Source organism: Myroides sp. WP-1 (genome assembly GCF_014145635.1).
In the GTDB taxonomy this organism is placed as follows: domain Bacteria; phylum Bacteroidota; class Bacteroidia; order Flavobacteriales; family Flavobacteriaceae; genus Flavobacterium.
In genome coordinates, this window is the sequence record NZ_JACHTC010000001.1 from 1 (window position 1) to 115343 (window position 115343).

Sequence of the window (115343 nt, forward strand, 5' to 3'; positions counted from 1 at the left end):
TTTCAAATAAGGAAACTATTTCGCGTTTAAATTCTTCTGAATAAACACGACTTTTTTGAATAATTTTGACATTGGGTTTCATATAAAAATTGACTTTTTATGGTCAACCTATATCAGGGACGTACAGAGGTGTTGAGGACACTATACCATCAACCTACAACCTACAACCCTCGACTCACTGTAAAACGATGCATACCATCAAAATCATAGTTGATCTTTATTGAGCTTGTTACTTTGACGATAGTTTGTACTAAGGATAAACCCAAACCACTGGATTCTTCATTGGTGGTACTTCTAAAAAAGCGGTTGTAAATGGCTTTTTCGTCCAGGGGAATTTTAGTATCGCTTGTATTGGCAATTGAAAAAGAGTTGTGCTTGAGTTCAATGACAATTTTTCCTTGTGAAACATTGTGAATCAAGGCATTTTTTAAAAGATTTTGAACAAGGGTAATGGCTAATCCTTTATCCATGGTTACTAGAAAAGAATCGTCTGTTTCAATTAGGCTAACGTCTATTTTTTTGTAGGTGAATAAATCGTCAAAATCTTGAACTATCGCTTTGACAACTTGATTGAGATTTACTTCTTGGTATTGACTGAATTGATTATTTTCAATTTTAGTCAACATTAGAAGAGATTTATTGAGCTTAATTAAGCGAGTCAAACTTTGATGGATGGATTGAATTTGATCAATTTGTTTTTCACTTAATTCTTCCGCTTCTACCAGGAGCTCTAACTTGTTGTTGATTATCGCTAGTGGCGTTTGAGACTCATGGGCGGCGTTAGAAACAAATGTTTTTTGTTGTTCTACCATATCTTCTATGCGTTGAATCATTTTATTGATTTCGCTTTGTAGATCAGTAAATTCCTTAATAGGGGTTTGGGTTTTGGCCGTGATGATTTGTCGACCAAGGGTATAGGTTTTTAAATTGTTTACTAAGTGGTAAAAGGGATTCCAAACCACGCGTTTTAAGATGATGTGGTTAATGAGGTATATACTGGTCAATAGAGCAAGGTATAACGCGAGTACGGCAAGACCGAAATCGTTGAGTAGATCATCCGCTTCAATAGTAGAGGTTCGTATTTCAAGTAGATAGTTATCTCCTTTTTTGTCTACAAAAGTGGTTGTTAACATGCGGACAGGTTCTTCATTATCGTCAATATCCATGTAAACCATCGCTGTGGAAAAAATATTTTTTTGAGAATATTGACCTGGTGCTAACGGGGTAATGCGAAAACCACTTGAGGTAAAAGGTAAAAAACTCTCGACATTGGGATTGGTATAGGCTCTTTTGACGATTTCTGTTTTGCTATTTTTGAGTCCATCATCTATATTGTCATAGATCTCTTCTGTCATAAAAGCGTAGAAAATCAAGATCCAAGCAGTGAGCACAACAATAATTCCTACAGAAAGGTAACCTAGCATGTAATTGTGTAGTCTCATCTTATTCATTTACGAGTTTATACCCCATGCCGTATACCGATTGTATATTCACTTCAGCTTGGTGTGTTTTGAGTTTTTTACGCAAGTTTTTAACTTGTGAATAGACGAAGTCATAACTATCAGCTTCGTCCATGTTGTCTCCCCAAATATGTTCTACCAGGGATGATTTGGTTACTAAGCGATTGGCATTGACTACAAAATAATATAACAAGTCAAATTCTTTGTGATTTAAGGTTACGGGAGAACCATCAACTAAAACTGTGCGTTCATCAATAAAAACCTCAACATTGTTCCACTTTATACTTTGAAAACCTTGTTGATTTTTACGTCTGAGTACAGATTTGATTCTGGCGAGTAGTTCTGACAGGTGAAAGGGTTTGGTCAAATAGTCGTCCGCACCGAGTTCTAAACCTAATACCTTGTCGTCAATAGAATCTTTTGCAGAAATAATAATGACTGAATCTTCTTTGCCTATGCTTTTAATTTCTCTTAGTAGATCAATGCCATTTCCGTCTGGAAGCATGATATCAAGCAAGATGCAATCATAATCATACCCCACCAGTTTGTCTATTCCCTGCTTGTAGTTTTCCGCTACTTCTACTATATAATGCTCTTTGGTTAATGACTCTTGCATAATAGCACGCAGTTCTTTTTCATCTTCAATAACTAGGATTTTCATTTTTATTTCTTTACTTCTAAAGGTACTGTTTTTTTGTGAGTCGAGTATTGTAATTCGTCAGTTTTACTGGATGTTTGTTTGGGGTTTCGTTCGGGTTTCGTTTGGTACTTGTTCGGTAAAATGGCCTTAAACCCAACAAATATCGAACAAAACCCAAACAAGTACCGAACAAAACTTTAATGTGGACTATCAGTTGATTGCAATTCAGTGTATTGTATTTTGTTGGAGAAGAAAATAAGTAAAAATAAGGATATTTTAATGCTAAAAATGGAAGGAAAGGGAAGTAGGGGTGGCGGTTTTGTAGGATTGTTCTTACTTTTGAAAAAAAATCTATTTTATACTAGCTTCCATGTACAATCCAATCGATATCCAAAAGAAAATCCTTGATTTAGCCTCTAATGATAGTAGAATACGCGCTGTTTTGCTTCAAGGTTCTAGAGCTAATATTCATGTTGTAGAAGATGAATATCAAGATTTTGATCTTTTATTTGTTGTGGATCGATTTGAATCGTTTTTACAAGATCGTTCGTGGTTAGCTCAATTGGGAACTCCTCTTGTACAACAGTTGCCAGATGAAATGGAACTTGGGAGAGATTTAGCTGTAGAAAAAGTATCATTTACCCTATTGACTATTTTTCAAGAAGGGTATCGCTTGGATATTACGCTTTTTCCCAAAGAAAAAATGAGTACTCATTTCCAACCGGATAGTTTAACGGTAGTTTGGTTAGATAAAGAGGATATGTTTCTCCACTTGTCTCCCGCTTCTGATAGTGATTATCATGTTCAAAAACCTACGCAACGCTTATTTAATGAAACTAGTAATGAATTTTGGTGGTGTGTTACTAACGTAGCAAAGGGGTTAAAAAGAGGAGAGATCACCTATGCTAAAGAGATGTTAGAAACTGTAGTTCGACCCGTTTTTATGGATATGATTGCTTGGCATATAGGAGCACAAAACAACTTTGCTATTTCTATCGGAAAGTCGGGTAAATTCATGCAACGATACTTAACGGAAGGAGATTATCAGACGATTTTAAGCACGTATAGTGATGCTGCTCTTTCGAATAATTGGCAAGCGCTTTTTGTCTTGATGGACTTCTTTTTTAAGAAACAACGAGAAGTTGCTGCCATATTGAATTTTAATTATGACGAAGATGAGGCCAACCGCGTTCGTCAGTTAGTTGACACAATGTATGCTTTGGATTAGTTTTGTTTTTTTGTTTTTCGTTTTTTTGTAATCAGCTATTGGTGATGAATGAAGAGAAAGAGGAAAGTTTAAAGGTTATCACTGTATTTTACAAAAGTAAGAAAGCTTTTCCTTGAATTGAAAATCTAGATACTCAAACAAAGCAACAAATAAACAAACTATGCAAGCAATCATTCAGGAATTTGAAACTCTTATTGAGCAATTTCCTCTCGCAATTTTAGCACTTTCACCCACAGAGATGGAAAGTAAAACAACTCCAGATAAGTGGAGTAAAAAGGAAATTGTAGGGCATTTAATTGATAGTGCAGTAACAAATTATCTTCGATTTATTAAGGCGCAATTTCAAGAAAATCCACAGCTTTTCTATGAACAGGTAGAATATTGTCAAAGTGCTAATTATCAAGAAACTGAACTAATACAACTTGTCGAATTATGGAGTGCTTTAAATAAGCAACTGTTGTTTTTGTTTCAGATAATTCTACAGAAAAACGTGCAAAATAGAGTTTGTAACAATCAAACACTTGCGTATTTGATGGAAGATTATGTCAAGCATTTCAAACATCATCAAAAGCAAATTTTTGAATAACTTTTGAGGAATAGAAGAAATCGAAACGAAGTGAAAATCGAAACGCAGTGAAAATCGGAACGCAGTGTAGATTCATCGAACACCAAAACAAATATAAACTAAGTGAGATATATTCATTGAACTCCAAAACAAATATAAAATAGGTGAGATAAAGAAGAAAGAGGAAAAATTTTCTAAATATGGAGAATCTCTACAAAAAAATAAAAAACAAACAAAAGCAATTTGTCCGATTTTTGCTTCAATTTGTGTGGCTTTATCACTAGTAAAGAAGGCTACTTTTGTTGTAATTTAAAACAATATACAGATGAAAGTAGAAGATTTTTTAGGAAAAACAGACAAACCTATTTTACTACAGTTTTTTGCGGAGTGGTGTGGTCCTTGTAAAATGTTATCTCGAATGATTGATGAATCATTGGATATGGTAACCGAGAAAGTAGAATTACAGCGTATAGATGTAGATCGGGATTCGCAGTTGGCGGCTGAATTTTTTGTACGAGCCGTTCCAACAATGGTAGTGATTGATCAGGACGGGGTGATTTTATGGAGACATACTGGAGTACTGCCAGTACCTGAAATCATAAAACAACTAAACTTGTAAAAAGACAGGGAGATATCTTGTGCATGGGGGTACTGTTGTTTAGATAAAAATAAAATAATGGATGATCTAAAATAGAAAAACAATGGAATTTAGTGTATTAAAAGAACGTGCATTAACCTATGCTAAGTATCAAGAAGTGAATCGATTTGTAGCTTTTGGTTCAGTAGCCTCTGCTATTCTAACCACTCAAGGAAATGTTTATGTTGGTATTAGTATTGATACCGCTTGTTCGATGGGATTTTGTGCAGAGCATTCGGCTATTGCTGAGATGTTGAAACATCGAGAAGTGCAAATAGAAAAGCTTATTGCTGTGACAGAAAACGGTGAAGTAGTTCCGCCATGTGGACGTTGTCGTGAACTAGTAACACAAGTATCTCCTGAGAACTACAACACACAAGTGATGGTCAATGCAGATACTGTTGTAACAATGAAAGACCTTTTGCCTTTTGATTGGAAACCAACTGTAGATAAAAATTGGTAAACTAATAATAAAAAAATGAGAAATGTTATTTTGTATATCGCGGTGAGTTTGGATGGTTATATAGCTGATGGAGAAGGGAGTGTTTCTTTTCTGGATGACTTTCAGGATGAAAAGGTTGGCGATTATGGTTATCAAGATTTCTTAGCTGAAATTGACACCTGTTTGATGGGAAGTAAAACGTATAAAACGATTCTTGATTTTGGTTATCCATGGCCTTATCCAGAGCAAGAAACCTACGTTATCACGTCGAATCCGCAATTGAAGATTGATAGTCCAAATACCGTAAGGGTAACGGATAATATAGGAGAAGTAATTCAACAATTAAAAGAAAAAAAATCAGATAAAAACATCTGGTTAGTAGGCGGAGGGCAGTTGGTACACTATGTTTTGAATGCCAATCTCCTGGATCAGATGGTTTTGTCGATCACACCTAAAATACTGGGAGAGGGGATTCGCTTGTTTCCTGAAAAAAGTATAGGATCAACGTGGGAATTAACGCATCAGAAAGCCTTTGAAACGGGTATGATGGTGTTGACCTATACGAAAAGAAAAGACGGTAGATAGGCAAAAATAAAGAGGAGAATGCGTATCTTTATAAGACGTTGAATAAAAAAGTAAGAATATGCCTAATCATCCTAACAGTACCACAAGATTTTCAGATAGAGTAGCAGACTATATTCGTTATCGACCTCAATATCCCTTAGAAATGATAGAGCAATTAGAGCAAATAGTGGGGTTAACCCCTGTGTTTACTATTGCAGATATTGGCAGTGGTACTGGACTTTCAGCTCAGCGCTTTGTTGAAGCGGGGAATTTAGTTTACGGTGTTGAACCTAATTACGAGATGAGAGAAGCGAGTAGAACGTTTTTTCAAGGTAATCGCAATTTTAAAGCTATTGATGGAACAGCGGAACAAACAACTCTTGTAACGAAGTCTATCGATTTGATTTTCTGCGGACAAGCGTATCATTGGTTTGATTTTGAACAAACAAAATTGGAGTTTGATCGCATTCTTAAACCCAATGGGACGATTGTTTTGGCGTGGAATGAGCGCTGTACTACAGATCCGCTACAGCAGGAATATGAACAGATGATGCGCGATTTGATTCCCGAGTATCATAAAGTCACTCAAAAGAATATTGATACAGCCAATATCACTGCCTTTTTAGCACCTAGAGCAGTAGAAATTGTATCTCTTACGAATCAACAAATTTTCAATTTAGAAGAACTAAAAGGAAGGTTGTTATCTTCCTCTTATGCACCTAAAGAAGGAGATGAACGTTATGTAGAGGTTATGCAGGCATTGGAACAGATTTTTGAAAAATACCAAGAAGACGGAACGGTTGTCTTTCGTTATGATACCAAATTATACATCGGTTGACAGTTAACGGTTGACAGAAAACGATCAGATGTAAGAAAACTATTCTTTTGTAGATTGTTTTCTTGATCTCAACGTCTCAACGTCTCAACAAATTCATTTTTTACTCTTCTAAACGCATGCGCATGGATTGACTAAATGGACGTAAACCCTCTCGTTCATATAATTGAATCGCTTGTGTATTTTGAGTTAAAACAGTAAGTTCAAAGTAAGCAGCTTCTTTTTCTATTCCCCAGTTTTTTACACGTTGAATTAAAGCTTTGCCATATCCTTTTCCTCTGGTTGAAGGATGAACAACTAAATCTAATAAATACATACAACTTTGTTGCACAAAAGCGTTATACGGTGGACTTTGCTGCAGTTGTGTAAGGGCAAATCCTTGTATTCCTCCTTCATCCTCTATAACAAATACGGTAAAATTATCTTCACCACGAATTGCAAGCGTTACAAACGCCTCGTCCTGATTGGCTTTTTGCATGTAGTTGGGCTCTAGTTCGGCCATGCGCTCAAATAGTATTGTGTATAGGTTTTGAATGGAAGATAAATCACGGAGTGTTGCTTTTCTAATCATGTGTAAAGTTAATAGATTTACCTTCAAAGATATTGCTTTATAGTTAATGGTTAACGGTTGACAGAAAAAGGATCAGATTTAAGAAAGCTATTCTTTTGTAGATTGTTTTCTTGATCTCAACGTCTCATCACCTCACCATCTATCTCACTTATTTTATATTTGTTTTAGTGTTCGATGAATATACCTCATTTATTTTATATTTGTTTTGGTGTTCGATGAATATATCTCACTTAGTTTATATTTGTTTTGGTGTTCGATGAATATATCTCACCTAGTTTATATTTGTTTTGGTGTTCGATGAATCTACACTGCGTTCCGATTTTCACTGCGTTCCGATTTTCACTGCGTTTCGATTTCATCACCTCATCACCTCAACACCTCAACACCTCAACAAACAAACAACAAACAACGAGCAACGAACAATGAACAACAAACAATAATCTAATATAAAATAGTATGGAGATCTTAATAGAGACAGAGCGATTGCTTATAAGAGAATTATTACCAACCGATGTAGAGGGAATGTTTGATTTAGACTCTAACCCAGAAGTGCATCAATACTTAGGAAAACAGCCCGTAAAGAGTAAAGAAGAAACACTTGATGTAATTGATTTTATTCGTCAGCAATATAGCGATAATGGCATTGCGCGTTGGGTAATGGTAGATAAAGAGACCAATGATTTTATTGGTTGGACAGGTTTTAAGTATGTTACAGAGTCAACCAATAATCACGTTAATTACTATGATTTGGGGTATCGTTTGCGACAAAAATATTGGGGCAAAGGTATTGCTACAGAAGCGGCAATTGCTTGTTTGAATTACGGATTCAACCAATTGGGATTTCACGAGGTATTTGCTATGGCCGATTGCGACAATGAGGGCTCAAACAACATTTTAAAAAAATTGGGGTTTTCTCGTATTGAAACCTTTGATTTAGACGGTGTTCCTCATCATTGGTATCGATTAGATAAAAGTGATTTTAATAGAGAAAAATAAAAGAGTAGAAGAGAATCATAACGGTTCTCTTTTTTTATAATGTACGATTTCGTGAAGTTTTTTTTGCCTCTATTTCACTGTAGAGGATTTTTAGAAAGGAAGAAAAAAGCATAGAATAGAATAGTTTACAGCAAATTGAAGTTGCTCATAAATTACGGGCTAGTTCAACTAGTTTTTTACATGTTTTGTAATTGCGTGTAGTCGCTGTGATTTGTAGCTTTTTTTCGAGAAATGCATTGGTTATTTTGGTATTTCCATAACCATTTCCAGCGACCAAATACGCCACTGAATCGCAAAGTATCAAGCGTTCTTTGGGAGAGAGTTTTTCAAAAATATCGCTGCTGTCTTGTCTTTTGGGGAAAGAACCAAAAAAGGTAACGTAGAGTTGAGCCTGCTCTTCCTCTAGTGTAATAGGGCACTGATCTATTAGGTTTTGAAAGGTTGATACAGCAAGAGTAAGAACAGGTACAAGTAACCCTAGTTCAGTATGGATTGCTTGTTGGAGCTGAAGAGATAGTTTAGTTGTATCCGTTTCTTCCGAACGAAAGAGGAGATTTCCACTTTGGATATAGGTTTGTGCTTGTACAAAATTGAGTTTGGTAGCAAGTTGTTTCAAAACATCCATCTTAACGGTGTTTTTACCGCTAACATTAATGCCTCGAAGTAAAGAGATATAAGTTGTCATAAGCAAGGAAATGAAAAAAGAAACAACAGTTTAATAATTACTAAACACAAAGATAGAGTATCTCAAGAGGTTTGTTGACTGAATCTATTCTTTTGTTGAGAAAAAAGAGCTTGCGATAGCTGTCATTCATCAATAAAAATAGACCATTGGTCAAAGGAATACGAAAAGAAGTAAGGGTTTTCATTGATTTGCAGCAAAATATAAAATATGAAAACACGTGCATTTTTGCTTTTTTGTATCCTTATAGGAAGTATAATTTCATTGCAAGCGCAAGAGAGAATTAAAGGCCAATTTAAAATAGACTATGTTCCTTTTTCGAATTATGTTCGCCCCATAGATAGTGTAAAAACCCCTTCTAAAACAGATTTTAGACGGGTGGAGGCAAGTTTTGAAATCCCGTTGTCGGTAACAATGGATCACCGCAACAAACCACGTCTTTGGTCTATTGTAGCACAAGGAGCTTATGCCAAAATGCAACACAAGTTATATGAAGAGGAGTTATTCCCTACAACATTACTCAATGCGCAAGTAGGGGTGAAGCACTTTCGCTCGATTAGCGATTCATGGTCGTTGTTGTTTATGGGAACAGTGGGTATATATACGACAGATGTGGAAATGATCAATAAGGAAACTATTTTGGCGCAGGGAGGTGTGTTCTTTATCAAGCATTTTAATGAGAAAGTAGCCTTGGGTGTTGGTCCGGTGTTAACCAATAGTTTTGGTGTTCCAATGGTTCTGCCAGGAATTTATTTCAATTGGGAAACACATGGTGATTTTTATGTACGAGTAGCCTTTCCACAAGGTGTAGAGCTAGGCTATAAAATGAATGAAATCGTAGATTTGAAACTTGCGGCTGACTTGCAAGGAATGACTGCTGTTATTAAAAAAGACGACAAGAACATGTTGTTGGGGTTTCAGCAGATTGTTGCTGGGTTTAGACCTGAATTTAAGTTCAACGACAATCTTACGCTGTCTTTAACTGCAGGAAGCTCTTTGGTGCGCTCTTTTTCTTACAACGAACGAAAGATTAAAAATATATTCAAGGAAAAGAAAGAAGCTGATCCGCGCTTTACCAGTACTTTTTATGGTGCCGTTCAATTGCGTTGGGCGTTGTAAGTGGCATTCAGCTACCCAAAATAAGAGTGGTGTAAACAAAAATATCCTCTTTCAGCGAAAGAGGATAAAAAGGACGAATACTATTCGTCCTTTTTTATTTGCTCAATAAATTTTTATAAATAATATCGTTTAACAGCGTTTCTTTGCGTTGCCTAGCTATAGGCAATTGGATTTGATGGATAAAAACGCGATTACCAGAAAGAGAACTAATGTGTTTGACGTTAATCAGGTAAGATTTGTGAATTCTGAAAAAGTGTTCTTTTGGTAGGAGTTCCTCTATGGCGATCATCGTTTGGTGAATGATATACATTTTTTCAAGGGTGTGAATTTTGAGGTAATTTTGCATCGCTTCGATGTAGAGAATGTCAGTCCATTGAATCTTAACAAAACAATCTTCATGCTTGATATACATTGAACTTTCAACGAGGCTAACTTCTTCTCTTGCTTGATTTTTAAGTAGGTACAGCTCTTTTGCTTTAAGAGCAGCCTGATAAAAGCGTTTAAAAGTGATTGGTTTTAGTAAGTAATCAACAATTTGCAGGCGATAGCCTTCTAAGGCATGTTCGGAATAAGCAGTAGTAAAAATAACCATAGGAGGCTGGCTGATTGACTCCAAGAAATCTATACCAGATAAATAGGGCATATTGATATCCAAGAACAGGAGATCGTATTTTTCTTTGCTAATTAATTCTTGTGCTTCCAACGCGGACCCACAAGACGCCGTAGCGGATAGAAAATCCACTTGAGCGATAAAGTCAACAATGGCTCTTCTCGCTAAAGGCTCGTCATCTATGACTAGGCATTTAAGTGCTGTGTGTGGTTTATCTGTTGTCATGAGGATCGTTTAAATTGATTTGAAGTACTACTGTAAATTGATCTTTTTCTTGATTCAATTGAAATGAATGGTTCTCAGGATATTGAATTTTTAATCGTTCAGTTACATTAGCAAGACCAATTCCGCCTTGTTGTTTTTCTCTTTTATATGTATCGTTGTACGAGTTTTCAATCGCTAAAGATAACAGTCCGCCGTGTTCCGTGCAATGAATCTGTACATAACCTTGTTGGTGCGGAAGACGAGAAACGTGTTTAAAGGCATTTTCTACCAAAGGAACAAGTAAAAGAGGAGCTATTTCAAGCTGTCGAGATTCAATCTCCCATAAACAGGTTACGGTTAATTCTTCTTGCCATCGTATTTGTTCTATAGCAACTAAGTCTTGTAAGTATTGAATCTCTTGGTGTAAGAATACCTTTTTTTGGTTGCTTTCATACAGTTGATAGCGCAAAATATCAGAAAACTTCAGCAATACCGTAGAGGCAAGCTCTACATTATGTTGCATTAATATATGAATGTGATTGAGTACGTTAAACATCAAATGCGGATTAATTTGATCTTGGAGTAGCTTAATTTGCGCTTCCAAATGCTCTTGTTGTAGCTTGGTGTTTACCTTTTCAATTTTGTGGTGTTCTTCATAAAATCGGATACCACAAGTTGTAGTTACAATAGCCATGGCTGATGGAATAGAATTAAACAGTTTATAGACAAACAATTCTTTCCAGCTTTGTACATCAGATCTCGCTAAGGCTTGTTCGTCCTGAATAAAATAGGGAAACAGGGTAAAACAGAGCGATACTAAGATATTGAGTAGGATAATACCAAGGAAAAATTGAAGGAGAAAGTGTTTCATTCGGCCTTCTTTCAGTGCTTTAGGCAATACGATATCACTGAGGTAATGGGAAATACCAATAAAAGAAGCCATCACAAAAGCAGTGTACAAGATCCAATAGTAGAAAGGATGATTACTGAGGTACACATAGGGCCATAGCGAAAAGGTTAGGATAGACCAGAAAACAATAAAAAACAGACGCTTGTGTTTGTAAATATCGGTAGTCATAGAGATGGTTTTGCAATACAAAGGTAAATAAAGGAAAATCATTTGAGTCCTATCTCTTTTTTTGACCTGTGGTTTATTTACTTTGACGAATGACAGGTGTGCCAATGTGCAATCAGGTGAATAGACAAAAAAAGCATAGAGAACACCATTTCTCTATGCTTGTTTAAATTTTATAAGAAGTAGTAGCTCAACCCCACTTGTACATGGTTAGACTTCGATTTAAAATCTTTAGTTAAGTTGTTTAAGCTACGCGCATATACTAGATCAAAGCTAAACTTACCCCAGCTTACTCCAGCACCTAGTTGAGCTTTGATGTTGTTTTTGTTCCAACGATTATCTAGTGAACCCAAATTTTCTGCTAGCGTTAATTTGTCATCAATTACTTGTGAGTAAACTCCACCTGCCGTTATGTGAACTTTTATTTTGTTGAGATCCAGAATATTGTATCCAATAGCAAGTGGAATATCAATACTTTTCCACTTCGCTTGCTGAATGCCTGTATGATCCACATCAGATTTAGATTCACTGTACAATAGATCTGCTTGAAGAAAAAGTCGATCAAAGTGATATTGCGTTGTGATTCCTGCAGAAAACCCCAGTGCATTTGATCGGCTTAAATTGGTTAAGTTGCCCGCAATATTGGAGTGGTTAGAAGTTACTTTTACTCCTAATTGAAAAGGACTTTGCGCTAAAGCTTCTGCGCTACACATTGTTAATGCTGCAAGACTCAAACTTAAAATAGTTGCTTTCATATTTAAAAATTAAATTCGAGTGCAAATAACTTTGCATTTGGGCAAGCAGACAATCTTCTTTGACCAATGGTTTAAGTCTGTTGATTAGGGGTCTTTGTCCATAGGGCTGAGGTTTTTAGTTTTCGAAAATATTCATTTCTTCTTGGTATATCGGACTTTCTACGCTCAAAAAATGCAGCACACTGTGAAAGACGTGATGTTGAGACAATAGAGAATTGGATTTTAACTTTTTAGAATCGTCGGATACCCATACAATAAAGGGAATCTCATATTGTTCTTTTGGCGCAATGCGCATTGGTAATCCGTGCATATACAAATTTTTCTCTCCTAGCGATTCTCCGTGATCAGAAACAAATAGTAACGTGCTTTTGAATTGGGGCAAGCTCTTGAGATCTTCAATGACGCGATGTAGGAGATAATCGGTATATACAATGGTATTATCATAGGCGTTAATCAAGGCTTCTGAAGAACAATTGCTCAGCTCTACACTGGTACAAACGGGAGTAAATACCTCAAAAGCAGGAGGGTATTTGGTATTGTATGTAGGGCCATGACTCGTGCTGGTGTGTAATACAACTAGAATTTTGTTTTGGGTACTCGCCAAAATATCTTCTTTTAAGTTGGTTAACAGTATTTCGTCATAGCCACAGTTGTCGCCTTCGCATAGCGATCTTAAGTTTTCTTTACTTTGGTAACGGGAGATGTGAACTGGTGGTTCGCCCCAATTTGTTGTTTTCCAAATAACGTCTACTTGGTTTCGGTACAGGTAGTTGGGAAGTATCTCATATAAGTCTGAACTATCCTTGTATTCCAAAATACTTTTTACCCCTGCTGTAGTATAAGTAGCAGATGAATTGGCGTCAAAGTGATAGACATTTTTTGTTTGAGAAAGGAGAGGGTTTGTATTTTTTTCATAACCATATAGAGAAAAATTCTGTTTTCTGGCAGATTCTCCAATGACGAGTACAACGATTGATTTTTCTTCATTTGTAATCGTCGCGTTTGGCAAGAGGATTTCCTTTTGGTTTTTTTGCGCTTGATGAACGTAAAAGAGAGCCGTGTTTACGGAATAGGACCAAGGCATGGCCAAGCCACCTAGTTGTTTGGAGTGTTTGTCAATCCACAGTAATTGATTGGCATTGAGCAAAACAAGACTCAACATAACACCTAAGGCTAATCCTGAACGTATAAAAAAGGTTTTCCACGTTTCGCGTTGAATGGAAATACGCCAAAGAACAATACTCGGTAAAATACCAAACAACACCAGATAGAACACCAAGGTAAGAGAAAAAAAGCTACTGGATTCTTCCGTATTGGTATTGAGGATATTTCCGATCATGCTTTCATCAAGAATAACCCCATAGGAATAGATGAAATAAACAGAAATAGCATTGAGTATGAAGAAGGTAGAAAGCAGTGTTTTCCCAACTCGACGCGAAAGAGATAGGAATAGGTAAAAGGCAAAAAAATTAGCAACTACCATTAGGAGTACTAAAGTAAAGAAAAAGAGGAGCTGACGTAGCGCCCCTGTTTCGCTATGTTGAATTACAAAATTGAAGAAGGGAAGGTGATAGAGCACTGTGTTAACAATGCTCATCCAAAGGGCTACATGACTGGTTCGACAGTTATTTTTGAACATAGATCTTAGTGATTTTATAGGATGAATAACACAAGCTTCCCAGTGCACAGTAATAAATAAAAAGATTCTCTTGCAGGATTCGCCAAATCAAAACAATACAACAAGATAAAAACAAAAGTAGAAATAGAGGATAATATTTTTTGTTGTAGATCCACGGCCATAAGCGATACTTATGTGTTATACACAAACCGAGCAATCCTGATATATAGCCTAAGACACAACCAATAAATACATCTAAGGGATAATGAGCACCGACAGCCACGCGGGTAAAGGCAAAGAGTAAACCTATACTAACTGTAGTTATTACATACGAAATTTTGTAGCTTTTTCTTTTTGGAGCAAAGACAAACATCAAAATCGTTAAGATGGTAAAAATGGTAATGGAATGTCCAGAGGGAAAACTAGTAGATCCCGAAAGTTTCTCACCAATAATATGGAAGGTTTTATAATCAAAGGCCTTTGCGGGTCTTGGTATGGCAAATAGCTCTTTTAACAATAGCGCAACTACCATGGAAATTAAAGATCCCGTAAGAAGAGATTCCCATAGCTTGGGAGTATACAAAATAAATAAAGTGAGAAAGGATAAAAAAATCAAGGCATCACCAAACTGTGTCAAATTAAAGAGCAATTCAGGATGTTGACTCACATAGTGATTGATGAAGTAAAACCACTCTTTTTGAAGATGTATGTATCCTTTTATAGAAAGGGAATCAAAGAGATACAATAGAAAGAAAATACAAAGAAGTAAACCAAGTGGAAACGCAAATGTAAAATATCGGGGTTTGATGGAACTAATGGAGATAAATTTATTCATTGTTTTACGTAAAAATTGTCATTCAATATTTTTTAAAATGCTGGTATGCAGGGCAATGATAGTTTTTATAAAACCATTGATTAAACTATTGTGATGAAAGTACCTTTAGCGGTGATATACTCACTTTAGCCAGGGGGTTGGGAATAGCATTAAAGGAGGACTACAATAGTCAAGCCAAATTTTTACGGAAGGATTAACAAAACCACACTTTGTTTTCATAAGTGAAAGTTTTGCCTTAAAAGATGTGGAAATATAAAAAAAAAGAACCCTTTTTTTAAGGGTTCCTTTCTAAGTCAACACAACTATAGTAACTAAAGATTATAAATGAAGAGATCGTTTAGTGGTGTGCATTGACCGTGTTTAAACATAGTATTTTTATTTTACAACTTTAATCGCAGGATGATTTTTTGAAGGTGAGAGATCGTCAACTTCAGCCTCTGCTTTTTTGTTTTTTCCTCCAAAATTATAGGTAACACCAAATTTGAAGATTCTCATATCATTTTTTAAATTAAAATTCGTTTGCTGATCGGGATGTTCTAAAATGGTGGTTCGAAATCCTCCTGTTTTAAATAAATCGCTAACCGCTAGGGTGGCAGTAAAGGAATCATGTAGGAATTTTTTACTTATACCTAGGCTAATTTCTCCTAATGAACGGTATTTGAAGTTCGAATCAATTCCGCCATTTTGATACCAGCCGCTAACTTCCACATTGAAATTGTGCGGTAGTTTAAAATTGTTGTAGGTAAATAATCCAATACTATTTTTATTTTCCTTGATTATAGTATTGTCAAATTTTGTATTGTAAAAATAGATTCCGTGGTAATTTTCCCACCAGTTAAATCCGGGGATCGGCAAAGCAAGAGAGGCTTGCCATTCACTTCTGTTTTTGCCGTTAACACTGGTAAAATACGCTTGATTAATTCCCTGATTGAAATAGCTATATAACATGGGGTCTGTTATACGGCTGTATCCCAGAGTTACATCTATAAATCCTAAAAATTGCTGAGTCACTTCGACGGTGTGGGCATATTCAGGTTGTAGATTTGGATTACCCATTGATCGTGTACTGCTATTTAAAAAGCGTACAGCCGGATTGAGCTTATCAAATTCAGGACGTTCTATTCGCCTAGCATAAGAGGCCATAATGGAGTAATTTTCACTAGCCATATAGGTTACTTGAATAGAGGGAAATAAAGAGAAATAGTTTTGCTTCACTAGCTTCTTGTGATTTAATGTATCGCCTTGAATGTGGGTGTATTCACCGCGTAGCCCTGCTAAGATAGACCATTTGTCTAGGGTTATATCAAGTGATCCATAAAAAGCATGTACACCTGTTTTATATTCAAATTGACTCTTTGTTTGCTTGTTTGTTATAGAACCATGTTGTACAAGTGTTTGCAGGCGTTCGTTTGTTTGTAACCTCGTGTAGTTACTCTTGACCCCAACTTCTATTTTTGCACTAGACGAGTCTTCTTCCCACAGGTAATTTTGATAGTCAGATTTAAAATTAAACGCGTTTTGATCACTTGGATATACATTGTATTGTCTACTGCTATTTTCATTAGAGCGAATAAAAGGAGGGAGCTGTTCAACAATAGCATCTGTTGCATCCGATTTGACGTACTGCATACCGATGGAAGTTGTCCAACGTTCTTTTTCTCGGCCATTGAGTGTATAGAATAGATCTGTTTTGAATGTTGATAACTTATTTTTGCTGTTATTTCGCTGTAAAACTTGTTGTGTATTTGATCCAAGTTCACCTGTAGTTGTTTGGGTGTGAACAGCACTAGGCGTGTCGTTGTAGTCCAAAGCTGTAGCTAAACGCAAGCTGTGTTTTGAATTAAAAGTTCGAGTAACGTCAACTTGCGCGACATGAGATTTACTCGTTAAAAGAGAATGTTGTATTTGGTTTAACCAAGCTTGTTTGGGAGAGGCGAAATCTCGTTTTTCAAAATTTTCTCTCAAACGATCAGGGGTATAGCTAAAAGAATACAAGAAGTTAAAACTCCAGTGTTCATTGCCATAGCCTAAGTTTAGGGCTTGATCTGTACTTATTTTGTTGCTCATGCCCATAGAAGTATTAAATGTTCCATAGAAACCTTGGGCCAGCTTCTTTTTGGAAATGATATTGATCACTCCTCCTGTACCAGATGCATCGATGGAGGCTGGTGGGTTGTTGAGCATTTCAATAGATTGTAGGGTCGACCCTGGTGTGCCTTTGAGTATGGTTTTTAGTTGCTCTGCCGACAATTGAGTCGGTTGACCATCAAGCAAAATAGTAACCCCAGATTTTCCCTTAATTTTTAATTCGCCATTTTGACTGATCGTTACACCAGGTAGCGTTTTTAAAACATCATAAGCCGATTGTGTTTGCGCTAAATTACTCTGTGCAACAGCTAAAGTAGCCTTACCCGGAGATACCTTTAAGGCTTTTCTATGGCTAGTGATTAGCACTTCGTCTAATAAAGTGTCATCGTTTTCTAAGATGAGGTGTATAGGGGTATTAGGCACATCCAGCGACAAAAGTTGTACGTTGTTTTTATAGCCAATAAAACTACTAGTCAGTTTGTATTGTCCCTTGTTTCGAATGGGAGCTATAGTAAAACTTCCATCTTCTTCACTCATCGTGACGTATTCTTCTTTGGGATTATCGATCGCTTGTAATACTAACGTAGCCCAACCAATCGCTTGATTTTGCGTGTCTCTTACTGTACCGTGTAGTTGCGTTTGTGCACAAAGCGGTAAGCTTAGGAACAGTAGGAGTAAAAGTGTAATTTTCTTCATTTTTTTTGCAGGATTGAATTGCGTCGTTTTAGTTTTTATGACACAAATATCCCAACCTTGAACGAGCTATTCAAAAAAGAAGGATCAACCTTAGTATTTTGATGATCAACTGAATTGGCCCTCCCTTTTTATCCGGTATCCCGTCAACTACCTACTGAAATACCTCCAACAACTCTCTCTTGTAGGTTGATCCGATAGGTAGAATAATTCCCGTTTCGAGTTCTACTTGTCCGCCTGAAATTTTCTTGATTTGATCAAGGGCGACTATATGCGATTTGTGGATGCGCATGAAGTGTTTTCGATCTAATTTCTTTTCAATCTCTCCTGTTGTGATGGCGCTGAGGTATTGCTTGCTTTTAGTGAATACTTTGACGTAATTACCCCAACTTTGAATATGTGTAATATCACTATATTGAAGTTTAATCGTGTCTCCATCAACGCGAAGTAATAGGTGCGTAATTTCATTTGCTGCAGGTAGCACAGGTGCATCAACAACTTCTTTAACGGAAATAAATCGAGAAAACACATTGTCGATGGCCGCCATAAAGCGTGCTAAATCAAACGGTTTTACCAAATAATCGACCACGCGATATTCATAACTCTCTAGCGCGTATTCTTTATAGGCTGTAGTTAAAATAACCAAAGGAGGATTTTTTAGCGCTTTGAGCATTTGCAAACCCGTAAGTCCCGGCATATTGATATCGAGAAATAGTAAGTCTACAGGGTTTTTATACAAGTATTCCATCGCTTCTATGGGGTTGTAAAAGGACTGTTGTACGTGGAGATGTTGGAGTTGATCAATATAATGACGCAGAACTAAATGTGCCCCTTCTTCGTCGTCTATGATGATGCATTGGAGAGTTTTGTTCATAAAGGAATTAGTTTAAATAGATCTGTAAAGAAGTGGTATAGCACTTGTTTTCTCGTTTTGTTTCTAAGGTATACCTATTGGTGTAAAGTAGTTCGAGACGCTGTTGTATATTAGTGAGTCCGATGCCTGTGGAATGGGTTTGCAACAATTCGTCGGCAATCGAATTTTTGATATCTAGTAGAATGCACGTAGGTTTAATTTGCACTTTTATGAAAACAAACCATTGGTTTTTTATTGTGAGGCTGTGTTTAAATGCATTTTCAACAAGGGTAATGAGTAAGAAAGGAGCGAGGTGGTACTGAGTTGCTAATAGCTGTGGATCGTCAATGGTGTATTCAATGGAGCAACGTTGTCCGACACGTTCCTTTTCAACTGCAATATAACTGTTGATAAATTGTAGCTCTTCATCTAAGGTGACGGTCTCTTTATTGGCATTTTCGAGTTGATAGCGCATGAGATTGGATAGCTTTAAGATAAGTTCAGGAGTACGCTGAGGGTCTGTTAAACTCACACCATATAAATTGTTGAACATATTAAAGAAAAAATGTGGATTCAATTGCGCATGTAAGTACTTAATATTGACCTCGCTTAATCGCAATTGCGCTTCATTGCGTTTTTGTACTTCACTGGAGTATTGGCGAATTAAAAAAATAGACAGAATAGCTGCCGTACTAATTACACAGAGAACTAAATGAGAAACATAGTGCTCTAGTAGAGTGTCTTCATCGGTCTGATAAAAAGTAGGATCAATCCACAAATAATCTACGGCAAGTAAAAAACCAGCGCCAAAAAGAGTAAAGACAAATGCACTTATGCCATATAACAAATAGCGCTTAGCAAGGAATAGTACAAAAATATAGTAGCAATGAAAGAGCGCTATTCCATAAACAATAGCAAAGAACAAAAAGGTTTTGATGAAATCCGCTTGCGAAATGGACTTCATCAACTCGGGAAGCATAATAAGCGTATACAACGCACAAAACAAAATAAGTTCTTCGATATAGCGTTTTGTATACCATTTTTTCGATTTAGTCATCCAATTTAGTTTTGAACTCATCTCGACTTTCTCTAATTGGTTAAAAAAATGTTCTTTTGAGTCAGACTCAAAATAGCTAATTTTCACTTCAATCAAAAAAGTTAAGATGAGTTCTTTAAGAACAAAAATACGGTTATCGCAATTGAAGTTACAAAAAAAAGGACGAACGCAGTTCATCAAGAAAAGAGAAAGCGCAGAAAAGTGCTTTTTTTGATAGCGGTTAATGTCTTAAAAGGGGGTAAGCATTTGTCTTATTCATCCAATAAAGTAACGAGATGAGAGAAGTAAACAATACAAGTAGAACAGATAAATAGCCCATTTTGGGCATTGGATTATAAAAAAACGAGACCATTCTATTGAATAGCCTCGTTTTTTATTGAGATATAGTACTAAGCTATTACTTTATCTCATTACACAAGCGCTGCAAACTTTGTAATAGTTTAGCCACATGCAACCCATCACAAGTGGCATGATGTACTTGAATGGATAGTGGCATGAGAATCTCATCCCCTTGAATGCTGTATTTTCCCAAAGTAAAAATAGGAGCGAAGTAATCACCAAACCCGGGTACATTCAAATTGAAAGCATCAAAACTCACCCAAGGAATCATCGATATATTAAAAATATTTTCAATGCCTTGTTGGGGTGATAAAGCATAATTGTCTTTATAGGTTTCATGTACGCGATCGTATTCTGCTAAGAATGCTTGAAAATCACCAGTGTACATCGAACATAATTCAGAAAAAGTTTCCGTTTCAGGATGCATAACTGTATACGCAGGATGGACGATATCCCATTGAATTAATTCTCCTTCTTTCATGGCAAATTTAAACTCATCGTGCTTGTTTACAGCCTGAGTAATGAGGTAAATAATCGTTGGATAGAATTTATAATCGCGTGCTTTAATAAAGGAAATCACTTGGCTGATATCTATTTTTGTAGTTAAGCTAAATCCACAACGCAATTGGTCTTTAAAATGGTAGAAATGTTCTTTTCTATTCCATGCTTCTATGTCAAATTTTTTGTAGTTCATCTCTAGTTGAATTAATAGTTGTAAAAATACGAAGATATAAAGGGTTGAAAAGACAGAGAAGCCAATAAAATGACGAAATAGAAAATGTATAGGATAACATGGGGGTAAAAAGGATTGAATACTGATATCATAACGCGTTTTTTTGTAAGAACTGCTCCAGTTGGTTGTTGTATTTTTGTCAGTAAAACCATACTTATGACACGATTTCTTTTATTACAAGGTCTTCTTTTTTTAACGAGTATATCTATGATTGCACAGGAAAAAATTAAAATTGGCGTTTTTGTATATCCAGAAATGGAATTGCAAGATTTTGCAGGTCCGACGGATGTTTTTGTCAAAGCGAATCGCTTTACATCAGATCAATATGAGTTACTTTTGTTTTCTTCAGATGGTCAAGCCATAAAAACAGAAAAAAACACCGTTCACATTCAACCCACCTATAGTTTTGAAACGTTACCTAAAGTAGATTTAGTTTTGGTTCCAGGTACCCCCATTGAGGTGGCGACAACCTTATCCAAAGACAAAGATATAATAGCCTTTTTACAGCATCAAAAGGAGCAAGGGACAACAATGGTATCTGTATGTACAGGGGCTTATTTTTTAGCTGCGGCAGGCCTATTAGATGGGCATCGATTCACCACTCATTATTTGGATGCGATGCAGTTAGGAAAGGCCCTACCTTCAGCAGAAGTTGTTTTAAATGTGCGTTTTGTCGATAGCGGACAAGTGTTAACTGCTTCTGGTATTACATCAGGTATAGACTTAGCACTTTATTTAGTGGAGCAGTACAGTGGAAAAGAGGTTCAAGAGAAAATTGCGGCTATTATGCAGTATGACTACCACATTGAACAGCAATGGCCCGAGGTAAAATAGTAAAAGGATGAGGCAGATTGCAATCTGCCTCAGTAAAATGAAGAGTGAAGAGCAAAAAGAACTACTTCCACACTTCTACTAGATGATACCACAGGGCTTGATTGTCCTCTATCAGAAAAACAGCAGAAGCCTCCCTTGTTGTTTGTGTATCTCCTGTGGTTTGAATTTCCGTATAGGTAACAACAACATGATGAGATGAAGCGTACCCGTTGAAGTTTTCAATTTTTACAGTTCGCGTAGGAAATTGTCCATATACTTGGTGTAGCCATTGGGTAAGCATGGAGAAGTTGATGGTTTGGTCATCTCCATTGATTAAGTGGAAGGCGGGATGAAACGTTCGAATAATAGCTTCATATAAATCATCTCGATGGGTTGCTGTCCCGTTGAACCACTGTTCAATATACAGACAAAAAAGGCGAACTTGTTCTTGGCCCAGGGCCAAGGCATTTGAATTGTGCATAACTATAGATTTAAGTGATTGTTTTTTTAAGTCGAAGGAAAAAGCCAAAACCGAAAAGTTGAACCAATCCAATAGTAACCAAGGCTAGGGCTAGTGCTGTTGAAAACCCCGCGATTTCAGCAGTGGAAAAAAATAAAGTGCCTATAATTGCACCACCCAATACGCTACCTACTTGCATAATGGTACTGACAATTCCCGATGCTTGTCCTGCTTGTTCTAAGGTAATGGTTCGAATGCTTTCGCGCATCATGACGGGCATGATAATCCCATGACCCAAACCAGCAAAGAAAAAGAGGAGGTGAGATGGTAGACTTGGTTGAGGTAGTACATAAAAAATATACCCCAATGCAAGAAAAGAAAAGAACAATAACCCCAAAGCGAGTTGAATCCAAAAGGTTGGTTTTTGAGGTATCTTAGCAAATACAATAGGCCCTAGAAAGAAACCAAAACCATAAGGAACAATCGCCAAACCTGCAGCTAATACATTCCAATGTAAATGTGTTTGTAGGTAGTAGGGATAGCAAATAAAAAGTCCCGCTGTAAAATTGTAGAACAAGATAATAGGTAAATTATGTGCAAAAGCTTTGTTTTGAATCAGTTGTATGGAAAGTAATACCGGTTGTTGACATTGTTCTTGTCTTTTTTCATACTGAATAAAACCTAAGAAGAGTACAAAGCTCAACCCAATACAAGCAAATATCCACCATGCCCATTGAAAGGTACGTCCATAAATTAAAGGAGTGATAAAACAAAGTAAACTACTGATAATTAAAAGTACACCGATGTAATCGAGTGGTTTTTTTTGCAATGGTTCGTCAGGCATATAAGTATAAATACCGTAGAGACAAAGAGCAGCTACAGGTACATTGATTAAAAAGATAATTTCCCATGTCATCCCCCAGATCGAAAAACCCAGTAGAAAGCCACCTAGTAATTGCCCTACAATAGCGGCTAATCCGAAAACAGAACCAAAAATACCCAAAGCCTTGGCTCGTTCATTTTCTTCAAATAACACTTTGATCGAGGCTAAAACTTGAGGAGCTAATAACGAAGCACCAACACCTTGTAAGAAACGAGAGAAGATCAACAGCTGTATGGTTGGTGAAAAAGCACACCCAATAGACGACCACAAAAAAATCCACAACCCCAAGGTAAAGATCTTTTTTCGCCCGTAGATATCACCTAGTTTTCCACTGCAGACAACTAAAGCGGCGTAGGTTAATCCGTAGATGGCAACAACCATTTGAAGTTGATGAGCACTAGCTTGAAGAGAATCTTCAATAGTGGGTAGAGCCATGTTGACAATGAAGTAATCTAATGGAGATAAGAAGGCACCTCCTACCAAATAACGCAGAATGATCCATCTGCTTTTATATAGACTCATATTGATATTTTTTATTTCTTTGCAAAGAAAACTTGATTAATACAAAATAATTTGTGTTTTAAAAGGTTTTTGTTGTTTTATGAATAAACGGATACCCCATATGGACTCTTTACTTGTTCGGCAAATGGAATGCTTAGAAGAGGCTTTAGTGATTCGCTCTAAAGCAGAGATCACCTTAGTTTACCTACTAGAAGGAAAGGGAACTGTACAATACGATGCACAAGAAATACCTTTTCAAAAAGGAAAGCTCTTTTTGATACCATTTGATACACTTTATAACTTTCAAAGTGAAGAGCGAAGTCGTTTTTTAGTGGTGGAATGTCCGCAGGCTTTGATTACGCAAATTCGCTTAGAAGCAGATCGCATTGAAACCTGCGATAATATGCATAAACTGACCTATATTACACATCATTTTCACACCAAAGCAGGGTGTGTTTTTAGAGATGAAGAAGACGGGCGTTTTGCAGCTCAATTATTACAAGGTATCGCAAGAGAGTATGACAGAGGAAATCACGAGTATTTAATAGTTAGACAATCTTTATCGATTTTACTTACTCTTGTTGCGCGCAATTTGATACAAGGTGATTTTGACGAACTAGGAGAAAATAAAAAAGTACAGGATGTCATGAAAATGATTACTTATGTACAGCAACATATTGCCCATCGGGAACGCTTATCGATTGAGTCTTTAGCACGCACTTTTGGAATGGCTAAAAGCTATTTGGGTGAATATTTTAAGAAGCAAGTAGGGATTTCACTTCAGGAATATATTGTAGATTACAAATTAAAGCTTGTTGAAATTCGCCTGAAACACAGTACAATGCGCTTAAAGGAAATTGCTTTTGAATTAGATTTTAACGATGAAAGTCACCTTTCTAAGCTTTTCAAAAAATACAAGGGCGTTACACCTTCAACGTATAGAGCAGTAAACAAGCAATAAATCAAATTGCCAAAAACACAATTGTATGCCGTTAGTATGTTCAACTAAAAACAGGTTGAAAAATCTGTAAAAGAGAATTAATCGAGAAGCTGAAGTAGTAAAATCGCTATGTAGGAATAAAGGAGGCTATTTTTTTCTCAACAGGAAAGTTAGTTGCCGCGATACCGTGTATTTCTTTCTTTTACAATTTTTCTTTTGCTTGTGGTTTTTTCAATTAAAATATGTTTTTAATGTTAAAAACAGTGAAATAAATGCATATAAATAGTTTTAGGTATATAGTTTTTGTGATTTATTTAAGTTTAATTTTTTGATTCATTACCTTTGTGTGATAAAGTAGTAACAAAAAAAAGGGAAATCATGATTAAAAAAATTGCAATTTATTCTTTTGTATTGGTTAGTAGCTTATTTGTTGGTGTTAGCTGTAGTAGTGATGACAACAAAGGAAGTGGTGGAGATGCAGATAATGGAGGAGGAAAAAAGGGCACTGCATCTGCTACAGTAGCAGGAACGTATATAGGAGCTTATGATTCTAATGAATTTAACAAGATTCTATTGGTAGAAGATTTGGGGAACAATAGAATTAGAATGAGTGGCAATGATCGAACACCTATTGAGATGAACGTTCAGTTTGTTTCCGAATATACAGATCACAGAGATGTAATGCATCAGACAGGAGAATTAGCTGGAGTGTTTATTTATTCAGCAGATTCCAAAACACTAAAATTTTCAGGAAGAAAAATAATGGAAAATCAAAGGCGTATTTCCTTTGAAGGGAAAAAGCAATAAGCGTAGTGTTTCGTTCGTTTTAAATTGCTTTACTTGTATTACAATAACCAAAAAACCAAAATGGAGAAGAAGGAAGACTTTTTAAGTCTTCCTTTTTTTTGCTATAGGCGTGCTTAAAAAGATTTTTTGTCATTTGGCAATTGCCTGTGTAAGGCATCAATTTACTTTTGTTGTTTAATTCTTTAAAGTTTGAACGATATGCGTATGGATATTTTAGTAGGTCTCCAATGGGGAGATGAAGGAAAGGGAAAATTTATTGATCACATTTGCAATCAGTATGATATTGTGGCTCGATTTAATGGTGGAGCAAATGCAGGGCATAGCATTTACTACAAGAACCACAAAGTAACCTTGAAGTTACTTCCTTCAGGTGTTTTTTATTCCAACATGGTAAATGTAATTGGAACAGGAGTTGTTGTTAACCCGATTCAATTGAAACAAGAAATTGAGCAGTTACAAGCTTTAGATCCTACTTTGGATGTACAAAAACGCTTGTTACTTTCAGCAAAAGCACATATAGTGCTTCCTACTTATCCGTATTTTGATCGATTGTATGAAGAACATCCACAGTTTAGAACGATAGGAACGACTAAAAACGGTATTGCACCTGCCTATGCAAATAAGATTTTGCGCCAAAATTTACGTTTGAGTGACATCTATCAACCTCAATTTGAGCAAGATCTTCACGCTATCACAACAAGACAGTATAAAGAACTACAGCAGTTTCAATGTGAATTACCTGCTTATGAGGTCTTGATAGAAGAGTTTTTACTCGCGGTTGAATTCTTAAAAAAGCTATTAATTGTCGATACCGAATTATACCTTAATCAAGCCTTAAAAGAAGGAAAAAAGGTGTTAGCTGAGGGAGCACAAGCCACGATGTTAGATATTGATCACGGTACATATCCTTATGTGACTTCATCGAGTACGATTGCTGGAGGAGCTTGTACGGGGTTAGGCGTATCACCTACTAAGGTTGGTGAAATTTTTGGAGTTACAAAAGCGTATACAACCCGTGTTGGCGAAGGTATTTTTCCTACGGAGTTGATGGACACTCAAGCAGAAGAATTACGCAACAAAGGGGGAGAGTTTGGCTCTAATACGAAACGCCCAAGACGAGTAGGTTGGTTGGATTTACCTGCATTAAAATATGCTGTTATGGTCAATGGGGTAACCCAATTAATTGTTACCAAGGGAGATATTCTCAGTGAAATGGAGGAGGTACCTGTTTGTATACACTATGAAGTGAAGGGTGAAAAACAATTGTATTTTGATGTTAACCAACGCGAACAAGAAATTCAACCCATCTACAAAAAAATGAAAGGATGGTCAGGAAGCTTTGAGACGATAGAAGATGACAGTCAGCTTCCACCTGCTTATCAAGCTTATATCGATTTCTTATCTCAAGCGCTAGAAGTACCTGTTACGTATTTGTCTACTGGACCAAAAAGAGAAGAAATTATTGCGTTGCGCGAGTCAAATAACAAACATATTGTATAACTTTAAGGTGGATTGAGAACGAGACTTTTAGCATTAGAATGGAAGAATTATTTACATATATAGAGAAATTTGCCAAACTTACAGAAGCAGAACGCGAACGCATTCAAGCAGTTTTCTCCTACAAAATAATCGAAAAAGGAGAGTATTTTGTAGAAAGTGGAAAAACGAGTCATTCCATTGCTTTTGTTGAATCAGGGGTTTTCCGATCACTGTACTACAACAAAAAGGGCGATGACTTTACGCGATACTTTATTTACGAAGGTCGTTTTGTAGGTGATTTACACAATTTTTTTATTCAAGCCCCGGCTAACGATTATATAGAGGCTATCACAGATGCCCGTGTTTGGAGCATTGATTATGCTGATTTTCATCAGTTGGAGAAAGAAATTACCGTTTGGCCGTTGTTGATGGCAAAGCTTCATGCTTTTGCCACAGAAAGCAAATTGAAAACTGCGAATACCATGCTGAATTTAGAAGCAAAAGAACGTTATTTACTTTTCTTGTCTCATTATCCCGGATTGGTTAATCGAGTGCCGATGAGCATGTTGGCTTCGTATTTGGGGATTACGTCATCTTCTTTAAGTCGAATTCGAAGAGGGGTATAAGTACCCTGTTTAAACCGTATAGTATAAATTAAAACCCACACTCTGTTATTTTGTGTGGGTTTTTTTAGTTTTAGATTTTAGCTAGTTCCGTTTGGATAAAACTCATTTCTTCTGGTGTTAAATGGATTTGTATCGCTTGTGCATTAGCACGGGCTTGTTCCGCGTTACGAGATCCTGCAAGAACTGAGGTAATACCCGGTTGCAGACTTGTCCAACGAAGTACGAGTTGTCCTATGGTTACTCCTTTTGCGTGTGCTAAGGGTTTTATTTTATCCAAAAACAAAGCTACTTGCTCTAGATTAAATTGCTGGAAGTACCCGTTTCGGTGATCATTGTCTTTTAATTGCCCTGAGGTGAAGTATTTTCCTGTGAGTAATCCTCGTTCCATCGGACTGTAAACGATAATACCCAACTGATGCTCTAAGGCGTACGGAACCAAGTCTTTTTCAATAGATCGGTTCAACATACTATATCCCATTTGATTACTTGCTATTTGCAGGGTTTTTCGCGCTTCTTCCACTTGATCTACGCTGTAGTTACTGACTGCAGCAGCGCGTATTTTACCTTGTTGAATCAACAAATCTAATGCTTCCATCGTTTCGTGAATTGGCGTTGTTTGATCTGGCCAATGCAATTGCAGCAAATCGATGTAGTCGGTTTGCATATGCGTTAAACTTTCCTCCACTTCTTTGATTACATTGGCTTTAGCTGCATACTTGTAAATGGGAATAGTTTTATTTCCTTCGTTTACATCAAAAAAGTGCTCTCCTCTTCCTTGATTGCTGCCGTCCCAGACCAAACCAAATTTGCTCAAAAGTTGTATTTTGCTTCGATCATATCCCTTTATGGCTTGACCAATCATTTCTTCACTCAGTCCAAAACCATAAAAGGGTGCCGTATCTATGGTTGTCACTCCATTTTCTATAGAAGCGCGAACAGATGCGATAGAGTCTTTTTGTTCATTTCCTCCCCATAAGGTTCCGCCAATGGCAAAAGCTCCATAAGCAATTGCGGATAGTTCTAATTCTGAATTTCCTAATTTTCTGTATTCCATTGTATTAAATTTTTGTGGTAATGTATAAGGTTGGTGCTTCTTGTAAAGCACTGTTAGCAAGTTGACCAAATTGCTTGATGTACGGTTGTTGATTGTGTAGGTCTAAACCTTTTTGGTCTTTCCAAATTTCGTAAAAAATAAAGGTGTTGGGATCCGTTTGGTCGAGGTGTAAATCATAGCGGATACACGCTTCTTCTTTTCTAGTCTCCTGAACCAAATACAAAAGAAAAGCGCGTACTTCTTCTTGATGAACTGTATGTGCTTTTATAATTGCGGTGATGTATATTTTCATTGTTTGCTTCTCTTTGGAAATGTTGCTTGAATATGTTGAATGTACGCTTCTTTATAGGCTTCTAATCGTTCTGGGGTACCGTTTTTTTCTAAATCGTGAAAGTGAAAACCTTCTAATCGCTTTAATCCAATAAATTGATTCATCTTGTGAAAACCAAATAATACTCCTGCATCTTCTGTATGCTCATCAAAGAATTCCCCCGCTAGGGTAAATGCTGTTTTGGGTGCATTCCACGAACTTGTTGCCATATAAAATTTTCCCTGCATTAATCCACCTGTGCCATAGTTTATAGCTGGGTTTTTTCGACTTCTCCCGTCACTAGCATAGATGCCGTTGTTATGACCTGCTGTCAAAACTTCATCTAGGTATTTCTTGACTCTATTGGGAATTTGAAACCACCATATCGGAAGGTGATACACTACAACATCTGCCCATTTGAAATTTGCTACTTCACCCTCTAAATCATAGTCGTCATTAATATTTGTTTGACGCACTTCATAACCTTGTGCGATTAAAGTTTCTGTTGTCCATGAAGTAAGCGTATGATTGAATAATCCACCAGAATGAGCAAAGGTTTGTCCACCATTTAGAATAAAAATCTTTTTCATAAATATTATTTTAATTATTGATAATGCAAAGTTCTATCATATTATTGCATTATTAAAATAACTTATATTATAGTAATGTATAATAAAAATTATAGATTATTTGTCTTTTGTCTGTGATTTACCCTTATTTTTGTAAGACAAAAAAGATAAATTATGCGTTGGAATTTAGAATGGATTAGAACATTTAAAGCGATATATGAAACGGGAACGCTATCGGCAGCAGCTCAAGAATTGTTTATTTCTCAGCCCGGGGTTAGTTTGCATTTAAATTCATTAGAGGCATACACTGGATATAAATTGTTTGATCGCGCTGCGCGTAAAATGGTTCCTACAGAAAAGGGAAAGATATTGTACAACTTTGTCATTGAACCTTTGAATAAAATGGAAGTAGCAGAGCAGCATTTCCACAAGCGTTCTCAAGAAGATCGAACGACAATTAGTGTGGGAATGTGTTTTGAAACGTTTCAATATACCTTGGAGGAACACATTGCAAAATTGCCTTTCAATTTAATTATCAAGTTTGGAGAGTATCCACAAATGCAACAAGATTTAGATCATGGGTTATTGGATTTGATTATTACCCCTCAAAAAGGAAACCAACCAAACTTGATGTATGAAGCTTTTTCGAAAGAGCGCTTAGTGTTAATTGCGGGTAGTGAAACGGATACTGCAGGAGTGTTAGATCTATTAGAGGCTAATGACATCAAGGGAGTAGCAAATTTACTAAAAGAGCAATTGTGGTATAGTACGGCGGCAGATATGGAGCACCTAAAGAATTTTTGGACCAAACACTTTGGTTTACATCCTGATTTTAGTCCGAATTACATTGTGCCCAATATCAGTTCTATTATTCGTTGTTTAAGTGGGGGAAAGGGATTTTCTGTTGTGCCTGATTTTCTATGTAGAGAAGCCATGGACAGCAAAAAGATTCAGCTCGTTTGGGAAGGGCAAACTCCCTTGGAGAACACCTTGTATTTCGGAACACGCAAAAAAACCATATATACAGAAGAAATCCAGCAACTTCAAGTGTTATTAAAAGAGAAATGGAAGGTATAGTAAAAAATAGTTTAGACTTGTCTTAGTGGTTTTTTTGTAAAAATGAGCTTTTGAGAAAAGATAAATGAGCCATACAGCAAAATAAAATGCACTCCTTTTTGTATATTTATATCTTATTAAATAGCGTAAAATGGAAACCAGCACAACATTAAAAACCATGAGTTATTCTGGTATTTTTCTTTCTTGTTATTCGGATTTTAGCGAGAAGTGTATTCACGCTACACCTGAACATGTATTAGTGTATGTCTATTCCGGGGAACAAATCATTGAAGACAGAACCAAACGGATCATTGTGAAAGCAGGTCAATGTGTTTTTATTCGACGAAACCATCAATTGACGATGTACAAGAACAGTTGTGGTAACGAACATTACAAAGGCATCTCGTTGGCTTTCAATCGCAATGTATTGCGTGAGTTTTACAGTAAATTAGATAAAAAGGTATTGCCTAGCAAGGTGACAATCTCAGATAAAAATGTATTTGCCATTGAAAAACGTCCTGACATTACCAGTTTGTTTGAATCGCTCACCCCATATTTTGATCAACATATCCAACCAAGTAAAGAGGTGGTTCACCTTAAATTACTAGAGGGTATCTATGCTTTACTCCATCATTCTCCTGTTTACTATCCTTTGCTTTTTGATTTTACAGAACCTTGGAAGATTGATATTCTAGACTTTCTAAATGAACACTACCAAGATGAATTGACTATTGAAGAGATTGCTAAATATACCGGACGTAGTTTAGCTACATTTAAAAGAGATTTTAAGAAGATTAGTGCGCTTACACCTCAAAAGTGGATCATGAAAAAAAGATTGGAAGCCGCTTACATGCGACTGAAAGAAGGACAGGAAAGGGTACAAGATGTATATTGGAAAGTTGGGTTTAAAAATGCTTCTCATTTTTCTACTGCATTTAAAAGGCATTATGGATTAGCTCCAACAGAGATTCAATTGAGCCTTAGCGCAAAGTAAATTGACCCTCGTACCAAGATCGTTGTCACGAATACGGTTTACTTTTACAACAATTAAAAAAAGAGTTTAAATAGATAAAAAAAGAGCACATGAATACAACAGCTGTAAAGGCATTTGGTACTACCGCACCAGATGCAGATTTAAAACAAATGAATATCAATCGTAGAGCGGTAACGGCAAAAGATGTAGCCATTGATATTTTATATTGTGGAGTATGCCATTCCGATTTACACACTGCTCGAAATGAATGGGGAGGTACTCAATATCCCAACGTTCCGGGTCATGAAATCGTGGGACGTGTTACACAAGTAGGTAGTGAAGTTACTAAATTTAAGGTAGGTGATCTTGTTGGGGTTGGTTGTATGGTCGATAGCTGTCGCACATGCGAAAGTTGTAAGGAAGGACTAGAGCAATATTGTGAAAACGGCAATATTGGAACATATAATAGTCCGGATGTTCACTTAAATCAACAAACCTTTGGCGGATATTCTGAAGCTGTTGTAGTGGATGAAGATTTCGTATTACGCGTTCCAGAAAATTTAGATTTGGCAGCAACGGCACCTTTACTTTGCGCGGGTATTACGACTTTTTCTCCTTTGCGACATGCAAATGTTGGACCAGGACAAAAAGTGGGTATTGTAGGAATCGGAGGATTAGGACACATGGCGGTTAAAATTGCCAAAGCTATGGGAGCAACGGTTGTTGTAATTACAACTTCTCAATCTAAAGTAGAAGATGCCAAACGCCTAGGTGCGGATGAAGTTATTTTATCTACTGATAAAGAACAAATGAAAGAAAATGCTCATACGCTGCACTTTATTCTCGATTGTGTTTCTGCTCAACATGATATCAATGCGTATATTAACTTGCTGAAAAGAGATGGTAAATTAACACTAGTTGGTGCGCCAGAACACCCGCTTCCAGTAGCAGCTTTTAGCTTGATTATGAATCGAATTAGCTTCTCAGGTTCGTTAATTGGCGGTATTGCTCAAACTCAAGAAATGCTAGACTTCTGCGGTAAACACAATATTACTTCTGATATTGAATTAATTCAAATGCAAGACATTAACAAAGCCTATGATCGCCTACTTAAAGGAGATGTTAAGTATCGCTTTGTAATTGATATGGCTTCATTGAAAAGTAACTAACATAAAAAAGGATCTCTACCAAGAGATCCTTTTTTTATTAATGAGCTATTTAAATTTTAATTCGCTTTGCAAAAAAATAAGAGACTCTCGTTTCAGAGTTACACATGTTAATCGTTAAGGAGCAAAATAAGGAATGTATAAGTTGATTACCGTTCCTTTATTGAGTGCAGAATCAATGTGTATCTCAGCTTTTATTTGTTCCGCACGCTCAAATATATTGGCAATCCCCATTCCTTTTGAACTGATCTCTTCGAATCCAATACCGTTATCTTGTATCGTGACTTTTATTTTAGAATCATTTTCTATAAGCGTGAATGAGACATAACAGCGTGTTGCTTTAGAGTATTTGTTTATATTTTGAAGTGCTTCCCGCAAGATGTAATACAAGTTGGTCTTGGTAGTAGCGTCTAAGATTTCAAAGTTAATTTGTGCATTATAATCAACTGAAAACTTGGTATGCCACGCATTGACTTGAAAGGATACTAAATCAGATACCAAGTGCTTAAATTGGTTTTCAACGAATAGGTTATTATCTAGTAAGGCATGTGAAATGTCGCGCGTATTACTTTCTAGTTTTTGCAATTCATTGATTAATAAGTTTTTAGTTACGATGTCTGGAATATCTAGGAGCTGTAAGTGAAAGCGTATACCAAAGATAGAATTAACGATACCATCGTGTAAATTTTTAGCAATTCTGTTGCGTTCTTTCTTTTTGATATCGCGTGCAATTAAGTTGCGTTCAATAATTAATTCATCAATGCTTTCGTTGGCTTTTCGCTGTGCTTTGATCAATAGAAGTTCTTTATCTTTAATTTTTAGTTGGAATCGAAACACGCTGATTATCAGTATAAAAAGTAAGCTTAGCCCAATGAGGATAATCGTAAAGATCAGTTCCCTGAGCTTGTGATTTTCTGCTTCGATCACTTCTGTTTCATATGCAATTCGCGCAAAGGTATTACGCGTTTGATTTTCTTGATTGGTCAGTGCTTGTCTCAGTTTTATTAACTGTCGGACTTGGTCTTTTTTCTGATAGTCTTCGTGGGTAAGTAAAAACTCTAATGCCTGTACTTGTTGAGGTAATACTTGATGTCTAGAGGCATTCGTATAGGCAACCTCAGCCCATTGGTTCGATACTTCTTGATTGTCTTCCAGTTGATACAGATGAGCAAGATCCATAGCGGTGTAAAACATGCGAAAAGAATTACCTAAGATGGAATCGTCCTTAAAACTTTGTTCTACTTCTTTGATATAAAGACTATTGCCTGTTAATCGATAGTTACACTGTGCCAATCTATTGCGCAAGAAAGACACAAGCATAATAGGGGTGTCTTTTTCCAAGTATTTCTGTCCCTCTACGACATAAGCTTTTGCCTCGTTGAATTTACCCTGATTGTAACATACCTCTGCTAAATTACCATAGGCATTGCCGATCGCCATCTTAGCGCGTTTAGCGTCTAGTATTTTATATTTTGATAGATCAAGTAATATTTGATCAACTGCGGTTTTTAAGTAAACTTCTGCTTCTGTATAATTCTTGCGCTCCATTAAACACAATCCCATTAACTGATTGGCTTCGAAATTAACAGGGTTATAAGGAGCTTGATTTAATAACAATAAGGCTTGAGATACTTTGGACTCACTTTCCATATTTAATCCCATCTCAAACAATAATCGCGCTTGGTAGAACTTGGTTTCTCCTACTTTAATAGAATCCTGTAGTTCCTTATATACATTCTCTGTTTTGATATAGTAGTAAAAGGTACTATCTAATTGATAACTATCGTGATAGTACATGCCAATACTGTTATATGTATTGGCTAAAGTTGATAAGTCATTTTTCTTGGTAGCATAAGCAATACTCTTTTGTGCTAGTTTGCGGAAATTAACAGAGTCTAGTGTCCAACGAAGTAATTGTAAGGTGCTGTCAATAACATGTCGATTGGACGCTGTATTACTTAATGTTAATGCATATTGTACTGGTTCTGCAAGTGTTTGAGCTAAACTGTCTTTATACTGCTCGTCGTGTTGTACTGCATAGAGTTGATCAATATCGATAGGTGTGTTGAGATGCTTTGGTGTACAATGAAGTAAACTAAAAAGTGCAAGGAAAAGAAGAAAATAGATTAAAACATTGTTTTTCATAAAAAAGAAAAATAAACCTTGTAAATATAATGAAGTTTTACTGATTGATTGATAGAAAGTTGTGAATTTTACTCCTTTTCATATTGTTTTTTAAAAGAAGAACTATAGAATAAGAAATTGTGCTTGTTTTTATTGGTAAAGGGATGGTAAAGGGATGATGAATAGGGGAGAACTTAGGAAGGAGAAAGATTTCTTGAAAAGAAAGAATCAATACTTTTTCTATAAGTACTTGTCGTTAACTTTTTGGAAATGTGCGCTTTATGTTGTATCTTAGTGAGTAAAGGACTGATTATAACAAGGGAACAAGTTGAATGCTATTCACAATGCGTAGGTATGTTGAAGAGCATCAATTTTAGAAAAGACCTCTTTAGAATAAGCACAAACCTTTGTTGAGGTTTGATATACCTGAATGCAAAGAGCAAAAGAGCAAACTGCACGAAACAACGCCTTGTAAAAGCAAATACATTAATCCTATCATTTAACAGAAGAAACATGAAGAAAACAAAAGCACTAGGCCCTATATTAGAGGAACAGACTGTAGATTTACTTGTCGTCGGATCTGGAACAGGTTTAACAGCAGCGCTTGCTGCGCACGAATTTGGACTCTCAACACTTGTGATTGAAAAAACACCATACGTTGGGGGTTCCACAGCACTTTCGGGAGGAGCATTTTGGATTCCAGGGAATCAAGTACTGCAGAAAGATGGATCTAAAGACCAAGTAAAAGAGGGAGAGAAATATTTAGATGCCGTAGTTAATAGAGACTGTCCAACGGCTCGATGGCAAGCTTTTTTACAAGAAGGAAATGCTACTATTGCAATGTTGTATCGTCAAACTGCCCTGAAGTTCTTTTGGGCGAAAGGATATTCCGATTATCACCCAGAAAATCCAGGAGGATCAGCTATGGGGAGAACTTGTGAATCCAAACCTTTCAATTTAAATCGCCTAGGAGTTGAAAAAGAACGTTTCCGATATGGGAAAATGGAAGCTCCTTTACCCATGCCTGTTACGGGATATGACTACAAATGGATTAATTTAATGTTGAAAAAACCCTTAAAGGCTTTTCCAATTATATTGAAGCGCTTGTTTCAAGGGGTTGGAGGACTTTTGATAGGTAAAAAACTAGTAGCAGGTGGACAGGCTATTGCAGCGGGTATGTTTGATGGGGTCATTCGAGCGGGTATTCCAGTGTATACTCAGGCAAGTTTGACTTCTCTTCTCTATGATGGAACTCGTGTTACTGGAGCTGTCGTAAAGCAAAATGGCAAAGATGTAACGATTCACGCTAGAAAAGGTGTGATTTTAGCTGCTGGAGGTTTTGATCACAATATGCCTATGCGTCAGCATTATCAATCTCCTAATTTGGTTGCTAATTTGAGTTTGGGAGCGGAAGGGAATACGGGAGATGCTATTACTATGGCAGAACACTTGGGAGGAATGCTTGATAATATGAAAGAATCTTGGTGGTTTCCTGCCGTAGCACCACTAAAGAAAGGTGGGGATCCTCAAGTATTGTTGGCAGAACGCTCTCTTCCTGGAAGTTTTATGATTAATGCCAAAGGAAAGCGATTTATCAATGAAGCAACGGATTATATGACGTTTGGGCAGACTTTACTCAAACTCGAACAAGAGCAGCAAGCTGTAGGTGAAATGTGGCTTATTTTTGACCAAAAATATAGAAATCAATATCTTTTGGCAGGTGCTGTATTCCCCATGATGAATATTCCAAAAGAATGGTATGAGGCTAAAATTGCTTTTAAGGCTCATGACGCAGAAGATTTAGCCAAGCAAATGGGTATATCTGAAAAAATATTTACTGAAACTTACCAGCGTTTTAATACTTTAGCACAAAAGGGACGCGATGAGGATTTTCATAAAGGCGACAGCGCCTATGACCAGTATTATGGAGATCCAACAGTTAAACCTAACCCGTGTTTACGCCCTTTAAAAGGAAAATTATATGCGGTAAAAGTGGTGCTCTCTGATTTGGGAACTTGTGGTGGATTAATGACGGATGAACATGGTATAGTATTGCGTGAAAATCAGCAAAAGATAGATGGACTTTACGCCATTGGAAATACAGCAGCTAACGTTTTTGGACAAGTATATCCAGGAGCAGGAGCAACCATCGGCCAAGGAATGGTATTTGGCTATATCGCCGCTAAACACGCCGCAAGTGTATAAAAAATGCAACACAAACAGCCGATGTAGTTGACCTAAATTAAGAAGAAGATTAGGAAACAATGAAAATATAAAAATGTAAAAAGCCAATTCTAGATCAGGATTGGCTTTTTCTGTCTGATGATCACCTGTCAACGACTAATTTATTGTCCTTTTTTTAAAATTAATTTCTCTGTAGGTAAGCCATCTTCTTCACCAACGAAGTAACTTTTAAACCCAAATTTTTCTAGTAGCTTTTTAGAAGCAAGATTGGCTGGATCAATTAATCCAATGATAGGAGTTGAAGGATGTGTGCGTTCAGCAATAGCCAATAAAGCTTTGCATATTTTTGTACCATAGCCCTTTCCCCAATATTTTTCTTGAAGAATATAGCCGATTTCTAATTGCGTATTATCGCGTTTGTTCCACTCCATTTTTCCATCGCCTAAATAGATTCCTTGATCGTATATTTTGAAATAACCCAATGCCGGATCGATTGCATTGACCTCGAGAATGGAGTCGAATTTTTTTCTTGCTTGTTCTTCCGTTAGGCCTTGACCTGATACATAACGCATGACGTTATCATCTTGTACAAGAGAATAAAAAACAGCAAAATCAGCAGCTGTATATCGGATAAGTTGAAAGGCTTCCATAGGTTGTTTTAAAAATAGAAACAAAGATAAGATTTTGAAGAGATAAGAAAAAGAAGGAGTTAAAAGATATATACTAAAAATAGTAAACTTCCATCTTGTTGATAAACTTCGCACTATAGTTGAAGATTGTTTTATACCTTTAACTTTCTTAAAAATGGTTGTCGTATGGTGCAGTCTAAAATACTTATTATTGATGATGAAGATAAATTGCGCAAGCTTTTATCTCGAATTATAGAACTAGAAGGCTTTGAAGTATATCAGGCCGAAAATGTAAAAGTCGGAACGAAAAAATTAGCACAATATCCTATTGATGTTGTGCTTTGTGATGTTAAGTTACCCGATGGTAATGGTGTTGCTTTTGTAGAACAAATTAAATTGGCTCATCCTACCGTTGAGGTTATTCTCCTTACCGCCTATGGAAATATTCCCGATGGGGTACAAGCCATAAAAAATGGCGCTTTTGATTATATCACGAAGGGAGACGACAATAATAAGATATTGCCACTGTTATACCGGGCACTAGAAAGGGTAAAGATCAATCGCAACTTGGAGCAAACAAAAGGAGAGCATTCAACACAAACGCATAGTTTTGATCAGATCACGGGGCAATCTATGCCTTTAATGGCCGCGATTAACTTAGCAAAACGAGTGGCACCAACGCAAGCAACTGTTTTGCTTACCGGAGAAACGGGCACGGGAAAAGAGGTATTTGCTCAAGCAATTCATCGAGCTAGTACAAGGGCGAATTCAACTTTTGTTGCACTCAACTGTTCTGCTATTAGCAAGGATCTATTGGAGAGTGAATTGTTTGGTCATAAAGCGGGTTCTTTTACCAATGCCATGAAAGATCAAAAAGGACTATTTGAAGAAGCACATCAAGGAACATTGTTTTTGGATGAAATAGGTGAAATGCCCATACTCTTACAAGCCAAGTTACTTCGTGTACTTGAAACGGGTGAATTCTTAAAAGTAGGAGATACTAAACCAACCAAAGTAGATGTTCGAATTATAGCGGCTACGAATAGGGCGTTTGATGTAGTTATAAAAGAAGGGTTGTTTAGAGAAGATCTCTATTACCGTCTATCTGTATTTGAGATTCACTTACCTCCTCTACGAGAACGTATAGAGGATATCCCTTTGTTGGCAGAGCGATTTAGATCCTTTTTTACTCAAGAGCAAAGCAATGGAGTGCAATCGATCGCCAAAGAAGCATTGGATGCTTTAAAGCATTACGCTTGGCCCGGAAATAGCAGAGAATTGCGCAATGCTATAGAACGTGCCTCAATATTGTGTACACAGACTGAAATACAACTCGCTGATCTGCCATATGAAATACAACAGCAAGGAGCAACTGCCCCAAATGGAAATACGGCTCTAGATTTGGCAACTGTAGAAAAATTACATATTCAACGAGTATTGCAACATACGAAAGGTAATAAAACCAAAACAGCCGAATTACTCGGTATTGCCTTAACTACTTTGTATCGCAAAATGACAGAATATCACATCACCTAAAATAAGAACAGTGAAGTTGGCCTAAAAAAGCCAAGTTTACAAAATTGGTCTAAAAAGGCCAATTTTATGAAATTGGCCTTTTTAGACCAATTTTTTAGTATATTTGTAGGTATAGAGGAAAAAATATGATAGCAGTAATAACGGGAGACATTGTAAATTCAAGAAAAGTTAGTCCTAACGATTGGCAACCTCGACTGAAATCTTTTTTAGAAAGTCAAATTGACGATGCTTCTAAATGGGATATCTATAGAGGAGATAGTTTTCAGATCGAAACCTCGGTAGACACGGTTTTGGAACTTGTACTAATGATCAAAGCTTTAATTAAACACAGTAATAACCTCGATGTTAGAATGAGCATCGGTATAGGGGAACAAAGTTACACCTCGGAAAACGTAAAAGAATCTTATGGTCCAGCCTTTATTTATTCTGGTGAAGCTTTTGAAGAATTAAAGGATAAAACGCTGCATATTAAAACGACAAATAAGGATTTTGATGATTATTTTTATCCCATCTTGAGATTGGTTAGCTTTATTGCAGATCAATGGAAACCCGCAACGGCCGAAACTGTATTCTACGCTTTACACAATAAAAATATGCTGCAAAAAGAAATTGCAGTATTGATGAATAAGGATAGTACCACAATCAATAAAGCGCTGAAAAGAGCAGCCTACGATGAAATTAATGATGTATTAAAACTATATACTAATAAAGTAAAACAATGCTTCTCTTAACTATAAAAATCGTACTGGCGCATCTACTTGGCGATTTTGTTCTACAAACAGATCAAATGGTAAGGGAGATCAAGGATAAAGGAATACGATCGCGTTTTCTTTTTATCCATGTCCTCATTCACCTGATGCTGCTATTGCTTGTCACTGGGTTTGAACGTACGTTCATCTTAGGTGTATGGATGTTGGCGATCTCTCACCTGATAATCGATGTATTCACTAAAACGTATCTGACACAAAAAATAAGCGGAATTAAGGTTCTATTGATTGATCAAGGACTTCATGGATTAAGTATTGCAGGATTTATCTATTATTATACTCCTTATACGGTAGATTGGTCCCTGTTGATAGGAAAGAACGCTTTAGTTTTATATAGTGCCTTGGTGTTATTGATTTACGTTTCACCTATTGTCATCAAAAAAATTATTGAACAATTTTCTTTCACCGTACCCAATAACGGCTTGGATAATGCTGGTAAATACATCGGTATTTTAGAGCGTTTATTTATCTTTTTATTTGTTGTATTTCAACGATGGGAAGGTATTGGCTTCTTATTAGCTGCTAAATCTATTTTTAGGTTTGGCGACTTAAAAGCAAATAAAGAAATAAAACTAACAGAGTATATCTTAATAGGCACTTTGTTAAGTTTTGGTTTAGGCATTGGTATCGCTTTACTCTATCGCTTTATTGTTGCGCTATAACAACCAATACTCCATTTAGTTCAGCAATAAATACGCTAAGAAGAGGTTCTAGCTGTGCGAATCCCTATCATTTTGAACGACATAAAAAATAAACCCTATCATTTTGATAGGGTTTATTTTTTGGTATATGTAGTGTTTTTTGTATAAACATTTGATTAGTAGTAGATTATATGTAATGTGCCAAATTTGGTACGCTATTCGCCTATTCTTGAACAAAACAAATCAAAATGAAAACACAAGCAATGACCCAGCGCAGTAGGCGAAACTACCTATTGCTATGCAACCAAATCTCAGCGTTAAGCGCAAGAACTAATCAAATTAATCTAAATCCTTAACTCATGACCTTTTTAGCGTGCATCGTTTTAGGCATTGTATGTTTTGTGTTGTTTTACAAGGCCATACAATTTTTTGAAAACTTATAAAATTCAACCCTCATGATTGTATTATTAATTATAGCCCTGGCAGTATTTGCCTATCTGTGTTATGTCTTACTCAAACCAGAAAAATTTTAAAAATACCGTCAAGGAAATTGGCGTAGCAGTTTTAGTCTTTACGATGATTTATGGCATCGTATATCTCATTCATCAGATTGTAGTATTAATTGATTAAGTAAAATGAATACAGAAGTAATTGGGATTATAGTCACCTTTTTAGTGGCTATTGGAATTTCCATTCCCTTGGGAAAATATATCGCAAAAGTCTATGGAGGTCAATCTACTTGCTTAGATCGTCTCTTGACTCCTATAGAAAATTTACTCTATACAAGCAGTAAAATAAAACCAGAAGAAGGAATGAACTGGAAACAGCATTTAGTAGCTCTGCTAACGATTAATGCTGTTTGGTTTGTCATCGGATTTATTTTGTTAGTCACACAGGGATCACTGCCCTTAAATCCGGATAACAATCCGAGTATGTCGCCAGATTTAGCTTTTAATACTATTATTTCTTTCTTAGTAAACTGCAACTTGCAACACTATGCTGGAGAAACAGGAGTAACCTATCTTACACAAATGGTATTGATGTTTCTGCAATTTGTTAGTGCTGCAACAGGAATGGCAGCTGCGGTTGTAGTATTTGAAGCATTTAAGCACAAAACAACTACTGTATTAGGTAATTTCTATGTGTATTTTGTAAAATCATTAACTCGTATTTTGTTGCCTCTAAGTTTTATTGTTGCAGTAATTTTGATTTTTCAAGGCACACCAATGACCTTTGAAGGCAAGGATAGCATCACAGGTATAGAAGGGCAACAGGTTGAGGTTTCTCGTGGTCCAGCGGCAGCATTTATTGCAATTAAACACTTGGGAACAAATGGTGGAGGATTCTTCGGAACCAATTCAGCACACCCCCTTGAAAACCCAACCTACGTGACCAATATGATTGAAATGATTGCTCAATTGATCATTCCTTTAGCTATGGTATTTGCCTTTGGTTATTACATCAATCGCAAGCGTTTCTCTTGGATGATCTTTGGCGTAATGACTTTAGGGTTCATATGTTTAGCAATTCCCAATGTCGTAATGGAAGCAAATGGCAATCCGAATATTACTGCCATGGGTATTGACAATTCTTTAGGTGCAATGGAAGGAAAAGAAGTGCGAATCGGAGCTACTTCTTCTGGTTTTTGGAGTATTGTAACAACTGTGATCTCTACTGGTTCGGTGAATGCCATGCACGATAGTACAATGCCTTTGTCGGGAATGAATCAATTGTTAGCTATGATGATCAACTCTTTTTATGGTGGAGTGGGAGTTGGCATACTCAATTTCTTTGTTTTCATCGTACTAGCTGTATTTATTAGTGGATTAATGGTTGGAAGGACACCCGAACTATTTGGTAAGAAAATAGAAGCTAAAGAAATGAAAATCGCCATGGTTATAGCTCTTATTCACCCGCTTTTAATTCTGAGCAGTACGGCTTTGGGTGTCGCTTTTCCATCGATGACACAAGATACGTTAAACAATCCGTCGTTTCACGGATTTAGTGAAATACTCTATGAGTACACCTCAGCTGCCGCTAATAATGGAAGCGGATTTGAAGGTCTAGCAGACAATACGCTATGGTGGAATTTCTCTACAGGTATTGTCCTGTTACTAGGGCGTTTTCTCCCGATTATTGGACCCGTTGCCCTCGCTGGTTTCTTAGCTCAAAAGAACTATGTGCCTGAGAGTGCAGGTACTTTAGCTACTGATACCGCGACGTTTGGAACCATTGTATTAACCGTGATCTTACTTGTAGCCGCTTTAGCATTCTTCCCCGTTTTAACTTTAGGACCTATTGCGGATTACTTTACCTTAACAAGTTTATAAAAATGACAACTCAAAATAATAAAGCCCTTTTTCAAAAAGAGGCAGTAAAGAAAGCGATTAAAGAAGCTTTTGTCAAATTGGATCCCAGAACACTCTGTAAAAACCCCGTTATGTTTACGGTAGAAATAGGAACAGCCATTGTGCTTGGTGTGTGTATTTGGGTGTTAACTGGTGAAACAAACCAAGGGAGTTTTGGTTATAATTTTACGCTATTCGCTATCTTACTCCTTACGTTGTTATTTGCCAATTTTGCGGAAGCTATAGCTGAAGCAAGAGGAAAAGCACAAGCTGATAGTTTGCGTAAAACAAGAGAAGAAACTCCCGCAACCTTAGAAGACGGTCATATAATTTCTTCTTCTGAACTAAAGAAAGGAATGATCTTTTGTTGTGTTGCAGGTGATGTTATTCCTGCAGATGGTGAGATTGTCGAAGGATTGGCTACCATTGATGAAAGTGCTATTACAGGCGAAAGTGCACCTGTAATTCGAGAGGCTGGAGGAGACAAGAGTTCCGTAACGGGAGGTACAAAAGTCTTGTCCGATCGAATTCTAGTAAAAGTAACTGCTCAAGCAGGAGAAAGTTTCTTGGATAAGATGATCGCTTTAGTAGAAGGAGCCAACAGACAAAAATCGCCTAATGAAATAGCGTTAACTATTTTACTAGCAGGATTTACTCTCGTGTTTACCTTGGTGGTTATTACCCTTAAACCCTTTGCTGACTTTGCCAATGTAACCATTACTATAGGGGCGTTAATTTCGTTGTATGTATGTTTAATTCCCACTACAATTGGAGGGTTATTATCTGCTATTGGTATAGCGGGAATGGATCGTGCATTACGAGCTAATGTCATTACCAAAAGTGGAAAGGCAGTTGAAACAGCGGGTGATATTGACGTATTGTTATTAGATAAAACAGGAACCATTACCATAGGTAACCGCAAGGCGACCAACTTCCATCCAGCGGAAGGCGTGGAACGAGCAATATTAATAAAAGCCGCAGTATTGAGTTCATTGAGTGACGACACACCAGAAGGAAAATCAATTATAGAACTCGCACAAGTAGATCCAAGCGATTTTGTTTTGAACAATCCTCATTTTATCTCTTTTACAGCCGAGACGAGAAGTTCTGGTATTGATTATGACGATATCCGCATTAGAAAAGGCGCTGTTGATGCAATAAAAAACAAGTGTATACAAGCGGGACACATTTTCCCGCAAGGAGTAGATGACTGTGTTAGGCAAGTAGCTGAAAATGGAGGTACCCCTTTGGTTGTGGCACAAAATGAGCAGGTGTTAGGAGTAATTGAATTGCAAGATATTATTAAACCTGGTATTCAAGAGCGCTTCGCTCGATTGAGAAAAATGGGGATCAAAACGGTCATGGTTACTGGTGATAATCCCATGACTGCAAACTATATCGCAACAAAAGCAGGTGTGGATGATTTTATCGCTGAGGCAAAACCCGAAGATAAGATGAATTACATCAAACAAGAGCAAACACAAGGACGATTAGTCGCTATGATGGGAGATGGAACAAATGATGCACCAGCCTTAGCACAAGCTAATGTGGGAGTTGCGATGAATAGTGGTACACAAGCTGCCAAGGAAGCGGGGAATATGGTCGATTTAGATAATGATCCAACGAAGTTGATTGAAGTTGTCGAAATAGGAAAGCAGCTGTTGATGACTAGAGGAACGTTAACCACTTTTAGCATTGCCAATGATGTCGCTAAATACTTTGCTATTATTCCCGCTTTGTTTATTACATCGATTCCCGCCTTACAAGGGTTGAATGTGATGCACTTGCACAGCCCTCAAAGTGCTATTCTATCGGCTGTAATTTTCAATGCTATTATTATTCCTTTTCTAATTCCATTAGCGCTGAAAGGTGTAGCTTATAAACCGATTGGAGCCAGTGCGCTATTGCGTCGAAATTTATTGATCTACGGATTAGGAGGGGTTATTGTTCCTTTTATTGGAATTAAACTAATTGACCTTTTTGTTTCATTTTTTATTTAGTAAGTCTATGAAAAACAACTTATTACCTTCGATCATATTAACTACAGCTTTAGCTGTCTTGCTAGGGGGGATTTATCCATTATTGTTATGGGGAATTGCTCAAATGGCTCCTCATTCAGGTAAGGGTTTTACAGTTGAAAGTACACATGGAAAACAGTATGTCAATGTAGGGCAAGCTTTTATTTCTGATGGCTATTTTTGGTCTCGCCCTTCTGCTGTAGATTATAATGCTGCTGGTTCTGGTGCTAGTAATAAAGCGGCAACGAACACCGCGTATTTAGCACAAGTGCAACAGCGCATTGACGACTTTCTCACTAAAAATCCCACGGTAGATAAGCGTGAGATTCCCGTAGATTTAGTAACAGCTAGTGGAAGTGGTTTAGATCCTAACATATCCGTACAAGCTGCTTATGTACAAATAGCTCGTATTGCCCAGAAAAGAGGTATTGCGGTAGATCGCCTAGAGCAATTGGTCGCTGAACATATTCAGCAGCCCTTGTTTGGGGTATTAGGACCTCAGAAAATAAATGTAGTAGAATTGAACCTTGCTTTAGATGCTTTACCCTAGTATGAGAGAGAGACTTTCTTTCGTGGGTGCACTCATGTGTTGTGTACTCTCGTCTTCGACAACGCAAGCGCAAGTGGCCAAATGGACAGATGACGTAAAGGTGACCGCTTATGGAGAAGTGTATTACTTGTATGATTTTAATCAACCTCAATCAGGCCAGGTTGCCCCTTTCTTGTACTCTTTTAATCGCCATAATGAAGTGAATTTAAATTTTGGAATGGTCAAATTGAACTATGAGCAAGAACGCGTACGAGCCAACTTTGCTTTGATGGCAGGAACGTATGTACAATCAAATCTCAGCGCCGAATCGGATGGATTGAAAAATGTATATGAAGCTAATATTGGAGTTAAACTGTCTGGTGAACATGAACTTTGGTTAGATGCGGGAATCATGCCTTCTCATATTGGGTTTGAAAGTAATATCGGAGCAGATATCATGACTTTGACGCGAAGTATGATGGCGGAAAACTCACCGTATTTCTCTTCAGAGGTCAAACTGTCTTATGCAACACCCAATCAAAAGTGGTTCCTTGCCTTGCACGTGATGAATGGATGGCAACGCATACAACGTCAGGAGGGAAACTCTTCTTTGGCGATAGGCCATCAAGTGGTTTATACACCCCAGAAAGCGTGGGCGTTTACCAGTAGTTCGTTTATTGGAAGTGATAGTCCAGATGACGTGCGAAAAATGCGTTATTTTCACCATGCTAATCTTGCATATCAGTTGAATGAAAAAGTAAAAGCAGTAGTGGGATTTGACTTAGGGGTGCAACAAAAGGAAAAAAATAAAAACGCTTATAGCAATTGGTATGCACCTTTGGTTATGGCACAATATAAGCTGAGCGATGCGTGGAGTGTAACTGCTAGAATGGAGTACTATTGTGATCCGGATGGAGTAATTATCGACACAGATACGCCAAATGGGTTTCAAACATGGGGCTACTCTTTCAATGTCGATTACCAGATCGTTCCTGGGGTTTTATGGAGAATGGAAGCGCGATCTTTTACTAGTAAAGACGATGTGTTTACAAGAAATGATCAAGCGGTATCGGGACAAACTATGCTGAGTAGCAGTATTTCAATTCACTTGTAAATGGAAAGAGAAACTAAACAAAGCGCAGAAGATTTTTTAGCGCTGATTCGCCGTTCCAAACGCGGGAAGTTTAAAGTATACATCGGTATGAGCGCTGGGGTAGGGAAAACCTATCGCATGTTGTTGGAAGCGCGTGATTTGATGCATAACGGGATCGATGTTAAACTTGGTTATATAGAAACACACAACCGAAAAGAAACGCACGCCCTGCTTGAAGGGTTGCCGATTATACCCAGAAAGGAAGTGTTCTACAAGGGAAAAAAAGTAGAAGAATTAGATTTAGAAGCAATTTTACAAGATCGTCCAGAGGTTGTGATTATTGATGAACTAGCACATTCCAATATAGCAGGAAGTAAGAATGCTAAACGTTGGCAAGATGTCATGGAAATACTAGAAGCAGGGATTAATGTGATCTCTGCTTTAAACATTCAACATATTGAAAGTTTGCACAAATCTGTACAAGATATTACTTCAATCGATGTGACGGAACGCGTGCCCGATAAGGTAATTCAAGAAGCAGATGAGGTCGTTAATATCGATTTAACTGCAGATGATTTAATCGAACGGCTAAGAGGGGGTAAGATTTATCCACCAGATAAAGTGCCAATGGCTTTGCAGCATTTTTTTACAACTTCTAATATTTTGCAGCTAAGAGAATTAGCCTTGAAAGAAGTTGCTTCTCATGTTGAAAATAAAGTAGCCACTGAGGTGCGAATGTCCGTTTCTGTCAAACCGAATCGCTTCATGGCTTGTATCAGCACGAATGATAAGAATGCAAAAAATGTTATTCGGAAAACGGCGCGTTTGGCTAGTTACCTCAATTCAAAATGGTATGTATTGTACGTGCAAGTACCGAAAGAACATCCCAATAAAATTGCGTTGGACAAACAACGACATTTGATTAATAATTTTAAATTAGCTACAGAATTAGGAGCGGAAATAATTAAGGTTGAGCATGCTAATATTGCTAAAGCAATTCTCACACAGGTCGAACAGCGACAAATTACGACCATTTGCGTGGGTAAACCTCGTTTGCGATTGTATCAGATTATCATAGCCACTAATGTATTCAATCAATTGCTGAAGAAACTAACTTCATTGCCCATTGATCTTATAATTTTTTCAAAATGAGAATTAAAACAAAACTGACTTTAGGCTTAGGCTTGTTGTTTACACTGATCGTCTTTTTGGGAGGCATCGGCGCGGTGTATATTCACTTTTTAAAACTAGATACCCGCAATATTCTACATGACAACTACAATTCACTTTTGTATGCTAAAAGTATGTTACGGGCTTTAGATCGACCTGGAGATAGTCGTTTGGCTCAGTTTGAAGAACAATTGAGAAATCAAGAGGGCAATGCAACAGAAGTAGGAGAAAAAGAAATGAACGCAACGTTGCGTGGATACTTTGAATCTTACAAGAAAAATGGACAACAAGCTGCTGACTTGTTGCCAATCCGAGAATGGTTGATAGAGGTGATGGAAATGAATATGCAGGCGATTGAATTCAAAAGTGAATTAGCAAATAAAACGGCTGTTCAGGCAACCATTTGGATTGCTATTGCTGGACTTGCGTGTTTTGCCATTGCTTTGGGATTACTGATTAATCTACCTTCTAATATCGCCGATCCTATCCAAAAATTGACAGCGAGTATCAAGCAAATTGCCAGTAGTAATTACAAAGAACGCGTTTTCTTAGATAAACACGATGAGTTCGGAGAGCTCGCACAGTCTTTTAATACTATGGCGCAAAAGTTAGAAGAATACAACAGTAGCCATTTAGCTAAACTCATGCGTCAAAAAAAGAGAATAGAAGCCCTGATTAATAGCATGTCCGATGTAGTAATTGGACTAGATGAAAATATGCAAGTGATCTTTGTCAATGAAGAAGCTTGCAAAGTATTGGGATTGCCTGAAGAAGAAATGGTAGGAAAAAGCAGCAAAGACATTGCAATTTACAATGACTTAATGCGGATGTTGTTAAAGGAAATTACGTTGACACAAGGTGAGAAGGAACCTTTTAAGATTATCCACAACAACAAGGAAAATTACTTTGATCAACAGTTTTTACACATTGAAATCACTCCAACCGGTGAAGCGAACAAAGAATTGGTAGGACACGTGATTATTTTGAAAAATATTACGGAGTTTAAAGAATTGGATGCGGCAAAAACGCGCTTTATCGCGACGGTATCTCATGAGTTTAAGACGCCTATATCAGCGATGAAAATGAGTTTACAACTGTTGCAAAATGATCGCATTGGTACATTGAATGAAGAGCAACACATCTTGCTTGATAGTATTCAAGATGATGTAGGGCGCTTGTTGAAAATTACCTCTGAATTACTTAATCTGACTCAGATTGAAAGTGGTAAAATTACGATGAATGTAAAACCTTGTGACGCCCAACAAATTGTACAATATGCTGTAGAGGCAAACCACATCCAAGCGGAGCAAAAAAATATTCGATTGGTTGTGAAATGGCCTGAAACGATGCAAGAAGTTAAAGTAGATCTAGAGAAAACAACTTGGGTATTGACCAATTTATTGGCGAACGCCATTAATTACTCTCATGAATCATCTGTAGTTGAGGTAGCTGTTACTCAAAATGAGCATCAAACGAGCATTAAAGTAAAAGATGAAGGTATTGGAATTCCACCAGAGTATCTAAACCGCGTATTTGATCGCTACTTTAGAGTGCCAGGAACACATCGCGAAGGTACAGGACTTGGGCTTTCAATCAGCAAAGAATTTATTGAAGCTCAGCAAGGAACAATATCGGTAGAGAGTGAATATGGAGTAGGTAGTGTCTTTGCCTTAACTGTACAAACGGTAAGCACTTCTAAAGGATAAGAGAGTTGCAGATAAATCGCTTCGCTTTATTAAAAAGGAAACAACACTTAGAAAAACCAGTTAAATAGTCTAATTTTGCAGGAAAGATCAAGAGAATGAAAGACGCTAAGCAGACACAAAAGAGGTTACACGAACGAAATAAACACCAAAATTTGTATAATTTTGATCAACTGAAGTTGGTTGTTCCTGAGCTAGAAGCTTTTATTCAAAAAAATCCATCAGGTATGGATACTATTGATTTTGCTCTTCCAGAAGCTGTTGTTTTGCTAAACAAAGCGATCTTAATGAAGGATTACAAAATGACGTTTTGGGAGATGCCCAAGACTAATTTATGTCCTCCTATCCCTGGACGCGCTGATTATATTCATTATATCGCTGATCTATTGGCTGAAGGTAACGGCGGAAAAATACCAACAGGAAAAGGTGTAAAGGTCTTGGACTTGGGTATTGGAGCCAATGTTATTTATCCCATTATAGGGGTAGCCGAATATGGATGGGAATTCGTGGGGTCAGAAGTAGATGTCGTATCCTTAAAAACGGCGAAACACATTGTTGACAATAATCCTCATTTAAAAAATGCAGTGACTATTCGATCACAACCAAATAAGCGAAATATCTTAAAAAACATCATAGGTGAAAAAGAGTACTTTGATGTTGTAATTTGCAATCCTCCATTCTTTTCTTCTCGAGAAGAAGTACTCGCTAAAACAACGCAAAAACTGAAAAATCTTGGAAAAGAGGTAGTAGGTAAACCCGTACAGAACTTTAGTGGACAAAATAATGAATTGTGGTGTATAGGAGGAGAAAAAGCGTTTATTACCAACTATATTTACGAAAGTAAACACTTCAAAAGACAAGCAGTTTGGTTTACAACACTTGTTTCAAATAAAAACAACTTGAAACCTCTACAAGCTTTACTCAAAAGATCTGAGGCAGCTGAGGTACGCATCATTCAGATGGAGCAGGGAAATAAAATTAGCCGAATTCTTGCTTGGAGATTTTAGGGGGGATTGGTGTTTGTTGAGGTGATAAAATCGGAACGCAGTGTAGATTCATCGAACACTAAAACCAATATAAACTTGGTGAGATAGATGGTGAGATGATGAGGCGATGAGATGATGAGGCGATGAGATGATGAGGCGATGAGATGATGAGGCGATGAGATGGTGAGGCGATGAGATGGTGAGGCGATGAGATGGTGAGGCGATGAGATGGTGAGGCGATAAGATGATGAGATGATGAGGCTATGAGATGATGAGATGATGAGGCTATGAGATGATGAGGCGATGAGATTGTTATTTGTTGAGACGATGAGTCTCGATACAATTTCCAAAACCATTTCTTTAACTAAAATTTCCACAACTCCCAACCAACGACTAACAACGACCAGAAAACGCTAAATCTACCGATCACTGATAACTCTTGTAATACAAGAAGGGAATAGTGGGATTCATCTTTAGTTTGCCTCTGAGGTGCCTTAATAATGCGTCTATAAAAAAAGATTGGTGTTTGGTGAGGCGATGAGATGATGAGGCGATGAGTCTTGACACAATTTCCAAAACCATTTTTTTAACTAGAATTTCCACAACTCCCGACCAACGACTAACAACAAACAAACCTCACAAAGACAAGAATAAAGCAGTCGTCTAATTACAAATAAATGTTAAATAAGCATATTGTTGATTAGACATCGATGATTAATCATTAATTTAGATGAATAACCAAAAACTAAAAGAGATGAAGCGATTTGAAAACAAAGTGGCCTTTATTACAGGAGGAAATTCGGGAATAGGAAAAGCAGTAGCAGTTTTAATGGCGAGAGAAGGAGCGAAGATTGTCATTGCCGATTTGAAGGAAAATAAGGATACTCTAAATGAAGTAGCGAAAGAAGGGACAGAAGTTCGTTTTGTATCTTGTAATGTTTCAAAAGCAGAAGAAGTACAACAAGCTATTCAAACGACGGTTGATATTTTCGGAAGATTGGATGTTGCTGTTAATAATGCGGGTGTAGTAGATAGTGGTTTGCTACATGAGAAATCGATAGAGGAGTGGCAACGCGTGTTAGATATTAATTTGAGTGGTGTTTTTTACGGAATGAAGTATCAGATTGCACAAATGCGTAAACAAGCTACAGGTGGAGCAATTGTCAATGTAGGATCAATCATGAGCCAAGTGGCTGAATTCGGTATTGCATCTTATGCTTCTTCGAAACACGGATTGGTAGGATTAACGAAAGTAGCTGCGTTGGAAAATGCAGTAGACCACATTCGCGTGAATACTATTGGTCCGGGGTATATCGAAACACCTTTACTCATGGACAATGCCGCACAAGATTCACGAGCGTATATGGAATCCAAACACGCCATGAAAAGATTGGGAAGACCTGAGGAAATTGCGAAAGCGATCTTATTTATGGCTTCAGATGATGCAAGTTTCTGTACTGGTACTTATTTACCTGTTGATGGGGGCTATTTGATTCAATAGTTTTTTTAACTTGCGGGTATGAAAAACAACAAGGCTCAAGAATTACCACTTCCCCGTAGATTGGGGATTGCTATGGTAGAATCCTATAATAAGGCTTACGAGTTATCTCAGCGATTTTTTGCACTTTACGATCTTACTTCTCAGCAATACAATGTATTGTCGATTCTACATGACGCTGGCGAACCTTTGTCTACCTCTGATATTTTACAGCAGATGATAGAGAAGAATGCAGGCGTGTCTAGATTGGTTGATCGATTGATTAATAAAGGGTTGGTAGAGAAAAGGAGCAATGCAAAAGACAAGCGATTGATCGATGTTGTACTAACACCAAAAGGAGAATTCCTCTATCAAGAGGTAACCCAAAATTTGGCAGGTGTAGATGTCGCTTATAGTGATTTAACAGAGGAAGAGAGTGAAACGTTGATTCGACTACTCCGCAAGATAAAAGAAGTGTAAACAAAAGGAAAACCCGTAAATTCATTGAGTTTACGGGTTTTTATTAAGGGGTAGTTTAGAATTAGTTGTTCAAGTAAAACTTGATTCGAATGGAACATAAAAAAAGCTCTAACTTTCGTTAGAGCTTTCCTTTTGTCGGGGTGGCAGGATTATCTCCCTTTGGTCGATGTTCCTCTTGAAAGGAGATTTAGACCAAATGAAAGCTACTCGCTGCGCTCGCATACTATTTTTATATTCCATTCGAATTTCAAGTAAAACTTGATTCGAATGGAACATAAAAAAAGCTCTAACTTTCGTTAGAGCTTTCTTTTTGTCGGGGTGGCAGGATTATCTCCCTTTGGTCGATGTTCCTCTTGAAAGGAGATTTAGACCAAATGAAAGCTACTCGCTGCGCTCGCATACTATTTTTATATCCCATTCGAATTTCAAGTAAAACTTGATTCGAATGGAACATAAAAAAAGCCCTAACTTTCGTTAGAGCTTTCCTTTTGTCGGGGTGGCAGGATTCGAACCACTCCTTGTAAGTATCTTTAAATCAATCAATTGTCTTGTTTGTTTGAAACCAACTCACCTAATAGTTCACCTTAGTAAATTAGGTTAAAATCAAATATAATACTTTTAAATGTTTTAAAAAAGTACTAAAAAGTTAAATAATTACCTGTTTTTCTAAATGATGTAAGTAAATATTTTAATCAACATCTATGTTTTTACTTTGATTTATTTTTATCTTGTTTTTTAGTATTTTGTTATGTTTGTTTCATATTACCTGTTAATTAATTTAGTTTGATGTATTTTGTTATGGAATACTAAACTTGTTAAGGTGTTTTTTGGTTGTCGGGGTGTCTATTTGGCTTTAGTTAACTATTTTTATGGAGTAAAAGATTGAACTATTTTTAATTCTATTGAATAATGGATATAATTTATTGTTCTCAAAATTAAATGTTATCTGCTCTTTTTTTGCATTAACCATATTTCTGAATTATCTGATTTAGGATAATATTTATTCTAATACTAGCAAAAATTAAATGGAAATTTTAATAATTTACAACTTAGACAATTGGGAAAAGTGCATGTGTTGTTAGATTTTCAAAATACACCTTTTGTATCAAGTGCTGTTTGAATTAATTTTATGCATATCTCATCTTTTGAGTTAGTAAACATCCTAGTGATTAGTTTCTTCTGAATCTTGAAGACGAATTATTGATTCAAGAATGTGTGTAATGTCATTGTAGAAGTAAGTATCTATCTATTAGATGTCAGACAGCGAGGAAACGAAATCGAAAACAAGCCCTTCAATATTGATTGATTGTAATAAATCTTTCTGGAGTTTTAGCTGATAGATTATTAAAAATGAGCTATCTTCTGAAGATAACTCATTTTTGTACTTATATAATCACTTGCTAGTTTAATTATTTATATCTATTAGTGATAATAGTATATAGAATTATTGTTTTTGTAGATAAAGAATGCCTAAAATATTTACTTTTTCTTAGGTACTTTTTTACAAAATTGTGTAGGAGATTTTTCAATAAATACCCTGATAAAAACAGAATAAATTGAATTACATTTATTCCGGAAGACTTAGAACTGAAAAAACAGCACTGAACATCGGAATTAGGGCTTTTGCATATTGATGATCATTGATGGTACAAAAAGAACCTTTTTCATAGTTATAAGATTTCTTAATGTTATTTATAAGTATGAGTTTTTCTGGAGTACAGTTTTGTTCAATTAAACTGAAAATTTTATTGAAAACTTCTGCTTTATTACGATCATCGTCATATAAGAAATTGTTAGTTAAGGATAATAGCTGGTTAGTAAAAGAGTTTTCCATTTTTAATTATATTTTCCGATTTGAATTTCAAATATAATTAAAATATATTGTATTAAGTGTGTGAAAATCTATAATATCTTGTAATGTTTGAATAAATAAACTTAAAATGCTAATACAAAGGGAGGAAACTGTAAATTAAGATTGAGATGTTTTGGGAATAATTTATACAAATTATACAGGTTGAGAAAGTGCTTTTTCAGTTGCTTCATCTTATTTTAAATTGAAAATAATGATTGTGAAATATAATTTAAATCCAAGGTATTGGAATGATAATATGAAAAAGAGGACTCAAACCGATATCAGCAATATTAAAGCTATTATTGAGATTTATAGACTTTTGTAGATACGAAATTAGTTCTTGAGGATACTTAGGTCTATATAAGTTATATTGGTTTGCTCTTTGCGAAAAACGCAAAGTTGATTGATATTTATTCATAGATGATTTTTTATAATTCTATTTGTTTTTTTTTATTGGTCGCAGACTGTAGTTAAAACTATGCACTTTAGTGCATTTAGCTTTCAGCTTCTAAAAATGTTTACCTTTGATATATGGAATATCAACGAACCGGAGGACATAGTGTATCACGTTTAACCGCCCATATAGTATGGGTGACTAAATATCGTTATCCAGTATTGGAAGGAGATATTCAGATACGTTGTCGTAGTCTGATCATTCACATTTGTGAAGCAGAAGATATTCAAATTTTAAAAGGTGTAGTATCAAAGGATCATGTTCATCTTCATATAGAATATCGACCATCTCAAAACATAAGCAATATTGTCAAACTCTTCAAGGGTCGTACCTCAAGGAAACTCCAAATAGAATTTCCTGAGTTGAAGTACAGATATTGGGGACGTCACTTTTGGGCAATAGGCTTTGGTTGTTGGAGTACAGGAAATATTACTGATGAAATGCTAAATCAATATCTTGAACACCATCGTAAACCAAATGATAACGGAGGTAACTTTATACTTGAGTAAGTAGCTCCACCCAGGCAGACTTTAGTCTGCTTTAACAAACTATGGACTTTCAGTCCATAGTGGTTTATTTAAAGTATTTAAAATGTATTTTATATTGTTTATTCTTTTAAAAAGTGTTATTTTAGTGAAATAGTACTCCTAAACTTTATTGATAAAATGATTGAAGAGCTGTAATTAAAGGTTACGGCTTTTTTGTTTTTTAAGTTATCTGAAGTGATATTTAGTTAGTAATTTTTTGAGAAAAAAATAAGTAAAAGAAATAAATATGGGAAAAGAAAGTATGGAAAAACTTAGTAGAAGTGAGCAAATAGTCCAATTATTTTTTAATTATTTGGATCAGCACATTTTAGATGTAATAAACGGTTGTCAGAGAGAATTTTTTGAAATAAATCAAATTGCTAAGAATTTAGCAATTTCACATCAACATTTAACTGACACTGTTCAAAAAGAAACTGGTAATCATCCTTGTTACTTTTATGATTTGAAGATTATAGATAAAGCAAAGGAAATAATTTTAAATACAGATTATTCTCTAGCAGAAATTGCCAATATTTTTACTTATGATCCCTCTAATTTTTCTAAGTTCTTTAAGAAATTTACAGGAGTCCCTCCTGGGAAGTATAGAAAAATGCATCGTTAGAAATTTCCGAAAAGTTCACCATGCTACTGTTTTAAGTTATGCTCAACTTTACAATATTAATTGTGAATATTAAAAGTAAATTTAACATGGAGAAGACTAATTTAAAAGGAAAAGTAGTTTTAATTACAGGCGGGGCTAAAAATCTTGGAGGTTTATTAAGTAGAGATTTTGCTTTGCAAGGAGCTAAGGTTGCAATTCATTACAATAGTGATCACAGTAAAATGGAAGCTGAGAAAACGCTTGCTGATATTATAAAACATGGAGGTGAAGCTTTTTTATTTCAGGCTGATTTAACTAAAGTAGAGAATATATCTACCTTTTTTAAAGAAACCAAACAGCGTTTTGGGGGAATTGACATAGCAATTAATACAGTTGGTATGGTACTTAAAAAACCTTTTTCAGAAACAACCGAAAAGGAGTATGATCAGATGTTTGCTATAAATGCTAAAGTAGCTTATTTCTTTATACAAGAAGCAGGTAAATATTTAAATGATAATGGTAAAATTTGTTCAATAGTAACATCACTTTTGGCTGCTTATACAGGAATGTATTCTACTTATGCAGGAGCAAAGGCTCCTGTAGAACATTTTACAAGAATGGCATCTAAAGAATTTGGGCATAGAGGAATTTCGGTTACTGCAGTAGCTCCTGGGCCAATGGATACACCTTTTTTCTATGGTCAAGAAACTGAAGATGCTGTATCTTATCACAAATCAGCTTCAGCTTTAGGAGGCTTAACTAAAATAGAGAATATTGCTCCTTTAGTTGAATTTCTAGTCACAAAAGGTTGGTGGATTACAGGGCAAACTATTTTTGCAAATGGAGGATACACAACTAGATAATAGTAAAAAGTGCTTAGAAAATCTAAGCACTTTTTATTTGATTATAAACCAATAAAATAGATTGAAATTCACTATGAACTAGATTTTAGTGAAGTAAATAATCTTTTTATTGTGGATAATTAGATATATTTGATTGATGTAATGAGAATATTCTAAGTGTTTATTCCTCATTTCTTGGGGTAAAATAAAGTTATTTAGTACATGGGGTATTAAATAGTATTTGAACTTAATCAAATACGAAGTACAAAATAATTTTTTAAAATTCTATAAAGACATGTTGAGTAATTATAAATTAGGAATTATAGTAGATAATCATAGATTGTTTGCAGATTCTTTTTCTGCACTTTTGGAAAAAACAGGTTTATTTGATCATATTCATATAGAGTCAGATACAAATAAACTACTTCAATTCCTTATAAAGAATTCTAGGAAAAAGGTTTTTCTATTCTTGGATTATTATTTGGATAATGATAGAGTAGGGGTAGATATAATTAATGATGTTCGTCGCTTAAATAAAAATACCAATATAATTGTAGTAACTACTGTAACAAACCCTGGTGTAATTCAGCAAATCAATGTACGTACTCCAGAGGGGATAATATCAAAAGTTTCTGGATTTGATATTATATTAGATTGTATTCAAAATGTAGAGCGAGGTAAGACTTATTGTTGTCCTATTATAAAAGACAAACTTGAAAAGGTTGATGCTGAAGTTGTATTATTTACTTCTAGGCAAATTGAAATATTAAAGTGTTTTGCTTCAGGTCTATCAGTACCACAAACATCTGATAAATTGCATATTAGTTTAAATACTGTGGTTACACATCGTAAACGAATGATGCAAAAGGCTGATTGCAACACTATAATTAAATTATTAGACTATGCATATAAGGTTAGAATATTAGAGCGAAATTAACCTAGTAAAATTGAATAGTTTTAATGTAGTCAATAATTAGGATGATACTTTTAGATAATGATATTTAATGAAAGAATAATGTGGTCCCTTATTTTAGGGATTTTTTCTGTGTTTATTTATGCAAAAAAAATAAACCAAAGTGAATTCGATAAAGTGACCAATTTATATAAAAAAGGTCAATTAAAACAAGAAGCTTATATGCGAAAGATGGATTCTGTGGCCAATGTAATGTTAGATGAGGGGGTGTTTTATGAAGTTACAGAAATGGTTGAAATCTTTAAAGAATATGAACAAATAGCTTGGAGTAAAAAAAGATATAGTGAAAGACGGAGTGATTATTTTGTTATTTTATTAAACAATGCCTACTTGTCTAGTAAATGGGGGGCTTCTATATTTTATGCAGAGAAAATAGCACAACAAAACAGTATTGATGGACATCCTCGTCCTTTAGTTGAACCAGCTATAAAGGTTTACATTTATGATTTATTAGGGCTTGAAGAAAAGGTATTGAAAGAGTATAAAACGAATATTAATTCTTTTAAAGAGATATTAAAGAAGGTTGAAAATAATCCTAGTAAATATTATTGGGAAGGAGTGGATATTTTACGATTGTGGATATCCTAATGAAATCCGGACAATTAGTTAAGCAGCTTTATTAATATTTATTATTTGATTAAATTCGTTGATTGTCTGATAGTTTAAGTAGGAGTGTCTACGTTTTTTATTGTACCAGAGTTCTATATATTCAAAGACTTTAGCCTCCATTTGCTTTGTATTTAGTTGTAAATTTCCATAAATCATTTCCACTTTTAGGGATTTAAAGAAGCTTTCTGCTACGGCGTTATCCCAACAATTAGCCTTTACTCATTGGTTATTATCTATTTTGGTATTCGTGATGTGCTTTGCAGTTCTACTCATGTTTCTAACAACATTAAAGGACTCTAAATAGTTAGCAAATTTGTAGTTAGCATATTGTACTCCTTGGTCAGAATGGAAAATTAATCCGTCTTCAAAAGATCTGTTCTTTTTAGCCATTTTAAAGGCTGCTAAAGTGGTGTTTTCCGTTGACATATCTTTACTTAAGCTCCATCCAATCACCTTTCTATCGAATAGATCTATTATTGTAGTTAGATAAATAAACCCTTCTTTTACAGCGATATAAGTAATATCGTACACCCAAGCTTTCCCTGGTTTGGTTTGTGTGAATTCTCTATCTAAAATATTGTCAACCACTAAATAATGGTGTTCAGAGTCTGTGGTAATTCTATATCGTCGAGCTACTTTACTACGTAATCCTAACTCTCTCATATACTTAGCTACTGTTGGTTTAGACACTTTATAACCTCGTGCATTGAGTTCTATTGTAAGACGAGGACTACCATAACGCTGTTTAAACTCGAAGTAAACTTCTGTAATAACTCGTTTTAGATTTGCTTTGGCTTGTTTGCTTTTATTAACAGGAGACCGTTTCCAATGATAATAACCACTTCTACTTACCTCTAAAACCTTACACATAATCCCAATCGGAAATTTATGTTCATGATTAAATATGAACAGGTAAATCATTTGCCGGTCTTTGAGAAAATGCCGATTGCTTTTTTTAATATTTCATGTTCTAATTCAACAGCTGCTAACTTCTTTTCTAACTCTTTTATTCTTTCTTGTTCTGGTGTAAGCTTTTGTTTACCATTACCGGGAAAACTAGCTTCTCCAAACTCTTGAGCTTCTTTACACCATTTATATAACAAGGTGGCTCGAATTCCAAGTTCACGAGCTAATTCTGATTTGTTTGTTCTTTCCTTAGCCAGTTCAACGGCTTGCTTCTTAAAAGCTGCATCGTAAGTCTTTCTAATTCTTTTCATAAGTCAAAGATAAGTTTTTATGCTTAACTCTTTGTCCAGACTAAGTTAGCAAGTCCAGCATGAACATAGATCTGCAAATTGGGGAAAAAGACCATTATAATGATGTAACAATAGAAAAGAACGAACTGAAAATATAGGACAGTCCCATTTCCAATAAGATTATGATAGACAACTAACTGGCCAAAGACCTTTTCGAGTTTATCACGCAGGAAAATTTGCAGAGTTCAGATTTGGGGTTGTTTAGTCTGTTGGCCCAAACATAAGGCGAGGATTACGAAAAAGGGTAGCTTGCTAAGTGTATGAAGAAAAAGAGGAGAGATAGTAGATTGATTTTAGCTAATCTGAATTTATCTATATCAATTTATTTTCCGTGGCTACTTTGACTAATTCGATCATATTTTTTGCCTTGAATTTTTGCAATAAATTTCTGCGATGTGTTTCTACTGTAATAACTGATATGAATAATTTTTCAGCAATTTCAGCAGAGGTGTTTCCTTTGGTAATTGATTCTAATACCTGCTTTTCTCGCTTGGTCAGTCTTGGTAACTCAAAATTGTTTGATGAAGCAGATAACATAATTTGCTGTACTTCTTTACTTAATGCAATTCCTCCATGTATAGCGTTATCAATACATTGAATGATTTCACAAGCATCTGCATTTTTCAAGATATAGCCATTTCCGCCATTTTCTAAAAAACGAAATATGATACTGCGTTCTGCCTGATTACTTATCCCGATAACTATAGTTTTAGGTGATTTTTGTTTAATTGATTTACAGAAGTCTAAACCACTTCCATCATTCAAAACAATATCTAGTAATACAATATGTGCTGTGTTTTCTTGAATAAAATCTAGTGCTGACAATCCTTTTGTAAAAGAAAATAGTTGAAATTTACCCACCTGTTGTAATAACGATTTTAGTCCTTCTAAAATCATCGGGTGGTCATCAACTATTACTAAATTCAAATAATCATTTTTATACATAGCATTCTACATTTATGGTAGTTCCTTTTCCTTTTTCCGATAAAATTTCTACTGTTCCGTTCATTAACGCTGTACGACTTTTAATATTTTTTATTCCTAAACCATAAACTACTTTAGATGTGTCAAAACCAATTCCGTCATCTTCAATCGTTAGATTTATTGTATTTTCATGTTGACTAATTTGAACAATTACATTGTTTGCCTGTGCGTATTTGATAACGTTACTGATGCTTTCCTGAACAATGCGGTATAATGATAATTGTATTTTAAATGGGATGTTGTCTGTTACACCAAAAGCTTCAAACTGAATGTGAAATTGTTTTTGTGATAAGGATTCGCAAAGTTCTTTCAGTGCAATTTCCAATCCAAGGTTTTTTAATGTTTCAGGCATTAGATTTCTGGCAATACGACGCATTTCTACAATAGACTTATCTATATTTTGTAATAAATCTTCTGAATTTGGAGCATTTTCTTGAGAGATTGACATGCGAATATTCGCAAGCATTCCGCCCATACTATCGTGCAAATCTTGAGCTATTCGTTGACGCTCTTGTTCTTCGCCACGCAAAACAGCTTTTGTCGCTTCGTATTTTCGTTCGCTTTCAATATGTAAAAGATCTTGCTGGTGACTGATGCTGATTTGAGCGTTTAATTTCTTTTGATTCTTATAGGTAAGATAAATTAAAAATGTAATAATCAAACTTAAGCTCAAAGCTATTCCTAAGATGCTAATCCGTAGATTTTTATTTTTTGCAATTAGTTCATTTTCTTTTTTTAATTGAGCTATCGTTTGTTTTTTATCAGCAGTTTGATGTTCAATCTCAAGCTCGTTCATCTTCTCCAATAATTTTTGTTGTTGTAAACTATCACTTAGCGCACTCGATTTCTTCATCCAATTATAAGCTTCTTTATGATTTCCCAATACATCGTTTACAGCAGCCAGTTGCGTATAGGTAATTTTGCGATTTACATCTTCTCTACTTAAAATATTTTCTTGTAAGATATGCTCTAACTGCAACTTAGCTTTATGATAATCTTTCTGCATGAGATAAACGTTATACATTCTAAAATACAGCATGTGCAAAAGTTTACTTTGTTTTCTTTCTTTTGCCAATTTTGCTCCCTTTTCTAAGCTCACTAACGCTTTTTCAAAATCTTGAACTGTCGTATAATACATAGCTTCTTGATAGTAATAATTTGAATAATGCTGCGAATTTGGATAGTGCTCAATAAGTTTTTTTGCTTGTTTAAGATATATCTCAGCCGATTTACTATCTGGTTTATAACAATAGTTACTTACTAAATTGAGATACGTTATCAGGTGAATTGTATTTAACTGTGGGATTTCATCCAGCTGTTCTAACGCTTTTTTATGATACTCTTCTGCTGTTTCGAACTGTCCTACCGACATAAAAGTTAAACCCAATTGTGTATAGCTGTACGCCAAAAGTTTTTTGTTTTTGCTTTTTTCGCTTAACGGAATACATTGTTCAGTCAGTGTCTTTACCATAAAATCATATCCCTTGTCTTCCACTTGTATGTAAGCATTATTATATAATGATTTTATCAATAAATCTATATTTGTAGGATCTTTTTCTAAAGAATTTATTGCACTTTCATAATGCTTTAGTGCAGTGGTTTTATTGCCTTGATGTGAATAAAATACAGCTTGATAGTAAGCTAAAACACCTTCAGTCAAAGTCTTTTTTTGGGAGGATAATACAGCATTTAGTGCCTGTCTACTTTTTAGACTATCTGTTTGAGACCAATATTCTGAAAGCAACAAATAATTATGTAAACGAACACTGTCATTTATATCATTTTCAATTTTATGCTGGATTTGTGTTACGTACTTTATTTCGTCCAAAGGAACAAGTTGCTGTGCCTGTAATATATTAATATATAAAAAAACAAATAGTATAGATGAAATATTTTTGAACATTGGTTTGTTATTAAATTACAAATATCCAAATAAAAAGTATTGCTTTTTTACTATAGTGAGAAAATCATGGTAAACCATTAGATAAAAAATCAAGGTTTTCAATGATTGTCCCGATTTCACGTTTTGCAGACCTTTGTATCTCACAATAAAATAAAATTTTATGAAAAAAGTAAACACAAAAATTGCGTTTTTAGGCATATTAGCCACATTAGCCACATTGACATTTGGAACAGTTGCTACAAGTTGTAGTAAAAATGATGATAATGACGGATACGAACAACCAGCAGAAGGCACTATTGATGCTGCTGTGGGAACGTATAAAGGAAAGTTAAGCACAAGTGATAGAAATGGTGCGTATGAATGGTTCGATGCTATTGTTATCGTTACAAAAGAAGGAACTAATAAATTAAAAATTACCGCAAAATCAGGTGAAGAATATTCTTATGTAACGCCTAAAACTTTCACTGTAGAAACTTGTGCTTGTTTTGGCGAGAACACACAGGACATTGTTTCCTTAACAGGTAGTTTAGAAGGTATTTTTCACTATTATGGTTCTAATAAAAACATTAGTGTTAATACAGATGAACAGTCCGCAACAGATGTTTATTTTGAGTTTGATGGCGTAAAACAATAGATTAAATGCTTTTTTAGCAAGTAAAACGTTTATCTTTAGCCTATCAAAAACATATAAAAAAAATGAAAAAAACAGCTCTTATTTTTGGACTATCAGCTTTGATAGTTTCCTGTAATCAATCTGCAAAACAGCAGGAAGGTACAGAAGATTCCACAGAAGTTACCGTTGAAGCAAACGAAGTTAAAACAGAAGAAGCGAATCCCGCTGCCGATTTCAATATAGAAGATGTTGCGTTTTCTACTGCCGATATAGGTGATTTTCCTTTTATCAATCTTCCAGAAGGATTAGAAGCTCATAAAGGTGCTATAGAAAGAAAATTTGATATTTGTTTCTTTCCAATCAATGGTGTCATGACTCCTTTTGAAGGTAAATTATATAAGGCAAATGTTGGTGCAGTTCGCGGTGAAGAATATTCGCAACGATATTTTGAAAAAAGTATGGAAGATTATTTGCTTTCCGTAGGAGCGGTTAAAGTTTTTGATGGTGAAATCACCAAAGAAGAATACGAACGTTATAACGAACAAGACCCGAATAAAGGTGGTTCTGGAGATATGGGCTATTGGAATCAAAACATCAAGTTTTTTGTTATTCGAAGTAAAGAAAAAGGAAATATTTATATCCAGTTCACATCTAATAATGCAGGAGGAAAATTAAATATTGTACAGGAAGAAGCTTTTAAACAAACCATAACCAAAGTTAGTGCAGATGATATTGCGAAGGATTTGACTGAAAAAGGGAAATCGATTTTATACATCAATTTCGATGTAGATAAGTCTAATATTACGGCTGAAGGAAAAGAAGTGGTCACACAAATTGCAGAAGCACTTCAAAAAGATAAAAACTTAAACATTTCGATCGAAGGTCATACCGACAATACAGGTGATGCTGTTCATAACAAAAAATTATCGAATGATCGTGCAAATTCGGTGATGAATGTTTTAATCACAGGCGGAATTGATAAAGCTCGATTATCAGCTATAGGTTTCGGTTCTGAAAAACCTTTGGTAATCAACAATTCGGACGAAAATAAAGCTAAAAATCGTCGAGTTGAATTGGTGAAAAAGTAAGTAACAATAAAAAGCTGTTTCTTGAAAAAGGGGAAACAGCTTTTTTAATAAATCAAGAATGAAAAAAAATATTATAAGCAGTTTATTATCCGTATTTATTTTGTTTAGTTGTAATTCTTCAGACGAAAACAAATTACCAGATAACAACAGTGAAATTATTAACACACCGTTCACAGAAGGTTCCGTTGAAATGGGAATTTTTAGTAACGACATTGACTTGGGGAAACTTATAGGAAAGATAGATTTCTCTAAAGCTAATACAAAAGAACAATACGAGCAGTTACTAGCCCACGATGCAGATGTAAAAACAATTTTTGATTTGATAGCGAATATGGGAAACCAAAATCCATTAGCAGCTTGGGCGGTAACGTTAAATATTGCGGAATGTACTTATAACATTAAAAATGATGAAGTATTAGGGAAAGTTCGTGGTTTTGGATGGACAATGGATAATTATTATAATAAATCTCAGGATCAAGCAAGTCTTTACTTGGAAACGTTGGCCCAAACCGATAAAATTATTGAACAAGACAAAAAAATATATTCCTCTTATAAACCTTCTGAAAACAAAGGGTCTGGAGCAATAAACAATGTAGATTTTAGTCAGTTTAATAGGGAAATAAAAAACGACAAACAAACTATTTTAGGTTATGAATGCGATGTAGTTGTTTATACCCCAAAAATAAAAGATGAAAATGCACCAATGCAATTACAAAAATTAGTTGTTTATACTTCGCCATTGTTTAATAACGTTATTAATTTTGCACATCCGTTTTATTTAGAAGAAGATCAGGGAATTTTACGTTTAGATATTTATTATTTGAATAATGAAACCCCAACCTTGGTAATGAAGCCTAAGGAAATTAAAGAAATAAAACTTACAGCAGACGATTTAACAAGTAGAACCACTATTCCGGTTTATACACAAGATGATATCAATTGGGGGTTTAAAGCTTTAGGTATTATGATGAGTGGATGGGGAATGTTAGAGAACTAAAATTGATATGACCCGATAACTATTATTTTTCATTTTGATGATTTTGAGTCATGCAAATGTTCAGGAAATTCGATATAAATTTTCAAAGACATCATTGCTCAAATAGATGAAAAACAAAACGCTATATCATATTCATTAAATTTTGTATATTTGCTACGAGCTAACGGAAATGTGTTGAAAATAAAAGCAATAATCGCCGTTATCAAATCGTTACCTGATTATTTTGATAATTTTTATAAAAGCTTAGTATTCAACTGATACAGCTTTTTCTTGAAAACTTTAAAATAAAATTTGTATTTTCTAATACATTTTAGTTAGTTTAATGAAAATATTATTTTGATACTTTAGCTGTATGAATTTTTTAATTCTCCTATCAATAATGTCAATATGTTTTAATTCATTTGTTCTATTATCTTTTAAAAATAGATACAAGTTCTTGACATCAGGGGGCATGTTATCAACAGAATTAATATTATGTTTATAACATGAATTAATACATATTGCATAACTTATACTCATAACTGAGTTAAGTTAAATTCTGTATTTAAAATCTATTTGCATTAATACATTTAATTTTATCGTTGGTGAATAACATAACAAGATGTGATTTAAAAACTATATTTTTATATCCCAAGTTTCCTAGGCTTATTTAAACAAGTAAGTAAAGTTAAAGAAATACATTGTATATAATAAATTATATTTAGTATTGAGTAATGATAATGAATATGTTTGACTCTTTTGGTTAAATAAAATAGTTAAAACATGCTATTTAGATGTTGGTTTAAGTGAATAATTGTGATATTTATTAGTTTTTTTTAAATACAAGATGGTTGATGTATTTTTATTTGTATTCTATTGGATTATTTTATATTTTTGTATTACGATCATACAACAAACAAGTTTTACTTTTACTGATTTTATATTAAAATTTAATTCAAAATATAGTGGGGACTAATAATGAGTTAATATTTTTTAGAACAATAAAACAGAATATTAGTATTTGTAGAGCAATTTTTTTCTAAGAATCCTACTGTAGGATTTAAAACTTAACAGTGATTTTGATTCAAAAAAGACTATTTAGAAAGTCTGAAAAAACAAACTCACCCTGCCAAAAGGCGGGGTGAGTTTGTTTTTAAAAATAGTTATCTTCATTGTCTGGTTTGAATAGTAAGTAAAAGAAATATAATTTTCAAATTTGAGAGTTTAAAATCATCAAGTTTATTTCCTGAGTTTTTTTAAATATCATCTGCATATTATAATTAAATCTTAATCAATACTTATTGCAATAATACTCATGCTTTTCATAATATTTAGTGCACTCTTTAGAGTGATGTTTTTTAAATGGTTATCTGGAAATAGTTTACCTGATCATCACGTTATTAATTATCTTGAGGTAAGAGATTAAAAGGTCAGATCTATCAGTTTTTTGCTAATGTTGTTCTTTTGTTACAAGAATAATATGTTAGCTTACAAGCTCAATATATAGATGGAACAAATGGGATTAGTCTCTAATTGATACACTTTTGTATGGATTGGTTCTCTAAAGAAGAAGAAAGTTAAGTTAAAAATAAAATTCAACATATTCACAAAACAATAGAGAGTCATATCAAACAGAGCCGAAGTGAGTCAGTAATAAAATATTGTGCTAAAAGTATTGATAGCTTACAAAAAAGTTGCTGTATAGAGCTAATTTATTCACGCCTACAATCAAGTGACCAAAAAATTCATAAGAAGAATATTTACTTTACTTTGAAAAATGTGAAAAAACAACTAGAAACTTTAGGTACTCGTAATAGTTATAGTAAAACCAAAAGAGAAACCACTTTAATGTGAATAAAGAATACCATATGTAAAATGAGTAACTTGGGCTTACTTATAATATTTCATTTAATTACTGAAAATGAATTTGTTACATAGGTTGCAATTGTGCAAAGATCAATCGATATTACTCCTTAATGGATTACCTGGAGACCTTTGAATAAAGGTATAGACAACAAAGTAAAGAAATAGTAATAGATATTTGGAATAGTGACGAAGAAAATTATCTATATTTATTTGAGAATGAAATAACACTTTGTGTAAAATAATTAAATTTTACACAGAACAACTATAAGAACAAAGGTAGTTAAAAAAAACTAGATTTAATAGAAGAACTCTTGATAGGTGATGAATTTGAAAATTGATAAAAGTGATAGAAGAGTAAATGTAGTCTAGAGGTGAATTATCCTATAACAATAACATCTACGTGTTCTTCTCCGTTGAGTAATTTTGTTTTTACTAGTTCTGTAATTAAAAAGAGGAATAGTATATAACCGCTTAGATCTGAAAGGAAAGTAGATTATAAATACGATTATACAAAGTCTATGAAAATTTGTCGTAAAATTGAAAAGCAGTTTAATTTAACTCTATTAATTAAACAAACACAGAGAAAACTAAACAAATTCAATTCACACCAATAGACTATACCAAGCGCATTTAAAAAAAACTCAAAATAGCCTTAGTGATACTGTATACCTAAATGCTATAGCTGTCTCTAAAAGACGAACTTGAAAATATAGACGCAACTATTTTTATTGAACGATTAAAGGAAATAAAATCTTTAGAAGTGGCCTATATAACATTTAAAAACTCATCTGAAAGTGATAGAATTTATGATTATTGTTGTAAAAATGGATTACATTTTAAGCAACCTGGATTAGTTGATTCCAAGCGTTTTGGACTGCATGTTTTATGATGCTAATTAAGCAAAGATCAGAAGTAGAAAAAATGTAAAACATAAAATGGCTCGTTTTACAATTGATCAACAGTTGAATGATAATTAATTGTTGAAGATTTTTAATTTTTGAAAGCGATTGTAAGGTCGTGATCCTTCCACTTAGATAAGTTTAAAGGTATTTATCTAGATACGAATCTTGTTAGTTTTTCAAGAATTGTTCATAATTATTTTATTGAAAATAAAGGATTTAATAGTTGGAAAGATTTATTAGAGGAGCGATCGACCTAAAGATAACTAAATTTTATTGCTGTAAATAAGCATGTTTGACGCCTAATACAATCTCTAACTACTTTTTATATATTTCCTTATTAGTCATTAGTATTTTTGAATGATAATAAGCTATACACTAGCAAAAGGAGGAAAGCGTTATCATAGAATAGGAGCGTATTCATCTGTTTTTTTAATCGTTTCGCTGAAGTAAAATGTTATACCTCGCGATACAATAAATCACATCCTAGCATTCATAGGGGTTCATCATCAATTTGCATGTTTTTGTACCACACTTTTTTCAAAGTAATTCAAACGAAAATCAACTGAATGATTTTAACAGTTTTATCGGAGGGAATGGGGGAGTTTGGTGAGGAATTGGTAATTGGGTAATTGTTTTTGGAAAACTTTGTTATACAGGACTATCTTTCAATATAAAAGGATTAATTATACTAGGGTCTAATAATAGAGACTCATCTAAAAAAGTTGTTTAATAAAGAATTCGTGAGATAAGTAGCTTAGAATTCCTCTGTTTTTTATATAAAAAATGTTACAAGACCTACTTCAGTACGCCATTTTTGTAGTTTTCTTTTTTAATTATTGTATTTGTTTTTGTGTCCAAGTAAACAGTTCTACCATGACGTACACCATCTTTTATTTTGCGTTCTTCTTTCAAATCATTTCCTTTCTCTTGAAACACAAAATTACCAGAATATAAAGATCCATTTAGTGTCAAGTATTTTTCATCTTTTAAGATATTATCATCATAATTAGCCTCTATTTTTACTTCTTGATCATAGTAATAATAAGTCCAATTACCTGTCTTATTTTTTTTAAAAAAGTCTCCAATGATTTCAGGGTTATTCTTTGAATTATATAAAACAAATTGTCCGTCTTTATATCCTGTTTCATTTGAATTATCTCTAGTGGATAGAATAAAATTATATTCAAAAGAATAAGGATTAATTTCGTTTTCTATAGTTACTCTATATTCTTGTGAAGCATACGTATTGTTGTCATAGTATTCTGTTTTCTTACATTTATAGCTATCAGACTTTAAATTATAAATCTCGTATTTGTTTCTGATCGTTGAACTTAGTTTATCATAGGTGATTAATTCAGTTAAATCCCCATGATTAAACAGCATTTTTTCTATTGGTTTATTATTTGCATTCCATATCCAAAGATCGCCATGTAATTGATCATTTTTGTAATTGAAAGTCTTATCTACTTTTCCTTCTACTTGATATTGAATCCATTTTCCTTCCTTTAACCCTTTTTCATAATTTCCTTTTTCGTATGTAAAATAAGGTGTTCCATATTCATCATGATCAACATATCGGTGTAACCATTCACCTTCTTTTAGATCATTTTTAAAAAGACCTTTTGCCATCATTTGATTAAGCGAATCCTTAACCTCAAATAAACCATCTAGTTTGCCTTGTTTAAAAGTAGAGTTTTCTAGTACTTTTTGATATACATATCGACTACAATCTTCTAAATCTGTGTCTTCACCTTCTTCATCGCAAGGTGTTTTTTCTTGATTAAGATAGGAATATCTAACAGATTTCCCATCTAATTCTCCGTTGACAAAGTTTGCTTTGAGGTACAGTTCATTTGAATAAGGTTTGGCTACGCCATTAGCATCGCTGTACTTTGTATAATAGTACTTCCATTCACCAGTTTGCAAATCGTGATTGTACATTCCTTCACTTCTTAAAGCTTTAGTGATGTCATAAGTTTTCCATTTTCCATATTTCTCTCCATTTAAATAATTTCCTTGACTCATTAAGGTCAATTGGAGGGTATCTGTTCGAATGACTCCTCCAAGAAGCATTCTATTTACATCGAGATAAATTTTATAAGCACCATGAAGTTTATCGTTTTTATACTCACCTATGATTAAGCTGTCTCCTTGGATATCTTGAAAGGATCCATTTTTAATTCCATGGGTATAATGCTCCAGTTTTAGTACTCTTTCTTTTTTATTTTCTTCAAAAAAAAGTAATTTCCAAGCTCCATTTTTCTCGTCATTCAGAAACTCCCCAGTTAGTTTTAATTGTAAGCTACCCGTTTCTGGACTATAGGAATAACTTGAATAGGTGCCGTTTTGAATATCGTTTTTATATGTACTTACATAGGATAATTTATCTTGGTTGTAGATTTTTAGTGCTCCATTTTTTTTTCCGTTAATCATGGTTGTTTCAGCTTCAAGATTTCCTTCCTCGTCATACTCTTTAATCAACCCATTTTCAATTCCGTTATTGAAATTTCCAGATTTTTTTAAATTTCCGTTTTCATAGTACACTTTAAAGTTGCCATTCAACTTGCCATGGGCTAAAATATATTCTGATTGAAGAGTTCCATCAGCATAGTAGTCTCTTTTTTTGCCATTGTCGTTATCATAAGCACCGCCTTTTTTGATTAGTATAATCTTATATGCTGTTAAACTTCTATCAAGCCAATCTTCGTCTTTTCGTTTTTCAGTCGAAACTTGAAGGGTGAAATTTGAATTTGCATAGGTAGAAATTATTTGATTATTTTCAATTTCACTATTTATGAGTTTATAGCCAGCTGAACTAATAGAGTTCTGGATAACGCTATAAGATTCCTTATTAAAAATGGAATAAGATATTTTATTCGGATAACCTTCATCGGTGTATAAATAAAGCCAAGCTTCTGCTTTATCGCTATAATAGTCTTTATTGTATGACCAAGCAATGGTGTTGTAGTTGTATGCGCTTCCTTTTTCAGAATCATAGTACGTCCACTTTCTGTTGAGAAGCGCTTGATTAACTTCTTCCCAATTTCTTTTATTACATAGTGTTGCTAAATCATTTAAGGTTAATTTTTGCGCATAAATTGTAGGAGCACCAAATACAAGAAGTGTAAAATAGAGTAAAAATTGTTTCATCTAAAAAAAATATTTGTCTAGCGTATAATCAAGCTTACTTATTGAATGATAGGAATACGCTATTATTTAATAATGTTAATGAATTTATGAATTTACGAAGCTTTATTTTTAAACAAACTATGCTATTCGATTGTTTTGTGAAATAAAGTTAAAATCAACGGGGCAAACATAGGAAAGATTAATCTAAAAATAATAAAAATTTTCGTCAGATGTAGAATAATGAGAGTGTATGGATTTACGTTACGTCAAAGGGAATGTTAACACAATTTTATTTCGAATTCCATAAAGGCGTGATTTGATTTAGAACTATTTCAAAAATAAATACAAATGTGTGCAATAGCATTGGACAATCTACCTATTTTATTTTACGTTAAGTTAGCAAGTCAATATTACAATCATAAGTTAGTATAGTTTATGATTATTAGTTTTTTATTCATTTGTTCAGCCTTGGTCATGCTGTCTTTTGTTCCAGGAGAACTACCATTCCAAAAAGCAAAAATCAGATCAGCATAAGCGACAATTTGTGTGTTGCGCGCAGAACATGCTTGTCTTCCTAAGAGTTCCCAATCAGGATAAAATATTTTCATTTCTAAATTATGCACCTTTGCAAATTGTTCAGCTAGTGTATCAGCTCCTTTTGCTCCACCTGAAACAATAGTGATTGGTACAATGTGATGTAATTTACAATAGGTTGTTACTGTTTTATTTAGTAGCTGAAAATCTGTAAATTTTCTACTGCCAATAATAGCTAATTTCATAATTCGAGTATTTTTCAGTAAAACTATCATAACAAGGCGTCAAACTGTGTCCGCTATATTCTTTTCTTATTCAAATCAATCAAAAAGCGCATTAGAATAGGTTTTGACTTGCTTTGAAATTCTGCGCCAAACTAGTCCATTTTCTTTATTTGATGCCTTTAAATCTAATTCATATACTCCCTTGAAGCGATACATAATATCTCCTAACGGGCTTTTTACTCGTGCAAATACAATTCGCTTATACCTATTTTCAGCTAGAATACGCTCAATATGAGAAATAATCTTTTCTTGATTTAATGAGATTTCTGTAATCAGGTCTTCGTCATCTGATATGGTATTATTCCATCCATTGTTTTCATATAGTTTTGGAAACCAGATGGAAGTATCCTCTTCTTTCGGATGTCTGACACCACCTTTCCAAATTCCTTTGGGCTTATACGTATGACCAAAGCAATTCGCAGCGTCTACCATCGTTCTAAAAGCACAGTCATCGGTTAAGTCGATAAAGCCTTTATCAATATAAGTATGTGAGCTATAATCCGCTTCAAAGTCCCAAGGTTTAAAATTTAAGTTATTTTTTTTATCAGTAATGATGATTTGAATCACTTCATCAATACGGTGATTAATAGTAATTAAATCTTGTGATACATCTATTCTATAGACTTGATGTCCCGTAGCATTGATGATATCAAGTTCGCGTATTTCATCTCTGTTTATTTGGTTTTTGTGATGAGGTTCATCTACTTCAATATGAATTCCTAACTGCGGAAAGTACATGTCTGTTAAAGCTATTTCCTCAGGTCTACTGACATATTGCTGGGTTGTGAATTTTAATTCAAGGTCATTTAAAAGGTGCCAAATTCGGGTTACCACGTAATTTTCAAATCTCTTTTTTTGTGCTCTTGATAATTGTCTAGTAATGTAATCGAGTTGATTCATTATTTGTTTTTTTGGTTAAATTTCTAGTAAAAATAAAAAAGTAGAATAATTGTTGTTTAGCTGTCTAATATTGATATACAAAATTACGGGGTGACTTAGACAGTTGATGACGTTGTGAAAAAGTAAATGAAATAAAAAAATCCGACTAAAAGTAGCCGGATCTTTCTAATAACAATAAAACATTAACATCATGAAAACTTGAAAATTTCAGCATTTTCTAGTCTTTAAATCGTGCGTATTAAAGAACCGGATTCTTTTCTTACTTCTATCTTGCCATTGGTTTTTGTAACAAGTATATCTTGACCACTAAAGCGGGCATTGGTTGAATTAGTTGATGCAATGGTGCGAATAAGTGAACCAGATTCTTTGCGAAGTTCTACTTGACCTTTGTCTGTTGTAACAAGAATTAAGCTTCCATCTTGGTTGATATCACCATTAATAACACCAGAGGATTTAATTGTTCGAATTAAAGAACCGTTGGGTTTTCTTAATTCAAGTTTGCCATTTGTAATTTTAACTATGTTCATAAGCTTGTATTTTTTGATTCAGTACAAAGATTATAATTGATGCAGACAGAGGGTGTCGTCTTATTTTTTATGATCTATTTTATACATTTTGGCCAGCAATTCTACTCGGTCTCTTACTTGTTCTCTAAGCATAGCTGGCTCAATCACTTCACAAATAGGGCCATGGCGCATGATTTCTAGTAGGAAATCATGGGTAGGATGTATAAAAAGTTCTAAGATAAAGTGGTTTTGATCTTCTGAAATAATGCGTTGTGAATGATGAAAAGGCAGCGATTTTACATATTCTTTTTGTTGCATATCAAAGCGCAATACGATCTTTTCAGCTTCTTCATAGCGCTCAATGCCAAAGGCATGTTGATAAGCCTTTTCAATATTAATTTTAGGACTTGATTCCTTTTGCGTTGTGATAACCAAATTAGCCACGCGTTCTAAACCAAAGTTTCTAAAATCTTTTACATCCAAATCATAGGCAATCAGATAAAAACGGTTTTGTGTTTCTTTGATCGCTTTGGGGATGCAGCGTCTAGCGCTTGGTTCTTTAGTGAAGCTAAGATGATCAAAGGTAATTATAAGGCTGTGGTCAATGGCGTAAATAATTCCATTGAAGTGTTCACTTCCAGAAGATTTTCGTTTTTCTAGAAAAATGTTTTTGCCAACTTTTCTACTTTGTTTTAAGGCAGAAATTAGATCAAAAGATTCTAGCGTACGTTGAATGGTTTCATCTGCTGCGTATTCTTCACTTTCAATTTCATAGGCCTGCTTGCTTCGATTAAAACTAATCTCAATCCCCCAGATAGAATCAATTTCCTTCAAATCTCTTTGTAAGGTTCGTTGGCTTATCTCTAGTTGATAGCCAATTTGGTCTTGATTGTTATTTAAATAGCTTAGAATTTCTTCATAGGTACTGGGTTTTTTTCGAAGTAATTCGATAATAAGTAAGTGTCGTTTAATAAAATCTCGTTTAGCCATTAGGAAAGTGTTATGTAGGTACAATATCAGGTTAATACTACAATTTACCCATTAAATTGTTTGAATATATTCTTTTTCTGAGTGAAACCTATTTTTGGTGGATCTAAATGCAAATAAACACCTCCTAATTCAACTGTTATATGGGTGTGAATCAGTAGGTCATGGCCCATAGGTGTCATATCAATCTGAAGAGTACTACCAGAAAAGGTCTCATTTTCTAAATCCAATCGTCCATTATCTGATATAATCTGCTTTACCTTTTTGAGTTGTTTGTCATCAAGTTCTATAAATAAGAATGGCATATATTTTTTTTTAAAATTCTTAGGTAAAGATAAATTCACTCAACGGCAAAATGTGTCGCTTCAAATTGTTTTTAGTAAGACATCTTTTGTCCAGGTCATAGGGTAGTTTTGGCTCGAACAATTTAAACAAGTCGTATGAAATTAGCCATTATTGGAAGTCGAAGTTTTGAAGATTATGAGTTTGCTGTTACGCAGCTTCACGAGTTAATTCAAAAAGAAAAGTGGGTACTTACTCATATTGTATCTGGGGGAGCTAAAGGAGCAGATCAAGTAGGTGAACGTTTTGCTTTGGAACATAAATTGGAACTCTTACTGTTTAAACCCGATTGGAAATGCTTTGGTAAACGGGCAGGATTTATGCGAAATAGCGACATTATTGCTCATGCGGATGCTGTGGTTGCTTTTTGGGATGGACAATCTAAAGGAACGAAAGATTCAATTGATAAGGCTAAGGCATTAAACAAAAAAGTAGTGGTGGTACACATTGCATAAAAAAGGAAAGTCCACACTAATAGTAAAGGGCAAAGGCCTTTTTTTTGGAGTTTACTCAAAAAAAAGAGGCCTTTGCCCTTTATTTATAAGAAGAGTAATAGTCTAATACTATTTTCGAACTAAATTTTAAAAGCATGGCTAGATATGTAGCAACGGTGATCCAAACTTTTACCAATGAACAAGTATACCTTGAAAAGGGAATGCGCGTAGAATTTGTATCCTTTTCTCCACCTTGGATGGACAATGGAAAAGTGGTACAACAAGCCTTTATGCGGGTCTATGGAATTGATTTCTCAAAGGGAGGGGGATGTAGTCCTGCTTTTATAGAAGTAATTGAATTAAAATAAATTTTTTTTGACTTGTGCGTTTTGACAGCCAACCCTTCTATGTTTGCCCTGTCACTGTAATACAATGAAAGATGAAAGAACTACTAAGAATATACCATGTATTAGCTCTATTTGAGCGAAAAGAAGCCTGTACACAAGATGAAATAAGAAAAGCCATCAGTTTGGATGAAGCGGATTTGGTTAGCTATGAAACTTGGAACCGCTTGAGAAAGAAGATGGAGCTAGAATATGGTTTTGTCGTAACCTATGACAAAGAAAGCAACACCTCAAGGATCTCTTTTGATGCGAAAGTTGACAAAGATAAGTTGATGGGACTGATTCATCATTTTAAAACAATGGGACTTTTACAAGGGTATATTGATCATGATAAAGAGATGATCGAACGCGTTGAATTTGAACAAGGGATGAGTTCTGGTAGTGAAGCTCATTTTAATACCTTACAACATGCTATGATGCAAAACCACTCTATCTTAATTAGCCACCAAGGATATACTAAATCCGAGCCTGTCGATTATGAAGTGAATCCACTCTACTTCAAACAATACCAAAACCGTTGGTATTTAATTGCCGAAATTGCCAGTAAGGGCACCTTTAGAGCCTTTGGAATAGATCGAATCCAAAGTGTAAAACCCAAAGGAAAGGTGTTTAAAAATAGAATCAAAGAGGCAAAAAAACAGTTTAGTCAAGTTGTTGGTCTTGATTTAAAAGGTAATGGTCTTCAGGATGTAATTATCGCCTTTGACCCGAGTCAGAAGCCTTATGTGGAAAGTATAAAACTACACCAAAGTCAAACCGTTATATCAGATACACCTGAAAAATATATCATAAAAATTAGGGTGAGTCCCAACTATGAATTACAGCAACAAATCCAAAAGTTTGGAAGGTTAGCTGAGGTTTTAGAAGGGGATTGGATTTGTTTTTAAATAATAAATTGGATTTTTAATATAATACTAATGGAAGAAAAGAATAGTAAAAAGGGAGCATTAATTGTCGGAGCACTTGGGTTGTTGTACGGAATAAGTCCTATAGATTTAGTACCTGATGTTATTCCAGTCGCTGGATGGTTAGATGATTTAGTTATAGCAGGAGGTTCTATATTACATGTAGCAGAGGCTTATCTAAAAGATTATAGTAAAAGTTTAGCTACTCTAGTGAAAATGGTCAAGTGGATGGTTTGGATATTAGGAGGTATACTTGTATTGATTCTTGCTCTTTTTGGCGTGGCTATTTACTCTTTGTTTACAAATTAATTAGAAAGTAAAAGTTAGACGTATGAAATTATTACCCCTATACAGTTTGCTTTTCCTATCTCTTTTTTGCAGTAGGCTGGCCTATGGACAAGTAAACAAATTAGAAAAGAGAATTTATTTGTTTGATGTAACAGCTTCAATGGAAGGAAGGGGACAAGGCGGAACAGAGAATATTTTTGCCGATGTCAAGCACAGTTTACTAAATGCTATTGAAGCAGTTCAATCGCCTAAAACAGAGATTGTTCTACTTACTTTTACTAATAAAGTTCACGAAAAGAAAAGCTTTTTTATAAACGAATTGGATAGTATACGAAAGTATATTGATCAGATACAAGTTCAAAAAGGAGACACCAATATAGCTGATGCCTGGGAAGCAGGGGTGGAAGAAGTAAATCCAGATAAACTAAATTATGTATTTCTACTAACAGATGGAATTCACAATACAGGACCTGACAAGCAAATATTGTATGATCGATTAAAGGGATGGGGCGACTATGCTATGAATCATTACTATTATGGTTTCTATGTTATGTTGACTAAAACTTCTGAAGATGTAGAATTAGAAAAGGTTATTAAAGAAACAAATCAGCTTTACATTATTAAATCCCCTCATGTGAATATTACTTTTTTAACCACTAGTTCCGGATGGAAAGCCAATATTAAAAACAACAAACGAATCAAAATACAGTATCAAAAAAATACGTTCACTCCATTCCCGTATCAGCTGAATATAAAAGCTACCTTAAGCGATAATCCTTATTATAAAATTAAACGAGTAGACAATCACTTAAGTCAAGATTTATCGTTGATTTTAGAAATAGAAGAACTAGTACCCTTAAAACAAATACCCATTGAGGTTGACTTAACTTTTACGTTAGATTACGAGCGAGAAAAATACCCTATGCTGTTTATTGTTCCAGAAAAGGTGAATGTAAAGATTCAAAATAGAGGGATTAGAAGTGTAACAATTAAAGAAAAGAGATAGCGATGAGAAATGTTTTTTGGCTTATAAGTTTTGTTATACTAGTAGTTAGTTGTAATACAGTAACCGAAGAGAAAAGAGAAAACTATGACTTTGGAAGCAAACGATTTGATGAACCTTTCTATTACTTGCCTTCCAAACCTGAATTTTTAGTACAATCCCTTGAATACACTCCTAGTTGGTTTTTAACAGATACTATTTACCTAACCAAAACGATCGAAATTGAATTCAATGAAGAAAGTATTCGTTCGCAGTCAAAGGCTCTTATCAAGGTTGGAGATTCTTTGGGAAATCCAATTCCTGGGGTAGAGGTATATTTCAATTCTAGACAAGCTAGCGATAACTTGATAGAATTGATAGAATTGATGGCAATTGGTGAAGATAAACAAGAAATCGTCATCGGATTGAAGTTATTACCAGAGTATGGAGAACAAAACTTTAAAGGAGGGATTTTTCTTCTCTCTGATGATATTGATGAGTTAAATGGAGCTGCTGCTAATTATGATCAAAATCAATTTGCTGAGTGGACAGCAAGCCAAAAGATTGGAGGCACGTGGCTATTGTGGTTGGTATGGTTTCTTCTTTTTCTTCTTCTAATTTTCGTGTTATACAATATTATCTATTTATTAATTAGTTCGTTACCAGGGGTTAAGTCTATTATATCTAGTGTCCCATACAATTCGAATAAACCTAAAAGGTTGACCAATGATGTAAAAAACAAAAAGAGCAAAGTGAATAAGGCAAAGAAAAAAGCGCATAAAGAAGATTACTTTAAAGATATAAGGGAGGCAGTTGGTAGCCAGAAAGGCGCTAATCATAAGGGGAAAAAAGAGTATAGAAATTTAGATCATAAAATTTATGAGCATAATAACAAGATTTATTACGATAAGGAACAAATAGGTTTTATTACACTTTCAACGATAGTATTTACTCAGGATGCTAAAAACATTGGGGTTAGTAAAATATTAAACCACCCAAAGCTTATGTCTAAGAAAACTTATGTTTTTTATGATGGTAACGTCACAAATACAGTTGAAACGGATAAGCAAGGAAGGATCGCTATTTACAAGGCTATAATTAAGAACCCGATTAGTGGTCAAGGTAGAAATAGCTCAATACAAACAGATGCCTTAATTTTTAAAGATGGTGAAGTAGACGTGCCTCAAGAAACGGGGGGAGAACGTACAGATCGATATAATGACCAAGGGGGACATATCGTTCCTCATGTGTGTGGTGGTAGTAATTGTTTGATTAATATTTATCCACAGGCACATAATGTTAATAATTCTAGTGAGTTTAAAAAAGATGAAAGAAAAACAAAAGAGGCTTTATCTCAATATAATGAAGTAGAGTTAATTACAAGGTTTAGTTATAAAGGAACTTCATTAAGACCATTTAAAATAAAAAGAAAACACGGTTTTGATAAAAAGGAAATAGAATTCATCAATAATAATCTAACTAAATAAAAACGGAATGAATTTTTTTAATCGCGTTTTAGATGGTATTTCAAAGAAGGGAAAGAATAATTTACAATCAGATTATTCAGCCAATGCATTTCTATTAAAACCTTTGTGGTTTGCAGCCGGTGCAGATCCTTATTTATTAAAAAAGGGAACCTATTCTGATCAAGTAAAGATGGCTTGTATGGGAGGAACTGTGTATGCTACAGCCTTATTAGCTTTTATCTCAGGCTCTTTTGCTATTCAAACTATTTTTTTTCCTAAGGATTCTACTAGTTGGAGCGTTTATCTCTTTGGAGTTATTTGGGCCCATTATTTTTAATTTAGATCGTTTTATTGTGTCATCTACACCACCTAATATTGGAAAGGTGTGGTATAAAAAGATGTTGAATGCCTTGCCTCGTATTTTCATGGGGTTAGTTATTTCCTTTGTAATATCTAAACCTTTAGAATTGAAGATTTTTGAGAAAGATATTGATTTAATAATTTCAGAAAAAATGCAGAAGGGTAAAAATGAAAAGAAACAGACTTATTATAAGAATAATACAGATCATAAAGATTTATCTAAAAAAATTGAAGAGTTAGGTGAAAAATTAAAAGAAGCAAAAGAAGGTGAAAAAAAATATGAAAAAGAATTTAATAAACAAAAGAATGGGGAGGGCTCTAATAAACAGACTGGTATTGGGGATCTTGCAAAATCAGATTGGAAACAAAAAGAAGATTATTCCAAAAAGGTAGGTCAACTTGAAAAAGAGATTAAAAACTTAAAAGAAAAAAAGCTAGAAGTTGAAAAAAATATTGATAGGGAATTTGAGTCTAATTATAAAAAGGAGTTAGATCAAGAAAAAAGTTTTGTAAAACAAATTGGTATAGCGCATGAAATTAGTCCGCTAATCTCTTGGTCTTTAACGTTATTATTTGTAGTCTTAGAATTAACCCCTATTATCTTTAAGCTAATGATGGAGCGTGCACCTTATGATTTTCAATTGTATGATCGAGATGAGGTTATTATCAGCCGAAGTACCGTGTATGAAAATGATACGAAACATTTTAGCAAAAATGCGCAACAGATTGATCAAGAAAAACAGCGAGAAATAGCGGCCAGGGATGAAAGTCATCATAAAGATGTAGAAGAATACAAACGTCAGCGTGAAGAAGAAGTTGCTTATACTCGTCAACAATTTGATCAAACAGTTGAAGAAAGGATGCGCAAAGAATCGGAAATGAAGCAGGTAGCATTTGAAAATAAATATCGAGCATTTATCAATACTAACCTCAATCATGAGCAAGAACAATTATTGCTCCAAAATCTGACTTTAAAAGAAGAGTATATTCAGCATTTAGAGGAGTTGGAAAAATTGGATTTTGAGCGTCAGTTGCTTAGACAAGTACACAGGAAGAAAATAAGTTCCCAAGAAGATATCGAAATGAAACGCGTAGAAGCAATGAGACTTAACGAACTGAGTAAATTAGCATTAGATGAAGAATATCAACAACAACTTTTAGCTTTGGACAGGGAACATGATGCAAAGCGACTGAAAATTTATCAAGAATTGTTAGATAAGCGCATAAAGGAAGAAGCGAAAAATACGGCATTGGAATTGTCAGCTAGAGCAGTGGCTAAACTTAGTCATCCTTTGGATATGCAAAGCATTCATCAACGACAAAAAGCAAATGAAAAACAGGTTGTTCCAGCGAACGAGTCAAAGCGCATTGCAGACGCGCTTATTATGGGAAAATATTACAAACCTGGAGAGAATTATGCTGAAATTAAAGTTCTAACTGCTGATACAATTAGACAAATGCAAGGAAATCTTTTGGAGTTGACTGATCAACAAGTGAAAGAATTGTTTGATTCAGATGAAAATAAAATAATTACCAATGCTAAACTAGCTCAATTTAAAAAGGGTAAGGATTTAGTCGAGGCCGTTAAACACTATTTAGATAGAAGTAACGGAAGTGGCTTATTGTTTAATATGGATCAAGCAATTAGTATTGACCAAAAGACTAGGAAAGCTTTAAAAGAAAAAATGGTTTTATAGTTATTTATTGAATTACTTGTGATTATATCTGTTTTAAGAGCGTTGTGGAAAATACTAACTTATCTCTTAAAAGGGATCATGTTAGTAGGCACTTATGTAGCTTACCCTTTTGTCTTTTGTACAGGAGAGCGTCGTTTTTTACCTTTCAAAACCTATAGAGTGAAGATGGACGATCCCTTATATATGGCTTTATATAAAGGATTGCTTTATATGGGATGGGGAAGTTTAACTGTTTTTTACTTCTGCTATCTTTGGTTTACTTACTCTTGTTTGACGACATTTGGGTATACTATTCTAGGGTATGAAAAGACAAAAGGGAACACACTTTTACTTGTCGTAATTACTTTGTTTTTAGGAGGACTTTACTTTTTTTTAATATTTAGCCAAATGAGACAACTAAATGTTCAACGTAAAATGAGTAGGGTATCAATTAAATCTACACTTGGACGTATGGGAATTTTGTGGATTTGGATTAGTGTACTTGTAATTCCACTGTTTATACAAGAAGAATTGATTAAAGGAGGGCAATTAAAAGATATTGTAGTGATAGAAGAAGTCGTCATTCCGAAAGTAGCTGAAAATAAATTATCAAATGCCGAAATTGGATGGGCAGAAAGATGGCGTATTCTGGAAACATACTATGCAAATTTTTATTTAAAGAAAGAGTATAAGGATCTTGTCATTGGATATGTCAAGCTATTTTTTCTTGCTTTCTTTATTAAAATATTACTTCTCTATTTAGATATTTATTATGTAGTAAGAAAAAAAAAGGAGATGAACAATGTTATTTAAATATACCGTACCAAAACTGGGTATTAAATACTACAATTTATTATAATTTAAAGCCTAGTAAGAAATTAACTAGGCTGTTTTTTCTAAAACTGTCCTTTTAAATTTCTTTGTCCATATACTCTTCTAATGTTTCTTTTAGTTTATCCAAATAACAAGTCCTTGATTTAGCTCTTGTTTTCATCCGGTGAAAAGCGTGATGAATATCTCCTAAAGGGATTTGAAACAGTTCTTGAAAAACAATAGCTATTTTCCTGATTTCTATTTTACCATGCCCGATAGAACCAGTTACATAAAGCGCATAGATCAGCTCTATAAGCGCATTTTGAGATTCCGACCAATATAGAGTGGTGGACTCTACCTTTTTTGATTTACCAGAATAAATAGCTTGCTGTCCTATAAAATCCAATTGATCTGTTAGATAACTATAGAACATATTATCCGCTAAAATCTTAGCCACTTTTAAATCATAATAGGTTGAGAACTCTAAATCGATTTTAAATGCCACGCTGCTTAAACCTTCCTTAAGGTCCATGTTCCCTCTGGTGAAAAAAAGATGGTCCTTGTCTGTTCGATTGTTTATGTAATATTTATAAAAGCTGGATTTACTAATGTACTTTTTATTGTGAATTTTAAGCTGAGTGAGTTTTTTTGAAAAGAACTTTTTATCCAGATGCATTTGTTTGTTAAGGCTTGACTCTAAGCGATAGATCTTATTGTAGCAGATGAGTTTAGCAAGAATAGTGGGCTTAACCACCTTGAAAAAATAAATTTCTTCTTCAAGGGTTAAGGTAGAACTGAGCAGATACAGACTTAATTGATTTAAGATAAGCTGAAGGTCATTTATGATTTGAACAATGTGGTCTGAGGATAGAAACTGGTTTGGAGACTTTTCTTGATTTTGAATGCTTGTAAGCAGGCTATTAAAATAGGTTTGGTGCTTCATAATACTTGTATTTTGGATTGGTTATTATTTTGCACGATTTTCAGAAATGGAAGTAAAACAAGATAGAGGGGAAAATACGTACTAGTCAATACGTATTCTTACGATTTAATGCTGCGGAAATTACGTATTGCGAATTTTGTTATTAATTCAGAGATTTATTTTATAATTTTAACATATAGTATTATGAGTATCAGCAGTCAAAGTGGAAAGGTAATTACCTTAGAACAAGCAATAGAGTATACACATGCCTATCAAAGCGAACACCCAGAAAAGACTAAATCCTTTTTTGTGGGACTAGATAAATTAAATCTGATATTATCACAAAACGATTGTATTGGTCTTCGAATTTATTTAGGTGAGGATCCAGATAGCTCACAAACCAATATGGTTTTAGTGGGAGTGGATAGTAATCAAGAAGACTTAACTAAGGGGACTATTTTAGAGGAACTCGTTCCATGTCCTAGAATATGCCCTAAAACAAGTGAATTAATAAAAATAGAGTGATTTATCAAATTTTAGTTTATATAGCCCTTATCCTTGGATTTGTTCCTTTAATTCTGGGTTTATTTCGTAAATACAAATTTTTTACACGTCAATATAGGGGCTATATACCGTTAATCGGACTTATGGCTCTGGCCAGTGGATATGAACTTATTTGTAGTTATTATCTAAAGATTACTAGCGATTACTGGTTTCAGATTTATACGCTGCTTGAGTTTTTAGTCATCTTTTATTTTTTTAAATCCATATTTAACCAAAGACTTAGTAGGTATTTAGTTGTCTATTTAGGTCTTTTTTTATTGGTGTATTTATATACCTTTTTGGTTATTTTTCCTTTTGATGTACTACAAAGTAAAGCTATTGGTAAGGTAGGGGTGAGTCTATTGGTCTTTGCAGGAACCTTTTATTGGTTGGGGCAGGTATTTAGACATCGCAGTGTTGTGAGACTTTATAATAAGCCCATCTTTTATTTTGTTATAGGACTATTTATGTATTACCTCAATACAATTTTCTTTTTTGTTTTAGTGCCACATGTTTATAGTTTACATCTGTATTTGTATGACTATTGGATTGTAAATGTGATAGCTAGTTTGATTTTTCGAATAATGTTAATTCTAGGAGTATGGAAAATGATTTAAACCTGATTTTTTGGCTTGGAACTGCAATGACTCTTTGTCTTTTTTGTTTAGTATTAGTTTTGATTTATATCTATCAAAAAGGTATGATACGCCAATTAGAGCAGCAGCAAGATGTAAGAATTCAGATTGAACATCATCAGATGCGAGTTCTGTCTCAAGAGATACACGATGGTATTTGTAGTGATTTAGCTTCGGTATTGAAATATATGGAACATCTTGATACAAGTAAAAATCAAGAGGAGCACGTATTAGCTTCTTTAAAAGAAGCAGTAAAAAGTAGCTATCAAAATGCGCTTAATCTATGTTATAATTTGTATCCTTCAGATATAGAGGAGTATCGGATTGTTGATATAATAAAGCAGTATGTTGGTAGAATTCAAAAAATAGGGGTGATTCAAATTAATTTTATCTCTAATACACAGACGTTTCTATTATCCAAAAACCAAAAGATTGAGCTCTATCGAAGTCTACAAGAAATTGTTCAAAATATTTTAAAACACAGTAGAGCAACTAAGGTAACAATTCAAGCATACTGGAATGTAAATCAATTGTTTTTAAAGATAAATGATGATGGTATTGCCTATGATTTTATGGCTTTGAGTAAAGAGAAAAAGGGGATAGGACTTCTAAATATTTTGACTCGAACAAAACAGATAAAGGCAGTTTTTACTCACAAAAGTAAACAAGGAAATAATGATATTAGTATTAAAATAGACCGATTATGAGTATTCGACTAGCCATAGCTGATGATCATGTAATGTATAGAGGTGGTTTTGCTCTATCACTGGATGCCATAAAAAATGTAGAACTGGTTGTGAGCGTATCTAACGGACAAGAGCTTTTAGAGCATTTGAAAACGCAAGAGGTGGATGTTGTTTTTCTAGATATTAGTATGCCTGTAATGGATGGGTTTACAACGGCAAAGCAGCTTAACATGCAATACCCACATATAAAGATCATTATTCTTAGTAGTTACACCGATATTGGGCATATCAAGCGTATGATTGCTTGTAATATATCGGGATATATTTCCAAGGTTGCTAATACAGCTACTATAAAAAAAGCAATAAAAGTAGTGTGTAAAAAAGGCTATTATTACGATAAAGAAGTATATCACAAAATTCAAGAAAACCTAAATAGTATTAGTCAAGGTACTACTTATTTCACTGAAAGGGAACTGAGTATTATAAAGCTTTTTGCCATGCAATACAGCGCCAAACAAATAGCCGATATCTTGTGCTGTAGTACAAGAACAGTGGAAAAGCACAAAGAAATATTACTTGAAAAAACAGCAAGTTTTAGTTTTATAGGTGTTCTTATGTATGCTTTGTCCAATGGATATCTTCTTTTGGAAGAGATTAAATAATTTTTATAGTAAAAATACGTATTGATTTGAATTGCAGTTAATTGTAGTTTTGATTATCCCAAAATGCAATCACCATGAAAGCCAAATACGTCCTTATAGTATCCTATTTCTATATTTTACTTTTTGTATATGCAGCCATAAGTAAGCTCATCACTTTTGAAGCCTTCCAAGTTCAATTAACACAGTCCCCACTACTTAGCGCTTACGCCAATATCATTGCTTATTTAGTGCTAGGAGCCGAACTATTATTTGCTTTACTGCTTTGTATTAAAACAACAAGACTCCTAGGGCTTTATCTTAGTTATGGGCTTATGGTTGCATTTACCCTTTATATTTACCTGATACTAAATTACAGTGATTTCATCCCTTGTTCTTGTGGTGGAATACTAGAAAAAATGGGGTGGATAGAGCATCTTTGGTTTAATATCATCGTTAGTCTACTGGCTTTAGTTGCTTTGTTTTTTCTTGATCAGAAAAGAAAACGATTTTATCTTGTATCAATCCTCACAACAATTATAAGTAGTTTACTTGTTATCCTGCTTTTTCTATCCTCAGAACATATTATAAAAAAAGAGAATCCATTTATTAGAAGGTATTTGCCGCATGGCGTGGTAGAAGATGATACCCTAGATTTAAGCGTAAATACTTTTTATTTCTCAGGCTATAATAAAAACAAAGTTTATTTAGGTAATAGTGTATCTCCCCTTATTTTTATAAGTGTTGATTCACTTCTAAATAGAGTAGATTTCACCATTAAAATAGACTCTACACAATTTGAATATCGATATTTACGATTAAAGACTGATTATCCCAATTTCTATTTAGCAGATGGTTCAATTCCAATTGTTTATAAAGGGATGCTTAATTCCCATGAAAAGACCAAGACTACAGAAATATTCAGTTTTAGAGAAGCCTATTTTACCGATTATATCCCCTTAGATTCAACTTCTATTGCCATTAAAAGTCAAAGTAGTGAAGACTACAATAATATTTTAGGACTAATTAATACGAAGACTACTCCAAGAGTCTCTTTAAATTCAACTCTGCTAGAGAGTGATTCTGATGGAGTATTTGATAGCGATGGTATTTTTAGCTTTAGTAAAGAACACAAGACGTTGCTCTATACTTATTTTTATAAGAATAAATACATTTTGATTAGTGAAACTTTAGATTTAATTAGTCAACAGCACACTATAGATACAACTAAAGCTGTAACTATAACTTCTTCTAAACTAAGTACAGGAGAAAACAAAATGACAACACCTATAAGAGCTATAAACAAAAAAGTAGTGGTTAAAAACAATCTCTTGTTTATTGTATCAAATTCTCTTGGACAAAACGAGTCCAAAGCTATCTGGAAACAAGCTAGTATTGTTGATATCTACGACTTTAAAAAAGACAATTATATAGCTAGCTTTTATATCTATCACCTAGGGGATAGCAAGCTTACTGATTTAATTGTCACAGACCATTATCTCTATGGTTTATTTGATCAAAAGCTTGTCCGTTATCGAATGGCCAAATCACTAACAGATAAGTTTCAGTAAAGTTTGGCTTCACTTTAAAAAATAAGCTATCAACCAATAAATTTTATTAAGATGAAAAAGTTTTTTAAAACAGCAGCAATGCCAATGGCAGTATTTGCTATTGCTATCGGAAGTGCATTTGCAACAAACGCAATGAAAAGTGATAAAATAATAGAAATCGCTTATCAAAAGATCGATGCTAAAGGTGTAATCTGTATCGCAAAACCAGAGAGTTGTGATATTACTGGTTCACAGACTTGTACGTGGTTTGATGGAATTACAAATCATCAACTGTATGGAATGCAGTTTGATTCTGATTCAGGTCAAACAGTTTGTACATTACCATTACGTAGAAATTAGGTTTTAATAAAGGGGGCTAATTTTTAAATTAGCCCCTATTCTTTAGTTATTTGTCATTCTTTCTTTTTCAAAAGTTGTATTGTATTTTACCCAGGAAGTTTCCTTTGTATCTATTTCCTTTAAGTAATAATCAAACCAATTCATGACTCTTTTGGTAAGATCTATTTGATTTTCCCTTTTTAAAAGACTATGATCTTCATTTTTATAAAACAAGGCTACATGAGGAATATTATAGCGTAACATAGCAATGAAAAATTCTTTTTGTTGTTCCCAGTGAATGTTTTCATCTTTTTTACCTGTAAAAGTGAGAAGCGGGGTTTTAATTTGGTCTGCAAATAAAATAGGGGAGTTTTTCAGATAAAGTTTTTTATCCTCACTGAAAGTTTTCGGCATCTTATATTGACCATTTTCAAATTGAAAAAAGAAAGGAGAAATAAAGTTTTCATTGTATGAGAAATAAGATCTAATAATGTCCACGTTACCCGCTCCACTAACTGCAGCTTTAAACAGATTAGTTTGAGTTACAATAAAGTTTGTTTTATATCCTCCATGAGAGAAGCCAAATAAACCTACATTATCTTTATCAATTGCTTTTTCTTGTTTTAAAATCTCCTTTATACCTTCTTCTACACAGTTTAGTGCTGACAATCCTGTTCCTTGCTTATTGTCGAAAATATCAGGTAAAAACACAAAGTAATTATTCTCTTGTAAAAGAGCTAAATTAAATCCATTTTCATTTAGATAACTTGGATAAGAAAATTTGTTTGCTAAATAGTTCTGTATTTCATATATATGAGTAATCATTGGAAATTTTTTATGCGAATCAAAATCTTTTGGATAAAATAATAAACCTTGTAAGTTGTTTCCATATTGATCTTTATATAAAACTATTTTTTGTTTTTGCCAAGTGTATAATCTTTTGGGCATGGTATTTTCTAGAAGTAGTTTGGTTTTTCCATTGTGATAAATAAAAACAGTTTTTGGCTTATTAAAATTCTCTAAAGAATAGGTAATTGTTCTATAGTCATCACTATATTTTATATCTGAAATTCGATCTTTAGTTTCTTTTAGTATGACATCTTGTTTTTGATTGTCTATAAGTATAAGTGATTGTGTATTAGCTTCAATGTTTAATTTGTGAACTAATAGTTTATTATCACTATTTGTAATTAATTGATAATGTAATTCACTCTTAGTTTCAAAAATACTTTTGTTAGATGAATTGATAATTTGATAACGAGAATCTGTATCATTAGCATTTATAAGCGTTTTGAATTTTTTGGCTTCAGTATCATATTGTATTAAATTTGAATGAGATACAAAATAGAAATACTTTTCATCATATGACCATGTTCTAAGTCTATTACCAAAAAATCGTAGATTTGAACTATCATCTTTTAAAGTAAAACTATTCTCAATAATTCTATTATTGGTATTATAGATATACAGTACTCCTTTTTTAATGTAGACAAAATAATGTCCCTTTGGAGATAGACTCGTTGTGCTAAATGGAGATTCTTGTTGTTTGCTAATGATAGTTAGTGTATCATTTATAATATCATATAGACTAATATCACGTGGTCTTGAGGACCATTGATAAGTATAATCGAGATATTGGTTAGAATCATATACAAGAAGGGTATTTTCATTAATAGGTACAGATTCATAATTATTTAGTCTTTCAAGCTTATGAATATCATTATTGATATAATCAAATATAATATGACTGTTTGTAGTATAATTCTGATTATTGGAATTAGTTATGATATTTCGTAAGTAACGATCGTTTGTGCTCCATAGCTCAATTTCTTTTACATCATATTGCTTATATCCTAGTGAACAAAATTGAGTCAGTTTAAAACTGTAGTCACTCATAGTTTCTATGTTATTGTAATGAATATCTTCTTTCAGAGTTTGTTGCTTACTACTATTTGTTTTGTAGTTATAGAAAATAAGATCAGGATATTTGTTATCACTAATTGGAGTTGGAAGAAAGAAAACAATTGGATGTCTTTTGCTCCATTTCGCCTGTTTAATGGGATAAGTAATATCCTTATTAAGTGTTCTTTTAAAATCAGATAATGAGATAAGTTCAATTCCTTTGTTAGGCTCACTATATTGAACCAAGAGTAATTGTTTATTGTCACTGATACTTGTAAAGTTCACTAATGATTTAGGACTATTCCAGATTTCTTGTGTTTTATTAGACAGTACTTTGATTAATCTATAAGTATCAGTATTTGCCTCTAGGAAGAAAATAAGTCCATATTTTTCAATTACTTTTGGATTTTTCACGTTAAAGATGATTTGTGTTTTTAAAGTACGACCATCAAGTATTTCTAGTTCTTTTTTATCTGAATTATAGCTATATAGAGAGTTTTCTTTAAATGGTTTATATAGGAAATTTGTTTGTTTGCTAAGTAATAATTTGCCATTATTAAATATGAAAACACTATCTCTTTGAGCATTTGATTTGTAGTATTTATGTATAACCGCGATTTTACCATCATGGGTTAGTTCTCGGTTACCAAGTTCACTATATTCTAAACTATCGCCAATGGTTTGCGCTGTAATAGATAGAGTACCTAATAAAAGAAGTAGAATATGAGAAATAATTTTAATATTCATTTTGTGGATTCAGATTAGGATTAATAAGTAGTTCTTTCTCAGGATAGGGAAGTAGAGCGTGTTTGTCCTGCCAATTGGGTTTTGAGTTTTTTAAAAGAGAGAGCTTGTCATTTCTTTTTAAATCAAAGAAACGTCTTGCATGTTCAAGAAAAAATTCTTTTCTGCTTTCCTCAAGCATAACTAGAATTGCATCTTCCTTACTTAGATTATTTGCTAAACTGGTTAAGCCAGCTCTTTGTCTAATCTGGTTAAGAAAGGAGATCGCTTCTTTTTCTTTGTTTTGATAAATAAGAGCTCCAATTAGTATAAAATAGGCTTCTTCAAGTCGAAAAATAATCGAGCATTCGTTTGAGTTATCCTGTATATTCTGATATTTATAACTGTAGCTACCAATTGAAGGGGAATATTCTTTAGTCCAACGTAATTTTCTAAGATCATTGCTCTCAAAAGCATCCAATAAAGAAGTACTGAGTTTATATCGCCAATCACTAACTCGCATTATATAATTATTTGCTTCATAAGTTGCAACTGTAGAATTGCTATTACTTAGCTGCCATAGTGTACTTTTAGCTGTATTTTTAAAAACTAAGGATAGATCTGTCTCTAAGCTATATAAAGGATTATCCATAACAAGTCTTGCATAGATTTCGGCCTTATCGTATTTTTTTTGAAGCAAATAGTTTTTGGCTAAAATAAGTTCAGCAACAGCTTTGTTAACGTAGTATTTATTAGAAGATTTATCATTATAAGTAAGAGTTTCTAAAGTTATAAGTAAATCTTGTTCTAAATTGTTTAGTACTTCTGTGGGAGCTATTTTTTTTATGGTAGTATTAAATTTATAATCTGTAGAAGTTGTATAAGGAATTGCCCCAAAGAGTTGAATTAATGCTTGATAATACATCACTCTTAAGACGTATCCTTCTGCTATAAGCTCCTTTTTTTCTTCTTCTGATATTTCCGTTGATTTTGTGACACCAATTATAAAAGAGTTAATAGCATAAATATGACTATAAGAAGTATTCCAAAATGTTTCTAGTACTGCTCTTTTAGGGTCCAAAGTGTTATTAAATAATATGGCACTATCAGTTGTAGGAGGGAGAGAGACGGGTTCTAATTCATCAGTGTATAAACCCAGTTCAGATCCAATACCTTGACTATTTCCACTATAAATAGAAGACTCCCTAAGCTTAATATATAGGTTGGTTAACGCAGCAGTTGCGCTGCGTTTATCTTTAAATACATTTTCTGTACTAATTTGATTTGTTGGTAAATCTATTTCAATCATTTTTTCACAAGATAGAAATCCTTGAAAGCCTATAAGTATCAAGCTTATGTATATTGTTTTTTTCATAATAATTTTATTTAAAAAGTTAGTTGTACACCAAAGGCGTATGTTTTAAGAGGAGGGAGGTAGCCATAGGCGGTAAACTCCGGATCTAGACCATAGTAATTTGTGATTGTCCAAATATTCTGTCCTTGAAGATAAATTCGTAAAGATTCAATTTTAGCCTTTGGCAATCTGAGATTATAAGAAAGAGAGATGTTCTTTAGTCTTACATAAGAAGCATCACTAATTACTTTATTACTACTTGTATATGCTGCAAGCTGGTCGATTATAATAGGATTCATACCTGTTGTAAGAGCACCATATTGACTATTTGGATTTGTAGGTGACCAATAATCTAGTACTTCTACAGGCTGATTTATGATTGCTCCAGGTATTAGTAAGTTGTTGTTATAATTGAAATTAGTTTGTTTTACAAACTGAAATAAAAAATCAAGACTAATACCTTTGTATGTTAATGTGTTTTGTATCCCTCCGTGATAATCGACTTTTATTTCTTTGATATTCTGTCTATCAAATTCAGCTGTTATTTTGTTATCATCATTATAGTCAGTAAAAGTATATTGCCCAGTTAGAGGATCAATTCCCTCAAAATTGTATAAGCGGTAAACATTTGTTCCTTTTCCTATAACAAACTGATTGGCATAAGTAGAACTCTCAAGATTAGGAAAAGAAAGCAATGTGTTTTTTGGAAAAGAAATATTAAAATTAGTAGTCCAATTGAAATCCTTTGTATTAATATTTTCTGAGTTTAAACTAAACTCCCAACCTTTATTCTCGACAGTGGCAGGAAGGTTATCTTGTACAGAGGCAAATCCTGTTGTACCAGGTAGAGGAATCCCAACTAATTGATTGGAAGAGGTATTTCTGTACCAAGCGAAATCGAACTGTAGTCTATCATTAAATAAAGCTATTTCGATAGCTGTTTCTAACTTTTTAGTTTTCTCCCAACTGAAATTTGGGTTATGAAGTCTTGATGGACTCAGTCCAGTAAAATCATTGTATCTATTGGGATTTAATTCATAAGTATCTAAATACTGATAATCTCCAATATTATCATTTCCTGATGTTCCATAACTAGCTCTTAACTTACCAAAACTTAGCCATGAAGAATCACTAAAAAGTTGTTCTTTTGAAAATATCCATGCTGCACCTATAGCACCAAAATTCCCGAATTTATGATTGTCTCCAAAACGAGAAGAACCGTCACGTCTAGCGGTTAAATTCAATAAGTATTTACTATCATAGTTAAGATTTAATCTTCCAAAAACAGCTATGTATTTATATTGTAAGTTAGCAGATTGTCTAATGTTTTTTATTTTAGCTGCAGCTATATTTGATATAAAATCATTGGTTTGAAAATTGGAGCCTGTTAAATGAAGGGCGCTAGTATTACTATTTTGATAAGTCATACCCAGTAGAGTATTGACCTGTAATTTATTAATATTGAATAAATTATTGATTTGAGGTTCAATAATGTATGACTTATTGTCACTAAAGGTATTTTCTGCACTTGACTCTTCTGAAGTATAATTGCGTTCAGGATTATATATGGTATGAGGGGTAAGTTTTTTTTCCTCTGTATTAGTTCTGTTATAACCAGCATTTAATTTGAAATAAGTATTTTTAAATACCTCATAGCTAAAGTCCATATTTAATACAAGATTCCTATTGTCATTTTCGTAAGTTTCAAACATTGATGCTATAGGGTTTGTATCTCCTGCAAAGCTCCAATTTAAACTACCATCAGAATTATATAAACTTGGCGCATTTGGTGAGAGAGTAAGCGCTTTTGAGGTTAAATCTTCCGCTATTAAATTATTATTCTGCAAAGCATAGTTGGTGGATGAGCTAAATTGAAATTTTCCATCTTTACTTCTGTGGTTTATGTTGATTAGAAATGTATTTCTTTTATATCCTTTGTCTGTTGGAAACACGGTTGTTTGAGATGATTGACTCACAGAACTTGAGAAATGAGTTGTTTCATTTCCAGCATTTACTCCAACTTGTATATTTTGGCTGAGCGCAGTGCCTCCTATGAGTTCTTTTTGCCAATCAGTATACCGATTTCTATCCCAGGTGCCATTTACATCATATGCATTAGCAGGATATGTAGTAATTCCATCATTTTTAAATGCTTCATCTCTCATTTGGTTAAACTGCTCGGTATTTAAAAGTTTCATTTTATTTGCGACTTTGCTAAAGGAAGTAGAAGAGGAGAGAGTAAAAGAAAGTTGATCTGATTTGTTTTTCTTGGTTGTTATAAGAACTACTCCATTTGCACCTCGCGAACCATAAATAGCTGTAGCATCTGCATCTTTTAGTATTTCTATACTTTCAATATCAGATGGATTTATAGCATTTAATATATTAGTATCGCTCATCGGTAGTATAGAAAAAGATAGAGAGGAGTTAATTAAGTTTGTATTTGGAATAACAACTCCATCAATTACATAAAGAGGAGCATTTCCATTGATAGCATTATCTTGATACCGTCTTAGACTATTTCTGCCTCGAATCTGTATATCAAATCCTCCACCAGCAACCCCTGTGTTTTGAGTAATACTAACACCTGCCATTCTACCTTGAATTGCTTGAAGTGGATTCAAAACCGGCTGAAATTCGATATCCTTTGCAGTCACTCTTGCAATACTTCCTGTGCGTTCTCGATCCTTTACCGTATAGTATCCAGCGTTAACTACAATTTCTTCAAGGGTAGTATTATCCTCAAGTAGCTCAATATTTAAAACGGCTCCCATACTACTTGAGTACACTATGGATCGCTCTTTGTAGCCGAGCATAGAAAAGGTAATCCGATCGCCAATAGACACATCTATTGTATATTTTCCATCAAGATCAGTGGCTACAGTTTTGTTTTCAACCGATACGATTACTCCGCCAAGAACACCTTGAGCGTCCTTTACAGTTCCTGAGAGTTTTATAATTCCTTTTTGCTGCTTATCTTGTAATAGGTAAGAAGCATTAAAAAACAAATGATTATCATTTGATACGGCATAAGTTGGATAGATAATTAAAAGGCTAACAAGCATAGCTATCCTATAACCACAAGTGGTCAATATTTGAGTTTTCATAATTTTATAATTGATTTTGATACAACAAGCCTTTAAATCATCAAGATTCATATTGCCGTAGTACTTTGATCGGCCAGTTGCACCAAAAGGTTAGTTAATGGGTAATTTGTAATAGATAATAAAAAACTATCTCCTTCACTCTAAGCACGTCTCCCAAAATGCAAAAGAGCAAGGAGATAGCCATGGACTTTTAGCATGGCTCAAAACTCCCTTTAAGCCACACAATGTTTTGTGAGTTTTTGTGCTTACTATTGGCTGACGTCTACATTATAACCAACCCAGATTCACCAACATAGCAAGCGGTTTTTTCCATAATAAAATAGTTTTAAGTGTGATTAATAATTAATAATAGAACAGAAGGAAAGTCTTATTTCATAGCATTTTTCCCTTACTAACTAATTAATATTGCCTTATAACCGAATGGATGAACGAATTATATAGATGTGAATTAAAAAGCAATAGATATCCTGTACGCATCCAAAAACTGTTTTTGGACCTAGCGTAAAAAGTGTATTATGCTAACTAAATAGATAATAGGGTAGCCATCCAACATTGACAAGTCATGCTAGATACAACTACAACAATGTGATTTAGTTAAACTAAAATTTAATCATAGGCTAAATGTGAGTTTAGTTACTAATTTGTTGTTTTAATAAAATGTAATAATTGATAATTTCTCGAATAGAACATTCGATAAGTCCATTAAGGATAGATAAGGTATTGCAAGCATTCATAAAATAACGAACACTAAATAAATCCACCTTTGTTTTAAACCTCTATATACCTAATTGGGAGACGGTATAAACTAGAAGTCTGTAGTATGTTTAATATAAAGCGAAACTTAAGAATTTCAATAAAGTGAGAAGTAAATGACAAACTTATATAAAATAAGTTGGCATGGGTACTCACATTATCCAACTTGAGGTACTGGCATACCCGTACAATGAATAAGTGAACCCATGCCTAGGTCATGGGCTAAGATACTTATTTTCTCATTGTACTTAATAGAAAAGTGCCAGTTTTCAAGTTGAGAAATAAATAAGCTTTAGCTTAATATTTTAAGTGTCATTAAGACTTCCAGATTGGAATTAATGTAATCTGATATTAATACAAATATATGCAAATTTCTTATTCAATACAAATTTGTATCGAATAATATATAGCACTTTAAAGATTTTTACTATATGAAAAAATATACTGAAACAGAAGTTAAGATTATTAATGTTCATATAGGTTTAAAATTAAGATTGGCTAGACTCAAAAAGAATCTTTCTCAACAAGATTTGAGCCTATTAGTGGCAAGTGAGAGTGTAACTATTGGTAGGTTAGAAAGAGGGGAACATTTTAGTAATTGGGCTCTTATTTTTAAACTTGCCAATACTTTAAATGTAAATTTTATTGATTTATTTCAGCTAAAGGATCAAGAAGTTTTGATCAACTTGAAGAATGAGTGTTTTAATTTAGAGACTAAGCTAAATGAAAATAAAAGAAGATTTTATTCTAAATATGAAGATAGGATAAATGCCTTGTATTGCATTGAGTAATATACTTATTAAATAGAGATGATTTTTTCAGTTTTCTTACCTTCATATTTTTCTCAAGTCTCTTTTTCTCACTGTTGTAAATAAAAATAAAAGAACACTAGAAAGGATTAAACTATAAGCTAACCATTTGGCTAAACGTTCAAGAAAACGTATGAATACCGATGTTTCAAAACTTGAAAATCTTTCCAAATCAGCTACATTTTGGCGATAGAATTTTCTTCTATTTATCCAATATATAATTACTATTGCAATGAACGGCTTGTACATTTTTTGTACATTAAATTTATAGTGGATTGTATTAGCTTAATAGATAAGTTGGTAATATTTCAGTTTGTTGTAATAACAGAACTAATAGATCTTCTTAAAGAAAATTGTTTCTAAAGCCTTCTTGTTCTATGTCTGATATGGGTGTATATTTACCAAATAAATTTAAAATATAGAATGAGCATTAATATCCTTAAATATGAATCTGATATTTGGAAAACAGCCGATTTATTAATTGGTGCAGGAATTAAACAATCCGATTTTCCTAAATATATGATGCCCTTCTTTGCTTTAGCAATGGTAGAGAGTAGGTTAATTCGTGAAGCCAATAGAATACGTGAAGAAGAAAACATAGAAGATACAGATGATTTCGTAGAGATTTTCCAACTGGAAGGTTTAGGGTATAACGATTACGTAATTCGTAAGGGAATTACATTGAAAGATATTTGTAAAAACGATAAAACTTTCGACACAGATTTTGATGGCTATTTAAAAGCATTTGATGCTGAGACGAAATACCTTTTAGGAGTTGATAAAGGAAACGAAGAAGAAAAATTTTTAGATATTACAGGTGTTAGCGGATTACTAAAGAAAAAACGTATTCTTTTCAATACCGTAAAAACTTGGAGCGAGATTGATTTATTACCTTTCAACAACTCTGATATTACTACTTTAGAAGAACATATCAAACGTAAATGGGCAGATATTTCTGCCGAAACAGCAGGGGAACAATATACGCCTGATGATATTATATCTTTAATTTCAGAATTAATTGCTACTAAGATTGAGGATAACGATGAGTTTTTAACAATCTATGATGCAACCTGTGGTGGTGGAAATTTATTGTTTGGTGTTGAAGATAAAATTCAAGAAATCTCAAACCGTCCTACAGCTACCTATGGGCAAGAGTGGAATGATACTCTATTTGCCTTGGCTAAAATCGAAAGTAGATTCCGTAAAGATACCTACATAGAATACGGGAATACCATTACAGAAACAGGTAAATTCTTTGATAAAACATTTAATATCGCAGTAGCCAATCCTCCTTATGGTGTGGACTGGAAAGGTTTTGAAAAGGAAGTAAAATCAGACGAAACAGGTCGTTTTCACGCACTACCTTCTATCTCAGATGGGCAATTCTTATTTACCCAACACATCTTATCCAAGTTAGATGAAAACAACGGTTTTGGGGTAATCGTTCACAACGGCTCTACCTTATTTTCGGGTGATGCAGGTTCTGGTGAATCAAACATTCGTAAATATTTCTTCGATAACGATTGGGTAGAAGCTTTAATCCAAATGCCACAAGACGAATTCTTCAATACTGGTATTTACACGTATTTATGGGTATTTAATAAGAACAAACCTGCCAATCGTAAAGACAAAGTGATTTTAATTGATGGTAGCAACCAATGGGAATTATTAAAGAAATCCAAAGGGAAGAAACGTCGTCAGATGAATACCGATAATCGAAAAGCGATTGTGGATGCATTTGTGAACTTTGAAGATGTGGTTGTCGATGGTAAAGAAATGGCTAAAGTGTTTGATAAATGGCATTTCTATTACAACAAACAGTCTATTATTTTAACCAATGTAGATGAAAACGGTAAGGCAATTCAAATGCCTACCAAAACCAATAAAGCAGGTGAAACCGTAGAAGAAAAAGCAATAAAGCTAAATCCTACTAAAGTAGAATTTGCAACCTTAGAAGGTGAAGTAAAAGAATTATCTGATTTTGAAATCACAACATTTGATAAATCTACTTACAATAGCTTAGAAGACTATTTCAATCAAGAGGTTAAAGAATTAATCAGTAGTATCGACTATAAAGAATCGAATCTTAAAATCCAAACATCAAAAGCTATTTACAGCTACGATGAAGACAAAGAAACGATTATAGAGCAAGTGGGTAATGCGACTACTGAATTAGGTAACGGTAAAATTCTTATAAAAGCAGCCTATAAAAAAGAGACCAAAACCAAAGATGCGTTTATCCAGATAACGGTTGAATTAACAAAAGATACGGTGAAGGATTACGAAATAATCCCATACCTTCCAATAGAAGAAGACAATCAAAAACAGATTGCTGATTTTATGGTGAAGTATGTAACGCGTCCGTTTGGATACAGCGACAATGTAATTGGTGTTGAAATCAATTTCAACAAGATTTTCTATGTGCCTGAACAAGTAGATAGTTTAAGTTTTTTAATCGATGAATTGAATGAAATTGACATAGTTCTTGCGGAATTGAATAATACTTTAAATCTACAATCGTAAATTATGGATAGTATTAGAAATAAATATCGATTAAAAGATTTAGGGAAATTATTTAGTGGTTTGTCAGGTAAAAGTGGTGATGATTTCAATCAAGAGGATAATCCTAATAATCGTGGTTTTATACCTTTTACCAACATCGCAAATAACACGTATTTAAAGAAAGACCATTTAGGTACTGTAGTTATAAACCCTGGTGAAAAACAAAATAAAGTTCGCAAAGGAGATTTGTTTTTCTTAATGAGTTCAGAAGGTTATGGAGATATTGGTAAAACAGCAGTATTAGCAGATGATATTGATGAAGCTTATCTTAATAGTTTCTGTAAAGGATATAGAGTTAATCAAAATAAATGCAATCCTTATTTCTTGAATTATTTACTATCAAGTGTTTGTTATCGTGAAATTCTTAAAGTAGAAGGTAAAGGGTTTACAAGAATAAATTTAAAAATTGAAAAGGTTAATAACTTTGAGGTTATTATACCCAGTATTGAAAGTCAAAATATAATTACAAATTATATTGATGAGAAAACCCAAGCTATTGATAAAAAAGTAACGCTTTTAGAACAAAAGATAGAAACGTATAAGAAGTTAAAAAACACAATAATTGCTAAAGCTGTTACACAAGGTATTTCAAACCAAGAACTGTCAATAAATGATTTGGGTTTCAAAACGCCTGCAAATTGGACTAAGTATCGATTAAAAGATTTAGGGAAATTATTTAGTGGTTTGTCAGGTAAAAGTGGTGATGATTTCAATCAAGAGGATAATCCTAATAATCGTGGTTTTATACCTTTTACCAACATCGCAAATAACACGTATTTAAAGAAAGACCATTTAGGTACTGTAATTATAAATCCTGGGGAAAAACAAAACAAAGTTCGCAAAGGAGATTTGTTTTTCTTAATGAGTTCAGAAGGTTATGGAGATATTGGTAAGACAGCAGTATTAGCAGATGATATTGATGAAGCTTATCTTAATAGTTTCTGTAAAGGATATAGAGTTAATCAAAACAAATGCAATCCTTATTTCTTGAATTATTTATTGTTGTCAAATATTTACAGACAACGATTAATCGTAGAAGGAAAAGGTTTTACAAGAATTAACCTTAAAATGGAAAAGGTAACAGATTTTGAAATCTTCTTACCACCGACCTTATCAGAACAACAGGACATTGCAAATTATATAGACCATAAAACAACAACCATAGATGGTATCGTAAGTAATATAGGTAAACAAATAGACACCTTAAAATTGTTACGCAAAACATTAATCAACGACGTAGTAACAGGTAAAATAAAAGTGGTAAAGTAAGAACAACAGATGCAGATTTATTTTAAAATATTTTGTAATTTAAAAATTATGAGTACCTTTGCATCAACGGTACCCGTACTGCTTCCCATAAGAACAGCTTGCGGGTCTTTTTATTTTATACCTGTTCGTAAATTCCATCTTCATAATGGCAGGTAAAAATCCGAGAACTATTACAGATCAAATACAGTTATTGCAAAGTCGCGATATGTTATTTCGTGATGTGAATAATGCAGTTCACTTTTTAGAGAATATATCCTATTATCGCTTAAAAGGCTACTGGTGGGATATGCAAGATGATAAAATCAATCATCATTTTGCACCTCAATCTTATTTCGAAGATGTTATTGATTTGTATAATTTCGATAGACATTTCAGATTATTAGTGTTCAATGCCATAGAACGTATCGAGATTGCTTTGCGTACCAAACTTATCTATCATTTATCCTTACTTTATGGTGAATGTTGGTATATTGATCAATCGATATTTACAAACAAAGTGCAACACGCTGAATTTTTATCCAAACTCAATCGCGAGATGAAAAGTAGTAGTGAAGAATTCATGAAATCGCACTACAAAAATCATAAAAACGATTACCCCGAAGCATGGAAAGCTTTAGAAGTAGTTACATTAGGTACACTTTCTAAAATTTATGATAACCTACAACATCAATCACCTGCTAAATCTACAATAGCCAATGAATTTGGTTTAGCAAGTTCGGCCGATTTTTCAAGTTGGTTGCGTAGTATCACATTAGTTAGAAATATTGTTGCACATCATAGTAGATTGTGGAATAAAGTACTAATTACGCAATATTCTTGGCCTAAAAATATGGAAACAATATTATTAGATTTTACACCCAATCAAAATCATTTAAAGAAAATATTTCCGTTATTAGCAGGGATGATTTATTTAAATGATAAAATATCTCCAGGGCATTCGTTAAAAAAAGAATTAGTAGATTTAATACAACAATTCCCTAATGTACCATTCTACAAAATGGGATTTCCACCATATTGGCAAAACCAACCAATATTTATAAAATAACCGTGAACTATAATTATGAAAGAACTCGACTTACAAGATAAATACATCATACATTTCTTTACTAACATTAAAGAAGGATTAGGTTACAAAGAAGCGAAAGCGAATACTGTTTCTCCTAAATTTTTTATCACAGAAGATTTAAAATACTTTATTTCAGAATCATCACTCAACAAGAGCAATTATAAAAAATTGCTTAAAAAATTTGATTCCGAAAAAGACTTAATGGATGCTTTTACTTCATTCTTAGAGGATAAAATAAAATCATCTATGAATATGGCGGTATTTATCAATTCAAATAAGTCAGTAACTTTCGAAGGGGTAAAATTGCATCTATTCTATCCAAGTGGTAGTGTATTACAAGAAGACAAATTATTCCATGAAAACATATTTACCATTGTACAAGAGTTACCCTATGTATTTAAACACGAAGGCAAAACGAGATTTTCATTTCGTCCCGATCTATCTTTTTTCTTAAACGGTATATATTTAGGTTATAGCGAATTAAAAAGCAATTGGAACAACCAAACAGCAGGTAAAAATGGTCGTCATAAAGTAATGAAAGATTACCTATCTGCTACACAAGAATATTTGGTAATAGCAGATAAAAACGATATTTCACAAACCATTCGTAAAGACTTCTTACATATTTTCGAAAAAGCAATTCATATCACGGCTACCGATTTATCAGATACCTTTGTAATAAGAAATATATCTACTTTTTTTGATGATATTAAAGCAACAGTTACCAAAGGTGATTATGATTTTTCGGATTACGAAAAGAAAATGGTTAAAGATTTTAAACCCTATCCATTAGCCAATCCTAAAGCAGATAAATTAGCACGTTTCGAAGAAGTGTTTAGAGCCTTGTACGATAAAAAAATGATAGAAAAAGAAATTCTATACTACAACTTTATCGAGCGTGAACTTATCAAAAAAGAAGGAAGCAAAACCAAAGAATACAAACATAATGACGGTCGTTTAATTTCGCCACGTCCTAAACAAAAGTTTGGTACAGATAAGGTTTTAGCCAAAGTAGAAGAATTTTTAAAACATGAACAAGAACCAGACTATTTTATCAAAAAATTAGAAACCGAATTACGAGATAAAGGGATTGGAGAAGAGCGTGTACAGGAATTAGTAAACAAGCGTTTAAAATACCAAAACAACAAAAATGTGTATTCGTTATTATTACAATACGCAGCTGGTTTTGGTAAATCAAATATTATTGGTTGGACAGCATTACAATTAAAAGACTTACGCAAAGAAGGCGAATATGTGTGCGACAAAGTAATGTTGGTGGTAGACCGTTTACAATTAAGAGATCAATTAGATTCTAAAATGCACAATATGAACATTCAAAAAGCAATGTTCATAGAAGCGACAGACCGTAAAAGTTTTATTGATGCTTTAAGTTCTGATAAAAGAATTGTAGTAGTCAACTTACAAAAGTTTGGTTCTGTCAATACCATTTTAGATGAAACGGTTGTTAAAAATTTAGCTAATCTTAGAATAGCATTTTTAATTGATGAGATACACCGTAGCAATAGTGGTGCTCAACACGAAGAAATGTTAAGCGTTTTTGACGAATTACAAGCTAGTTTCGATAATAACGATGCCTATACACAACAACGTACCAAAAAGAATTTAATCATTGGTTTTACAGCAACACCAAGCGACCATACATTAGCCAGATTTGGTGAGTACAATCGTTATGCAGAAGCTGAAAAATTATGGATTCCTTTTGATAGCTATACCATGCGTGAAGCGATTGAAGATGGTTATATTTTGAATCCAATTAGAGGGATTGTTCCTGTTTCAGCTAAGATGTATTTCGAAGTACCTGACAATGATTTAGAAGGTTTTGAAGGGGATATGGGATATGGTTTTGACCCAATACCTGACGACACCGATACAGGTATTGATGAATATGGGAAGAAATATGCGATTCGTAAAAAGAAAATATACCTGAATACCGAACGTATAGAAGCCATTTCAAAATTTGTAGTAGAAAGATTAGTAGCTACGGTTTATCATCAAATAAGAGGTCAAGCCAAAGCGATGCTTTCTGCTTCATCTATTCCAGCGGCTGTTAAGTATAAAAACTTTATATCAAAATATTATACTGAAATAACCAAACAACCAAAATACGAACGCTTTGCAGAAGCTCCTGTATATATCGTTTATTCAGATAGTCAAGAACATCAAAGTTGTAGTGGTTTAAATGGTGGTTTAAGTGAAGAACGTGTTTTACAAAACTTTAAAATAGCTAAAAATGGGATTATCATCGTTGTAGATAAATTACAAACAGGATTTGATGAACCTAAATTACATACCTTATTTTTAGATAAAGAAATTAGAGGAATTAACGCGATTCAAACGATTTCAAGAGTAAACCGTACTGCTAAATATAAGAACGATTGTAAAATTGTAGATTTCTCTTATAAAAACATTAATGTAAAAAATATAAAAGAAGCTTTTGAGCATTTTTCTAATGTAGTGGTTTCAGATTTTGATCCATTAGGAGATGAAGAAAGATTGACAGAAATATATAAAGAATTAAAAGCAGAAAATTTATTCAAAAAGCATTTTGCCAATTTTAAATCTTATAAAGAAGGGAAGTTAGAAGTACAAACTATTGTAGAATTAGAAAATGATTTAGATACCTTTATTCATAATAATGAGAAAGATGCTAAAGCAATTAAATCAAAAATACTGAAATACTTTAAAATACTAAATTTAATAGAGTTTGTTATTGAATTAGATAAAAAGTATTCAGAAGAAATTTTCGTAGAGTTTTGGCAAAAGTATAATATGATTTATAATCAAATTCACAGAGATGATGAAATCATAGATGATGTAGAAATCTATTTTGATAATAGAATCGGTATTATCGCTCCAAAGGATTACAAAGAAAAAGAAAGTAAAACGAAGAACCCTACACCAACAGACAATGATAAACCGAATAAATTCAAATATAATATTCTAAAGGTTATTGAAAAACGAAACCAAGAAGAAGAAGAAATTGATGTGCTAATTAAAGATTTTGAAGAAAAAATCACATTATTCTTTGAGTACATTAAATCAGATGTGGATGGTAAACGATTAATTGCTAAAATAAAAGCAATTAGCTCTTCATTTTCTCAAGAAGAAATATTGAAAGATTTTTCAAGACTATACAGAAAATATACGATTAAGAATAAAGAATTAGGAGAATTTTTTAAGAGAGAGACAAAAGATATTTTGGCACAACTTTGTGATGACTTTGAGCGAAGCTTATAAAAGAATAGAAATAAATAAAATATACTAACCCATTGGCAAAGCTTGGCAGATTTATTCTGCCAAGCTTTGTTCTTTTGTAATGTTAGCTAACAAATTTAATTAACCTATTAAATTCTAACATTATGAATATAGATCGCACAGAATTCCTTTTATGGATGGAGCGTATTATGACGCGCTTTGATCATTTGTCAGAACATATAAAAGACCTGCCTATAAAAACTCAAATTATAGATGGAGAAGAGCTTTTAGACAGTCAAGATGTAATGGCACTTTTTAAAATAAGTCCACGTTCCTTACAACGTTACCGCTCAGATGGTAGACTTCCTTATTATACAATTAGTGGTAAACTTTACTACAAACGCTCAGATGTCAATCAGTTTATCAGAGAATGTTTTAAACATCCTGTACGCAAGAAGTAAATAGCAGCTAAAAGCCAAGAGTGACCTTTAAAGCATACTATTTACTAAGCAGACTCTCTTGGCTTTAGTTTTAAGTTTTTAATCATTTAAAACTAGGTATTATGAGTACAGAAAACACAGAAAGACAAGTAGAGCACGATGTGCTTCTTGTCAACGACAAAACAAAGAATAAGATCCAAGTAGTTAAAGGACTGGATAAAGAAGGTAAACTTGAAACAGTACCACCAACTAAAAAGAATCAAAATCAATTTTTAAAAGTAGATCGTAACGGAGATTTCTTTTCCAACTTCTTTTCTAATTTTTTCAGCCAACTTAAAAATCCAACACAGTTTACTTTTTTTAGAGTTCCAGAGCTTTTGACTATCAAGATGGCTAATCAAATGCAAAAAGAACTCAATCAATCAGGACCTACTCACGAGCTGTTTTTAAAGCACCAAATAACAGAGATAGGTAATGAGCCAAAGAAAGAGAACACAGTTGCCGAACCCACAAAAGAAGAGGGGCAGTATAATTCTAACAAGTTTGATATTAAGGACATTGATTGGGATTCACTTTCAAGGCTTGGGCTATCAAAAGAAAAGCTTCAAGAAATGGATTTGTTAGAACCACTATTACAAGGTTATAAAACCAAGGATTTGGTGGCTGTAAATTTAGACTTAGGATCAGCGGTATTTTCTTTGGATGCAAGACTGTCTTTACAGAAAAACGAAGAAGGCAAGGTGGTCATGGCACTGGAAGGCGTAAAGAAGTATCCAAATCTAAATGTACCGCTTTATGGTCATGAGTTTTCCAAACAAGACAAACACAACCTTTTAAAAACAGGGAACATGGGTAGGGTAGTGGATCTTGTTCATCCAACTACTAAGGAAATGATTCCATCGGTTGTGAGCGTAGATAGACTTACCAATAACCTTGTAGTGACAAGAGTTGAGAAAATGCAACTGCCACAAGAGGTAAAAGGCATTGTACTTAGTGAACAGCAGCTACAAACTTTAAAAGAGGGTAAACCACTACTTGTAGAGGGAATGACCTCGGCTAAAGGGAATTTATTTAATGCTGAGATTCAGTTTAACGCAGCTAAAGGTCATATTGAGTTTTTGTTTGACAATACTAATAAACAAAGTCAGAACCAAGCACAAAACCAATCTCAACTCTCTGATGATTTAAAAAGTTTTAGAGGAAAAGAACTCACTGAAAAACAGCAAAGTGACTTATTGGAAGGCAAGGCTGTTTATATCAAAGATCTTTTAGATAAAAGAGGGAATACGTATCAAGGCTATGTGACGTATAACAAAGAAAACAAGCAGGCTGATTTCTCTTTCCAAAACCCGAACAAAGAACAGCAGTCAAAGGCGCAATCACAAGCAGAAAAACAGGCAGATGAGACTAAAAAAACAAAAGGACGTAAAATGTAAAGCTAAAGACTATGATTGTAATTCTTGCAGAAAAACCAAGTGTAGCTAGGGAGATAGCAATGCTTGTTGGAGCCAAAACAAAAAAGGATGGTTACATAGAAGGAAACGGCTACTGTGTGACCTGGGCAATTGGTCATTTAGTATCACTAGCTATGCCAGAGGATTATGGATTTCAGGGTTTTAAAAGAGAAGCTTTACCAATCTTACCAAAGTCATATTTGTTACTTCCAAGAAAGATAAAAAAAGCAAACAAATACATTTCTGATTTAGGAGCTTTAAAACAGCTTAAAGTTATCGATAAACTCTTTAAAGCATGCGCTGAGATTATTGTAGCCACAGATGCAGGTAGGGAAGGAGAGCTTATCTTTCGCTATATCTACCAGTATTTAAACTGTGATAAACCATTTAAAAGGTTGTGGATAAGTTCACTTACTGAAAAAGCAATTAAAGATGGACTTCAAAACCTTAAAGAAGGAAGTGACTTCGATGGACTTTTTAGAGCAGGACACAGTAGAAGTAGGGCAGACTGGCTTGTTGGAATTAACGCCTCACAAGCGCTTACCGTTTCAATGAATGATTCGGTGTATTCACTCGGTAGAGTACAAACACCAACACTGAGTCTTATCCGTAAACGGTATTTAGAGAACACATCTTTTAAAAAGAAACTCTATTATCAAATTGAGCTTGTCCATCAAAAAGAAGGTATATTATTTAAGTCTCTTTCAACTGATAAATGGGAGGATAAACAAAAAGCAGAACAAGCTTTAAAACTAATTGAAAAACAAAGTGAGGTTAAAATACAAAAAGTAGAAAATAAAACAATAAGAGAAGAGTCCCCACTACTTTTTGATTTAACCTCACTTCAAAAAAGAGCCAATGAGCTGTTTGGCTTCTCAGCAGATGAAACACTCAGTATTGCTCAGAGTTTGTACGAAAAGAAGTTTATCACTTATCCAAGAACATCGAGTAAGTACATTCCAGAGGATTTATGGGCTGAGGTTCCTAACTTATTAAAGGTTCTTTCAGATGATAGTAGATATAGTAACCTGCTTCTAAAACTAAAGATGGCAAGGCTTAATAAGAAGATAGTAAATGATGTAAAGGTTACGGATCATCATGGACTATTAACTACAGATAGACTTCCTTCAGCGATTAACGCTAAAGAAGAGAGCATTTATCATTTGATTGCTCAAAGAGTATGGGAAACAGTATTTGAACCTTGTGTAAAAAAGCAAACAGAGGTAACCTTAAATGTTTTGGATTATGAGTTTAGTTTTAAGTCTTCTTCAATAGTAGAACTTGGATGGAGAGAGGTAAGAAAAGAACTTTCTACTACTGATGAGGTAGTAATAGATTTACCTGATTTACAACAAGGCGATAACCTAAAAATTAAGGAATCAGTTGCTCTTGAAAAATCAACAAGGCCTAGAGCATTATATACAGAGAGTACACTTTTATCCACTATGGAAAATGCTTCTAAAGAGATAGAGGATAAATCACTTCAGAGTATTATCAAAGATGTTGGGATAGGAACAGCAGCTACAAGAGCTTCTATTATTGAAACGCTTTTAAAAAGAGATTATATAATAAGAAAAGCTAAGTCGCTTGTTCCAACTGAGAAAGGACTCAAAGTGTATGAAATAGTCAAGGATAAACTTATCTCCGATGTACTATTAACTGTTAAGTGGGAATCTGCTTTTAAAGAAATTGAAGAGAATAAAACCAATATGGAAGATTTCCATAGGCAAATTGAAGATTATACTACGGAGATAACAGCAGAGCTTTTAGCTATTAAACCAGTCACTGAAACAGATCATCTATCTTGTCCTAAGTGTAAAGGGCATACACTTCAACTAAGAGAAAAGGTAGTGAAATGTTTAGATACTGATTGTAGTTGGGTGTTGTTTAGGGAGGTATGTGGAGTAAAACTAACTATTGATGATATCACTGACCTAATACAACAAAGCAAAACCAAACTCCTAAAAGGATTGACAAGTAAAGCAGGGAAAAAGTTTGATGCTTACCTTATCTTAAAAGAAGATTGTACTACAGGGTTTGAGTTTAAAAACAAGTAACTAAAATTAAATAAATCAAAAGGAGTTATCTAAAAATCAGGTAACTCCTTTTGATTTATATCTATTAGTGATTATGTTTTTTAGCATGTTTTTTCTGCTGTCCAGGAGCATAAGGTTTAGCAGACTTTGATCCTGTTACTTTTTTCATTTGTCCAGGAGGAACATCATTGTTTCCATGTGATTTTACATGTACAGAACAAGAAGCTAAAAGTAAAGTCGTTAAGGCTAAAACACCTAATTGTTTCATTCTTTTCATATTTTTTGTATTACTGCTTAGTGAGATAAGAAGCACAGACTTAGCTATACTTACTTTACTTGGCTAAGTAATGAAGAAACAAAAGTAAATAAATTTTAACCCCATCCGTTTAAAACTAATAAAGTAAAACAAGAAGTTATCTGATTCAGATAACTTCTTATTATGTAAACTAATTGAAATAATCAATTAACTATTTCTAAATACATGACCATTTTCATAAGTATAATCACTCATAAAAAGATCTCTAGCAAAGCTGTCATAATCAAAGTATGATTTTACAAAATCAGATAAATCGTAACATTCATCAATGATTTGATAAGCGAAATCTTCTTCACTGTTATAACATCCTTGATAATCATCTTCAAATGATTCAAATAACGAATCTATATCATCAGATGCAATATCGCGATGACTGATGCTGATCCAAGCTGAAAAAGCTTCTAAGGTTTTATAATCTAAATCTGATATTTTTTCAATGATTGAAAAGATATTTTCTGAAAGATTACTTTCTGATATTAACTCAGATGGAATATTTTCCCAATCTTGAAACATAAATTCAGGATCTGTTTCATCACAATGTAGTTCTGAACAAAATTCATAAAACTCCTCAATAGAGCTAAAGTTACTTAGCTCAATCCAATCTCCTTTAATTGAACCATTGTTATACTTTGCATAAGTACCAACATAAACTTTAGAGTGCATTAAATTTTCCATGATAAATAGCATTATGACCTTAGGGTCTGGTTAATTTCATGGCACTTATGTTTTGGTTTTTAGCTAAGAGCATGTTTTACAAAATAAATACGCTCATAGGATGAGGAAGATTTATTTCGGTAATCCAAAGGACTTGAACTTGCAAGGGCTAAAAAGCTAAAAAACTTTGCCTATTGAAATACCAGAGCTAAGGCTCTTAACTATAGGGATTAAATTCATGTATGAGAATTACTCATTACTGTGGTCTCTACTTGGTAAAGGAATAAGAGAGGTTAATTGAAGTTCAAAAAGGATTTTTATTGATGTTTTACACATCCCTATCACATATTGATAAATAAGGATGTGTAATTATAAAGTTACTTTCTACAATAGTGTAGGATTAAATAAAAACTAACGCTAATCAATAGTGCTGATAGTATAAAAGCAATACCTGGTAAGTATAATGGAGTATTATCATGTGTGAACAGATAAAAACAATAGGTAAAAATAGGAGGGCCTATTATAGTTGTTAATCCATTTAAGCTTCCCAATACTCCTTGCAGTTCTCCTTGGTATTGTTGATCAAGAGATTTAGACAACATAGATTGAAAACCTGTCTGATGAATACTTCCTAGTAAATAAATTGTAATTCCTATCCACAGTTGTTGTTCTGTAGTACAAAATCCCAATAATATTAATCCTATAAAACTTACAGTTAATCCAATGTAGATAAGCTTCTGATCAGATAATTTTTTTGAAAGGTACTGTAATAAATAGGCCTGTACTACAAAACCAATAATTCCTATTATAGTTAGAGAAAATCCTACGTGTTGTTTACTCCAGTCAAATTGCATCATAGTAAAAAATGACCAAGTACTCTCCATACTGTGCGAAGCTGTTGATAATAAAAAGAATACTACAAACAAGACTGTAAGTCCCTTAAATCGTTGAATACTTTTCAAAGATTGTAAAGGAGATAGGCTAGCAAAACTAATCTGCTTGTTAGTGCGCAAGTTATTTGTCTCAGGAAAATAAAAGTATCCATAAGTAACGTTTAACAAACCTAATATTCCTGCAAAGTAAAAGGGATAGCTTAGATGGTACTCACCTAATAATCCTCCTACTAAGGGGCCTATTATAAAGCCAATATTAAAGGCAGCGTTTAAATAACCAAAGTATTTGGTTCTGTTAGCACTAGTTGTAATATCTGTAATTGCAGCTGAAGCTACTGCGAATGTAGCACCTGTAATACCCGCTATTAACCGACTAATAAATAACACCCAATATTCTGTAGCTATAGCCATTATAAAGCAATCTATCGAAAATCCAAGTAAAGAAAGTAGTAATACATTTCTACGTCCATAATAGTCACTTAGAATACCAAGTATAGGTGCAAATATAAATTGCATAAATGCATAAGCAAGGGTAAGTATTCCACCATATTTAGCGGCTGTGCTTAAATCGGCATTTAGTACTTTTTCTAATAATTCAGGTAATACTGGAAAGATAATACCAAATCCGGCACTATCTAATATAATAGTGATTGTAATGAATATTACAATACCGTTTATTTTGTTTGATTTCATGATTATATATAATAAAATAACAGTACCCTAAAGTTTAGGTACTAGGTAAATCTATTAAGCCCCCTTTTAAAAGGAGAGTTATACTTCTCTATGTTATTTTACTATTGCTGCATAATAGTGCAAATATAAAAGGTAAAATATTTAGAACCAAATTGAAAACAAAAAAAGCGTCATAAGACGCCTTCATCTGCAAAAGAGTAATAACTCTCAGAAGTTATTATTAAATGATCTAAAAGAGTAATATCAAGTATTTGACTTGCTTGTTTAATCTTTTGAGTGATTTGTCTATCCGCATTACTTGGTTGTAATTTCCCAGAAGGGTGATTATGTACTAAGATAAAAGCAGTTGCTTTTGCTTTTAGTAAAGCTGCAAATATCAATCTAAGATCTACTACTGTTCCAGTAATACCACCTGATGATATTTCAAGTACTCCAAGTACTCTATTATTGTTCGAAAGCATAAGAACTTTAAATTGTTCTAAAAGTTCAATTTTATTTTCATCCCATGCTTTTAAAGCTATTTCAAAAGCTGAATGAGAAGAGTCTATTCTCGGTCTTTCAGATGCTTTAACTTTAGATTTGTAGATTAGTTCTATCTCTGATGCCACTAACCAATTGTTGTTTAAAACTGTAGATTCCATAATATTATATTTTTAAATTAATTATGGAGCAGCTACAGGTAATGCTTAAGCAAGCTCAAAAAGCAACGCAATAAAGCGTAGACAAGGTCAAGCATTTATGGGGGAATTTTTTGAAAGCGAACTGCGTAGCATTATCTAGCTTAGTGAGATAATTGGTGAAAAATATAACGTATTAGGAATGAATTGTTTATTATTGTTAGTGAATAAGCAGGTGAGTAGTGGAAAGTATATCTCTATGCTATAAAGCAAAGAGTATAGCTATTCGGTCATAAATCACTTAAATAGATTCTTAGTTTGATGAAGAAAATAGTTGTTTTAGTTTTATTAGCAGTGCTTTCTATTTCTTGTAAGAAAGAGAGTTCACAGAAAAAAACACAGGATGTATCTTATACAGATTCACTTACATTAGCTATTAGTGAAATCTACAAGCAAAGTGATTTTAATGGATTTACTGTTTCTATTGTCAATGATAAAGGGACTTTGTATCAACAAGGATTTGGATATGCTGATGTTGAAAATAAGATTCCTTATACTGATACAACCATTCAAAATATAGCTTCGGTCTCTAAAGTATTTGTAGGAGTAGCATTGTTAAAAGCTCAGGAATTAGGGAAGCTAAAATTAGATGATCCAATTAATAATTATCTACCTTTTAAAGTAGTCAACCCTTCTTATCCTGATAAGGCAATAACAATTCGACATTTAGCAACTCATACCTCAGGTATTGTAGATAATGAGTTTTATTTAAGTAAAAACTACATTTTAAAAGAAGAAATGTCTACTGAAAAGGCAAACTTAGGTTTTGATGATATGCAAACCTTTAATCCTTCCGATTCTATTGTTTCAATAGAAGAGTTTTTGCAAAATATACTAGTACAAGAAGGTAAGTGGAATACAAAGGATACGTATGCTAACTATAAACCAGGAGCAATGTATGAGTATTCAAACATAGGTACAATATTAGCTACTTTTGTTTTAGAAAAAGCAACAGGTGAGAGGTTTGATGAATTTACTGAGAAGCATATTTTAGAACCTTTAAAAATGAAAAGTTCGGGATGGAGTTTTCAAAATGTGAAGTTTGAGAATTACTCTAAACTGTATGCGGATAAGAAAACAGTACTTCCTATTTACCATATGATTACATATCCGGATGGAGGTCTTATTACATCTGTTTATGATTTGAGTTTATTTCTAACCGAATTAATAAAAGGATACAATCAAAAGGGAACTTTACTAAACAAGGAGAGTTATAGAGAGTTCTTTCATCCACAATTAAAAGAGGTTAATTTTTTAGAAAGAGATGAAAATAACCCCTACAATGAAAGTTACAATGTAGGGGTGTTTATTGGTTTTGGGTTTTCAGGCTATATTGGCCATACAGGAGGAGACCCAGGAGTAGCTTCCCTTATGTTCTTTGAACCAAAGAGTAACATAGGACGTATTTTAATTTTGAACACTTCTTTTTCAGGACAAAAGGGAAGCAAAGATTTCTATGGAATATGGGATGTGTTAGAAAAATATCAAGGTAAGTTAGAGAACTAACTTTAGTTTACTTCTTCTTATTAATCAAATGAGCTAATTCAGGATCGTTTTCAATGCGTTTTAACTCTGATTCAATAATTGACTCAACATCTAGTTTAACTTGTCTGTAATTGGCTTGAATCGTCTTGTCTAAGGTGTTATTGCCCTTAGTATCTAAGAATGAAGTTATCTGGGGTATCTTTTGATAGGCTTTCATTTCTTTAGCCACCTTTTCATTATCAACGACTATTTCTGAGTGAAATATCTTTTGCTCTATACGCTCATCAAAATTATCAGATACAGCTCCTACAAACATTCCTTGAGTGAGGGTTGATATCTTAGAGGCTGGAATAAGGGTATCAAGCTGAGTAGAGAAGGAGGTAGAGCGGTCATTTCTAGTAATGGATATACTTTGACGCTTTTGAAGTATTTTACCAAAGCGTTCTGATAATGCTTTAGCGGTATCTCCAACTACTTGTCCTGAGAAAATATTACCTACTGTGTTTTGGATTACTTTACTTTCTTTATCTCCGTAATCTCTGTTAAGCTGTGAGAAATCTTGAAATCCTAAACACACAGCTACTTTATTGCTACGAGCAGTAGCAATTAGGTTATCAAGTCCTCTAAAGTAGATCGTTGGCAATTCATCAATAATAACAGAACTTTTAAGTTGACCTTTTTTATTGATTAGTTTTACAATACGTGAGTTATAAAGCCCAAGAGCAGCAGAGTAAATGTTTTGACGATCTGGATTGTTACCTACACATAGTATTTTAGGCGCTGCTGGATTATTGATGTCTAACGTAAAATCATCTCCTGTCATTACCCAGTATAGCGATGGTGATATCATACGAGACAGCGGTATTTTAGCAGAAGCTATTTGCCCTTGTAATTGATCTTGTGCTCCTCCTTCCCAAGCATCCATAAAAGGAGAGAGGTAGTTCTCTAAATCAGAATAAGAGGTAAGGATAGTAAATACATCAGCATACTTCTTATTTAAAAGTTCAATAGCATGAGGGAATGTACAATACTTACCATTTTGATAAATCTTCAAAAACCAAATAATAGCTGCTAAAAGGATGATTGGAGATTCCACAAAGAAGTCTCCTTGTTTTTGTATCCATGAGCGGTTAAGGTTAAGCATTATAGTATAGGCTGATTCATAAGCATCAGATATATCTGTCATAAACGATGGGTTAATCGGATTACAACGATGACTGAGACTTGGATCATCAAAGTTTATAACGTAGAACTTAGGAACAATAGCATATTTATCTTTGTGTAATAACAAGTGATTATAAGCTATAGTTGATAAGTCATGGAACTTAAAATCGTAAATATACATAGAGAATCCTTTTTCAATTTGTTGTTTGATAAAGCTATTCACTACAGCATAGGATTTACCAGAACCTGGAGTACCAAGAACGATAGTCGCCCGAAATGGATTAACAATATTTATCCAACCACTATTCCATTTTCCTTTGTAATAGAACCTTGAAGGAAGGTTAACAGAGTATTGATTTTCAATAAGACGAGTCTCTTGCATAAAACTCTCATTTTCAAAATTAAATACATCTTGCATAAGGTTATCGTTTAAGAGCCTACTAATCCAAGCTCCTGAGACAAGAAGTAAAATATACCCTAAGAAGGTACTTGCTATATACAGTATCGCGCTCCAAGCGTATCCAAAATCAAGTAAGAAGAAGTTGAAAAAAAACAAACTAAAACCAACTGTAAAAACACTTATGATTTTAGAGATTGTTATCTTTTCATGTTTTACGCCTTTGCCTCCCCACAGGCTTAAAGAAAGTAAAACCAAACAAAAGAGTTTAGTATAAAGTAAATGAGAAAGCAGTCCTGCTGTTCGGTTGAAGTTTACTAGTATTCGATCTACAACAGTGTGTGTTATTCCAATACTTAAAAAGAAAGAATAACAATACCAGTATAAGTGCATAAGCATAATTAAAATACTTACTGCTCGCATAAATGCTAAGATTTTAGCAAGCGCTTTTAAATCGTCTTCTGATTGCATAATAAATGTAATTAAGATTAACGATTTAAAGTAAAAGTAGATTTAAGAACACTAATTGAAATGGCACTAGGTAGTATTATTTGACCTCCATTGATAACAAACCTACATTATTAAAACTTGTCAATTGTATTATAATTCCTATTTTTAAAAACCAATATTAATTATTATGAACCATTTAAAAGTGAAAGACTATCTAAAAAGCAAGGGCTTTGAAGATCGTTTTATTGAATTTAAGGAGAGTACAGCTACTGTAGGAGAAGCTGCAATTGCGATTGGTTGTGATAGCGACCAAATAGCAAAGAGTATAACGCTTTATGCCCCAGAAGAGGGAGCCGCTATTTTGGTCGTCGCTTCAGGAAATAGTAAAATAGATAATAAAACTTTTAAAGACACTTTTGGTATTAAAGCTAAGATGCTTAAATATGAAGATGTAGAAGAGTTAGTAGGTCACCAAGTAGGAGGAGTCTGTCCTTTTAAGGTAAAAGAATCAACCAAAGTCTACTTTGATGAATCTTTAAAAAAACATCAAGTACTCTATCCTGCTGGGGGTAGTGCTAATACTGTAGTTCAACTAAAACAAGAAGAATTGATTGACTTGTGTGATTTTGTTGATTGGGTATCTGTGACAAAGTAAAAATTATAGGTTACGAGTAATTACTTGTAACCTATAATTTTAAGTGTTATTTCTTCGTATTATCAAAAGCAAACATCTTAGTAATATTTCAAGAATCACTTAAAAACTATTTAAAAGTGAGATTAATTCAAGTGGTGTATTGATTTCATAATCAGGTTTATCATTCCAGTTTTTTGTGTCTGAATTGCTATACTTTACAGCTATAGAAATGACTGTACCATTATTGTTTAATTCTTTTTTTATGTTTTTAGCAAATGTTACATCTCCTTCATGATCCCCAATGTATATAATGTTCTTATTATAGAAATTAGTAAAGATTTGCTCTAGACATTTTAATCCTCCAAAAGGATTAGGTTTTTGCATATTATTTGGTATATCATCATATCCAATAACAGATTTGAATTTATGTTGAAGGTTATTTGATGTTAAAACTTTAAGTATATTATTTGATGAATTCTGAGAACAAATACCTTGAGGTAAATCAATTTGAGTAATAGTTTGTTTAATATCGGAAAACAATTCTACAGGGGTTGTGTTTTTTAATTGATATTCAGTCCAAAGAGTGCCAGCTTCAAGCA

The 115343-nt window shown here is 33.9% G+C and carries 102 protein-coding genes and 1 pseudogene (1 of these 103 running past the window's edge); 61 read left to right on the forward strand and 42 right to left on the reverse strand.

What is annotated here, in order from left to right; all coding sequences use genetic code 11:
- Positions 1-161: 161 nt before the first annotated feature.
- Both H4K33_RS00005 and H4K33_RS00010 read right to left on the reverse strand, forming a co-directional pair.
- Positions 162-1451 (reverse strand): sensor histidine kinase KdpD, encoded by a 1290-nt coding sequence (locus H4K33_RS00005; RefSeq protein WP_255493500.1) that lies wholly within the window; start codon positions 1449-1451, stop codon positions 162-164.
- Positions 1444-2121 (reverse strand): response regulator transcription factor, encoded by a 678-nt coding sequence (locus H4K33_RS00010; protein WP_182646457.1) that lies wholly within the window; start codon positions 2119-2121, stop codon positions 1444-1446. The genes H4K33_RS00005 and H4K33_RS00010 overlap by 8 nt, the downstream gene beginning before the upstream one ends.
- A gap of 349 nt (positions 2122-2470) precedes the next feature.
- On the opposite strand from H4K33_RS00010, the gene H4K33_RS00015 reads away from it, so the two are divergent.
- The 6 genes from H4K33_RS00015 (at position 2471) to H4K33_RS00040 (ending at position 6374) form a co-directional block, all read left to right on the forward strand.
- Positions 2471-3328 carry an aminoglycoside 6-adenylyltransferase gene (locus tag H4K33_RS00015; RefSeq protein ID WP_182646458.1) on the forward strand — a complete coding sequence of 286 codons (858 nt, stop codon included), beginning with the start codon at positions 2471-2473 and terminating at the stop codon, positions 3326-3328.
- A gap of 160 nt (positions 3329-3488) precedes the next feature.
- Positions 3489-3914, forward strand: a complete 426-nt coding sequence (locus tag H4K33_RS00020; protein WP_182646459.1) for a hypothetical protein — start codon at positions 3489-3491, stop codon at positions 3912-3914.
- A gap of 304 nt (positions 3915-4218) precedes the next feature.
- Positions 4219-4512, forward strand: coding sequence for a co-chaperone YbbN (locus tag H4K33_RS00025; RefSeq protein ID WP_182646460.1), 294 nt, complete (start codon positions 4219-4221; stop codon positions 4510-4512).
- A gap of 82 nt (positions 4513-4594) precedes the next feature.
- Complete coding sequence (locus H4K33_RS00030) at positions 4595-4993, forward strand: cytidine deaminase (protein WP_182646461.1); 399 nt, start codon at positions 4595-4597, stop codon at positions 4991-4993.
- A gap of 15 nt (positions 4994-5008) precedes the next feature.
- On the forward strand, positions 5009-5557 hold the full coding sequence (locus H4K33_RS00035) for a dihydrofolate reductase family protein (RefSeq protein ID WP_182646462.1): 549 nt from the start codon (positions 5009-5011) through the stop codon (positions 5555-5557).
- 58 nt (positions 5558-5615) lie between these two features.
- Positions 5616-6374 (forward strand): class I SAM-dependent methyltransferase, encoded by a 759-nt coding sequence (locus tag H4K33_RS00040; RefSeq protein WP_182646463.1) that lies wholly within the window; start codon positions 5616-5618, stop codon positions 6372-6374.
- Positions 6375-6474: 100 nt separating this feature from the next.
- Here H4K33_RS00040 and H4K33_RS00045 read toward each other — a convergent pair whose 3' ends face one another.
- Positions 6475-6942 (reverse strand): GNAT family N-acetyltransferase, encoded by a 468-nt coding sequence (locus H4K33_RS00045; protein WP_182646464.1) that lies wholly within the window; start codon positions 6940-6942, stop codon positions 6475-6477.
- A gap of 456 nt (positions 6943-7398) precedes the next feature.
- Here H4K33_RS00045 and H4K33_RS00050 point away from each other — a divergent pair, with 456 nt between their 5' ends.
- Entirely contained in the window at positions 7399-7938 is a 540-nt protein-coding gene (locus H4K33_RS00050) for a GNAT family N-acetyltransferase (RefSeq protein ID WP_182646465.1), read from the forward strand.
- Between the two features lie 145 nt (positions 7939-8083).
- On the opposite strand, the gene H4K33_RS00055 is transcribed toward H4K33_RS00050, so the two are convergent.
- Positions 8084-8623, reverse strand: coding sequence for a DUF1697 domain-containing protein (locus H4K33_RS00055; RefSeq protein ID WP_182646466.1), 540 nt, complete (start codon positions 8621-8623; stop codon positions 8084-8086).
- A 207-nt stretch (positions 8624-8830) separates the two neighbouring features.
- Here H4K33_RS00055 and H4K33_RS00060 point away from each other — a divergent pair, with 207 nt between their 5' ends.
- The gene (locus H4K33_RS00060) at positions 8831-9739 is read left to right on the forward strand and encodes a DUF6268 family outer membrane beta-barrel protein (RefSeq protein ID WP_182646467.1); all 909 of its coding nucleotides are present in this window, start codon (positions 8831-8833) and stop codon (positions 9737-9739) included.
- Positions 9740-9833: 94 nt separating this feature from the next.
- Here H4K33_RS00060 and H4K33_RS00065 read toward each other — a convergent pair whose 3' ends face one another.
- The 9 genes from H4K33_RS00065 to catA all read right to left on the reverse strand — a co-directional run bounded on the left by H4K33_RS00065 (position 9834) and on the right by catA (position 20560).
- Positions 9834-10574, reverse strand: a complete 741-nt coding sequence (locus H4K33_RS00065) for a LytTR family DNA-binding domain-containing protein (RefSeq protein ID WP_182646468.1) — start codon at positions 10572-10574, stop codon at positions 9834-9836.
- On the reverse strand, positions 10561-11631 hold the full coding sequence (locus H4K33_RS00070) for a sensor histidine kinase (protein ID WP_182646469.1): 1071 nt from the start codon (positions 11629-11631) through the stop codon (positions 10561-10563). The genes H4K33_RS00065 and H4K33_RS00070 overlap by 14 nt, the downstream gene beginning before the upstream one ends.
- Positions 11632-11801: 170 nt before the next feature.
- Positions 11802-12383 (reverse strand): porin family protein, encoded by a 582-nt coding sequence (locus tag H4K33_RS00075; RefSeq protein WP_182646470.1) that lies wholly within the window; start codon positions 12381-12383, stop codon positions 11802-11804.
- Positions 12384-12498: 115 nt separating this feature from the next.
- The gene (gene eptA / locus H4K33_RS00080; protein ID WP_182646471.1) at positions 12499-14022 is read right to left on the reverse strand and encodes a phosphoethanolamine--lipid A transferase EptA; all 1524 of its coding nucleotides are present in this window, start codon (positions 14020-14022) and stop codon (positions 12499-12501) included.
- Positions 14009-14836, reverse strand: coding sequence for a phosphatase PAP2 family protein (locus H4K33_RS00085; protein WP_182646472.1), 828 nt, complete (start codon positions 14834-14836; stop codon positions 14009-14011). Before H4K33_RS00085 ends, eptA begins: the two co-directional genes overlap by 14 nt.
- A 375-nt stretch (positions 14837-15211) precedes the next feature.
- A complete protein-coding gene (locus tag H4K33_RS00090) occupies positions 15212-17620 on the reverse strand; it encodes a TonB-dependent receptor domain-containing protein (protein ID WP_182646473.1) in 2409 nt (802 codons plus the stop codon).
- 151 nt (positions 17621-17771) lie between these two features.
- Positions 17772-18491 carry a LytTR family DNA-binding domain-containing protein gene (locus tag H4K33_RS00095; RefSeq protein ID WP_182646474.1) on the reverse strand — a complete coding sequence of 240 codons (720 nt, stop codon included), beginning with the start codon at positions 18489-18491 and terminating at the stop codon, positions 17772-17774.
- Positions 18492-18498: 7 nt separating this feature from the next.
- Positions 18499-19548, reverse strand: a complete 1050-nt coding sequence (locus H4K33_RS00100) for a sensor histidine kinase (protein WP_255493501.1) — start codon at positions 19546-19548, stop codon at positions 18499-18501.
- 376 nt (positions 19549-19924) lie between these two features.
- Entirely contained in the window at positions 19925-20560 is a 636-nt protein-coding gene (gene catA / locus H4K33_RS00105) for a type A chloramphenicol O-acetyltransferase (protein ID WP_182646475.1), read from the reverse strand.
- Between the two features lie 195 nt (positions 20561-20755).
- Here catA and H4K33_RS00110 point away from each other — a divergent pair, with 195 nt between their 5' ends.
- On the forward strand, positions 20756-21433 hold the full coding sequence (locus tag H4K33_RS00110; RefSeq protein ID WP_182646476.1) for a DJ-1/PfpI family protein: 678 nt from the start codon (positions 20756-20758) through the stop codon (positions 21431-21433).
- 61 nt (positions 21434-21494) lie between these two features.
- Here the strand turns inward: H4K33_RS00110 and H4K33_RS00115 are convergent, their stop codons facing one another.
- On the reverse strand, positions 21495-21893 hold the full coding sequence (locus H4K33_RS00115; RefSeq protein ID WP_182646477.1) for a hypothetical protein: 399 nt from the start codon (positions 21891-21893) through the stop codon (positions 21495-21497).
- Positions 21894-21903: 10 nt separating this feature from the next.
- Positions 21904-23277, reverse strand: coding sequence for an MFS transporter (locus tag H4K33_RS00120; RefSeq protein ID WP_182646478.1), 1374 nt, complete (start codon positions 23275-23277; stop codon positions 21904-21906).
- A gap of 79 nt (positions 23278-23356) precedes the next feature.
- On the opposite strand from H4K33_RS00120, the gene H4K33_RS00125 reads away from it, so the two are divergent.
- From H4K33_RS00125 to H4K33_RS00140, 4 genes are all read left to right on the forward strand, one after another.
- Positions 23357-24217, forward strand: coding sequence for an AraC family transcriptional regulator (locus H4K33_RS00125; protein WP_255493502.1), 861 nt, complete (start codon positions 23357-23359; stop codon positions 24215-24217).
- Between the two features lie 357 nt (positions 24218-24574).
- Positions 24575-25003, forward strand: a complete 429-nt coding sequence (locus H4K33_RS00130; protein ID WP_182646480.1) for a hypothetical protein — start codon at positions 24575-24577, stop codon at positions 25001-25003.
- 198 nt (positions 25004-25201) lie between these two features.
- Positions 25202-26503 (forward strand): adenylosuccinate synthase, encoded by a 1302-nt coding sequence (locus tag H4K33_RS00135; RefSeq protein ID WP_182646481.1) that lies wholly within the window; start codon positions 25202-25204, stop codon positions 26501-26503.
- A gap of 38 nt (positions 26504-26541) precedes the next feature.
- Positions 26542-27108: a Crp/Fnr family transcriptional regulator gene (locus H4K33_RS00140; RefSeq protein ID WP_182646482.1), complete on the forward strand. Its 567-nt coding sequence runs from the start codon at positions 26542-26544 to the stop codon at positions 27106-27108.
- A gap of 70 nt (positions 27109-27178) precedes the next feature.
- Here the strand turns inward: H4K33_RS00140 and H4K33_RS00145 are convergent, their stop codons facing one another.
- The 3 genes from H4K33_RS00145 to H4K33_RS00155 are packed head-to-tail and all read right to left on the reverse strand — an operon-like array spanning position 27179 to position 29062.
- Entirely contained in the window at positions 27179-28162 is a 984-nt protein-coding gene (locus tag H4K33_RS00145) for an aldo/keto reductase (RefSeq protein ID WP_182646483.1), read from the reverse strand.
- A gap of 4 nt (positions 28163-28166) precedes the next feature.
- The gene (locus H4K33_RS00150; protein ID WP_182646484.1) at positions 28167-28454 is read right to left on the reverse strand and encodes a putative quinol monooxygenase; all 288 of its coding nucleotides are present in this window, start codon (positions 28452-28454) and stop codon (positions 28167-28169) included.
- The gene (locus H4K33_RS00155; RefSeq protein ID WP_182646485.1) at positions 28451-29062 is read right to left on the reverse strand and encodes an NAD(P)H-dependent oxidoreductase; all 612 of its coding nucleotides are present in this window, start codon (positions 29060-29062) and stop codon (positions 28451-28453) included. Before H4K33_RS00155 ends, H4K33_RS00150 begins: the two co-directional genes overlap by 4 nt.
- Positions 29063-29215: 153 nt before the next feature.
- Here H4K33_RS00155 and H4K33_RS00160 point away from each other — a divergent pair, with 153 nt between their 5' ends.
- From H4K33_RS00160 to H4K33_RS00170, 3 genes are all read left to right on the forward strand, one after another.
- The gene (locus H4K33_RS00160; protein WP_182646486.1) at positions 29216-30118 is read left to right on the forward strand and encodes a LysR family transcriptional regulator; all 903 of its coding nucleotides are present in this window, start codon (positions 29216-29218) and stop codon (positions 30116-30118) included.
- Between the two features lie 130 nt (positions 30119-30248).
- Positions 30249-31091: an AraC family transcriptional regulator gene (locus H4K33_RS00165; protein ID WP_182646487.1), complete on the forward strand. Its 843-nt coding sequence runs from the start codon at positions 30249-30251 to the stop codon at positions 31089-31091.
- 89 nt (positions 31092-31180) lie between these two features.
- Positions 31181-32239 carry an NAD(P)-dependent alcohol dehydrogenase gene (locus tag H4K33_RS00170; protein ID WP_182646488.1) on the forward strand — a complete coding sequence of 353 codons (1059 nt, stop codon included), beginning with the start codon at positions 31181-31183 and terminating at the stop codon, positions 32237-32239.
- A 114-nt stretch (positions 32240-32353) separates the two neighbouring features.
- Here the strand turns inward: H4K33_RS00170 and H4K33_RS00175 are convergent, their stop codons facing one another.
- Positions 32354-34381 (reverse strand): tetratricopeptide repeat-containing sensor histidine kinase, encoded by a 2028-nt coding sequence (locus tag H4K33_RS00175; RefSeq protein ID WP_182646489.1) that lies wholly within the window; start codon positions 34379-34381, stop codon positions 32354-32356.
- A gap of 492 nt (positions 34382-34873) precedes the next feature.
- On the opposite strand from H4K33_RS00175, the gene H4K33_RS00180 reads away from it, so the two are divergent.
- Positions 34874-36565, forward strand: a complete 1692-nt coding sequence (locus tag H4K33_RS00180; protein WP_182646490.1) for a 3-ketosteroid-delta-1-dehydrogenase — start codon at positions 34874-34876, stop codon at positions 36563-36565.
- A gap of 140 nt (positions 36566-36705) precedes the next feature.
- Here the strand turns inward: H4K33_RS00180 and H4K33_RS00185 are convergent, their stop codons facing one another.
- Positions 36706-37194, reverse strand: coding sequence for a GNAT family N-acetyltransferase (locus H4K33_RS00185; RefSeq protein ID WP_182646491.1), 489 nt, complete (start codon positions 37192-37194; stop codon positions 36706-36708).
- A 165-nt stretch (positions 37195-37359) separates the two neighbouring features.
- Between H4K33_RS00185 and H4K33_RS00190 the strand changes: the two genes are divergently transcribed.
- The 13 genes from H4K33_RS00190 to H4K33_RS00250 all read left to right on the forward strand — a co-directional run bounded on the left by H4K33_RS00190 (position 37360) and on the right by H4K33_RS00250 (position 51921).
- On the forward strand, positions 37360-38709 hold the full coding sequence (locus H4K33_RS00190) for a sigma-54 dependent transcriptional regulator (protein ID WP_182646492.1): 1350 nt from the start codon (positions 37360-37362) through the stop codon (positions 38707-38709).
- A 125-nt stretch (positions 38710-38834) separates the two neighbouring features.
- The gene (locus H4K33_RS00195; RefSeq protein WP_182646493.1) at positions 38835-39440 is read left to right on the forward strand and encodes a transcriptional regulator; all 606 of its coding nucleotides are present in this window, start codon (positions 38835-38837) and stop codon (positions 39438-39440) included.
- Positions 39428-40138: a DUF3307 domain-containing protein gene (locus H4K33_RS00200; protein ID WP_182646494.1), complete on the forward strand. Its 711-nt coding sequence runs from the start codon at positions 39428-39430 to the stop codon at positions 40136-40138. The genes H4K33_RS00195 and H4K33_RS00200 overlap by 13 nt, the downstream gene beginning before the upstream one ends.
- 434 nt (positions 40139-40572) lie before the next feature.
- Entirely contained in the window at positions 40573-40650 is a 78-nt protein-coding gene (gene kdpF, locus H4K33_RS16650) for a K(+)-transporting ATPase subunit F (protein ID WP_182646779.1), read from the forward strand.
- A gap of 102 nt (positions 40651-40752) precedes the next feature.
- On the forward strand, positions 40753-42447 hold the full coding sequence (kdpA, locus tag H4K33_RS00210; protein WP_182646495.1) for a potassium-transporting ATPase subunit KdpA: 1695 nt from the start codon (positions 40753-40755) through the stop codon (positions 42445-42447).
- A gap of 2 nt (positions 42448-42449) precedes the next feature.
- Positions 42450-44465 carry a potassium-transporting ATPase subunit KdpB gene (gene kdpB / locus H4K33_RS00215; protein WP_182646496.1) on the forward strand — a complete coding sequence of 672 codons (2016 nt, stop codon included), beginning with the start codon at positions 42450-42452 and terminating at the stop codon, positions 44463-44465.
- A 7-nt stretch (positions 44466-44472) separates the two neighbouring features.
- Positions 44473-45033: a potassium-transporting ATPase subunit KdpC gene (gene kdpC, locus H4K33_RS00220; protein WP_182646497.1), complete on the forward strand. Its 561-nt coding sequence runs from the start codon at positions 44473-44475 to the stop codon at positions 45031-45033.
- Position 45034: 1 nt separating this feature from the next.
- The gene (locus H4K33_RS00225) at positions 45035-46126 is read left to right on the forward strand and encodes a porin (RefSeq protein WP_182646498.1); all 1092 of its coding nucleotides are present in this window, start codon (positions 45035-45037) and stop codon (positions 46124-46126) included.
- Positions 46127-47257: a sensor protein KdpD gene (locus H4K33_RS00230; RefSeq protein WP_182646499.1), complete on the forward strand. Its 1131-nt coding sequence runs from the start codon at positions 46127-46129 to the stop codon at positions 47255-47257.
- The gene (locus tag H4K33_RS00235; RefSeq protein WP_182646500.1) at positions 47254-48981 is read left to right on the forward strand and encodes an ATP-binding protein; all 1728 of its coding nucleotides are present in this window, start codon (positions 47254-47256) and stop codon (positions 48979-48981) included. The genes H4K33_RS00230 and H4K33_RS00235 overlap by 4 nt, the downstream gene beginning before the upstream one ends.
- Positions 48982-49076: 95 nt before the next feature.
- Entirely contained in the window at positions 49077-49985 is a 909-nt protein-coding gene (gene rlmF / locus H4K33_RS00240; protein ID WP_182646501.1) for a 23S rRNA (adenine(1618)-N(6))-methyltransferase RlmF, read from the forward strand.
- A 733-nt stretch (positions 49986-50718) separates the two neighbouring features.
- Positions 50719-51465 carry an SDR family NAD(P)-dependent oxidoreductase gene (locus H4K33_RS00245; protein ID WP_182646780.1) on the forward strand — a complete coding sequence of 249 codons (747 nt, stop codon included), beginning with the start codon at positions 50719-50721 and terminating at the stop codon, positions 51463-51465.
- An 18-nt stretch (positions 51466-51483) separates the two neighbouring features.
- Positions 51484-51921 (forward strand): MarR family winged helix-turn-helix transcriptional regulator, encoded by a 438-nt coding sequence (locus H4K33_RS00250; RefSeq protein ID WP_182646502.1) that lies wholly within the window; start codon positions 51484-51486, stop codon positions 51919-51921.
- A 1567-nt stretch (positions 51922-53488) separates the two neighbouring features.
- On the opposite strand, the gene H4K33_RS00255 is transcribed toward H4K33_RS00250, so the two are convergent.
- On the reverse strand, positions 53489-53755 hold the full coding sequence (locus H4K33_RS00255) for a hypothetical protein (RefSeq protein ID WP_182646503.1): 267 nt from the start codon (positions 53753-53755) through the stop codon (positions 53489-53491).
- A gap of 549 nt (positions 53756-54304) precedes the next feature.
- Between H4K33_RS00255 and tnpA the strand changes: the two genes are divergently transcribed.
- The 5 genes from tnpA (at position 54305) to H4K33_RS00280 (ending at position 57758) form a co-directional block, all read left to right on the forward strand.
- Positions 54305-54736: an IS200/IS605 family transposase gene (gene tnpA, locus H4K33_RS00260; RefSeq protein ID WP_182646504.1), complete on the forward strand. Its 432-nt coding sequence runs from the start codon at positions 54305-54307 to the stop codon at positions 54734-54736.
- Between the two features lie 265 nt (positions 54737-55001).
- On the forward strand, positions 55002-55376 hold the full coding sequence (locus H4K33_RS00265) for an AraC family transcriptional regulator (RefSeq protein ID WP_182646505.1): 375 nt from the start codon (positions 55002-55004) through the stop codon (positions 55374-55376).
- An 86-nt stretch (positions 55377-55462) separates the two neighbouring features.
- Positions 55463-56218 (forward strand): SDR family oxidoreductase, encoded by a 756-nt coding sequence (locus tag H4K33_RS00270; RefSeq protein WP_182646506.1) that lies wholly within the window; start codon positions 55463-55465, stop codon positions 56216-56218.
- Between the two features lie 274 nt (positions 56219-56492).
- Positions 56493-57134, forward strand: a complete 642-nt coding sequence (locus H4K33_RS00275; protein WP_182646507.1) for a response regulator transcription factor — start codon at positions 56493-56495, stop codon at positions 57132-57134.
- A gap of 57 nt (positions 57135-57191) precedes the next feature.
- Positions 57192-57758: a hypothetical protein gene (locus H4K33_RS00280; protein ID WP_220485272.1), complete on the forward strand. Its 567-nt coding sequence runs from the start codon at positions 57192-57194 to the stop codon at positions 57756-57758.
- A gap of 18 nt (positions 57759-57776) precedes the next feature.
- Here the strand turns inward: H4K33_RS00280 and H4K33_RS16470 are convergent, their stop codons facing one another.
- The 5 genes from H4K33_RS16470 to H4K33_RS00295 form a co-directional block, all read right to left on the reverse strand.
- Positions 57777-57935, reverse strand: a complete 159-nt coding sequence (locus tag H4K33_RS16470; RefSeq protein WP_255493520.1) for an IS3 family transposase — start codon at positions 57933-57935, stop codon at positions 57777-57779.
- Between the two features lie 63 nt (positions 57936-57998).
- The gene (locus H4K33_RS16475) at positions 57999-58700 is read right to left on the reverse strand and encodes an IS3 family transposase (RefSeq protein WP_255493503.1); all 702 of its coding nucleotides are present in this window, start codon (positions 58698-58700) and stop codon (positions 57999-58001) included.
- Complete coding sequence (locus tag H4K33_RS16480; RefSeq protein WP_010249781.1) at positions 58697-58996, reverse strand: transposase; 300 nt, start codon at positions 58994-58996, stop codon at positions 58697-58699. The genes H4K33_RS16475 and H4K33_RS16480 overlap by 4 nt, the downstream gene beginning before the upstream one ends.
- Before the next feature lie 351 nt (positions 58997-59347).
- Positions 59348-59962: a response regulator transcription factor gene (locus tag H4K33_RS00290; RefSeq protein WP_255493504.1), complete on the reverse strand. Its 615-nt coding sequence runs from the start codon at positions 59960-59962 to the stop codon at positions 59348-59350.
- A gap of 10 nt (positions 59963-59972) precedes the next feature.
- A complete protein-coding gene (locus H4K33_RS00295; RefSeq protein WP_182646510.1) occupies positions 59973-61922 on the reverse strand; it encodes an ATP-binding protein in 1950 nt (649 codons plus the stop codon).
- Positions 61923-62082: 160 nt separating this feature from the next.
- Here H4K33_RS00295 and H4K33_RS00300 point away from each other — a divergent pair, with 160 nt between their 5' ends.
- From H4K33_RS00300 to H4K33_RS00310, 3 genes are all read left to right on the forward strand, one after another.
- Entirely contained in the window at positions 62083-62556 is a 474-nt protein-coding gene (locus H4K33_RS00300; protein WP_182646511.1) for a hypothetical protein, read from the forward strand.
- Positions 62557-62618: 62 nt separating this feature from the next.
- On the forward strand, positions 62619-63623 hold the full coding sequence (locus H4K33_RS00305) for an OmpA family protein (protein ID WP_182646512.1): 1005 nt from the start codon (positions 62619-62621) through the stop codon (positions 63621-63623).
- Between the two features lie 58 nt (positions 63624-63681).
- Positions 63682-64620, forward strand: coding sequence for a hypothetical protein (locus H4K33_RS00310; protein WP_182646513.1), 939 nt, complete (start codon positions 63682-63684; stop codon positions 64618-64620).
- Between the two features lie 3542 nt (positions 64621-68162).
- Here the strand turns inward: H4K33_RS00310 and H4K33_RS00315 are convergent.
- From H4K33_RS00315 to H4K33_RS00340, 6 genes are all read right to left on the reverse strand, one after another.
- Positions 68163-70517: a toxin-antitoxin system YwqK family antitoxin gene (locus tag H4K33_RS00315; protein ID WP_182646514.1), complete on the reverse strand. Its 2355-nt coding sequence runs from the start codon at positions 70515-70517 to the stop codon at positions 68163-68165.
- Positions 70518-70912: 395 nt separating this feature from the next.
- Positions 70913-71275 (reverse strand): DUF2493 domain-containing protein, encoded by a 363-nt coding sequence (locus H4K33_RS00320; RefSeq protein ID WP_182646515.1) that lies wholly within the window; start codon positions 71273-71275, stop codon positions 70913-70915.
- 75 nt (positions 71276-71350) lie between these two features.
- Positions 71351-72214: an AbaSI family restriction endonuclease gene (locus tag H4K33_RS00325; RefSeq protein WP_182646516.1), complete on the reverse strand. Its 864-nt coding sequence runs from the start codon at positions 72212-72214 to the stop codon at positions 71351-71353.
- Between the two features lie 224 nt (positions 72215-72438).
- Positions 72439-72741 (reverse strand): hypothetical protein, encoded by a 303-nt coding sequence (locus tag H4K33_RS00330; RefSeq protein ID WP_182646517.1) that lies wholly within the window; start codon positions 72739-72741, stop codon positions 72439-72441.
- A 60-nt stretch (positions 72742-72801) separates the two neighbouring features.
- A complete protein-coding gene (locus H4K33_RS00335; protein WP_182646518.1) occupies positions 72802-73710 on the reverse strand; it encodes a YafY family protein in 909 nt (302 codons plus the stop codon).
- A 44-nt stretch (positions 73711-73754) separates the two neighbouring features.
- Positions 73755-74012, reverse strand: coding sequence for a hypothetical protein (locus H4K33_RS00340; RefSeq protein ID WP_182646519.1), 258 nt, complete (start codon positions 74010-74012; stop codon positions 73755-73757).
- Positions 74013-74147: 135 nt separating this feature from the next.
- Here H4K33_RS00340 and H4K33_RS00345 point away from each other — a divergent pair, with 135 nt between their 5' ends.
- The 8 genes and pseudogenes from H4K33_RS00345 (at position 74148) to H4K33_RS00385 (ending at position 81377) form a co-directional block, all read left to right on the forward strand.
- A complete protein-coding gene (locus tag H4K33_RS00345) occupies positions 74148-74504 on the forward strand; it encodes an SLOG family protein (RefSeq protein ID WP_182646520.1) in 357 nt (118 codons plus the stop codon).
- 134 nt (positions 74505-74638) lie between these two features.
- Positions 74639-74851, forward strand: coding sequence for a DUF6140 family protein (locus tag H4K33_RS00350; protein WP_182646521.1), 213 nt, complete (start codon positions 74639-74641; stop codon positions 74849-74851).
- A 71-nt stretch (positions 74852-74922) separates the two neighbouring features.
- Positions 74923-75774, forward strand: a complete 852-nt coding sequence (locus tag H4K33_RS00355; RefSeq protein ID WP_182646522.1) for a YafY family protein — start codon at positions 74923-74925, stop codon at positions 75772-75774.
- A 30-nt stretch (positions 75775-75804) separates the two neighbouring features.
- The gene (locus tag H4K33_RS00360; protein WP_182646523.1) at positions 75805-76101 is read left to right on the forward strand and encodes a YkvA family protein; all 297 of its coding nucleotides are present in this window, start codon (positions 75805-75807) and stop codon (positions 76099-76101) included.
- A 22-nt stretch (positions 76102-76123) separates the two neighbouring features.
- A complete protein-coding gene (locus H4K33_RS00365; RefSeq protein WP_182646524.1) occupies positions 76124-77086 on the forward strand; it encodes a vWA domain-containing protein in 963 nt (320 codons plus the stop codon).
- 2 nt (positions 77087-77088) lie between these two features.
- Positions 77089-78549: a DNA/RNA non-specific endonuclease gene (locus H4K33_RS00370; protein WP_182646525.1), complete on the forward strand. Its 1461-nt coding sequence runs from the start codon at positions 77089-77091 to the stop codon at positions 78547-78549.
- Between the two features lie 178 nt (positions 78550-78727).
- A pseudogene (locus H4K33_RS00380) lies at positions 78728-80585 on the forward strand (DUF4407 domain-containing protein).
- A gap of 78 nt (positions 80586-80663) precedes the next feature.
- A complete protein-coding gene (locus H4K33_RS00385; protein ID WP_182646528.1) occupies positions 80664-81377 on the forward strand; it encodes a hypothetical protein in 714 nt (237 codons plus the stop codon).
- Positions 81378-81474: 97 nt separating this feature from the next.
- Here the strand turns inward: H4K33_RS00385 and H4K33_RS00390 are convergent, their stop codons facing one another.
- Complete coding sequence (locus tag H4K33_RS00390) at positions 81475-82320, reverse strand: RteC domain-containing protein (protein WP_182646529.1); 846 nt, start codon at positions 82318-82320, stop codon at positions 81475-81477.
- Positions 82321-82503: 183 nt separating this feature from the next.
- Here H4K33_RS00390 and H4K33_RS00395 point away from each other — a divergent pair, with 183 nt between their 5' ends.
- The 5 genes from H4K33_RS00395 (at position 82504) to H4K33_RS00415 (ending at position 86711) form a co-directional block, all read left to right on the forward strand.
- Positions 82504-82824 (forward strand): hypothetical protein, encoded by a 321-nt coding sequence (locus H4K33_RS00395; RefSeq protein ID WP_182646530.1) that lies wholly within the window; start codon positions 82504-82506, stop codon positions 82822-82824.
- Between the two features lie 619 nt (positions 82825-83443).
- Entirely contained in the window at positions 83444-84184 is a 741-nt protein-coding gene (locus H4K33_RS00400) for a sensor histidine kinase (RefSeq protein WP_182646531.1), read from the forward strand.
- Complete coding sequence (locus tag H4K33_RS00405) at positions 84181-84825, forward strand: response regulator transcription factor (RefSeq protein ID WP_182646532.1); 645 nt, start codon at positions 84181-84183, stop codon at positions 84823-84825. Before H4K33_RS00400 ends, H4K33_RS00405 begins: the two co-directional genes overlap by 4 nt.
- 74 nt (positions 84826-84899) lie before the next feature.
- Positions 84900-86372: a MauE/DoxX family redox-associated membrane protein gene (locus H4K33_RS00410; RefSeq protein ID WP_182646533.1), complete on the forward strand. Its 1473-nt coding sequence runs from the start codon at positions 84900-84902 to the stop codon at positions 86370-86372.
- A 51-nt stretch (positions 86373-86423) separates the two neighbouring features.
- A complete protein-coding gene (locus H4K33_RS00415; RefSeq protein ID WP_182646534.1) occupies positions 86424-86711 on the forward strand; it encodes a DUF6520 family protein in 288 nt (95 codons plus the stop codon).
- A gap of 42 nt (positions 86712-86753) precedes the next feature.
- On the opposite strand, the gene H4K33_RS00420 is transcribed toward H4K33_RS00415, so the two are convergent.
- Genes H4K33_RS00420 through H4K33_RS00430 form a run of 3 tightly spaced genes read right to left on the reverse strand, consistent with a single transcriptional unit; the run spans position 86754 to position 93776 of the window.
- On the reverse strand, positions 86754-89339 hold the full coding sequence (locus H4K33_RS00420; protein ID WP_182646535.1) for a S9 family peptidase: 2586 nt from the start codon (positions 89337-89339) through the stop codon (positions 86754-86756).
- Positions 89329-90690, reverse strand: coding sequence for a RagB/SusD family nutrient uptake outer membrane protein (locus H4K33_RS00425; RefSeq protein ID WP_255493505.1), 1362 nt, complete (start codon positions 90688-90690; stop codon positions 89329-89331). Before H4K33_RS00425 ends, H4K33_RS00420 begins: the two co-directional genes overlap by 11 nt.
- 11 nt (positions 90691-90701) lie before the next feature.
- Positions 90702-93776: a SusC/RagA family TonB-linked outer membrane protein gene (locus H4K33_RS00430; RefSeq protein ID WP_182646782.1), complete on the reverse strand. Its 3075-nt coding sequence runs from the start codon at positions 93774-93776 to the stop codon at positions 90702-90704.
- Positions 93777-94960: 1184 nt separating this feature from the next.
- Here H4K33_RS00430 and H4K33_RS00435 point away from each other — a divergent pair.
- From H4K33_RS00435 to H4K33_RS00470, 8 genes are all read left to right on the forward strand, one after another.
- Positions 94961-95320 carry a helix-turn-helix transcriptional regulator gene (locus H4K33_RS00435; RefSeq protein ID WP_182646536.1) on the forward strand — a complete coding sequence of 120 codons (360 nt, stop codon included), beginning with the start codon at positions 94961-94963 and terminating at the stop codon, positions 95318-95320.
- 441 nt (positions 95321-95761) lie between these two features.
- Positions 95762-97861, forward strand: a complete 2100-nt coding sequence (locus tag H4K33_RS00440) for a class I SAM-dependent DNA methyltransferase (RefSeq protein WP_182646537.1) — start codon at positions 95762-95764, stop codon at positions 97859-97861.
- A gap of 3 nt (positions 97862-97864) precedes the next feature.
- The gene (locus tag H4K33_RS00445) at positions 97865-99169 is read left to right on the forward strand and encodes a restriction endonuclease subunit S (protein WP_182646538.1); all 1305 of its coding nucleotides are present in this window, start codon (positions 97865-97867) and stop codon (positions 99167-99169) included.
- A 145-nt stretch (positions 99170-99314) separates the two neighbouring features.
- Complete coding sequence (locus H4K33_RS00450; RefSeq protein WP_182646539.1) at positions 99315-100214, forward strand: Abi family protein; 900 nt, start codon at positions 99315-99317, stop codon at positions 100212-100214.
- Between the two features lie 15 nt (positions 100215-100229).
- Entirely contained in the window at positions 100230-103493 is a 3264-nt protein-coding gene (locus tag H4K33_RS00455) for a DEAD/DEAH box helicase family protein (protein WP_182646540.1), read from the forward strand.
- A gap of 122 nt (positions 103494-103615) precedes the next feature.
- Entirely contained in the window at positions 103616-103912 is a 297-nt protein-coding gene (locus H4K33_RS00460; RefSeq protein ID WP_182646541.1) for a helix-turn-helix domain-containing protein, read from the forward strand.
- A 101-nt stretch (positions 103913-104013) separates the two neighbouring features.
- Positions 104014-105327, forward strand: a complete 1314-nt coding sequence (locus H4K33_RS00465) for a DUF3945 domain-containing protein (protein WP_182646542.1) — start codon at positions 104014-104016, stop codon at positions 105325-105327.
- An 11-nt stretch (positions 105328-105338) separates the two neighbouring features.
- Complete coding sequence (locus H4K33_RS00470) at positions 105339-107402, forward strand: type IA DNA topoisomerase (RefSeq protein WP_182646543.1); 2064 nt, start codon at positions 105339-105341, stop codon at positions 107400-107402.
- Positions 107403-107466: 64 nt separating this feature from the next.
- Here H4K33_RS00470 and H4K33_RS00475 read toward each other — a convergent pair whose 3' ends face one another.
- The 4 genes from H4K33_RS00475 to H4K33_RS00490 all read right to left on the reverse strand — a co-directional run bounded on the left by H4K33_RS00475 (position 107467) and on the right by H4K33_RS00490 (position 110578).
- The gene (locus H4K33_RS00475; protein ID WP_182646544.1) at positions 107467-107658 is read right to left on the reverse strand and encodes a hypothetical protein; all 192 of its coding nucleotides are present in this window, start codon (positions 107656-107658) and stop codon (positions 107467-107469) included.
- 186 nt (positions 107659-107844) lie between these two features.
- Complete coding sequence (locus H4K33_RS00480; RefSeq protein WP_182646545.1) at positions 107845-108372, reverse strand: antirestriction protein ArdA; 528 nt, start codon at positions 108370-108372, stop codon at positions 107845-107847.
- Between the two features lie 356 nt (positions 108373-108728).
- On the reverse strand, positions 108729-109937 hold the full coding sequence (locus H4K33_RS00485) for a TCR/Tet family MFS transporter (protein WP_182646546.1): 1209 nt from the start codon (positions 109935-109937) through the stop codon (positions 108729-108731).
- A gap of 170 nt (positions 109938-110107) precedes the next feature.
- Positions 110108-110578 carry a RadC family protein gene (locus tag H4K33_RS00490; RefSeq protein ID WP_182646547.1) on the reverse strand — a complete coding sequence of 157 codons (471 nt, stop codon included), beginning with the start codon at positions 110576-110578 and terminating at the stop codon, positions 110108-110110.
- Between the two features lie 297 nt (positions 110579-110875).
- Between H4K33_RS00490 and H4K33_RS00495 the strand changes: the two genes are divergently transcribed.
- Complete coding sequence (locus H4K33_RS00495; protein ID WP_182646548.1) at positions 110876-112120, forward strand: serine hydrolase; 1245 nt, start codon at positions 110876-110878, stop codon at positions 112118-112120.
- A gap of 7 nt (positions 112121-112127) precedes the next feature.
- Here H4K33_RS00495 and mobC read toward each other — a convergent pair whose 3' ends face one another.
- Positions 112128-114131: a conjugal transfer protein MobC gene (gene mobC / locus H4K33_RS00500; protein WP_182646549.1), complete on the reverse strand. Its 2004-nt coding sequence runs from the start codon at positions 114129-114131 to the stop codon at positions 112128-112130.
- 166 nt (positions 114132-114297) lie between these two features.
- Here mobC and H4K33_RS00505 point away from each other — a divergent pair, with 166 nt between their 5' ends.
- Positions 114298-114765: a YbaK/EbsC family protein gene (locus H4K33_RS00505; RefSeq protein WP_182646550.1), complete on the forward strand. Its 468-nt coding sequence runs from the start codon at positions 114298-114300 to the stop codon at positions 114763-114765.
- Positions 114766-114864: 99 nt separating this feature from the next.
- Here the strand turns inward: H4K33_RS00505 and H4K33_RS00510 are convergent, their stop codons facing one another.
- Positions 114865-115343 carry the 3' portion of an HAD family hydrolase gene (locus tag H4K33_RS00510; RefSeq protein ID WP_182646551.1) on the reverse strand. It continues 226 nt past the right edge of the window, so the window shows 479 of its 705 coding nt (coding positions 227-705); the start codon falls outside the window, past its right edge; it ends in the stop codon at positions 114865-114867.

What these genes read in the sequence shown, in the direction of transcription:
- H4K33_RS00410 (WP_182646533.1), top strand. Translation starts at nt 84,900, where the DNA reads ATGAAAGCCAAATACGTCCTTATAGTATCCTATTTCTATATTTTACTT.
- kdpB (WP_182646496.1), top strand. Translation starts at nt 42,450, where the DNA reads ATGACAACTCAAAATAATAAAGCCCTTTTTCAAAAAGAGGCAGTAAAG.
- H4K33_RS00190 (WP_182646492.1), top strand. Translation starts at nt 37,360, where the DNA reads ATGGTGCAGTCTAAAATACTTATTATTGATGATGAAGATAAATTGCGC.
- H4K33_RS00100 (WP_255493501.1), bottom strand. Translation starts at nt 19,548, where the DNA reads ATGAGTTCAAAACTAAATTGGATGACTAAATCGAAAAAATGGTATACA.
- H4K33_RS00325 (WP_182646516.1), bottom strand. Translation starts at nt 72,214, where the DNA reads ATGAATCAACTCGATTACATTACTAGACAATTATCAAGAGCACAAAAA.
- eptA (WP_182646471.1), bottom strand. Translation starts at nt 14,022, where the DNA reads ATGTTCAAAAATAACTGTCGAACCAGTCATGTAGCCCTTTGGATGAGC.
- H4K33_RS00495 (WP_182646548.1), top strand. Translation starts at nt 110,876, where the DNA reads ATGAAGAAAATAGTTGTTTTAGTTTTATTAGCAGTGCTTTCTATTTCT.
- H4K33_RS00255 (WP_182646503.1), bottom strand. Translation starts at nt 53,755, where the DNA reads ATGGAAAACTCTTTTACTAACCAGCTATTATCCTTAACTAACAATTTC.
- H4K33_RS00370 (WP_182646525.1), top strand. Translation starts at nt 77,089, where the DNA reads ATGAGAAATGTTTTTTGGCTTATAAGTTTTGTTATACTAGTAGTTAGT.
- H4K33_RS00270 (WP_182646506.1), top strand. Translation starts at nt 55,463, where the DNA reads ATGGAGAAGACTAATTTAAAAGGAAAAGTAGTTTTAATTACAGGCGGG.
- H4K33_RS00030 (WP_182646461.1), top strand. Translation starts at nt 4,595, where the DNA reads ATGGAATTTAGTGTATTAAAAGAACGTGCATTAACCTATGCTAAGTAT.
- H4K33_RS00170 (WP_182646488.1), top strand. Translation starts at nt 31,181, where the DNA reads ATGAATACAACAGCTGTAAAGGCATTTGGTACTACCGCACCAGATGCA.
- H4K33_RS00070 (WP_182646469.1), bottom strand. Translation starts at nt 11,631, where the DNA reads ATGACTACCGATATTTACAAACACAAGCGTCTGTTTTTTATTGTTTTC.
- H4K33_RS00155 (WP_182646485.1), bottom strand. Translation starts at nt 29,062, where the DNA reads ATGAAAAAGATTTTTATTCTAAATGGTGGACAAACCTTTGCTCATTCT.
- H4K33_RS00435 (WP_182646536.1), top strand. Translation starts at nt 94,961, where the DNA reads ATGAAAAAATATACTGAAACAGAAGTTAAGATTATTAATGTTCATATA.
- H4K33_RS00120 (WP_182646478.1), bottom strand. Translation starts at nt 23,277, where the DNA reads ATGAGTCTATATAAAAGCAGATGGATCATTCTGCGTTATTTGGTAGGA.
- H4K33_RS00005 (WP_255493500.1), bottom strand. Translation starts at nt 1,451, where the DNA reads ATGAATAAGATGAGACTACACAATTACATGCTAGGTTACCTTTCTGTA.
- H4K33_RS00050 (WP_182646465.1), top strand. Translation starts at nt 7,399, where the DNA reads ATGGAGATCTTAATAGAGACAGAGCGATTGCTTATAAGAGAATTATTA.
- H4K33_RS00200 (WP_182646494.1), top strand. Translation starts at nt 39,428, where the DNA reads ATGCTTCTCTTAACTATAAAAATCGTACTGGCGCATCTACTTGGCGAT.
- tnpA (WP_182646504.1), top strand. Translation starts at nt 54,305, where the DNA reads ATGGAATATCAACGAACCGGAGGACATAGTGTATCACGTTTAACCGCC.
- H4K33_RS00350 (WP_182646521.1), top strand. Translation starts at nt 74,639, where the DNA reads ATGGCTAGATATGTAGCAACGGTGATCCAAACTTTTACCAATGAACAA.
- mobC (WP_182646549.1), bottom strand. Translation starts at nt 114,131, where the DNA reads ATGCAATCAGAAGACGATTTAAAAGCGCTTGCTAAAATCTTAGCATTT.
- H4K33_RS00430 (WP_182646782.1), bottom strand. Translation starts at nt 93,776, where the DNA reads ATGAAAACTCAAATATTGACCACTTGTGGTTATAGGATAGCTATGCTT.
- H4K33_RS00335 (WP_182646518.1), bottom strand. Translation starts at nt 73,710, where the DNA reads ATGGCTAAACGAGATTTTATTAAACGACACTTACTTATTATCGAATTA.
- H4K33_RS00225 (WP_182646498.1), top strand. Translation starts at nt 45,035, where the DNA reads ATGAGAGAGAGACTTTCTTTCGTGGGTGCACTCATGTGTTGTGTACTC.
- H4K33_RS00095 (WP_182646474.1), bottom strand. Translation starts at nt 18,491, where the DNA reads ATGAACAAAACTCTCCAATGCATCATCATAGACGACGAAGAAGGGGCA.
- H4K33_RS00395 (WP_182646530.1), top strand. Translation starts at nt 82,504, where the DNA reads ATGAGTATCAGCAGTCAAAGTGGAAAGGTAATTACCTTAGAACAAGCA.
- H4K33_RS00465 (WP_182646542.1), top strand. Translation starts at nt 104,014, where the DNA reads ATGAGTACAGAAAACACAGAAAGACAAGTAGAGCACGATGTGCTTCTT.
- H4K33_RS00165 (WP_182646487.1), top strand. Translation starts at nt 30,249, where the DNA reads ATGGAAACCAGCACAACATTAAAAACCATGAGTTATTCTGGTATTTTT.
- H4K33_RS00055 (WP_182646466.1), bottom strand. Translation starts at nt 8,623, where the DNA reads ATGACAACTTATATCTCTTTACTTCGAGGCATTAATGTTAGCGGTAAA.
- H4K33_RS00300 (WP_182646511.1), top strand. Translation starts at nt 62,083, where the DNA reads ATGAAAAAAGTAAACACAAAAATTGCGTTTTTAGGCATATTAGCCACA.
- H4K33_RS00065 (WP_182646468.1), bottom strand. Translation starts at nt 10,574, where the DNA reads ATGACAACAGATAAACCACACACAGCACTTAAATGCCTAGTCATAGAT.
- H4K33_RS00450 (WP_182646539.1), top strand. Translation starts at nt 99,315, where the DNA reads ATGGCAGGTAAAAATCCGAGAACTATTACAGATCAAATACAGTTATTG.
- H4K33_RS00340 (WP_182646519.1), bottom strand. Translation starts at nt 74,012, where the DNA reads ATGCCATTCTTATTTATAGAACTTGATGACAAACAACTCAAAAAGGTA.
- H4K33_RS00090 (WP_182646473.1), bottom strand. Translation starts at nt 17,620, where the DNA reads ATGAAGAAAATTACACTTTTACTCCTACTGTTCCTAAGCTTACCGCTT.
- H4K33_RS00485 (WP_182646546.1), bottom strand. Translation starts at nt 109,937, where the DNA reads ATGAAATCAAACAAAATAAACGGTATTGTAATATTCATTACAATCACT.
- H4K33_RS00345 (WP_182646520.1), top strand. Translation starts at nt 74,148, where the DNA reads ATGAAATTAGCCATTATTGGAAGTCGAAGTTTTGAAGATTATGAGTTT.
- H4K33_RS00180 (WP_182646490.1), top strand. Translation starts at nt 34,874, where the DNA reads ATGAAGAAAACAAAAGCACTAGGCCCTATATTAGAGGAACAGACTGTA.
- H4K33_RS16480 (WP_010249781.1), bottom strand. Translation starts at nt 58,996, where the DNA reads ATGAAAAGAATTAGAAAGACTTACGATGCAGCTTTTAAGAAGCAAGCC.
- H4K33_RS00405 (WP_182646532.1), top strand. Translation starts at nt 84,181, where the DNA reads ATGAGTATTCGACTAGCCATAGCTGATGATCATGTAATGTATAGAGGT.
- H4K33_RS00355 (WP_182646522.1), top strand. Translation starts at nt 74,923, where the DNA reads ATGAAAGAACTACTAAGAATATACCATGTATTAGCTCTATTTGAGCGA.
- kdpA (WP_182646495.1), top strand. Translation starts at nt 40,753, where the DNA reads ATGAATACAGAAGTAATTGGGATTATAGTCACCTTTTTAGTGGCTATT.
- H4K33_RS00440 (WP_182646537.1), top strand. Translation starts at nt 95,762, where the DNA reads ATGAGCATTAATATCCTTAAATATGAATCTGATATTTGGAAAACAGCC.
- H4K33_RS16470 (WP_255493520.1), bottom strand. Translation starts at nt 57,935, where the DNA reads ATGATTTATGGAAATTTACAACTAAATACAAAGCAAATGGAGGCTAAA.
- H4K33_RS00160 (WP_182646486.1), top strand. Translation starts at nt 29,216, where the DNA reads ATGCGTTGGAATTTAGAATGGATTAGAACATTTAAAGCGATATATGAA.
- H4K33_RS00040 (WP_182646463.1), top strand. Translation starts at nt 5,616, where the DNA reads ATGCCTAATCATCCTAACAGTACCACAAGATTTTCAGATAGAGTAGCA.
- H4K33_RS00025 (WP_182646460.1), top strand. Translation starts at nt 4,219, where the DNA reads ATGAAAGTAGAAGATTTTTTAGGAAAAACAGACAAACCTATTTTACTA.
- H4K33_RS00310 (WP_182646513.1), top strand. Translation starts at nt 63,682, where the DNA reads ATGAAAAAAAATATTATAAGCAGTTTATTATCCGTATTTATTTTGTTT.
- H4K33_RS00015 (WP_182646458.1), top strand. Translation starts at nt 2,471, where the DNA reads ATGTACAATCCAATCGATATCCAAAAGAAAATCCTTGATTTAGCCTCT.
- H4K33_RS00330 (WP_182646517.1), bottom strand. Translation starts at nt 72,741, where the DNA reads ATGAACATAGTTAAAATTACAAATGGCAAACTTGAATTAAGAAAACCC.
- H4K33_RS00175 (WP_182646489.1), bottom strand. Translation starts at nt 34,381, where the DNA reads ATGAAAAACAATGTTTTAATCTATTTTCTTCTTTTCCTTGCACTTTTT.
- H4K33_RS00010 (WP_182646457.1), bottom strand. Translation starts at nt 2,121, where the DNA reads ATGAAAATCCTAGTTATTGAAGATGAAAAAGAACTGCGTGCTATTATG.
- H4K33_RS00125 (WP_255493502.1), top strand. Translation starts at nt 23,357, where the DNA reads ATGAATAAACGGATACCCCATATGGACTCTTTACTTGTTCGGCAAATG.
- H4K33_RS00490 (WP_182646547.1), bottom strand. Translation starts at nt 110,578, where the DNA reads ATGGAATCTACAGTTTTAAACAACAATTGGTTAGTGGCATCAGAGATA.
- H4K33_RS00245 (WP_182646780.1), top strand. Translation starts at nt 50,719, where the DNA reads ATGAAGCGATTTGAAAACAAAGTGGCCTTTATTACAGGAGGAAATTCG.
- H4K33_RS00185 (WP_182646491.1), bottom strand. Translation starts at nt 37,194, where the DNA reads ATGGAAGCCTTTCAACTTATCCGATATACAGCTGCTGATTTTGCTGTT.
- H4K33_RS00280 (WP_220485272.1), top strand. Translation starts at nt 57,192, where the DNA reads ATGATATTTAATGAAAGAATAATGTGGTCCCTTATTTTAGGGATTTTT.
- H4K33_RS00320 (WP_182646515.1), bottom strand. Translation starts at nt 71,275, where the DNA reads ATGAAATTAGCTATTATTGGCAGTAGAAAATTTACAGATTTTCAGCTA.
- H4K33_RS00235 (WP_182646500.1), top strand. Translation starts at nt 47,254, where the DNA reads ATGAGAATTAAAACAAAACTGACTTTAGGCTTAGGCTTGTTGTTTACA.
- H4K33_RS00265 (WP_182646505.1), top strand. Translation starts at nt 55,002, where the DNA reads ATGGGAAAAGAAAGTATGGAAAAACTTAGTAGAAGTGAGCAAATAGTC.
- H4K33_RS00195 (WP_182646493.1), top strand. Translation starts at nt 38,835, where the DNA reads ATGATAGCAGTAATAACGGGAGACATTGTAAATTCAAGAAAAGTTAGT.
- catA (WP_182646475.1), bottom strand. Translation starts at nt 20,560, where the DNA reads ATGAACTACAAAAAATTTGACATAGAAGCATGGAATAGAAAAGAACAT.
- H4K33_RS00135 (WP_182646481.1), top strand. Translation starts at nt 25,202, where the DNA reads ATGCGTATGGATATTTTAGTAGGTCTCCAATGGGGAGATGAAGGAAAG.
- H4K33_RS00505 (WP_182646550.1), top strand. Translation starts at nt 114,298, where the DNA reads ATGAACCATTTAAAAGTGAAAGACTATCTAAAAAGCAAGGGCTTTGAA.
- H4K33_RS00475 (WP_182646544.1), bottom strand. Translation starts at nt 107,658, where the DNA reads ATGAAAAGAATGAAACAATTAGGTGTTTTAGCCTTAACGACTTTACTT.
- H4K33_RS00315 (WP_182646514.1), bottom strand. Translation starts at nt 70,517, where the DNA reads ATGAAACAATTTTTACTCTATTTTACACTTCTTGTATTTGGTGCTCCT.
- H4K33_RS00150 (WP_182646484.1), bottom strand. Translation starts at nt 28,454, where the DNA reads ATGAAAATATACATCACCGCAATTATAAAAGCACATACAGTTCATCAA.
- H4K33_RS00400 (WP_182646531.1), top strand. Translation starts at nt 83,444, where the DNA reads ATGGAAAATGATTTAAACCTGATTTTTTGGCTTGGAACTGCAATGACT.
- H4K33_RS00230 (WP_182646499.1), top strand. Translation starts at nt 46,127, where the DNA reads ATGGAAAGAGAAACTAAACAAAGCGCAGAAGATTTTTTAGCGCTGATT.
- H4K33_RS00110 (WP_182646476.1), top strand. Translation starts at nt 20,756, where the DNA reads ATGACACGATTTCTTTTATTACAAGGTCTTCTTTTTTTAACGAGTATA.
- H4K33_RS00460 (WP_182646541.1), top strand. Translation starts at nt 103,616, where the DNA reads ATGAATATAGATCGCACAGAATTCCTTTTATGGATGGAGCGTATTATG.
- H4K33_RS00365 (WP_182646524.1), top strand. Translation starts at nt 76,124, where the DNA reads ATGAAATTATTACCCCTATACAGTTTGCTTTTCCTATCTCTTTTTTGC.
- kdpF (WP_182646779.1), top strand. Translation starts at nt 40,573, where the DNA reads ATGATTGTATTATTAATTATAGCCCTGGCAGTATTTGCCTATCTGTGT.
- H4K33_RS00445 (WP_182646538.1), top strand. Translation starts at nt 97,865, where the DNA reads ATGGATAGTATTAGAAATAAATATCGATTAAAAGATTTAGGGAAATTA.
- kdpC (WP_182646497.1), top strand. Translation starts at nt 44,473, where the DNA reads ATGAAAAACAACTTATTACCTTCGATCATATTAACTACAGCTTTAGCT.
- H4K33_RS16475 (WP_255493503.1), bottom strand. Translation starts at nt 58,700, where the DNA reads ATGATTTACCTGTTCATATTTAATCATGAACATAAATTTCCGATTGGG.
- H4K33_RS00305 (WP_182646512.1), top strand. Translation starts at nt 62,619, where the DNA reads ATGAAAAAAACAGCTCTTATTTTTGGACTATCAGCTTTGATAGTTTCC.
- H4K33_RS00385 (WP_182646528.1), top strand. Translation starts at nt 80,664, where the DNA reads ATGTTAGTAGGCACTTATGTAGCTTACCCTTTTGTCTTTTGTACAGGA.
- H4K33_RS00420 (WP_182646535.1), bottom strand. Translation starts at nt 89,339, where the DNA reads ATGAATATTAAAATTATTTCTCATATTCTACTTCTTTTATTAGGTACT.
- H4K33_RS00275 (WP_182646507.1), top strand. Translation starts at nt 56,493, where the DNA reads ATGTTGAGTAATTATAAATTAGGAATTATAGTAGATAATCATAGATTG.
- H4K33_RS00130 (WP_182646480.1), top strand. Translation starts at nt 24,575, where the DNA reads ATGATTAAAAAAATTGCAATTTATTCTTTTGTATTGGTTAGTAGCTTA.
- H4K33_RS00425 (WP_255493505.1), bottom strand. Translation starts at nt 90,690, where the DNA reads ATGAAAAAAACAATATACATAAGCTTGATACTTATAGGCTTTCAAGGA.
- H4K33_RS00035 (WP_182646462.1), top strand. Translation starts at nt 5,009, where the DNA reads ATGAGAAATGTTATTTTGTATATCGCGGTGAGTTTGGATGGTTATATA.
- rlmF (WP_182646501.1), top strand. Translation starts at nt 49,077, where the DNA reads ATGAAAGACGCTAAGCAGACACAAAAGAGGTTACACGAACGAAATAAA.
- H4K33_RS00470 (WP_182646543.1), top strand. Translation starts at nt 105,339, where the DNA reads ATGATTGTAATTCTTGCAGAAAAACCAAGTGTAGCTAGGGAGATAGCA.
- H4K33_RS00075 (WP_182646470.1), bottom strand. Translation starts at nt 12,383, where the DNA reads ATGAAAGCAACTATTTTAAGTTTGAGTCTTGCAGCATTAACAATGTGT.
- H4K33_RS00145 (WP_182646483.1), bottom strand. Translation starts at nt 28,162, where the DNA reads ATGGAATACAGAAAATTAGGAAATTCAGAATTAGAACTATCCGCAATT.
- H4K33_RS00360 (WP_182646523.1), top strand. Translation starts at nt 75,805, where the DNA reads ATGGAAGAAAAGAATAGTAAAAAGGGAGCATTAATTGTCGGAGCACTT.
- H4K33_RS00250 (WP_182646502.1), top strand. Translation starts at nt 51,484, where the DNA reads ATGAAAAACAACAAGGCTCAAGAATTACCACTTCCCCGTAGATTGGGG.
- H4K33_RS00115 (WP_182646477.1), bottom strand. Translation starts at nt 21,893, where the DNA reads ATGCACAATTCAAATGCCTTGGCCCTGGGCCAAGAACAAGTTCGCCTT.
- H4K33_RS00085 (WP_182646472.1), bottom strand. Translation starts at nt 14,836, where the DNA reads ATGAATAAATTTATCTCCATTAGTTCCATCAAACCCCGATATTTTACA.
- H4K33_RS00390 (WP_182646529.1), bottom strand. Translation starts at nt 82,320, where the DNA reads ATGAAGCACCAAACCTATTTTAATAGCCTGCTTACAAGCATTCAAAAT.
- H4K33_RS00455 (WP_182646540.1), top strand. Translation starts at nt 100,230, where the DNA reads ATGAAAGAACTCGACTTACAAGATAAATACATCATACATTTCTTTACT.
- H4K33_RS00415 (WP_182646534.1), top strand. Translation starts at nt 86,424, where the DNA reads ATGAAAAAGTTTTTTAAAACAGCAGCAATGCCAATGGCAGTATTTGCT.
- H4K33_RS00480 (WP_182646545.1), bottom strand. Translation starts at nt 108,372, where the DNA reads ATGGAAAATTTAATGCACTCTAAAGTTTATGTTGGTACTTATGCAAAG.
- H4K33_RS00140 (WP_182646482.1), top strand. Translation starts at nt 26,542, where the DNA reads ATGGAAGAATTATTTACATATATAGAGAAATTTGCCAAACTTACAGAA.
- H4K33_RS00060 (WP_182646467.1), top strand. Translation starts at nt 8,831, where the DNA reads ATGAAAACACGTGCATTTTTGCTTTTTTGTATCCTTATAGGAAGTATA.
- H4K33_RS00020 (WP_182646459.1), top strand. Translation starts at nt 3,489, where the DNA reads ATGCAAGCAATCATTCAGGAATTTGAAACTCTTATTGAGCAATTTCCT.
- H4K33_RS00045 (WP_182646464.1), bottom strand. Translation starts at nt 6,942, where the DNA reads ATGATTAGAAAAGCAACACTCCGTGATTTATCTTCCATTCAAAACCTA.
- H4K33_RS00295 (WP_182646510.1), bottom strand. Translation starts at nt 61,922, where the DNA reads ATGTTCAAAAATATTTCATCTATACTATTTGTTTTTTTATATATTAAT.